This is a genomic window from Zhongshania antarctica, from assembly GCF_014202945.1.
Lineage (GTDB): Bacteria > Pseudomonadota > Gammaproteobacteria > Pseudomonadales > Spongiibacteraceae > Spongiibacter > Spongiibacter antarcticus.
This window is the reverse complement of record NZ_JACHHW010000006.1, coordinates 1-115343: the sequence shown is the minus strand read 5'-3', so window position 1 is coordinate 115343 and position 115343 is coordinate 1. Positions and strand designations below refer to the sequence as shown.

Here is a 115343-nt window from a genome sequence, read left to right as displayed (position 1 = left end):
CGCGTCGCGCCCTGCAGAGACAGCAGGTCTAAAACTTGTCACTCCTGCGAAGGCAGGAGTCCATCTCAGCAACGAGGCTGGGGATTAAGGGCAACGCAACTATCCTTCTGGCGATGATGTTGCATTTTTAGCGTCATTCAGTTTTTTTAACGCTTATCCGCCTGTACCCACAATACTTCTTGGCCGCCGTCGCGCAGCGCTAGCAGCCGGGCCATGACAAACAAAAAATCAGACAAACGATTCAAATATTTGCGGCCAGTGGCATTTACTTCATCGGTTTTGCTTAGCGCGACCAAGCAGCGTTCGGCGCGGCGGCATACGGCGCGGGCCATATGGCAAAGAGCCGCGGCTTTACTGCCACCGGGCAGTATGAAGTTTTTTAGTGGTGGCAGGTCGGCGTTTAATTCGTCGAGGCTGGCCTCTAATTCATCGATCCGCTCGGGGCTTATCATGGTGTAACCGGGTACGGCCAGCTCGCCGCCCAGGTCAAATAAGTCGTGCTGAATACGGGCAAGCAAGGGTGAATAGGGGTCGGCTGCCGGCAACTCGGCCATCAGTAATCCGATAAAAGAATTCACTTCATCTATTGTGCCTATGCCTTCCATACGACAGTGGTCTTTGTCTATGCGTGAGCCATCGCCGAGGCCGGTGGTGCCGTCATCGCCGGTTCGCGTGTAAATCTTGGATAATCGATGTCCCATATTTCCCTCAATGAAGTCGAGTCTTGTAGAATAAGCGGTTTACTATACGTCAGATCGCTAAACGGTGGCAGTCTCGGCATCTTAGTGGAGTAGATACATGCTGGAATTGTATTTGGGTGGCGCCCGCTCTGGTAAAAGCCGTTTGGCCGAGCAACGGGTGTGCGGGTCTATGCTGCAGCGGATTTATGTGGCCACCGCGACCGCTGGCGATTCAGAAATGGCGATGAGAATTGAACACCATCAACAGCAGCGCGAGGCTGATGATTGGCGTACTGTAGAGGCGCCGGAGGAGTTGTCTGCGGCAATACTGCAATACGCATCACCGCAAACGGCTATTTTGGTGGATTGCCTTACTCTGTGGCTGAGTAATTGGCTGGCCAAAGAAGATGACGACAGCTGGCAGCAGGTTAAGGGGCAGTTCTTGCATACCTTGCAAACCGCACCGGGGCATATTGTGTTGGTTAGCAATGAAGTGGGGCAGGGCATAGTGCCGCTGGGTTCGCTCACCCGTCGCTTTGTGGATGAGTCTGGGCGTTTGCACCAAGACATTGCCGCGCTAGCAGATAGAGTGGTGTTTGTTACCGCGGGCTTAGAGCAAATTTTAAAAAATTAAAGTATAAGATTAAAGGGAATAGATATGAGTCATTGGTACGAGGAAGCGGCACCGGAAGCTGACGAAGACATGCGGGCCGCAGCCATTGCCCGGCAAAATAGTTTAACCAAACCTCGTGGTGCGCTCGGTCGTCTAGAGCATGTTGCGGTGCAGATGTCGGCTATTCAGCGCACTTTGGAGCCTCATGCTAACAAAGCATTAATTGCGGTATTCGCGGGTGATCACGGCGTAACCACTGAAGATATTTCAGCCTACCCGCAAACCGTCACCTCAGAAATGGTGCGCAATTTTGCTAATGGCGGCGCGGCCATCAGCGTATTAGCCAAGTCGATGGGCGTTGATTTTACCGTGGTCAACGTGGGTACCGTTTACGCGCTCGAAGATCTACCCAATGTACAGGATTTACGGGTGGGCGCCGGCACTCAAAATATGTGTGTAACTGAAGCCATGTCTTTGGAACAGTGCGAAGAGGCCTTGGCAGTAGGGCGCGACATAATAGATCAGGCTGGCGATATTGATGTGTTTATTGGCGGTGAGATGGGTATTGGCAATAGCACCGCTGCGGCAGCGCTGGCAGTAGCGCACACCCGTCTTTCGGCTACCGCGATGGTTGGTCGCGGTACCGGTATTAGCGACCAGGTTTTGGCGAAAAAGGCGGCGGTGGTAACCCGCGCAATGTCTCGCCATTTACCCCATATGAAAAATGGCGTGGAAGTATTGCGTCGTATTGGCGGCTACGAAATTAATGCCTTGGCGGGCGCGTATATTCGCGCTGCTCAGCGGGGCATTGTGGTATTGGTCGATGGTTATATCTGCACAGCGGCGGCAATTTCGGCCGTAAAAATTAATCCCTCTATTCGGCCTTGGTTGTTTTTCTCGCATTGTTCTGCCGAGCCGGGTCACAGCCGTTTATTGAATAAATTGGAAGCCGAGCCACTCCTGCAACTGGATATGCGCTTGGGCGAAGGCACTGGTGCGGCGCTCGCGCTGCCCATTATGCAAGCGGCCTGTCGTTTACAAATTGAAATGGCGAGCTTTGAGCAAGCAGGGGTAAGTCGCGGTAATGACTAAAGTCACAGAAACCCATATCGATTTACTGCGTCACGGCGCTTGCCAAGGCGGTGAAATTTTTCGCGGCAGCACTGATGTGGCACTCAGCGAGTTAGGTTGGCAACAAATGTGCGATAAAGTTGCTACTTTAGGCGATATGCAATGGGATCATATTGTGAGTTCGCCTTTACAGCGCTGTTTGCGTTTTGCCGAAGACCTTGCTGCCCAGCGCGCCACGACAATGACAGTGCAGGACGATTTGCGCGAAATGCATTTTGGTGATTGGGAGGGCTTGGCCCACTCAGAGGCGAGAAAACGCTTTACCCGAGAGTGGGCAGAATTTTGGGAGTCGCCCGCTGAGGCAAGCCCACCTAATGGCGAGGCCATGCCAGATTTCTGTCGGCGTATTAGTACTGGCATCGACGCCATTGTTGAGCGTCATCAAGGGCAATCGGTATTGCTGGTGGTGCACGGCGCAGTCATTCGGGTAATGATGTGTCATCTGCTGGGTATGCCCATGGGGGCGATGACGCGAATAAATGTGCCCTACGCGGGTATGACGCGTTTTAGCGTTTACCATCAAGAAGGCAAGGCGCCATGGGTCCAGCTGGCTAGTCACTTTTAATCTTGATGCGCGGTGTAACAGCAAGCCTTTAGTTTACTGATGTCTGGGCGGTTACGGCAATAATATCCGGTGGCGAAAGGGCTTTGCTTCCAACAATGAACCACTTTCCATCCCGGCGCTGAAACTGGTACTCGGCGTGGTGCACCTGCTGCTCACCGGCGGCGAATTTGCCAAAACTGCTTTGGTACTGTTTGTAAGCCATATTAAAGGGCTCCAGCTTGTGCAGGCTAGTAACCGTGTCGAAATCTTCTGGAAACTTCAGGCGCACATCTACGGTCGCGCGGCCACTATTGTCGCTGTGTTCACTTTCAATAATTATAATTTCTTCAATGCTGAATATTGCCGGTTCGGCAAGACTCATTAAATTATCTCGCAGTAAATTACTAATAATATAATCGGTAAAGGGAATAGGCTTGCTGCTGCAGGCCACGATGCTTGTGAAGAAGAAAATTAATAAGGTTTTATACATTGGCATTTCATTTCCATAGGGTCAGGGTCGACCTAATTTTTGCTGTCTTGGTTTTTTACTGAAACTTAACTGTAACAAGGCGTGGTTATCATGCCGTTACTTTTAAATGACAGTACGAGTGAGTTATACGTGAACCGACGCCATTTTCTACGCGCCATAAGTACTGTGTCTATCGCGGTGCCTATATTGACAGCCTGTGGTAGCAACAGCAATTCCAATCGGGCGACGGCGGCCAGCAAACCACCCGCAGGAAGTCCAGTCACGGCACCGCCGGTATCATTTAATCACGGTGTCGCGAGTGGCGACCCGCTAGATGATCGCGTTATTTTGTGGACAAGGGTCACGCCAGACCAAGCCGACAGCGGTGGTATTACCGTCTTATGTGAGATTGCTGAAGACCCCGCGTTTGAGAATGTCGTACTGGCAGAAAATTTGGTGACTGGCCCCGAACGAGATTATACGGTTAAGTTCGACGCCGCGGGCTTACTGTCTGAACAGCATTATTGGTATCGTTTCTCTGTTGGCGATCAACGCTCTCCCGTTGGTCGTGCGCTAACCCTGCCGATGCCAGGTCAATACGCCGAGCATTTACGTTTTGCGGTGTGTTCATGCAGCAGCTACCCCCATGGTTATTTCTCGGTGTATCGGATGATTGCCAACCGCAGCGATCTCGATTTTGTTCTGCACCTGGGCGATTACATCTACGAATATGGTGATGGCGAGTACGGTGACAATGCGGGTCGCCTGCTTGATCCGAACCACGAAATTTTGGTGTTAGACGATTATCGTCGTCGCTACGCCCATTACCGCCGCGATGTTGACTTACAAGCAGTGCATCAGATTCACCCCTTTATTACCGTGTGGGATGACCACGAAACTGCCGATAACTCCTACAAAGATGGCGCGAATAATCACAACGAAGGTGAGGGCGAGTGGACTGCGCGTAAGACTCAAGCGATTCAAGCCTATTTTGAATGGATGCCGATTCGTCCCCCTACTGCCAGCGAAGACAGTATTTATCGCAGCTTCAGCTACGGCGATTTAGCCGACTTCGTCATGCTGGATACGCGCATAGAAGGGCGAATTAAACAGTTGGATAATCCTGCTGATCCGGCACGGATCGATGCTCGTGATTTGCTCGGACAATCTCAGAAAGAGTGGTTTAAAAACAAGCTCGCTACCGCACAAAATACCTGGAAAATTGTGGGCCAGCAGGTGATGTTTGCTCAGCTGCAACTGCTGGAAATTCAGCGCTTATTGCCGGGTGTGCCGACCAATGATTTTAGTCCGCTGGTGGCCATAAATATGGATCAATGGGATGGATACCCCAGTGAACGAGAAGAGATACTGGATTTTGTGGAAGAAAATGCCATTAAAAATATGGTGGTATTAACCGGCGATATTCATAGCAGCTGGGCTAATGAACTCTATAAAAGTAGCGCTATATTAACCTCAGGGGTATTTGAGGAGCCGTTGGGGGTGGAGTTTGTTACCCCTAGCGTAACGTCACCGGGCTTTCCTGACGGCGCAGCAGAATTGGTGTCGGCGGTATTGCCAGTGGTGAATCCCCATATGAAATACACCGACTTGAAAAATCACGGCTTCATTTTAATGGACGTTACTCATCAGCGCGCCCAAGCTGAATTTTATTATGCCGACAATATCGACGCTGCGGATCAGTCTGGGGTGGAGTCGAGTAAGGTAAAAAGTATGGCGGTTGAACGCGGCAGCAGCCGTTTAAAAGAAGATACGCCACTGTCGCGGCCCAAGTCCTGAATGGAAAATATGCTTAGGGTTTTAGTGGCACTGGGCGTTGTTTAGTGTGAAGTGATTATTTTTAAAAACTTTTGAAATGTTGAATAACTATGACGGTATTACCTTATTTCGCTAAGGCGAGCTTAATTGCATTACTGCTTAATTTAGTCGCGTGTGGTGGCGGCTCTTCGGCAATGCCGACGGCAGCGCTCGATGGTCCGCTCCAAGAAACACCTGCGCCAGATACATCTCCTGATAGTTCGCAAGAAGACGCCGTTGTTAGAATGATACTGCTCGGCGATAGCGGCAGTGGCAGCGAGGGGGCCTATGCGGTTGGTAAGGCGGTGGCCAAGGTGTGCGCGGCGCGGGGCTGCGACTTGGTGCTGGGCCTGGGCGACAATATTTATGAGTCTGGGGTGAGCTCGGCGCTGGACCCTCAGTTTGAAGAAAAGTTTGAGCTGCCTTTCGCCCCTATTGATTTGCCCTTTTACTTTGTACTTGGCAATCATGATAACAGTGGTTTCTTTGGCGGCGATGGTGCCAATAATGCCAAAGGCGATTTTGAAGTCGACTACCATTACCGGGATAGTCAGCACCCAGATTCACCGCGGCAAACTTCACGCTGGCATATGCCGTCGCGTTATTACCGCTTTACGCAAGGCGGCGAGGCCAATGCACCACTGGTGGAGTTGTTCGGTGTTGATTCAAATCAAATTGCCGGGGGCTTCCCCGACAGCAATGAAAATTACTCCTACAATAATTACGGTTTGGTTCAAGCTCAGTGGCTGAAATCGGCGATGGCCAGCAGTAAAGCCAAATGGAAGATTGTCTTTGCTCACCATCCTTACATCTCCAACGGCTCCCACGGCAATGCCGGTAATTACGACGGTGCCCCTGCGTTTATTGCGCCGGTGTTAGCCGGTGAACGCTATAAAGCATTTGTTGAAGAAACCCTATGTGATAAAGCAGACTTCTTCTTTGCTGGCCACGACCACGATTTGCAGTGGCTGATGCCCGTGGCCTCCTGTGGTAAAACCGGTTTTATTCTCTCGGGTGCGGCGAGTAAAACCCGCAGTCTTGAACACCGCGACGACAATCCCGTGTTTTATGAAAAGGGCGATAGCTACGGCTTTGTCTGGGTCGAAATCAAGGGCGATAAAATGGTGGGCGAAATCTACCAAGTCGATCCCGCCGACGCAGCGCTGGGCTTAAGCTCACTCAGTCAGCCTGAACCAGCATTTCGGCGCGAGCAAATTCAGCAAGAAGCAATTGGCTTACCTGAATCAGAAGGTTTTACTAGCCCACTGCAGACTAACGACAGCTTTGACGTCAACGGCGAGACTGGCAACCTCGATCCGGTGCAAACGCAATTTAGCAGCGGCTTTAATAGCCTTGCCGAGGCCATTCCCGAAGAAAATATTAGTCGCCTTGTGGCGGGGGTGGGTGAATCCGGTACTGCACTATTGGAAGTTGCCGATTCGCTGATCACGGGTTTGCAGGGCGCCGCCACTGAGCAGAATCCAGACTTGGCCTTGGCCGGAGCCGCGCGGGCAAGTCAGGCCCTGCAGTACGCATTGCAAAGCTTACAAGGCAGTCTTGTTCCGGCTGAGGGTCAAGGCTTGCCGGCGCCCCTCGACCAGCTCAGCGCTGTGCTGGCGCAGTTCAGTGCGGCGTCGCCCAATGCGGATGATGACAGTGCAAATGGAAACGCCAGTGCCAATCTGCGAGCTATCACCGATCCCCTGCGCAATTTGGCCAGCAATATTCAAAATATTGTTGATGGAATTGCCGAGGAGGGCGATAGCCTGCCGGTAGCTGGCGCCTCACTGGACTTGTTGTCAGAATTATTAATCGACGTTACTCGTTTACTCGATGCGACCGGCAATGTTGGTAGCGGCGAAATGGCCCAAGTATTGGCCTCCACTACTGACGACTTGCTCGCCAATATATTACTAAATGTTGTGCCCATCGAGGAGTTTGCGCCAAGTGAGGTGAGTGACGCGATTGGTCTTGGCCCCAAGTTTTTGGGTAGCGTCTTACTCTTGGTTAGCCAAGAAGTGGCTTACCATTTAGATTCGCTGGTTTTGCCGCCAATTTTACAAGGCCTTGCTATGCTGCCGCTGTCGGCACTGGATGAGTTGTTTGCCGCGTTCACGCTTTGATTTGTAGGTCTACTGCGCTTTGTTAGGTCTTGTGAGAGGGCTTAGCAAAGCTTCAATATCCAGATTCGCCTCTAAACAATCCGCCAGTCTGTCGATATTACTTTCAATCACTTCGGCGTAATCCAGTGTCTCCACGCCGTAGAGACCAGCCCATTTTAATAGGCTGTCACGAGTCTCACTTTCATCAAACAGGCCGTGTAAATAGCTGCCAATAATCTGGCCGTCGGCACTGCGGGCGCCGTCGCGATGGCTGCCCAAGTCGGCAAAGGGCGTATCCAGTGCCGGACCAGTGCTGATGCCAGCGTGAATTTCATAGCCGCGTATTTTTGCTTTTCCTGCCCACAAATGGCCGCTGACCTGGCGCAGTGTTTTGTCGTTGCCGAGGGCGGTTTCCATGTCGAGCAGGCCAAGGCCGGTAGTTGATCCGGCGTCGCCCTCGATGGCGTCGGGGTCGTGTACTGCACGGCCTAACATTTGAAAACCGCCGCAAATCCCCAGCACCTTGCCGCCGTAGCGCAGGTGCTTTTCAATATCTTTGTGCCAGTTGTTGCTGCGCAAATACTCTAAGTCGCGGCGGGTGCTTTTACTGCCGGGCAGAATAATCAAATCGCAGGGCGGAACGGCTTCGCCCTTGCCCACGAACTTTAGATCGACCTGCGGGTGCAAACGCAATACATCGAAATCGGTATGATTACTAATGCGCGTGAATACCGGCACCACCACTTTAATCGCGTTTTCACTCAGGGTTTGGCGGCTGTCGATGGCGTCTTCGGCTTCTAAATGCAAATCGTGAATATAGGGCACCACGCCGATGACCGGCTTGCCGGTGCGCTCTTCTAGCCAGTCGAGGCCAGATTGCAGCAGGGCGATGTCGCCGCGAAAGCGATTGATGATAAAGCCCGTTACCCGCGCCTGTTCGCTCTCTGATAGCAAATCTAAAGTGCCAACCAAGTGGGCGAACACACCGCCGCGATCAATGTCGGCCACAATGACCACGGGGCAATTCACCGCCTCGGCAAAGCCCATATTGGCGATGTCATTGGCGCGTAAATTAATTTCGGCGGGGCTGCCGGCGCCCTCCACCACAATTACATCGTATTGTTCGCAAAGGCGCTGATGTGATTCTAATACCGCGACCATGGCGCGTTTTTTATAGGCGTGGTAATCCTGCGCTTCCATATTGCTCAACGCCTTGCCGTGAATAATCACCTGGGCGCCGGTGTCGCTATTGGGTTTGAGCAGCACCGGATTCATGTCGGTGTGTGGCAGCAGGCCGCAGGCTTGGGCCTGCACCGCTTGGGCGCGGCCAATCTCGCCGCCCTCTGGGGTCACCGCGCTATTCAAGGCCATATTCTGAGGTTTGAAGGGGGCTACGCTTAGGCCGCGGCGTTTAAATACGCGGCACAGGCCGGCAACCGTTACACTTTTACCTGCGTCCGAGGTAGTGCCTTGAATCATTAATGTTAGGGTCATCGCTGTGTGTCACTTAATGTAATTGGCGTGGTTCGTCTATTTAGGGCGACGGGAGAACGTTAATTTCGTCCGACGTCCGACGCCAGACCTGCACCTTAGTCTTGCCAGCCGTCTTGCATAATCAGTTCATCAAGGTCTTTGCGCGTCGCCCATTGCTCGGTCTCGAGCATGGGTCGCGGGTAAAATTCATCTACCGGGCCAAGACAGAGTATGGCGATGGGCAGACTGCCGCTGGGCATATTCAATAAGTGCATCAATTGCTCGGGGTCAAATAGCGACACCCAGCCCATGCCCAAGCCCTCGGCGCGGGCCGCGAGCCACAGGTTTTGAATAGCGCAGGACGCCGACGCCAAATCCATTTTCGGCAGCGTGCGACGACCAAAGATATGCTTTTCGCGCTGATCCATTAAGGCGACAACAATTATCTCGGCGCAGTCTTTAATGCCTTCTACCTTTAAACGCATAAATTCGTCTTCGCGCTCGTTTAAGGCTTGGGCGGTTTTAATGCGCTCTTCTTGCACGGTGTTGTAAATTGAATTACGCAGCTCGGGATTCTGAATCCGAATAAATCGCCAGGGCTGCATTAGGCCGACACTGGGCGCGAGGTGGGCGGCGCCAAGTAATTTCATTAAGGTATCGTGGGGCACTTCGCCGCCGCAAAAGTGGCGCATATCTCGGCGCTCGGCAATTACTCGATACACTGTGTCGATGTCGGCTTGCGTATAGGCGTTGTTCTTTGCGTCTGAGTTCATCAGCCTGAGTTCCTGCTACTCAGGGGAATGAAGTAGCGCTGGCCGTCGCTAACGATGCTGCGCAGGGGCTGATTGTAAAGTTTCTCTAGGGCAGGGGTGGCGAGCATAGTGTCGGCATCGTCCCAGCAGGCATCGCCGTTGGGGTAGAGTAATAAAATTTTATCGCACCACTGGGCGGCTAAATTCAAATCGTGCAGGCACAGCACAATGCCGCAGTTACCCGTCGCCTGCTCGGCTAATAACTCCATAATTTGCACTTGGTGTTTTAAGTCCAAATGATTGCTGGGTTCGTCGGCCAGCCACAGCTTGGGCGTTTGACTCAGCGCGGTGGCAATAGCCAAGCGCTGACGCTCGCCGCCAGATAAAGTGCTAATGAGGCGGTGCTCTAAATTGCCTAGTTCTAATTTTTGCAGGGCGGCGCGGGCGATGGCTAAATCCTCGGCGCTCTCAATATCCCAAGGGGAAATAAAGGGGTGGCGGCCAATCATGGCAGTTTCTAATACCGTGGCGGGAAAGCCCTCGCCATTGTTTTGAAAAACCACCGCCAATTGCTGCGCCACCTGTTTGCGGCGCAGTAGCTGAATATCTGTGCCCGCTAATTCCACCGCGCCGCTGCGGGGTTTGCGCAGTCCCGCTAGGGTGTGGAGCAAGGTGGTTTTACCAGCGCCGTTAGGGCCGAGTACGCCCCAGGTTTCACCTGGCTTAATCTCGAAAGACAGCGGCGTGCCACTGTTGCGCTCGGGAATGTCGATAATCAGGTTTTTGGCCGCGAGCATCTTAGCGGCTCCGGTGTAGTAAGTATAAAAAGGTAGGTACGCCGATCAGTGCGGTAATCACACCCGCAGGCAATTGCTCGGGGGCGATCAAGGTTCGCGCTAAGGTGTCTGCTAAAGTCAGTAGCGCCCCGCCGGCTAAGGCCGCGGCGGGCAAGATCAGACGCTGGTCGTTGCCGAGTACCAAGCGCAGCATATGCGGCACAATCAAACCGACAAAGCCGATACTCCCTGCGGTGACGACCGCAAAGGCGGTGAGCAAGCTGGCGGCAATATAAATTGTCCATTCCAGTGCCCGTACCGAAACCCCGAGTGCGGCTGCCTGCATTTGGCCGCGCGCTAATACATTTAGGCTGCGTCCTAGCGGCAGCATAATAATGGAAATCAGCCCGAGAACGATGAGTGCTGGCCAGGGCGAGCGGGCGTAGGCGAGGTCGCCCATCAGCCAATACAACATGCCTGGCAGTTGATCGCTAGGGCTGACCGCGAGCATAAAGGTGATGGCTGCGCCCCAGCCGGAGGCGATAACAACGCCGGTTAATAGCAAGCGTGTCGGTGTCCAGCTGCCGGTGCCGTGGGCCAAGCCAAATACGGTGAGGGCAGATACCATGGCGCCGATAAACGCCGAGCCAGATACTGCGGCGGCGCTTAGGCCAAGCAACATTGAAGAGAGGGCGCCGACCGCCGCGCCGCCAGACAGACCTAGAATATACGGGTCGGCCAGTGGATTGCGCAGTAGCACTTGCATTAATGCGCCCGCTACTGCGAGTAAGCCGCCAGCGCCAAAGGCGGATAGGGCGCGGGGCAGTCGCAGTTCAAATACCAAGGTGCGGTGTAGCGGTTCCCCGCCGCCGCTCAGAACCTGCCACAGTTCGGCGTTAGAAATACTGACACTGCCAGTGGTGATCGCAAGCGCGAGGGTGGCAAACGTAAGCAGGGCCAAAATGCTCAGCGGCAGAATAAAGTGTGGCACTGCCCCACGGCTGGTTTTAACGGCGGCCACGGGCTGTCTCTAAATGTTGGCAGAGCAGGATGGTGCCTTCCAGTAAACGCGGGGTTGGCCGCTGAATGGTTGAGGGTGGAATAAAAAATAAGTTGTTGCGACGCACGGCGGTGAGGCCACTAAAGCGCAGCCATTCGTCAAGCCAGTCACGATTTTCTTCGCCCATGCCACCGGCGATGATGGCCTCGGGGTCGGCGGCCAATACCGCTTCATTGTCGATGCGGGCGCTGAGATTAGGCAAACCGCCAAACACATTCACGCCGCCGCAAATGCGGGTGGCCTCGCTAATAATATGCTCATTATTAACGGTCATGAGCGGGTTGCTCCAAATTTGTTGGAACACGGTAACGGGCGCTGAGTGGCTGTAACGATTCTCTAAGTCGGCAATACCTGCGCGGAATTTTTCTGCAGCGAGTTTGGCGTGCGTCTCACTGCCCGCAAGTTTGCCCAGCCTTTCTAGGCTAGTACTCACATCATCAAAATCATTGAGCTGGGTATAGTAAATTGTGAGGCCAAGTGACTTTAATTTGGCTAATTGCTCGGCGGGATTGCCTTCAATCCAAGCAATAAGCAAATCAGGGTTCTGCGCCAGAATCGCTTCTTGGTCAAAGCGATTATAGCTACCAACCCTAGGTAGTGATTTTGCCGCTTCGGGGTAGTCGCAATAGCTCACTGCGGCAATGACTTGGTCACCGCCGCCAGCGGCGTAGATCAGCTCGGTCGCACCAGGAGATAAAGCAATAATGCGCTGCGCGGGTTTGCTCAGGCAAACTTCAGCGCCGCTATCATCCCTCACACATATATCCGCGACAGCTGAGCCGACGCTAAAAATCGCGATGAGTGCGAGGGCGAAAATGGGCTTCAACACTACCACTCCACACCCTTGCGGGCTTTTATACCGTTGTGAAAGGCGTGTTTGGTATCGTCGATCATCGACACGGTATCGGCGAGTTGTTTGAGTGGTACCGGTGCGCCGCGACCAGTCACAATGACGCTCTGCTCGCGGGGGCGATTGCGCAGGGCTTCGTAAACTTCTTCGGCGTCGAGATAACCATATTTTAAAACGTAGGTAATTTCGTCGAGCAATACCAGATGAATGGTTTCATCTTGCAATAGCAGCTTGGTTTTCTGCCAGGCTTGCTGGGCTGCTTCGCGGTCTTGTTCTTTGCTTTGAGTTTCCCAAGTAAAACCGGAACCCATCACAATAAACGGTACTTCTGGACAGCGCTGCTGAATAAAATTGCGCTCGCCGCAGTCCCATGTACCTTTAATAAATTGTACTACGGCTGCTTTATAACCGTGACCCAAGGCGCGAATAACCGTGCCAAAGCCAGAGCTAGATTTGCCCTTGCCGGGGCCGCTGAGCACAATGAGTACACCGCGCTCTTCGGTGGCCTGAGCGACTTTCTCGTCGATCATGGCCTTTTTGATTTGCATGCGTTTCTGGTGTTTTTCGTCGTCACTCAGTGTAGTCATTAGGTCACCTGTTAAATGTACACCGCCACTTGCAGGCAAGTGGCGGTGTTTAAATCAAAGGCAATGATACCTTTTATTTGGGTGTGTAGGTGATGCTGAGCATGGCTTCGCGGCCAATAGGCTGATAATCGCCAAGGCTGCCGCGGGCAGTGACATACTCGCGGTCAAATATGTTCTTCAAGGCCAAATTGAGTTTAAGCTGCTCATTGAAGCGGTAAGAAACGGCACTGTCGACTAAAGCGTAGCTGCCTAGTTCGTCGGTATTGTTTGTGTCTTCATAACGATTGCCAACAAAGCGTAAGCTCGCACTAGTGCCCCAGTGTTGCCATTGGCGATCAGCATCAATATTAAATTGTTTGCTGGCTCGACGCCGCAAATCTTTGTTAGTGCTGGTGTCAGTGGCGTCGAGTAAGGTGGCGTTGGCTTCGATATTCCATTGATACAGACTGGTCGATGCGCTGAGTTCAAGGCCTTTTAGCTCCGCGCCCTTGATTTGGTCGGGGCCAAAGGTGGCGGGGTTGTATTGAATTAATTGATCAACATCATTATGGAAATAGCTGACACTCCACGCTCCCCGCGTGTGATCGCCGCGCAATTCCAACTCGCGGTTTACCGAGGTTTCCGGCGCTAATGTCGCGACCCCGTAGAAGGGGTAATACAGATCGTTGAAGGTTGGTGCATTAAAACCTTCGCCGTAAGAGGCTATGATTTTAATGGGTTGGGCAACTTGAACGCCGACCGAGATGTTGCGGGTGTCGTAGTGACCGAACTGTTCATTGTCGTCGTTACGACCGCCTATAGCGAGGTCAACAATGCCGAGGTCAGCCTGCCACTGTGCGAATACGGCCTTATTAGCGCGTGAGTCTTCGCCGTAATTGAGATTGCTATCGACTTCGTCGAGCAGGCGTTCAAACCCCACAGTGAGTACATGGCTGTCACTGAGTAACCAGTCATTTTGTAGGCTATAAATTTTGCGGGTGGTGTCAAAATTATCACCGCTTACGCCAACCGCGCCGCTTTCAATATAGTGGTGTTTAATCTGTGATTGGTCTTTGGATTCACCTGCCGATAAGGTCAAAAGCCAGTTTTGCAATAACTGGAATTCCCCACGAATATTGGCAACATTCACCTCGCTTACCGAGTAGGGCGAACAACTGTAAACAGCGAAAGGTGTGCCGTAGCAGTTGGTGTCGTAATCGCTTTCGCTGCGGCTGTTTTGGTATAGCGCAAATAAGCTGGCGCGCTCGTTAATTTTATGACTCGCCGTCAGGTTGAATGCGGTTTGTTCAAAGCCGTCTTTGTCGCCGTGTACCCCGGATTTGCTCTCGCTATTATCGATACCGTCAGTATTTTCTTGCAGAGCGCTAAGATTAAACTGGGTTTGGTTATTGCCACCGCTTACGGCTGCCAGGGCTTTGCTGCTACCCTGGGTGCCGATGCCCAGTTGCAGCATGGGCTTTACACCGTCGGTGTCGTGGTATTTGCGGGTGATAATATTGACGACGCCACCGATGGCCTCAGAGCCGTATAAGCTAGAGCGCGAGCCACGCACAATCTCCACCCGCTCAATAAGCTCTGGGGGTAGATTGGTTAGCGACGGGCTGCCGAGAGTGGCTGAGCCAATGCGCACGCCATCGATTAAGACCAAAGTGTGGTTGCTTTGATTGCCGCGTAGAAACAGGCTGGTATTGGCGCCCCGCCCGCCGTTGCGGACAAAGCTCACGCCTACCGCGCGAGACAGCAATTCTTGTAAGTCGACAGGTTGAATACGCTCAATGTCGGCGCGTTCAAATACTGTGACCGGTGCCAAGCTGTCGGCAATAGACTGCTCGGTGCGGGTCGCCGTGACAATGGTCGTTTCCATTTCGTTGTGAGTTTGAGCAGACAAGCTTGTTGCCGCGAGTGTTATCGCGCTGCAGAGTGCACTTAACGTGATTTTGTTCATGGTTAACCTCAAAGCTAGTAAAGGAAGCAATGAGGGAGGGGTAGGGGCTATATACAAGTATACGACCGCTGATGGAGCCCTCCGCTTCATCGGGTAAATCGGTAGTAGGCCGGTTCCGGGCTTGCCTATTGCTCTTGATAGCAGTGGCTTACCGTTGCGGGGGCAGCGTCGGACTTGGTGGTGTTCTGTATGAACACGCCTCACCGGACTTCCCGTTTAACTCATCGCCGCGAATAACGCGGGCTTGAGCACCTATTACGTGGCGCGCACTCTACGGCTATGGTGTTATTTTGTCAAATTATGGTGGGACGAGAATCGCTGGCTTAGACGCGATTTTGTAATGAAATCCGTTGAACTTCGTCGAGCAGCAGTTGATTGGCGGGTAGGTGTAAGCCCTGTTTTGCGGCGAGTCGACACAGATAACCTGTAATCGCCTCAATCTCGGTTTCTTTGCCAGATTCAATATCTTGAAGCATGGAAGAACGGTTGTTGGCGGTAGCGCGGGCAACGTCCAATACTTGCTGGTGTAAGTTGGCGAGCTCTTGGTCGAAATTCAGGATTTTGCTGAGCTGTAGAATTTCTTCTACCACGCTAGCGATTTGCGCCAAGGCTTCTGGCTTGTCGAGCAATTCGCCATTGCGGCAGCGATGAATAACCGTGAGGGGGTTGATCGCGCAGTTTATGGCGAGCTTGCGCCAAAGCACGGCGTCAATATTGTCGTTTGGTGATACTGTTAGCGGTGCAAAACTCAGGGATTGAGCGATGGCGTCTGCCTTGTCAGCTGCGCTGCCAATTAAGGTTTGGCCGCGTCCCGCATGAACGACCGCAAAGCGGCTGGGCCGGTAAGCGCCCTCGGTAGTGGAGGCTTTAAATAGTCGTGCTTCGGGAAATTGCTGTTGGACTTGTTCGGCGATACCGAGGCCGTTTTGCAATAGCACCAAGCTGGCGTCGGGCTGAATATACTCTGCTATCGCTGCCAATGCAGTGAGGGTTTGCTGGGCTTTGGTGGTGATCAGCAGGTGCTGAATGGGGGCTGTGATCGTTGCTGGGCAGCGGGCGGCAATATTGAGTAAGTCAGTTTGCCCGTTAGCCGTGAAGCGAATGCCGCCGTGCTGGCGATAAGCTGCTAAGCTGCGGCGGTCACGAAAGATGAGTTCAGTATTGTGGCCGCTGCGCTGGGCATAGCAGGCCCATAAGCTACCAATGGCGCCGGCGCCAAGAATTGACCATGTTGGATTCGCGGTGTTGCTCACAGTGCTTTTCTGTACATTTGCTTGGTCCTACACATTCAGTCCGCAGTCTCAGGATGCTAAACTGCGCGGCGCAACATAACAAAGGAATTTAGGCTATGCCAGCGTTTGATATTGTCTCAGAAGTGGATTTACACATCTTTACCAATGCCGTTGATCAGGCTGGGCGGGTCATTGAAACCCGTTTTGACTTTAAAGGTGTGGATGCGCGCTTTGAACGCGACGCACTGACGGTAACCATGTTCGCCGAGGCGGAGTTCCAATTGCAGCAAATGGAAGACCTGCTGCGTGCTGCTTTGGTAAAAGTGAAAATCGACCCCCTCGCCATGGAGATGGGTGATGTGAAGGGCGCGGGTAAGCAGGTAAAGCAGTTGGTTACCATGCAAAGCGGCCTGACCTCGGATGTGGCGCGCAAAATTGTTAAATTGATTAAAGATCGTAAGCTCAAAGTGCAAAGCCAAATTCAAGACGAGCAAGTGCGGGTAACCGGTAAAAAACGCGATGATCTGCAAGAAGTCATGGCGATATTGCGCGCCGAAGAGCTGGATCAGCCCCTGCAATTTACTAATTTCCGGGATTAATGGGGGTTTTCTTGCGTCAGCGCAAGGGTTGAATTTTCCGCCCTTGCATTCTCTGCCCTGCAAGCCAGAATGAACGCACTTTATACTCGGAACCGGCCATGACTGAACAGTCCCCACCGCCCATGCCAAGCTCAGCCCCTCTGACTTGGCAGCAGGCGATTTTTAATCGCCATATGTTTATCTGTGTATTAACCGGTTTTGCCTCTGGCTTGCCCCTGTATTTCTTGATTCAGCTGGTCCCGGCTTGGTTGCGCAGTGAGGGTGTGGGGCTCACTGAAATCGGCCTGTTCGCGCTGATTGGCTTCCCCTATAACTGGAAGTTTGTCTGGGCGCCGCTGATGGATCGCTATGTGCCGCCCTTCTTGGGGCGGCGGCGGGGCTGGATGATCATCAGCCAGTTTGGCCTGATCGCGTCGATGGCGGTGTTGGGTTTTATCGACCCTAAGTTTTCAGTGGGTTTGGTGGCTTATGGTGCGGCGGCGGTGGCTTTTTGCAGCGCCAGCCAAGATGTGGTTTTGGATGCCTACCGGCGGGAATTGTTGCGCGACGATGAGCTGGGGCTGGGCAATGCAATTCACGTGCAAGCCTATCGCCTAGCAGGTTTGGTGCCCGGCTCCATCGGTGTGATTCTGGGTGACTATTTACCGTGGAGCACGGTGTTTATGGTTATGGCCGCATTTATGTTAATTGGCGTGGCGATGACCCTGTGGATAGACGAGGCTGCCGACGCCAGCATTGCACCGTTAAGCTTGCGGGCGGCGATTGTTGAACCATTCAAAGAGTTTGTTAATCGTAAAGGTTGGGCTAGCGCGCTCTACTTGCTGCTGTTTTTGTTTCTTTACAAGCTCGGCGACAATATGGCCACCGCGCTATCGTCGCCGTTTTACCTCGACCTTGGTTTTACCCTCACTGAAATTGGCACCATCGCCAAAACCGCCTCGCTGACCGCCGCGATTATTGGTGGTTTGGCTGGTGGTATTATTATGATTCGCCTCGGTATCAACCGTGCGCTCTGGGTGTTTGGGGTGGTGCAGGTATTGAGTATTCTCGGCTTTGCCGCACTGGCAGAAATCGGTCACGACCGCTTTGCTCTCGCGGTGGTTATAGTGTTTGAATATCTCGGCGTTGGTCTCGGAACCGCTGCGTTTACGGCGTTTATTGCCCGCGCTACTACACCCGCTTATGCGGCCACGCAGTTCGCGCTATTTACCGCCTTAGCGGCAGTGCCTCGCACCTTTGCTAATGCCACCACAGGGATCATTGTGGAGTCAGTAGGTTGGACGAATTTTTACCTGCTGTGTACGGTTATTGCGGTGCCGGGGATGTTGATGTTGTTTAAAGTGGCGCCGTGGACGGAAAAAACGTCGGACGTCTGAAGTCGGATGTCTGACGAAAAGGCGAGAAATTGGTCGGGTGTCTGGTGTCGGATGTCTGACAAAAATCAAAAGCGAGCTTGACGGCATATTACGGGTCGGATGCAATTATCCGACTTCCGACTTCCGACTTCCGACTTCCGACTTCCGACTTCCGACTTCCGACTTCCGACTTCCGACTTCCGACTTCCGACTTCCGACTTCCGACTTCCTTAATCAGGCCACCGTCGCTGGCGCCAATACACTTTCCCCGAGATATCCGCACTGCCTTCCTGAATTAAGGCGTCCAACTGTCGTTGATAGCCGTCGCTGCCAACAGGAAAGCTAATTTTTCCTTGGGCGTTGATGACTCTGAACCAGGGGAGTTTGGTGTCGCTTGGGGTTTGGCTGAGGAGTTTGCCAACCCGCCGGGCTTGGCCCGGCAGGCCGGCGAGTTTGGCAATGTCGCCGTAGCTGCATAGCCGTCCTTCAGGTATGCCCTGAATGACGGCGTAAAACTGCTGGGCGGCTTCGCTCATTCTGACTCTAGGTTGCGAGTGCGTTCCCAGTAGTCTTCGTAGAAGAAGTCGACTTCGCCCGTTTTCAGTGAATATTCAGCACCGACAACCATTAACTTACCTTCGCTAATCAGTTTTTCGAGGGTAGGCGAACCGCTGCTGAGGTGCTCTACCGACGTGCGAACATTGGCGCGAACCGACTGCTCAATTAAGGCTTTGTGGTCGTGGCGCAGTTCGGTCGACATGAGGGTTTCTACTGCGGGGCGAATGCGTTTAACAATGGAGTGCAAATTCTGTGAGGGGATTTTGCTATTGCCGGTGAGCACGTCCACGGTCGCTGAAATAGCGCCGCAGTTAGAATGGCCCAACACCACAACAAGTGGCGTGCCAAAGCTGAGCGCGGCAAACTCAACACTGCCGATGCCCGAGGGCGCGACGACATTGCCCGCCACGCGGATAACAAAAAGATCCCCTAGGCCTTGATCAAAGACCAGTTCGGCCGGAACCCGGGCGTCGGAGCAGCCCAATACGATGGCGAAGGGCGCTTGAATCTCAACCAATTCTGGTCGTTTATTATGAATGATGCTGGCGGTTTCACTGTTCAATTTGTCGACAAAGCGGGCGTTTCCGGTTTTTAGTCGTTCCAGTGCTTCTTGGGCGTTAATCATTGTTTTCCTTCCGTTTTCAGTGAGGTTTACAGCCAGTCGCTGATCAGTACGCCGATACCGATACTTTCGATGGCGTTATTGTATTCAATCAGGCTCTCTCCGTAGCCATTAAAATACTTTACGTAGGCCTTAACGCGGGAATTGATCGGGAAGCTCCAGCCGAGCTCCATCGCCCCTTTGTTCTCGCTACGCAAGTTGTTGCGAAGCATGAGGCTCAGGGTGCGGTTATGCCAATTATAAATTCCCATCCATTCGAAATGGCCTAGATATTTTTCAATATCTGGGTTGTTGTCGTCCTCCCTATCTTCTTTTAGGCGATACCAAGGTTTGAAGGACATCGCAAAACGATCTCGTTCAAAAATGAAATTCAGCATCAGTCGGTTCCAGCTTCGCGACAAGGGATCGCTGCGGCCATTCGATTGATGATTGAATATTAATTGGTTGCCAACATTTCGAAAACCCTGCCACTCCCAGTCGTTGGTGAAGGTTAACATGAGCTCCGGTTCGTGATTGGTTTCACGGAAAGGCGATGACGTTACACTGTTGTAGGCCTGCCAAAATGAGCGATTGGTATAGCCCATGCTGAGATAGCCGTTATTCTCAAAAATCGACTCCCAGATCATGACTTTTATACTGAGTTGAAATTCTAACTCGATATTGTCTTGCTGAATGTCGATGCCCGGCGCGAGGCTATTGTAGTCAAACATGTCATCTCGATAGGAGACAGGTAAGATGTAATTGCTTCTATGGGGGGTTAAGACAAAGGGGTTGTCATGGGTAAAGCGCTCTAATTCAAAGCGTTGCTGGACTACCCCACTATTACTGTGAGTGGGTTCAGTAATAGTCTGTTCGGGCTGATTTTCAGTACTGGGTGTGTCGGCGGTGCCCCACAGCGGGGATTGACAGAGCGTGCGGAGTTCCGCGACGGTAGTCGATTCTGACGCTGACTGAGCGGCAAGGGCAAGGCAGTCGGAGCTTGCCGCCGCAAGTGGCGCTGCTAACGCGCTGCAGGCGCTGAGAATAAGCAGTGTACTGTACTGATGGCGCTTCATTTATGACCCGTATTGCGGCGTGGCAAAGCTAGAATTGTAAACCAATGCTGGGGCATTTGGCTGGCAATTTTTCAATTGCGCTACTCGCCCTTGAATTCCTAGCTATTTCCCCCCATTTATTGAGAAACCCTATTTATTAAAGTGAGCTTTTGATGCGCTTTTTGTTTGTCTTGTTCGTGGTTTTACCGATATTCGAGATGTGGCTGTTAATCGAGGTTGGCGGCCTGATCGGCAGTTTGCCGACGATTGGTATGGTGGTGTTTACTGCTGTGGTGGGCGCCGCCCTGCTAAAGCAGCAGGGGATAGAAACACTGACTCGCGCCCAGCAGCGTCTAAGTAGCGGCCAAGTACCCGCTACCGAAATCTTGGAAGGCCTGCTATTAGCGGTGGGCGGCGCGCTGTTGCTTACCCCCGGCTTTATCACCGACACCCTGGGGTTTGTGTGTCTAATTGGGCCGTTGCGGCAATGGCTTGTTGGCCAGTTATTGAAGCGCGGGGTGATGCAAGTAAACAATTTTCAAACAAGCGGGTTTCAGTCTGGAAGCGCTCGCTTTACCGCCCCCGATAATGCCGACGCCCCAGTGAACCCGACTGCTCGACGGGATACCGTGATAATTGAAGGCGATTACAAAAAAGAAGAATAATTTTCTTGTCGGGCTCTTGAAAAGCATTTGCGCAGCCCCATTTACAGGACAGCCCACGGTAACTTGGCGGTGATAAGCCTGGTTTTCCCTGTTGGGATGCGTGCTGTTTCCCAATCCGTAACGAAAGGGGGTTCAGGTCAAAAGGCAATGCTGCTTTTGGGCTGACACCGGTTTAGCCGGTCAATAAATTCTAAATCATTGATTTAATGGAGATTGATAAAAATGAAAATTCGTCCGTTATACGATCGCGTTGTAGTTCGTCGTAAGGAAGAAGAGAAGACTAGTGCGGGCGGTATTGTTCTGCCAGGTTCTGCTAAAGAAAAGCCAAACCAAGGTGAAGTCATCGCCGTTGGTGAAGGCAAATTGTTAGAAAGCGGCGAATTGCGTCCGGTTGGCGTTAAAGCTGGTGATGTCGTTATTTTTGGTCAGTACTCCGGTAGCACCGTAAAAGTCGACGGCGAAGAGCTGATCGTTCTGAATGAATCAGAAATCTTTGGTGTAGTAGAAGCTTAAGTCCGGCAAAAGATTTCTTTTGAATCAACGAATTAGTTAATAGAAGGATTATAAGATCATGGCAAAAGACGTAGTATTTGGAAACGAAGCGCGCCAGCGCATGGTGGCTGGTGTCAATATCCTAGCTAACGCAGTTAAAGTTACTCTTGGCCCTAAAGGCCGCAACGTGGTACTTGAGAAGTCTTACGGTGCGCCAACCATCACTAAAGATGGTGTGTCTGTAGCCAAAGAAATCGAGTTAGAAGATCGCCTAGAGAACATGGGCGCGCAAATGGTTAAAGAAGTGGCGTCACGCGCTTCTGACGATGCCGGTGACGGTACTACCACCGCGACTGTATTGGCTCAGGCAATCGTAAACGAAGGCCTGAAATCAGTTGCAGCGGGCATGAACCCGATGGACATTAAGCGCGGTATCGACAAAGCTATTGCCGCTGCGGTTGAAGAAGTTAAGAAGCTGTCTAGCCCCTGCGCAGACACTAAAGCGATTGCTCAGGTCGGTACTATCTCTGCAAACAGCGATTCAAACATCGGCGATATCATTGCTGAAGCAATGGACAAAGTCGGTAAAGAAGGCGTTATCACCGTTGAAGAAGGCCAAGGCCTGCACAACGAACTAGACGTTGTTGAAGGTATGCAGTTTGACCGTGGTTACCTGTCTCCTTACTTCGTTAACAACACAGAGAACATGAGTGTTGAGCACGACAGCCCTTATATCCTGTTGGCTGACAAGAAAATCTCCAATATCCGTGAAATGCTGCCTTTGCTTGAGCAAGTCGCTAAGTCTAGCCGTCCGTTGATTATTGTTGCTGAAGACGTTGAAGGCGAAGCACTGGCTACGCTGGTCGTTAACACCATGCGCGGTATTGTTAAAGTTGCTGCTTGTAAGGCACCTGGCTTTGGCGATCGTCGCAAAGCAATGTTGCAAGACCTTGCGATTCTGACTGGCGGTACTGTGATTTCAGAAGAGGTTGGTCTGGATCTTGAACAAGCCACATTGGAGCACCTTGGTACTGCTAAGCGCGTAACCATGGACAAAGAGAACACCGTGATCGTTGACGGCGCTGGCGATGCTGCTGCTATTCAATCTCGCGTTGCTGAGATCCGCACGCAAATCGAAAACACCAGTTCAGATTACGACCGTGAGAAACTGCAAGAGCGCGTAGCGAAATTGGCTGGCGGTGTAGCGGTTATCAAGGTTGGCGCTGCCACTGAAATGGAAATGAAAGAGAAGAAAGCCCGCGTTGAAGATGCGCTGCATGCAACTCGCGCTGCGGTAGAAGAAGGCGTGGTTCCTGGTGGTGGTGTTGCGCTGGTTCGTGCAATTACTAATATTGGCACTATCGAAGGTGACAACGAAGACCAGACTGCTGGTATCAATGCTGCGCTGCGCGCACTGGAAGCACCTCTGCGTCAAATCGTGACCAACGCAGGTGATGAAGCGTCAGTGGTACTGGATAAAGTTCGCAATGGCACCGGTAACTTCGGTTACAACGCCGGTACTGGCGAATACGGCGATATGATGGAAATGGGTATTCTCGACCCTGCCAAAGTAACCCGTACTGCACTGCAGGCTGCTGGTTCGGTCGCTGGTCTGATCATCACTACCGAATGCATGATTGCCGACGCACCAAAAGCTGAGTCTGGCGCTGGCGGCATGCCAGACATGGGCGGCATGGGTGGAATGGGCGGTATGGGTGGAATGGGCGGCATGATGTAAGCAGTCCCCTGCTCTAAAGTCCCACTTTGGTGGGGCTTTATCGCTTTTCAAACCCCGGCCTTGGTCGGGGTTTGTCGTTTTTGGGCCTTAGTCTTGTTGATTCGGCTTGAATAAAACCCGCAGCCAATTGCGCCAGCTATTATTCTCCATCGCCATCTTGGCGAGTCCGTCCTGAATTTCGTAGTAATGCTCAGAGTCCTGAAACAAGACTTCGCGTTTCAACATTCGTCGTTTGGGATTTATGGTCTTGATTACTCGGGCGGGATTGCCCGCCGCAATCACATTCGCAGGGATGTCTTTGGTGACAATGCTGCCAGCACCAATCACGCTGTTCTCGCCAATACGCACACCTTTATTGACGATGACGCGCTCGCCGAGCCAGACGTTGTCTTCTAATACTACTGGCTTTTCGCTGCGGAAGGGGCGGATGCGGTTGTAAATGCCGTGCCAGTCGCTGTCGCTGATATAAACATTGGCGGCAAACATGCAGTTGTCACCAATGCGGATGGATTTGGCTGCGGAAATTCGTACGCCAGGTGATATTAGGCAGTAATTGCCGATGCGAATTTCCGATTCGCCGAGCCGACTCGGCCAGCTGGTCAAACGAATAATATTGTCTGGCGAAGCGATAATGTGCGCGTGTTTACCCAAATGAATGTTGTCGCCAAAAATGGCCACGCTGCGCGGGTTCACTACGTCGGGTAGGCTGCCCAAGCTGTCGAACTGGGGTGCAATGTAGCGTCGGACATACCAGGTATTTATTGTTTTGCTCAGGCGGTGAAGCGCAAGAGGTGTGCTGCTGCGTCGCAATGTGGAATTCCTGAAGAGGGCGCTCAGTGGCGGGAATGGGTTTGGCGGGGGATTATTTCACGTTGCGTTGGCATATGCATGGGGGATTTTATCTAACGCTTTTGCTATGTTACATCTTGAGAATTCTGGGTAAAAATGTTTTAGTTGGGCCCTCGCGAATCTAAAACAGATATCTTGCGTAAGTATTAGCAATAATAAATTCAGGACACCATCATGTTAAATAGCCGCCTACTAATCATTTTAGTAACTCTCGTCGCCCTCTCTGCCTGCGGCGGCAGCTCTAGTTCGAGCTCTTCACGCAATCCAGGTTCTGGTGAGGTTAGTCAGCCCGCTGACAGTGATGGCGACGGAGTGGCTGATAGCAGTGATAATTGCCCCGCAGTAGCCAATAGCGACCAAGCCGATGCCGACAGCGATGGTGTTGGCGACGTTTGCGATGATGATGCCGACAATGATGGGGTTAGCGACGACCAAGATAATTGCCCCGCCGTGGCCAATGCCAATCAGCAAGACCTTGATGCCGATAGTATCGGTGATGCTTGTGACCCTGAAGACAACCGCGACAGTGACGGCGACGGCGTAGGTAATGAAGACGATCTTTGCGCGAATTCTGCTGCCCAGTCGACCGTCGATGCCCAGGGCTGTTCGGCGGCGCAAACTAATGCCTCCTGCGGCGACAGCTTTGCAACGGTTACGGCGAACCGCCATTACCAGGTAATTTTACCCTCAGCCAGTGGTGAAAATATCAGTTTTGAAGTATTTGAGCCTGCTGTTCTAGATTGCGGCAAGCGCGCTGCGGGTGCCCATCCCTTGGTGTTGCACGGCCACGGTTTTGGCGGCTCGCGGGTTAGCGATCCGGCGGCCGGTGATTACACTGGCAACGCCCTAGATCTGCTCGTTGCGGGCGGCTACCCGGTGATTAGTATCGATCAGCGCGGTTTTGGCGACAGCAGCGGCACCGTGCGGGTAATGGACCCAGACGTAGAAGGCTTGGATTTATTGCAAATACTGGATTGGGCTGAAGCCAACTTAGATTATTTGGCCTGGCGCGATGAGGCTACGGGCGAATTGGCCCCACGGCCAGATCCGGCGGTAAGTGTTGCGGGCGGCGTAAACTTGCTGAGTGGCGCCGTCGGCTCTAGCTACGGTGGTGGCTACCAGTTGCTGATTCACGGCGTGGATGAAAAGCAGCGTATGGACGCGATGGTGCCGGATATTACGTGGCATTACCTGCCCTTTAGTTTAAATCCGGGTGATGTGGTGAAGTCAGGCTGGAGTTTGTTGCTGGTTGGCGGTGGTGAAGCGGGCAGCTATCAGCCCGGATTTGAGAATCAAGAGTCACCCTTGGCGCGAGGCCTCGACCCCTTTGTTAAAGAAACCTTATTGCGGGGTATTGCGACTAATGAGTTTCCGCGCGATGCCTTGGACTGGTTTGCCTACCACAGCCCGCAGTATTGGTGTGGGCTGAACGGCCAAGCGACCATGCCCTACAGTTTTGCTGCTAGTCCGCTAAACAATAATATCAGTAGTGAGTTTAATGAAGCGCCGGGGAGCAATAGCTACACCGGACAGCCGGGGGTGGATATCCTGTTAACTCAGGGTATTCGTGACACCCTGTTTAACTTTAATGACGCGTGGTGGAATTTTCAGTGCCTAAGTGAACGCGCCACCGGTAGCGGTCATGAGGTTCGCCTGTTGACCCATGAAAGCGGCCATATCATTCCTAATTTTGTGGGTGAAACGCCAGAGCCGATTTATTTTCAAGCCTTGGGCGGTAAGTTCGCCTGCGGCGAAAGGACTCAGCGCAGCGCGACAATTGATTGGTTTAATGCCAAATTGCGGGGCCAGACTGCCGCGGCGGATCTCAGCGGTGAGAATAAAATTTGCGTTTCTCTGGCAGATGACGATGCGGTGAATATTCCGGTCAGCAAGTTTAAGGCTCGCCGCTCGGCCAATGATACAACGGCGATTAGCTTCAGTGAATTTAGTGACTTGGCGGTCGGAAATGTGCCCAACGGCGTTGCTGCGCAGACGGCCCATGTTCTCGCGCAAGATGTGAGCATTGCCCCGCTACTAACCGTTAGTGATAGCAAAGGTCTGATTATTGCCGGTATCCCGCAGCTCGATATTACGGTGTCTACCCCGCAAATGGTGAATGACGAAGCTTGTGCGCTGGGCGGGGTGCCTACTATTCGCACCGGCTGCGACAGCATCCTGTTTGTTGGTATCGCGATTCGGAATGTCGGGGGCGAGTGGCGTTTACTCGACGACCAGATCATGCCGGTGCGCGGCCTTGGTGATCATACTGATATCGACTTGGTGGGTATTGCTGAGCGTTTAGCGTCGGGTGATGAGTTGGGCTTGTGGGTCAGCGGTTACCATCCCCAGTATATTGAATCATTTTCTCGGGACCTGACGATCCCCGTCGTGAATATTGCGGCCAGTGTGCGACTACCCTTGTTTGCCTTGGATGCCGCTGGTGAGCCGGATTTTGCTGTAGACCCGAGTACTGCGATTGCGGTGGCGGCGCCTTAGTTATACTTGTTGAGCCAGTAATGTGTGCTGGCTCAATTCTCCTTCTTTAGTTACTGACTCCAGAGCGTAATTTACGCGCCGTCGCTCGATAAGAATTTGTGTCGAAGCGCCTGTCGTCTCTATACTTGAATCCATTCTTTTGTCAGGCGCGTGCGCCGTTTATTGGGTGAGGGTAATTTGGAGCTGTCGTCAATTGTTCCGTGGGGGCGTTCATACGCAGAGTATTGCCGTATGTTTGCCCTTAGCGAAAGGGATTTGGATGGACATATTCTCGGCTGTGGCGATGGTCCGGCTAGCTTTAATGCTGAGTTGAGCCAAGCTGGTGGTCGGGTCATGTCTGTTGATCCGATTTACCAATTCAGTAAGGCGGAAATTAATAGCCGTATTCAGCGCGTCTACCCGGGCATGATCGCTGAGCTTGCTCGCCACGCCGGTAACTATTATTGGAGTAGTTTCAAAGACCCCGGCCACCTTGGCTCCGTGCGGATGTCGGCAATGAATCGGTTTTTAGACGATTTTGACGCTGGCCTCGACGCAGGCCGCTATGTAGATGCCAGCTTACCTGAACTTCCTTTTTTTGATAATGAATTTGACCTAGGTCTGTGTTCGCATTTGTTGTTTTTATACAGCGAGCAGATTGATGCCGCGCAGCATATAGAGGCGCTCACCGCAATGTGTCGGGTGGCCAAAGAGGTTCGAGTCTATCCGCTATTGAGTCTTGACGGGCGCTTGTCGCAGCATCTTCCCGGTGTGTTGCGGTATTTTAATGAGCATGAATATCAAGCTGAGTTAAAGCCCGTGCCATATCAATTTCAAAAAGGCGCGAGTGAAATGCTCACTTTGCGGAAAATTATTTGCTAGATGCTAGATGCTAGATGCTAGATGCAAACAAACTAGGATGAATCATGGTTTTAGATGCCCTCGAATTAGTCAGTGCTACGGTCAAGCTAGTTCCGGTCAGGTCACTATTTACGGGCGCTGGGGATTTGCCTATATTGGAATGCACTACCGCTAAATGTCGGGCATTGATTTCCCTACAGGGTGCTCAGGTTTTGTCTTTTTGCCCAACTGGCGAAGATGACTTGTTGTGGCTGAGCCCGCTTGAATCGTTTGAACCTGGGAAGGCGATTCGCGGTGGAATTCCGCTGTGTTTGCCGTGGTTTGGTGTTAATCGTCGTGAGCCTGAATTGCCTAAGCACGGTTTTACGCGGAATCAATCCTGGGTCTTAGATAATATTGCTGAGTCCGCCGACGGGAGTCTGGAAATAAGTTTTCTGTTTCAACCTAGCGAGGCCGATTTACACATTTTCCCGTACTTTTTTTCTGCTCAGCTCACTATTCTTTTAGGCAGCGAGTTGACCCTGAGCTTGTCCGTGCGTAATAACGGTGACGAAACTATGCCTCTTAGCTTTGCAATGCACAGTTATTTCGCGGTATCGGGCTTGTCTGGACTTGGGCTAAATGGTGTCGAGGGTGCCGAATACCTCGATAACTGCCAGCAATTAGAGCGTTTTACACAGGACGAGGCACTGTATTTTACGGGCGAGATTGATCGTGTTTATGAGGGGCTCAGCGGTCAGCAGTGTATAAATGATACTCAGCGAAATATTGTGATTAGTGGCCGGGGCTGCGACACCGTGGTGGTGTGGAATCCCGGTGAGGCACTCGCTAAAGACATGGCGGATGTCGGGCCGCATTTTTCAGAGTATGTCTGTGTAGAGCGGGGCATGGCTTTTGCCGATGAGCTGCAATTGGCGCCGGGTCAGCAACATCTTGCCGTAATGACGGTGGCGCAAGCGCGTTGATGCTATTCTCGCATGGCGTTTTCTCGCCGGGTTACGCCGTTAGCGAAATCGCTTAATTTGGTGTCTTTCGGTATATTGGAATTCACCGTGGTGGACTCATTCATACCCATAAGAATAATTCTGTTCAGTTTCAGTTAATCTCAATTAGGTATTATTACGTACACAAGTTAAACGTTACCGCTAATACTTTGGTGTTGGCGGTCAGTGGTAAATCAAGAGGGGAATAATATGCGTTTACATTTAGTATTAGTTGCATTGTTATCGACAGCGGTTGTGGCCTGTAGCAGCAGCGGCACCGTATATAAGCCGGCAGAAGAGCGCGGGGCTTATGGATACACCGAAACCGAGCTTGGCGCTGACCGTTACCGCGTTACGTTTACCGGCAATAGCCGTACTGATAAAGAGACCGTGAATGATTATGCAATGTTGCGGGCGGCAGAGCTGACCCTGCAGAGTGGCTATAATTGGTTCCATTTGGTCAATCGTGACACCGAAGGCAAGACTCGCACGACTGGCGGCATTTCTGCCATCAATGATTTTGGTGGTCATACGTCAGTATATCGGCGCTGTGGTCTAGTAAGTTGCGATACCGTTGTTACTCAGACGCCTTCGCGTATTAGCGGTGGGGTGTCGACTTCAACTACGCGTACCAATTATCAAGCTTCATTGGAAATCAAAATGGGTAAAAACCCTATGCCCGATGATGCTGAGGCCTATAATGCGCAAGAGTTAGCATCTACCTTGCGTCGCTGGATTGGTCAGAAAGCGAAGTAAGGCATTAGCTCTACCGCAAACCGGGCGCTGGTCGCCCGGTTTTTTTGTGAGGTCGAAACGTGTTTGCCGAAAAAACTAAGATAGCCGCAGAGACTGTAGTAGTGCTGGGCGCGAGTCCAAAGCCAGAGCGTTACTCGTTTAAGGCGGTAAAGCTACTCACTGATTGCGGGCACAAAGTATTGCCGGTGAACCCGTATCACCCAGAAGTGGCGGGAATCGCCTGCGTGGCGGGTGTTGACCAGCTACAAGACAAGGTTGATACCGTAAGTGTTTATGTTCGCGCTGATTTACTGAGTAAGGATATTGCGAAAATTATTGCGCTGGCGCCGCGCCGAGTAATATTTAATCCGGGCACTGAATCAGATGAAATGGCTGCCGCTTTTAATAAGGCGGGGATCGCGACAGAAGATGCCTGTACTTTAGTGTTGCTCCGTACAGGTCAGTTTTAATTTGGCTTTTGGGGTGAGGCGGGCGTAAAAAAGGGGAGCCATTGGCTCCCCTTTTTTATTTTCTGCGTTGGCTTTATACAAACTGTAGCAAGGCTACCATCACTACGGCGAGTGCAATGCTGCAGTGAATAACACCTTTTACAGTGGTCATTGGGCCAGTTTTACCAAAAATGGCATTGAGCTGAAGCGCTGCGATTAAACCGATGCAAATCCACAGGCCTAAGCTGACAGACGAACCTGCTTTGCTTACTGCGACGGCACCAGCGGCGCCAGCGCCGTGGAAAGAACCCATCATGCCGATCAACATAGGGGCCGAGAACAAGGTGTTAGTCCGCGAGGCGAGGCCGGCTTTTGGCGCTGCTTTGGCCGCGTCACCAGGTACGATGCCACACACGATTTTTTGATTTGGCCAAATAATCAGCCATACGTTGAGGAACATCAGGGTACCCATAAGGGCGCCAATAATGATGTAGCCGTTTAAGCCACGAGCCATGGTGAAGTGCAATAAGCCTAGGCCGGTGAGGAAGGTGAACATGGCGCCCCAGCGGAACCACCACAGTGCGCGTGGCGCGAGCTTTTTAACCGCATCGGCTTTGGCTGCGGGTTCAGCTTCTTTGAAGTATTCGGTTTGGACAAAGTTAAAGTAATACAGCAAGCCAATCCAAGTGATGCCGAATAAAACATGCAGCCAGCGTAGTAATAAATCTGGGGAGATAAATGCGTCCATTAAAGAATCCTCGTTCGCGTTTTGTCGTTGTCTAATTTTTTTGTGTGCACTGCAGCGTAGAGTCAATGTACAACCATCTGCCGCGCTGTGTTAGCGTAAAACCGTTGAAGTATAGCAAAGCCGCGGAACTTGGGTAGTAATTGCTGCTCAAATGCCGAATGTGGTGCTTTAAGCCCCGTTACGTCAGTGTCATAATGGGTTTTTTCTGCCCCTAATTAGAGTGAGTTATTACGCGTGAGCACGGAAAGACAAGAACCAAAGATTTCACTCTCGATTGACGAGGACGATATTGTCCAGGCCCCGCCGCAGCGCAAGGCCGCATCTGCACCGCCGCCACCGCCGAATAGTGGTGGCGGCAGTGGCTTCGTGACGTTTATGTTAGCGGTGCTGATATTGGCGCTGGCGGGCGCATCCTATTATTTATATGAGCAGCTGAGCAGTGCGCAAAAGCAGTTACAATCTGGGCAGGGGCGGATCGATCTCTTGGAGCAGCGCTTGTCGGTTGCCGATGAAAGTATTAGTGAGACCAGCGCCTCAACTCAGGTAAGACTCCAAGAAATGGATTCGGAGGTGCGTAAGCTGTGGGACAATGTTTGGAAAAAACAGAAAGAGGAACTCGCCCAGCACGACGCTAGTTTGACCACCCAAAAAGCCAATTTAGAAAAAGCTGAAAAGCGCATTGCCGCGCTTGAAGCGAAATTGCGGACCAGCGACGAGCAAGTTGCCAAAATTGTAAAGTCTTACAATGCCGAACGTGAATCGCTGACCTCGATGGCGAGCAAGTTAGATCGAGTTATTGCCCAAGCCGAAGTGAATCGCAAGCAGTTATTAGATATGGGTAAACAAGTGGCCTCTGGTGGTGCATTGGATGCGCGGGTTAAAGATCTTGAGCGCCGGGTTAGTCAAAATGACGACTGGCTGGATTCGATCAATGCCTTCCGCAAGCAGGTGAACCGCGATATCGAGTCTATGCGTCAGACTATGTCGCAATACCATTCGGGCAGTCCGTCCCCGAGATAAGCAAATAGCGGGAGCAGGGCGCTGGGTGATAAGGGTCATGGTGTACTACACCACGGCCCTTTAGCTAGTGTATACTCTGCCGCCATTCCGGCCGCTGTCGCCATCATTTCAGGAGTCCTCCGATGACCGTAATTCGTCAAGACGATCTCATTCAGAGTGTGGCCGACGCGCTGCAATACATCTCTTATTACCACCCCGTTGATTTTATCCGCGCTATGGATGAAGCCTATCAGCGTGAAGAAAACCCCGCCGCCAAAGACGCCATGGCGCAAATTCTGATCAACTCGCGGATGTGCGCCGAGGGCAAGCGCCCGATTTGCCAAGATACCGGTATTGTTACTGTGTTCTTGACCGTGGGCATGGATGTGCAGTGGGAAGGCACCATGGGTGTCAGCGATATGGTCAACGAAGGTGTTCGCCGCGCCTATAATCTGCCAGACAACGTGCTACGCGCTTCTATTCTGGATGACCCCGATGGCGCTCGCAGCAACACCAAAGACAATACCCCGGCAGTTATCCACTACCAGATCGTGCCCGGCAATACCGTAGAAGTGCATGTTGCGGCCAAGGGCGGCGGCTCGGAAGCAAAATCCAAATTTGCCATGCTCAACCCGTCCGACTCAGTCGTCGATTGGGTATTGAAAATGGTGCCGACCATGGGCGCGGGCTGGTGTCCGCCGGGCATGTTGGGTATTGGTATTGGCGGCACTGCTGAAAAAGCGATGATTATCGCCAAAGAAGCGCTGCTCGACCCCATTGATATTCACGATCTGCAAAAGCGCGGCGCCAGCAACCGCGCGGAAGAACTGCGTTTGGAATTGTTTGATAAAGTAAATAAGCTGGGTATCGGCGCCCAGGGCTTGGGTGGCTTGACCACGGTTTTAGACGTAAAAGTTAAAGACTTCCCAACGCACGCGGCCAATAAAGCCGTGGCGATGATTCCCAACTGCGCGGCGACCCGCCACGCCCACTTCACCTTAGATGGCAGTGGCCCAGCGGCGCTGACACCCCCGTCGTTGGATGAGTGGCCGGACGTTACCCGCGAAGCCGGTGATGCCAAGCGCGTTAATCTGGACACCGTAACTCAAGAAGAAATGGCCACATGGAAGCCCGGCGACACTATTTTGCTGAGCGGCAAAATGCTGACTGGTCGCGATGCTGCCCACAAGAAAATGGTCGATATGCTGGCCAAGGGCGAAGAGCTTCCCGTGGACCTGAAAGGTCGCTTTATTTATTACGTTGGCCCCGTTGATCCAGTGCGCGACGAAGTTGTTGGCCCCGCGGGCCCAACCACCGCGACGCGGATGGATAAATTTACCCGCACCATGCTCGCCGAAACCGGCCTGATGGGCATGATTGGTAAATCTGAGCGCGGCGATGTTGCGATCGACGCCATTAAAGAATTCGGTGCTACTTACCTTATGGCTGTTGGCGGCGCGGCTTATTTGGTCGCCCAGGCGATTAAAAAATCCGAAGTTGTCGGTTTCCCAGAATTGGGCATGGAAGCGATCTACGAATTCACCATTGGAGACATGCCCGTGACTGTTGCGGTAGATGTTCGCGGTGAATCCGTGCATAAAATCGGACCGCAGATCTGGAAGGCTAAAATCGAAGCGCAGGCGATAGAAGTAGTCTGACGTCGGACGAAAGACGGGAGACGCTTGATGGGAGACGGTAAACGCTACAGCTTTTGCGTTCGCCGTCTCCCGTTCGGCATTTAGCGCGACGCATTTAAGGAGCAAACCTTGGCAAATCAAACCTTCTACTGGCACGATTACGAAACTTGGGGCGCTAATCCCGCTCGTGATCGGCCGGTGCAGTTTGCCGGGGTACGCACCGATGCAGATTTGAATATTATCGACGAGCCCCTAATGGTGTTCAGTCGGCCCAGTCCAGATTATCTCCCCCATCCCGAAGCCTGTTTAATTACCGGCATTACCCCCCAGCAAGCACTGCAAGACGGCGTGTCTGAGGCGGAGTTTATCGCCATTGTTCACGCTGAGCTGTCGCAGCCGGGTACCTGTGGTGTTGGCTATAACAGTATTCGTTTCGACGATGAAGTCACTCGCTACACCTTATACCGTAACTTTTTTGACCCCTATGCGCGGGAGTGGCAAAACGGCAATTCTCGCTGGGATCTCATCGATGTCGCGCGATTGTGTCGGGCCTTGCGGCCAGAGGGCATTGAGTGGCCGGTGCGCGAAGACGGCACGCCGAGCTTTCGCCTTGAAGAGTTGTCGGCGGCCAATGGCTTGAGCCACGAGTCGGCGCACGATGCATTGTCTGATGTATATGCCACCATCGACTTGGCTAAGTTGCTCAAACAGCGCCAGCCCAAATTATTTGATTACGCCCTGAGCTTGCGGGATAAGCGCACGGTGGCGGCGATGTTAGATACCGTCGCGCAGGTGCCAGTGCTGCATGTCTCGGGTCGTTTGCCTGCGTCTAAGCTCTGCTCTGCGTTGATGATGCCGTTGGCACTGCACCCCGATAACAAAAACAGTGTGATTGTTTACGACCTCAGTGTTGATCCTCAGCCCTTGATTGATTTGTCGGTTGAAGAAATTTCTGCGCGGGTATTTAGCGCCACGGCCGATTTGCCGGAAGGCGCTGAGCGTATTCCCCTCAAAGAAATTCATATCAATCGCGCCCCTATTGTTGCGACTGCGAAATTGCTGGATGACACCGTATGCGAGCGCTTGCAGCTCGACATGGCTCAGTGTCGGCGCAATTGGCAGCGCATTCGCAAGAGCGGTGATCTCGCGGCCAAACTGCAAAAACTATTTGGCGGGCGCAAGTTTGCTGAAAGCAGTGATCCCGATGTGATGCTCTATGGCGGCGGGTTTTTCAGTGGCGAAGATCGTCATTTGATGGATTCGGTGCGCAGCAGTGATCCAGAGGCTTTGGCGGGGCAGTCTTTTCCCTTTCGCGATCAACGTCTGCCAGAATTACTCTGGCGTTACCGCGCGCGTAATTACCCTGCGACCTTGACTGGTGCCGAGCGCCAGCAGTGGCTGGAGTTTTGCCGCCGACGCTTGCGTCAGCCCGAGCCGGGGCAGCTGGGTTTCGCCGAGTTTCGCCAGCGCTTAGGCGAATTGGCACTGGAGCGCAATTCGTCCACAGACACCATGATACTCAATGAATTAAGCGAATATGCCGATGCGCTGGAGCAGGAAGGTTTGTGAGCTCCCCTTGGTGGGTGTATATGGTGCGCAGCCGTAGCGGCAAACTGTACACCGGTATCAGCACCGACCCTGAGCGTCGATTTCGAGAACATTGTGGCGAGGGTGGGCGAGGCGCACGGTTTTTTCGTGGCGATCCCCCCGAGGCTATTGTTTACCGAGAGACCGCCGAAAATCGATCTGAGGCGTCCCAGCGTGAGGCGGTCATCAAGAAAATGAAGCGCAGCGCCAAAGACAGCTTGATCCTTCAAGTAAACGCCGCTTTCCCAGAGGTCTGATTAAAGCGATAATGCCCGCCGATAAACAGGGGAAGGTAATGTCAGATAGCGGTCCAGAGCGAGCAAAAAGCACAAACGTCGGCGTATTGAAGGCCATGATGCAGTTTTTGCGGCCTTATTACTGGCAAATGATTGGCGCCAGTATAGCCCTTGTGTGTACTGCGGCCATTACCCTATCCATCGGTCAAGGTCTGCGGATGCTGGTTGATCAAGGCTTCTCTAGCAACGCGACTGAAGCCGCTTTGAATCAAGCCTTACTGCTCTTTACGGCGATGATTCTGTTATTGGCGGTCGGCACCTTTACGCGCTTTTATTTGGTGTCGTGGATAGGGGAACGGGTAAGTGCTGATCTGCGCAAGGCGGTATTTGCCCATGTGGTGCACCTGCATCCCGGTTATTTTGAAACCAATCTCAGCGGCGAAATTCAATCTCGTATCACCACCGACACCACTTTACTGCAAACCGTCATTGGTTCTTCAGTATCGATTGCGCTGCGCAATTTGCTGATGTTCATTGGTGGGGTGATATTGCTCTTTATCACCAATCCTAAATTAACGGCGCTGGTGATGCTCAGCGTGCCACTGGTGGTGGTGCCGATTATTGTGTTCGGTCGCCGGGTGCGCAGCTTGTCGCGGACCAGCCAAGATAAGATCGCCGGCGTCGGTACCTTTGTCGGTGAATCGGTTAAAAATATTAAAATGGTGCAGGCTTTTAACCATCAGGAATTGGATCGCAATGCCTTTGATGGTCATGTTGAATCGGCATTTCGGGTAGCGATTAGTCGTATTAATCAGCGTGCGTGGTTAACCACCATTGTAATAACCCTAGTGCTCGGCGCGGTGACCGCCATGTTATGGGTCGGCGGGCTTGATGTCTTGGCGGGAAAAATCAGCGGCGGTGAGTTGACGGCATTTATCTTTTACGCGGTGATGGTTGCGGCATCGGTGGGTGCTATCTCTGAGGTCTACGGCGATTTGCAGCGCGCTGCCGGTGCTACCGAGCGCTTATTGGAGTTGCTCGCGGCCGAGAATTTAGTGCCTTCGTCAACCGCGCCGGTACCATTGCCAGCAAAGCCCAAAGGGCATTTGGAATTTGATCAGGTTTGCTTTAGTTATCCCTCGCGACCAGAGCAGCAGGCGATTGATAAACTTTGCCTCGATATCAAACCGGGCAGCAGCTTAGCACTGGTGGGGAGTTCGGGTGCAGGTAAGTCGACCTTGGTTGATTTAATATTGCGGTTTTACGATGTACAGGGCGGCGCAATTCGTTTTGACGGCATTGATATACGCGACCTGAGCCTAGATGATTTGCGCTCGCAAATTGCCATCGTACCCCAACAGCCGGTTTTGTTTACCGGCAGTGTGGCCGACAATATTCGCTACGGTAAGCCCGGCGCGACAATGGCCGAGATTGAAGCGGCTGCCCGCAAAGCCTATGCTCACGAGTTTATTGAGCGCTTGAGCGACGGCTACGACAGCTTTGTGGGCGAGGGCGGTATTCGTCTGTCTGGCGGTCAACGTCAGCGGGTTGCCATTGCGCGGGCGATTCTGGCTGACCCAACCTTGCTGCTTCTCGATGAGGCCACCAGCGCGCTCGACGCCGAGAGCGAGTATCAGGTTCAGCAGGCCCTGGAATTGCTCATGAAAGGGCGCACTACCATTGTGATAGCCCATCGCCTAGCGACAGTGGTCGACGTGGATATTATTGCCGTGCTGGATCACGGTAAGTTAGTGGATGCCGGTAATCATGCCGAACTTTTACAAAGCTCGCCGCTCTATTCGCGCTGGGCGAGTTTGCAGTTTGATGAAGGCAGTAGCAGTGCCGAACAAATGGTAACAATGTAATTAACGCGGAGAGACCCTTTGAAATTTTCAGGTAGCCATATCCTCTCTATTAGTCAGTTCGACCGCGGCGATATCGAGCGGGTGTTTGAAGTTGCCGACCGTATGGAGCCCTATGCTCATCGCCAGCGGGTGACCAAGGTGCTCGACGGTGCCATTCTCGGCAATATGTTTTTTGAGCCTTCTACGCGAACTCGCGTGAGTTTTGGTTGCGCCTTTAATTTACTGGGCGGCGAAGTACGGGAAACTACCGGCTTTGAGACGTCGGCGATTGCTAAGGGTGAATCACTGTACGATACAGCGCGGGTTCTTAGTGGCTATAGCGATGTTATCGTTATGCGCCATCCGGTTTCCGGTTCGGTGGCGGAGTTTGCCGCTGCGAGTCGAGTACCGGTGATGAACGGCGGCGACGGCGCTAACGAGCACCCCAGTCAGGCGCTATTAGATCTCTATACCATCCGTAAAGAACTACAGCATCAGGGTCGCAGTGATCTCGACGGCCTGCGTATTGCCATGATCGGTGATTTAAAATACGGCCGCACCGTGCACTCCCTGTGTAAATTGCTGTGTTTATACCGCAATGTCACCGTGGTATTAATTTCGCCCACGGAGTTACAAATGCCGGGCGCGATTGTTGAACAGCTGCGCAGTGCTGGTCATACCGTGGTCGAGTCGGATGTCATGGAAGGCAGTATTTCTAAAGTAGATATTGCCTATTCCACCCGAATTCAGGAAGAGCGTTTTGCCGATCGCGCCGAGGCCGATTTGTATCGTGGCCGCTATCGGCTGAATCAGGCAATTTACACCCGCAATTGCGAGCCCAATACCGTCATTATGCATCCGCTGCCGCGGGACTCTCGCTCAGAGGCCAATGAACTCGACAATGACCTCAATGATAATCCGAATTTGGCGATATTCCGGCAGGCCGATAATGGTGTCTTAGTGCGCATGGCGCTGTTTGCGCTGATATTAGACGTCGTCGATCAAGTCGATAAAAATGCCCGCGATGTTAACTGGTATACCGAGCGGCGTTTCTGAAGTGGTGCAAATAGCGAATGGCTGATTTCAAGCGCAGTGATGTAGAAATAGATGAAGACCGCGCTGCTTGGCGCGGTTTTTTTCAAGTGCGGGCATACCGTTTGCGCCACCGTCTGTATGAGGGCGGCTGGGGGCGCTGGTTGAGCCGAGAGCTATTTGTGCGTGGCCCGGCGGTGGGCGTACTGCCCTATGATCCCGCGCTGGATTGCATTTTGCAGGTTGAACAATTTCGGGTTGGGGCAATGAACCGCTCGGCCAGTCCTTGGATTTCAGAGTTGGTGGCGGGCATTATCGATAAGCCTGACGAGAACCCCGAAGACGTCGCGCGCCGTGAGGCGCTTGAGGAGGCCGGTATCGACATTGCCGAAATGGAAGCCGTTGCTGAATACTACTCCTCGCCGGGGGGCAGTGATGAATATTTTCACCTGTTCTGTGGGCGGGCCGATTTAAGCGCCGCCGGTGGCTTTTACGGTTTGGCTGAGGAGGGCGAGGATATCCACGCCAAAGTGATTTCCTTTGCCGATGCCATGGCGATGTTAGATGCCGGTCAGATCGACAATGCTCACAGCTTAATCGCCCTGCAGTGGCTGCGCATACATAGGGATGCGCTGCGCCAACGGTGGCTAGCATGAGTGATTCCGCTGCGGCGAAAGGCCCCGCCAAGCAGCGCGGGTTGCTGCGCTCTAGCTTGCTGGTCAGTGTCATGACCTTGCTGTCGAGAGTTTTAGGCTTGATTCGCGATGTAGTAATTGCCAACTTTTTAGGCGCGAGTAGCAACGCCGACTGTTTTTTTGTCGCCTTTAAAATTCCCAATTTTCTGCGGCGTCTGTTTGCCGAAGGCGCGTTTTCTCAAGCCTTTGTGCCGGTGCTGTCGGAGTACCGTGAAAATGGCAGCAAAGAGTCAATTAAACTATTGATCGATCGCGTTGCCGGTGCACTGGGCGGGGTTTTGCTATTGGTGACCTCGGTCGCTGTGTTAGCGTCCCCGATCGTGGCCACGGTGTTTGCGCCGGGTTTTAGAGCAGACCCGGCTAAGTTTCAGCTCACCTCCGACATGATCCGTATCACCTTTCCCTATCTTTTCTTAATCTCCATGACCGGCTTTGCGGGTGGCATTCTCAATACCTTTGGCCGCTATGCCGTGCCGGCGTTCACCCCCGTGCTGCTAAATGTCTGCATGATTGTGGCTGCCGTGCATTTCTCGCAATACTTTGCCGAGCCTGCAATGGCACTAGCCTGGGGTGTGTTGATGGCAGGCGCAGTGCAAATGGTTTTCCAGATGCCATTTTTGCAGCGCATACAAATGTTGCCGCGGCCACGTTGGGCGTGGGAAGACCCGGGCGTGCAAAAAATTATTACCCTGATGATTCCCGCGCTATTTGGTGTGTCGATTAGTCAAATCAATTTGCTGCTCGACACCATTCTGGCCTCGTTTCTCCCCACGGGCAGTATTTCCTGGCTGTATTATTCCGATCGCTTGGTTGAGCTGCCTCTAGGGGTGTTTGCCATTGCCATTGCCACGGTGGTCTTGCCCAATTTGTCGCGGCTGAAGGCGGGTGGTAACGAATTGGCGTTTGGCGCGACCTTAGATTGGGGTTTGCGCAGCGTGCTGTTGATGGCGGTACCGGCAACGGCAGCGCTGCTGCTGCTGGCCGAGCCAATTTTGGTTACCTTGTTTCAATACGGCGAAATGCAGCTCCGCGATGTGACTATGTCGGCATTGAGCTTGCGGGCGTATACCTTGGGCTTAATCCCGTTTATGTTAATTAAAATCTTGGCGCCGGGCTTTTATGCGCGCCAAGACACTAAGACCCCAGTGCGGATCGGTATTATCGCCATGGTGGCGAATATGGTGATGAATATAGCGCTGGTCATTCCGCTTCACCATTACTGGCAGGTTGGTCACGCAGGTTTGGCCTTGGCCACGGCGGCATCTGCCTGGCTCAATGCGGCCTTGTTGTTCCGTGGTCTTCGCCAAAAAGCCGGCTATACAATGCTGCCGGGCTGGGGGCGCTATTGTATGCAGTTGGGCTTGGCCGTCACGGCGATGGCGGTTTGTCTTTGGTATGGTTTGCTATGGTTTGATGGCTGGCAGCAGTGGGGTGCGATGCAGCGAGCGATGCATTTGGCGGGCTTATGTGTGGCGGGCAGTGGCGCTTATATTGCGGTAATGGTCGCCTGTGGTTTGCGTCTTAAGGATCTGCGTGGCTCCGTGCCCCATGGCTAGGAGTGCTGCAGCGCGATTAGCGCAACACTGGCGTTTAGTCCAGCCCCTTAGTGAGTTATAATCAGCGGCTTTGTAAATTACAACGATGGTAGGCATGGAGTTAATCCGCGGATTTAAGCATTTTCGCCCCGAGCATCGCGGCTGCGTAGCCACGATTGGCGCTTTTGACGGTGTCCATTTAGGTCATCAGGCGGTGTTACGCCAGTTAATTGCCAAGGGTAAAGAAATGGGGCTGCCGTCGACCGTGGTTTTGTTTGAGCCTCTACCGAGAGAGTTCTTTTCACCGAATGATGCGCCAGCCCGCTTAATGAGCTTTCGTGAGAAATTTGATGCCCTGCGGGAGCTGGGTATTGATCGCGTTTTGCGGATTCGTTTTACCCCAGACTTCCGGGACCTTACCGCCAGTGAATTTATTCACACCTTGTTTGTTGCGGGTTTAGGTGTGAAATACATTGTGGTTGGCGACGACTTGCGTTTTGGCCGCAATCGCAGCGGTGATTTTGGTTTACTGCGTAAATTCGGCAATGTTAATGGCTTTGAAGTAGTCGATACCTCTACTTTGCAGTTTGCTGGGGAGCGCGTGAGCAGCACCCGTATTCGCGAAGTATTGGCCGACGCGGACTTTGCACTTGCGGAACGTTTGTTGGGGCGGCGCTACAGCATATCTGGGCGGGTAATCGTTGGTCAGCAATTAGGCCGTACCATTGGTACGCCGACAGCCAATATGGAATTGCACAGACTGCGTTCGCCACTCTCTGGCGTGTTCGCCGTTGAGGTTTATGGCGCGGCAGAGGGCATGTGCCCCGGCGTTGCCAATGTTGGCGTGCGACCAACGATTGGCGATTTATCAAAAGCAATTTTAGAAGTCCATTTGCTGGACTTTAATCAGAATATTTACGGCCGCAAAATTCGCGTGGTATTTCGCAAAAAGTTGCGTGAAGAAGCGAAGTTTGACGGACTAGACGCCCTGCAGGCACAAATTGCCAACGATGTAGAGCAGGCGCGATCCTTTTTTGATCTTTAAACCTTTGGAATGTGTAAGAAGCCACTATGAGTGAATACAAGCACACCTTGAACCTGCCCGAGACCAGCTTTGCCATGAAGGCAAATTTGGCCCAACGTGAACCCGGTATGCTGAAGCGCTGGCAGGAAGAGGACGTTTATCAGCAAATTCGCGACGCCCGTGCGGGGCGGCAAAAGTTTGTACTTCACGACGGCCCGCCGTATGCCAATGGCGATATTCATATCGGTCACGCGGTCAATAAAATCCTTAAAGACATTATTGTAAAGTCGAAAACCCTCAGCGGTTTTGACGCGCCTTATGTGCCCGGTTGGGATTGTCACGGCCTGCCAATTGAACTCAATGTTGAAAAGAAAGTAGGCAAGGCTGGCCATAAAGTTGACGCCGCCACGTTCCGAGAAAAGTGCCGAGAATACGCCTATAAACAGGTGAATGGTCAGCGCGAAGATTTTAAACGCTTGGGTGTTTTTGGTGACTGGGACAATCCCTACCTCACCATGGATTTTGGCTTTGAAGCCAATATCATTCGCGCCCTTGGTAAAATTGTCGACAACGGTCACTTGCACAAGGGCTTTAAGCCCGTGCACTGGTGCATGGACTGCGGTTCGGCCTTGGCCGAAGCCGAAGTGGAATACAAAGACAAAACTTCGCCAGCGATTGACGTCGCTTTTGCCGCGGTTGATCGCGCTGCGATGCTTGCTGCGGGTGGCCTGCCAGCCGACACCGAGGGCGAGTTAAATTTGGTGATCTGGACCACCACGCCGTGGACAATACCCGCTAATATGGCAGTGAGCCTGCACCCTGAGCTGGATTATGTGTGGGTGTCCTACACCCGCAGCAGCGGCGAGACTATGGTAGTGCTACTTGCTGATGCGCTGCACGAATCAGCTCTGGCGCGCTATGGCGTTGAAGGCTTTACGGTAATCGGTCGCTGTAAGGGCGCCGCACTCGAAAATCTGCTGCTGCAGCACCCGCTTTACAGCCGCCAGGTGCCGGTGATTCTCGGGGACCATGTCACCACCGACGCGGGTACCGGTGCTGTCCACACCGCACCTGCCCACGGTCAAGACGACTTTGTGGTTGGCAAAGCTTACGGCTTAGAAGTGTATAACCCCGTTGCCGCTAACGGCACTTTTTTGCCGGACACTGAGTTTTTTGCCGGTCAGCATGTGTTTAAGGCCAATGATAATGTGATTGAGGCTCTATCTGAGCGTGGCCGTTTACTGCTGCACAAGCCTTTGGAGCATAGCTACCCCCATTGCTGGCGTCATAAAAGCCCGATTATTTTCCGCGCCACACCCCAGTGGTTTGTCAGCATGACGCAAAACGGTCTGCTGGATACCGCGATGAAGGAAGTGGACGCCGTAAACTGGATGCCCGGCTGGGGTCGTGCGCGTATCGAGTCGATGATGCAAGAGCGTCCCGATTGGTGTGTATCGCGTCAGCGTACTTGGGGCGCGCCAATTGCCCTGTTAGTTCACAAAGACACCGCCGAACTGCACCCTAATACTCCTGCGCTGATTGAAGAGATTGCTAAGCGGGTTGAGGGCGCTGGCATTCAAGCGTGGTTCGACCTTGAGGTCAGCGAGCTGTTGGGCGACGACGCCAGCGACTACGTTAAAGTGAGCGATACCTTAGATGTGTGGTTCGACTCTGGCGTTACTCATTACGCGGTCTTAGCGCAGCGCGATAATTTGCAGTTTCCTGCTGATCTGTACTTAGAAGGCTCGGATCAGCATCGCGGCTGGTTCCAGTCGTCTATGCTGACCTCGGTGGCGACCAATGGCTGTGCACCCTACAAGAGCGTACTTACTCACGGTTTTGCCGTGGACGCCCAGGGCCGTAAAATGTCGAAGTCCGTCGGCAATGTGGTTGCGCCGCAAAAAGTCATGAACACCTTGGGTGCCGATATTTTACGCTTGTGGGTGGCGGCAACCGATTACCGCAATGAGATGACGGTCTCTGACGAAATCTTTAAACGCACCGCGGATTCTTATCGTCGCATCCGCAACACCGCGCGTTTCTTGCTTGCCAATATGGCGGGTTTTGAGCCACAGGAACACGCTGTGGATCTTAGCGATATGCTGGCGATGGATCGTTGGATTATGCACCGCGCTGCGGAATTGCAAGACGAGATCGTCGCTGCTTACGAGGCTTATCAATTCCATTTGATCTATCAGAAATTGCATAATTTCTGCGTGCTGGAACTGGGCGGCTTTTATCTGGATATTATTAAAGATCGCCAGTACACGACCAAGCCCAATAGCTTGCCACGGCGTTCAGCGCAAACCGCGATGTACCATATTGCTGAGGCGCTGACTCGCTGGATTGCGCCGATTCTGAGTTTTACTGCCGACGAATTGTGGGAACACCTACCCGGTGAGCATAACGGCACCGTGTTTGCTGCGGAGTGGTATCAGGGCCTGAGTCGTATGGAAGCTGATGCTGAAATGGACAGTGATTTTTGGGAAACGGTGCAGTCGGTTAAGTCAGCGGTGAATAAAGTATTGGAAGGCGCCAAAAAAGAAGGCTTGGTTGGCGGCAGTCTGGCCACCGAGGTTACTTTATTCTGCGATGAGAGCTTGATGAACAGCTTGGTTAAATTGGGCGACGAGTTGCGCTTCGTCTTAATTAGTTCTGCTGCACGGTTAGCGCCGCTGTCGACCGCCAATGAGGCAGTGGCTACTGATGTTGACGGTTTGCAGGTGCGCGTCGCCGCCAGTGATGGCGAGAAATGCAGCCGTTGCTGGCATCATCGTGAAGAAGTCGGTCAATCTTTAGAACATCCTGAATTGTGCTTCCGCTGTATTGATAATGTCGACGGCAATGGCGAAGTGCGGTTTTATGCTTGAGTCGGGGGTGAGTTTCGAACAGGCCGCTGAGCGGCGCAGCAGGGTGTTTTGGCTGTTGGTGGTGGTCGCGGTCATTGTCGTGGATCAGATCACGAAATACCTTGCCAACAATACGCTGGGCTACGCCCAACCGCATCCGGTATTGCCGGTTTTAGATATTACTTTGCACTATAACCGTGGCGCGGCGTTTAGCTTCCTGAGTGATGCTGGCGGTTGGCAGCGCTGGTTTTTTTCTGTCATAGCACTGGCGGTAAGTATTTATATTGCGGTCTGGCTGCAGCGCCTCAAGCGTGAACAGTGGCTATTGTCTCTGGCGCTGGCGCTGGTATTAGGCGGGGCGCTGGGTAATTTGTGGGATCGCGTGTGGTTTGGCTATGTTATCGATTTTATTTCGGTACATTGGGATCACCACTATTTTCCCACCTTTAATATTGCCGATGCGGGAATTAGTGTTGGCGCAGTACTGCTGCTGCTCGATATGTTTTTAAATCCCGAAACTGAAAAATCATCCTGAGGGATGAGTGGACTCTATTGAATGACTGATATGCAAATTGCTCCCGGCACTGAAATTACTCTGCACTTCGCTTTAGGTATTATTGATGGCGATGAAGTCGATTCTACCTTTGGCGGTAAGCCCGCTACGTTTAGCTATGGCGACGGCAGCTTGCTTCCTGGTGTTGAGGCCAAGTTGCTTGGCTTGAGTGCGGGGGCAAGCGAAACCTTTACCCTAGCGCCAGAAGATGCCTTTGGTCAGCGCAATCCGGCCAATATTCAGCGCTTTCCCCGCAGTCAGTTTGCGGCCGACATGGTGCTTGAAGAGGGTGTGGTGATTTCCTTTGCCGATGCGGCGCGTGCGGAATTACCCGGGGTAGTGAGTGAAGTGAACGATGAATCGGTGATGGTCGATTTCAACCATCCCTTGGCTGGTCGTCGCCTCGCCTTTCGAGTTGAAATTCTCAACGTAAGCGCGCAGGCTGGCGCCAAGTAAGCGTAATTGAATAAGGTGAATCTAGTGACGGGCACAAGCAGCAATATGCCGATTATGATGGCCAACCCTAGGGGCTTTTGCGCCGGGGTAGATCGCGCCATCGAAATTGTGAATCGCGCCCTAGACGTGTTCGGCGCGCCAATTTATGTTCGTCACGAGGTTGTTCACAATAAATTTGTGGTTGAGAATCTGCGCCAGCGCGGCGCGGTATTTGTCGACGAGCTTGTCGAAGTCCCCGACGACAAAATTGTTATTTTCAGTGCCCACGGCGTGTCCCAGGCGGTGCGCAAAGAAGCCGAAACCCGCGGTTTAAAAGTGTTTGATGCTACCTGCCCCTTAGTGACCAAGGTTCATATGGAGGTGGTTCACTTCAGCGGCGACGGTCGAGAGTGCGTGTTAATCGGCCACAAAGGTCACCCCGAAGTAGAGGGCACGATGGGCCAGTATAGCGGCGCGCAGGGTGGTGATATCTACTTGGTTGAAGACGTTGAACAGGCGTTGGCATTAGAAGTGCAAAACCCCGATCGCTTGTCTTTTGTCACCCAGACTACCTTGTCGATGGACGATACGGCTGCGGTGATCGACGCGCTGCGCAGTAAATTCCCCAATATTGAAGGCCCGCGTAAAGACGATATTTGCTACGCTACCCAAAATCGCCAAGACGCAGTCAAAACCTTGGCTGAGCAGGTTGATTTGGTCTTGGTAGTGGGCTCGCCAAATAGCTCGAATTCAAATCGGCTTCGGGAACTGGCCGAGCGAATAGGTTGCAAGGCTTATCTGATCGACAGCGAGACCGATATTCGCAGTGAGTGGCTGGCCGATAATCCCCGTATTGGCATTACCGCTGGGGCGTCTGCACCGGAAGTGCTGGTCCATGCTGTAGTGCAACGGCTTTGTGAACTCGGCGCGCAAGCCCCAGTAGAGCTGGCGGGTCGCCCAGAAAATATCACGTTTTCACTGCCTAAAGAACTGCGCTTAATCGACGTCTCGTAAACTATAGCGGTAGCTACTTATGGACAGCGGCTGCTTGAAGATTTTTGCAGCCGCAGCCGCCCACCAATGCTGATAACCAGTTGGTATTTATCATTTAAGCCCGATTTGCACAGACTTATGGTGCCCGCTTGAAATGCACCACTGGCAGTGGCTGCACGGCCATTGGGTAGGTAGGAAACGTAGTTAGCCACCCACCGGTTACCACTTATATGAATATTTTCGTGGTCTGTTGTGGTATACAGGCTAGTCTCAGTACTCTCTCTTTGACCGTTGTTGTTGCTGTCGACAAACAGTTCGACGCCGCTGCGCCAGTCACCATCTTGATTCCAAACACTGACCCGCTGCTGTTGTGAAATGGCCGTGGCGCGGGCGTTTACCAGTAAATGGTAAAGGTTGTAGGCGGCGCTCCGGAGCTGCTGCTGTTGAATAAAATGACTCATGGCCGGAACTGCAATTAGGCCTAAAATAGCACTGATTGCCAAGGCGCTAATCAGTTCGATCAGGGTGACCCCTCGGTTTTCCATTATGGACTCCTTTCCATACTGGCTTAAACTGTATGTTATTGGCGAGAAAGTATATTAGGAACTATATTTCACGGGATATTGGTAATTCTTGATCCTATTTGGCGTCAAGCCCGTAGCAAATAACTTTACGTAAGATCAAATGAAAGTCAAGGATAGCAAGGAACCTAGGATGTTGGGTCGCAAGGCATTGGAGTCGGGTTATACCCTTATCGAGTTAATGGTGACTGTTGCCGTGGTCGCTGTACTCGCGACGGTGGCTATTCCCAATTTTAGCGCCTTTATTAGCAACTCTCGCGAGCGAGCTGATGTCCAGTCAATGTTGAAAACGCTTGTGGCTGCGCGTTCTGAAGCAGTCGTTAGGGCACGCCCCGTTATTTTAACCGCTAACGTTGGTGACTGGGCTAAAGGTTGGCAAACCTGGGTCGACCTGAATGACAACGGCAGCTTTGACGCCGGTGAGGCATTCAAGGAGACGCCAGCAATAAAAACCAGCGCTAAAATCACGGCTAAAATTGGCACTTCTACAGTGACTAGTGTGACCTTTGATAATCAAGGCTTTATCAAGGACTCAAAAGCGGTGGTATTAAGCTATCGCAGTGAGCCGGAAAAATGCAGTCATGATCGCGATATCAATATCACCGCGAGTGGCCAGGTGACTATTTCAGATCGAGTGTGTCCATGAGCCTTTATACGCAGCGCGGCGTTTCTTTAATCGAGGTCCTAATTGCGGTGCTTATTACGGCAACTGGGGTGCTAGGAGCCTCTGCATTGCAATTAAATTCGGTGAAGTTTAATCAGGTAGCCAATATTCGGTCCGCCGCCGTATTTTTGTCAAATGACATAACGGATCGGATGCGTGCCAATAGAGTGTTAGCTCTCGCAGGACGTTATGACATAGCGATCGACGATGATGCGCCAGAGGGTGACACCATTGTCGATATTGACTTGCAAGAATGGTTGGCTGAGTTAGCTCTGCGTTTACCGGAAGGCGATGGTGCGATTAGTCGTGATGGCAGTGTCATTACCGTCACCGTGCAGTGGGATGAAGGGCGTTTGAGCAAATCGAGATTAGCCGGCGGCGGTAACATCCAGAGCTTTGTATTTGTGACGGAGTTCTGAGCATGAGATTAAAACGTGTTAAACAGCTCGGTTTCGGGCTCGTCGAATTAATGATTGCAGTGACGTTGGGTATTTTACTCAGCACGGCGGTTATACAGGTGTTTTTGGCGACCAGTACCAGTTCTAAAATGCTGGATTCAATGGCGCAAATTCAAGAGAACGCACGGTTTGCTATGCGTTTCCTGTCCCGCGAAATTCGCATGGCAGGCTATATGGGCTGCAGCTCGATTGGTGCGGCCGGCTTTAATAATATTGCTTTGCCTGCTAGTACGGCTATTTTCACCCCAGGTACAGCATTGGTTGGTGTCGATAATGTCACTGGCAGTGATGCCAAGTCAGCAGTAGTGGGAACCGATAGGCTGACCATAAAGCGCGCATCGGACCAGTTTATTACCTTGACCGGGAATCTGTCGCCAGACAATGCCAATATACAGGTTGAAAATAATTCGGTTAACTTTGTTAAAGAAGATTTTGTCATGGTCACCGATTGCTTAAATGGCGATATGTTTCGGATTACCAATACACCCAAAAAGAAAGGTGAGGGGCAGACCACCTTGGCCCACGCTACTGGCAGTAACTCCGATAATAAGCTGAGTAAAATTTACACGGGAGAGGCTGAAGTGTTTGGCTTTCAAGTGATTGACTTTTTTATTGCCGATACCGGCCGTAAAAGCTCTGCGGGTAATTCGGTCAATGCTCTGTATTTTCAACAGTTAACGCTAACCTCTGGCGGAGTGGTGACAGCGCCAACGGAGCTGGTGGAAGGTATCGAAAATTTGCAGCTTAGTTACGGCGTAGACACTAATGCAGATCGCGCTGTTGATGTGTATCAAACCGGTGCAGAGGTAGCTGATTGGGCAACTGTATTGAGTGTGCGCGTTGAGCTTATTATGTATGGCTCGCAAGACAATGTGGTGGGTAGAACGGGCGCAGCTGATGCGCAGCAACTCAGCGATGCCTCTGGTGATTTGGTCGCCAATAATGATGGCCGTCTGCGTCAGGTCTTTACCAATGTATTTACTATCAGGAATCGATTGCAATGAGTGGCCTAGCCCGACGTACTTGGCGACCATACCGCTCGCAGCGCGGCGCGGCCTTGATTGTGAGTCTGGTATTTATGCTAATCTTAACTATTATTAGTATTGCGTCCATGCAAACTGCGACCCTACAAGAGCGCATGGCGGGCAATATGAAGGAAAATACCATTGCCTTTCAGTCGGCCGAAGCCGCTTTGCGCACTGCCGAAGGGGTATTGCGCACTGGTGTGCTGCCAGGTTTTGACGGTACTGGCGGCTTTTATCAATCTTGTCCCGATCCAGCGGATACTCGCGACGCCTGCAAATATCCGACATGGTCAGATTACGACTCAGTGGGTTGGTTGAGCCTACAAAATAAGATCCCCGATGCCGCTAAGCAGCCAGAATATATTATTCAGCAATTGAACCGAGCTGGTAATAAAAATGATGTGCTTGATTCCGATCGCCCGGTTTCTCGCGACGGCTTTTATCGAATCATTGCCCGTGGTTATGGTTATAGTGATAGAAGCATGGTCGTATTAACTACCACGTATAAAAGACAAGAGTTGTAAGAGCCATTATCGGCTTTACACAAAGATCACAGCGCGCAATATGCGTAGGGGAAAGCTCATGCAACAGCAAAATGAATATGCAGCAAGCGTAGGCAAAAAAATAGGCTTGCTTGCAGTTGTGTTTGTGATGGCTGCGGGCTTTTCGCTACCCGCGTCAGCGCAAGTGTCTTGCACCGTGACAGAAACCTCCATTGCTGATATTGGGAAGAATAATAGTAACGACAGTTATGTTTACTCGACACTTTCCAGCATTGACCGGGTCGTAAGTTATGTTTTAAAAGGCGGTAATGCGAGTAGCTGCCCAAGTTCAGCGTTTCGTACTAGCGGCAATATATTGACAGTCTTGAATAGTAATAGTAATTCTTATACATGCATTGCGACGGTAACCGTTGAAGGTAAAAAGTTGGGGTGCACCGACCCCGTGTCAACAAGCTTAGAGGGTATTGCACAAGCGCCACTGTTTTTGACTCAATCTATACCGCCCAATGTTATGTATGTGTTAGATGACTCTGGTTCTATGCAGTTTGAATTAATGCCTGATGATATCATCGCCGGTAGTAGTCGCTATATATTCCCTCGTGCAAATGGTATTTACGGCGGCAGTGATTATTCCAATTATGTGCCTACCGTTGACGATAACGATCCTTATAATGCGCGCTCGCGTTCACCGCAAATTAATAGTCTTTATTACAATCCGTCCTCCACCTATTATCCATGGGTAAAATCGGATAATAGTAGCTACCCAAATGCAAATCCGGTGTGCGCACTGCATAATCCAACGCGTACCACGCTGTTACCGAATGCTGCGTTTTGTCGAAATTTGATGGTAGATAATAGTAACTACAATAGTAATTATTGGTTTAGTTGTAAAAGTGATAATAGCTGCACCAGTACCAATAGTATTAAAACATTTTGGCCGGCAACCTATTTTTGGTACAAGGGCAGCGGCAGTTACTGGAATTGGGCGAGTTACGAGCGGAAGCAAATCAGATCGGGTCAAACCTTCACTGGTCACGGCCGGGAAACGCGTGACGACTGTATCGCGGCCTCATTGGGGGTGTGTACTTACGCTGAGGAAATTCAAAATTTCGCTAACTGGTATACCTATTATCGTTCGCGAGTGTCAATGGCGAGAGCGGGCTCCGGCTTTGCCTTTGTTAGCCAAAGCAGCGGATTACGGATTGGTTTTGGTAGTATAAATCAGCCCAGTACCACGGTAGATGGGGTGAACTCTGAGGTTGTTGTTAAAGGCGTGCGGAAGTTTGCCGGCAGTGATCGAGATGCGTTTTATGACGCACTATATGGTCGAGATATTCCCAGTGCAGGTACGCCTTTGCGGCGTGCTATTGATGCTGTCGGCACTTACTATAAACGTACCGATAATAAAGGGCCTTGGGGTACTACTCCTGGCACGAATGACAGCAGTACTCAGTTGTCTTGTCGCCGCAATTACACGGTATTAATGACGGACGGCTATTGGTCAGGAAGTTCCGTGTCTGGCGCTGGCGCTAATAATAACGACGGTACAGATAATCCAACTCATACTGGGCCTGCGGGGCAAAGCTATCAGTACAAAGCGGTTTCGCCGTTTAAAGACAGTCGCAGCGACACCTTCGCTGATGTGGCCATGTATTACTGGAAGAATGATTTACGCAGCGATATGCCCAACACCCTTGCGGAGACGAAAGATAATCCAGCCTTCTGGCAGCATATGGTTACCTTTGGTGTCGGCTTGGGTGTGGCCGGTACGATTGATCCTGCGACGGCATTTGCCGCAATAAAGAGTGGCGCTAATATCGATTGGCCAAATCCAACCAGTGCCGACGCCCATAAAATTGATGATTTATTGCATGCTGGTGTGAACAGTCGCGGCGGATTCTTTAGCGCGGCAGAGCCTGCTAAATTTGCCAACGACTTGTCTGGCGTACTGGACACCATTACTAGCCAAAGTAAATCGTCGGCGTCGTCAATAGCCTCTAACTCAACACGCTTGGATTCGGGCACTTTGGTGTACCAGGCGAGTTTTAATAGTTTGGATTGGGCTGGTCGGATTGTTGCCTACAATTTAAATTCTGACGGCAGTTTGAAAGGGGTTGCCTGGGATTCCAATAACAATAGCATTGCCAGTGCCGCCACTCGTAATATTGTTGTTGGCTTGGGCGCGCCGGGTACCTTAGTGACATCAGCTATTAGCTTTACAGGAAGTAATTATAATGCGCTTTCCTTAAGTTTGCAGACGGCGTTGCTTGCTGGTGGTTCACCAACGACGGCCTTAGATCGACTGGCATGGCTGCGTGGGGACAAAAGCAAAGAAGGCATTACCTTGCGTCAGCGCTCCACTCCATTGGGCGATATCATTAACTCAGACCCCTATTTTGTCGATAATTTAGCGGACTATGGTTTTGGGGTTTTGAGCGGCACTGAAGGCAGTAGTTATAAAACCTTTTTGAATGCGAAGAAATCTCGCACATCAATGATTTATGTTGGTGCTAACGATGGCATGCTCCACGGCTTTGATGCGCTAACGGGCAAAGAAAAGTTCGCCTACTTGCCGGTGGCAAGCTTTCCGAAATTAGCGGCGCTGACCGACCCCGCGTATGTACACAGCTATACAGTAGACGGTTCGCCGCGGGCGAGCGATGCCTATATTAACGGTCAGTGGCGAACCGTATTGATTGGCTCCATGGGTGCAGGTGGCAAGTCGGTCTTTGCCATCGATGTTACCGATCCGGCCTCATTAACCAAGAGCAATTTCCTGTGGGAGAAAGCGACATCGCTTTTAGACACCGATAAACTTGGTGTTGCCATGAGCGAGCCGGTGATCGCGCGTCTGGAGGCTGGTGATAAATGGGTTGCCATTTTTGGTAACGGTTACGCTTCTGGCGACAATGTGAAATTATTTGTCGTAGATCTAGCAACAGGCGCTGTATTAAAGGCTATCGATACCGGTGTTAGTGGTGTCGGTAACGGGCTGGGGACACCGGTTCCCGTGGATGTTGATAGTGACCGCATCACTGACTATGTCTATGCAGGCGATTTAAAAGGTAATCTGTGGAAGTTTGATTTTACTGGTAATTCAATTGCAACATGGGATGTTGCGTTTAAAGACGGCAGCGTTCCTAAACCACTCTTTCAGGCTGTAGACAATAATGGCGTTGCGCAGCCAATTACGATGCGACCCACGGTTGGATCGCACAAGGAAAGTGGTTACATGGTGTATTTTGGAACGGGTAAATACTTTGAATACGCCGACGCCGTTGTGGGCAGCAGTCCACAGATACAAGATTTTTACGGCATAAGAGATGTCGGTGCAAGAGTGCTTAATCGTAGCGATTTAGTCACCCAAACCGTGGTTTACGAAAATACTGGAACGCTTACTGACGGTAGCAGTAGTGCCTTCCCGGTTCGCTTGGTTAGCAATAATAGTGCGACTAGTGCCCCGGTTTACGGTTGGCGTCTGCGGTTGTTGTCGCCATCGGGCATCGCAAACGGTGAACGCGCGGTATCAAAGCCAATACTGCGAAATGGCCGCATTATTTTTACCAGCATTATTCCGAATAGCGATGCCTGTGGTTACGGTGGTCGGAGCTGGTTGATGGAGCTTGATGCTAACAATGGTGGGCGCTTGAGCAGCCCAGCCTTAGATGTGAATGCCGATGGCAAGGTTGATGAACTAGATCAAATCTTGTTTGAAGGTAAGTACTACCCCATCAGCGGCCGTGGCAGTGACGAAATGATAAAAACGCCGGGCATTATTGGCGCTGGCGACCTTGAATATAAATATACCTCTGGCAGCAGCGGTACCATTGGTGTGGTCACTGAGTCTGCGGGTGAAGGTGAGCTATTAGGTAGGCAGTCATGGCGGCAGTTTCAATGAGGAATAGATACGTGAAACGGAATTTGGGTTTTACTTTAGTAGAGTTGATGATCACTGTTGCGATAATTGGGATACTGGCTTCAATTGCCTATCCCAGTTATCAAGAGCAAATTGCTAAGTCACGGCGTAACGAAGCGACTAATGCGCTCTTTAGCAGTGCACAGGCCCTAGAGCGCTATTACTCGGCTAATGGCCGCTATACAACAGCCTCTGGGGGCACCGCGCTTCCCGCTGTTTTTGTTAGCAGGGTGCCCGACAGTGGCACGGCGTTTTACGCTATAGCGGCAACCGCTGCCGCCAATAATACCTTTACCCTTAAGGCAACCCGCAGCGGCCCCATGGTGGGCGACGCCTGCGGTAACTTTACGTTAAATGAAACTGGGCAATTGGCCTTACTCGATAAGCCATCTGGTTCTAGTAAAACGGTTGCCGATTGCTGGCGGCGCTAAGGGAGCGTCTCTGTAAGCGCTATTTCACCTAACGATACAAATTAGTTTTATTGCCTGCCGCTGGTCGTTGAAAATCGACCAGTTGTCGGAATCAGCCTGACATTGCGCTGGCGCCGGTTTAGCCTGTAAACGCCCAATTTACAGGATGCTTTTTTCTCATGAATGTTTCTGCCCGGCAACGCGGCTTCACCTTGATTGAGCTAATGATCACTGTCGCGATTATTGCGATCATTTCTACGATCGCCATGCCTTCTTATCGCAACTATGTTGAGCGCGCGAACCGTTCGGCGGCAACGAGTTATCTCCTGGAAGTAGCGAATTTGCAAGAGCGCCGCTTTCTAGATGCCCGCGCTTACGCTGCAGATATGACGGCGCTAGGCGCAAGCCCGCCGAATGAAGTGCTTAGTAATTACACCATCACCACAGCGGGTGATAACACTACCGCGCCGCCAAGTTACACCATCACCGCGACACCCAAATCTACTGGCTCACAAAGCGGTGATAGCTGTGGCGCCTTGACGTTGAATAGCCAGGGTGAAAAAGGCCACGCCAGCGGAGCAAGCCGATGCTGGAATTAACCGTTAGGCCAAATACCCCGCGAGGCTTTACCTTGCTCGAACTTATGGTCACCTTGGCGATTGCGGCCATCTTGGCTTCTATAGCAGCACCTTCGTTTAATGGTCTTATCGAAAATCAACGCGTGCGCAGTGTCAGTAATGACCTGTTGTCGTCGCTTAATTTAGCGCGAAGTGAAGCCGTGACACGCAATACCAATATTACAATTGAGCAAGCGAGTGGCGGGTGGTCCTATGGTTGGACGGTAAGCGCGGGCGCAACGGTAATACGAACGAATGATGGCTTGGCCGGCATTACACTGACACCCAAAGTGTCGACGGTAACGCAAGTGGTGTATGGCAGTAATGGTCGTGTAAATATCGCGGCAGAATTGACTATTGCTCCCGATTCCGGCAACGCTGAACGTAGCAAATGTGTTTCTATTTCCTTGAGTGGTAAGCCTAGTATCAATTCGGGGGACTGTTGATGAAGAGCCTCGAAGCCGAATGCAAGCACAGTGGTTTTACCCTTATAGAGTTATTAGTGGCACTGGTCGTTTTGTTAGTAGGGGTGATGGGCGCAGCAGGGTTAATGGTTCGCACTGTTCAGCAAGAAGTTGAGGCTTATCAGCGTTTACAGGCACTCAATATTTTGCAAGATATGGTTGACCGGATAGACGCTAATAAAGCGGTTGCTAGTTGTTATTCTTATGGAGCAAATGGAGCAACATTTGGAACAGGAATTACGGAGTTCGAAGCTTGCGCTATTGGTAGCGCTGATCATCAGGCGAGAGTTGCCGCGGATATTCAGGCTTGGCATCTGACGTTGATTGGTGTGGCGGAACAGGATGGTAGTGGTAATAGTATGGGAGCAATGATTGGCGCTAGGAGTTGTGTAGTACAGCTAAGCGCAATTGATCAAACTTACCGCGTTACCGTTGCTTGGCAGGGATTGAACGATACGGTCGCTGCGCCAAGTGGAAATTTATGTGGCAAGAATCAATTTGGTAGTGAGTCGAAACGTAGAACGGTAAGTACAATCGTTCGGGTGGGAGACCTGTCGTGAAGTATCAATTGCATAAAACTCATGCTGGATTGTCATTGGTGGAGCTTTTGATTGCGATGGGATTAGGCGCTTTCATGCTCCTTGGTATTATTAGTTTGGTTGCGTCGATGAGTAATACGCGATCACAATTGGCAGCCAACTCCGATCAGATTGAAAACGGTCGCTACGCCTTGGAAGTGCTTAGTGATGATATTGTATTGGGTGGGTTTTATGGAAAATATCATGCAGGTGTTGCTAATTATACCCAACCTTCGCCATGTCTAAATGGCGCTGATCTAACTACTTTGGGTTTTAAGTACGATGCGTCTACGCCGGATCTGCCTGCTGCCGTACAAGGGTTTGCAGTAGGTGAAGCTTTGCCAGACTGCTTGCCAGTGGGTACGGTTGCCAATTCCGAAGTACTGGTTGTTCGCCATGTTGATACTCAGGAGATTGCACCCGGGTCTTTGTCTGGAACAAATACTGCGCCTTATTTCCAAGTGTCAAATTGCGACGCCGATTTAGCTGTTTTTGCGTTTTCTAATAATAAAGCCAATTTAACATTGCGAGACTCCGACTGCAGTACTGTTGCTTCGGCTTGGGCTTACGTTAGTCGGGCCTATTTTCTGAGCAGTTGCGATGATTGTGATGCAGCTGATGGAATACCCACGCTTAAGATGATTGAGCTTTCCGGAGGCTCGCTTACGACCCAATCTTTAGTGAATGGTGTTGAAGATATCCATTACCGCTACGGATTGGATTTGGATGTTGATGGTAGTCCAGATTGTTACGTTGATAACCCGGTTCAGGTTGCCGTGCCAAGTGCCTGCGACGCGGGTACTTGGTCACCGGCGAACAATTGGGAAAATGTGGTGACGGTTGAAGTGAATTTGCTGGTGCGGGGAATTACAGAAACTAAGTTGGCATTGGCGACCATGAACTATGACCTAAATAGAATAGATGCGGATGGAAATGCAGTAAAACGTACTTTTAACGATAAAGTGCGTCGTAGTGTTTTTTCAAGTGTTGTCGTTTTGCCAAATGTTATTGGGTCGAGGAAATGAGCATGCATAAAAGCGCTCGCTCGCAAGCTGGTGTGGTTCTCATTGTGGTGCTGATAATGTTGGGTGTTTTCAGCATTATTGTTGTCAGTATGCTATCTGGCAGTAATATTAATTTCAAAATAGCAGGAAATCAGCAATTTCGTTTCGAGGCGAGAACGGCGGCGAAGGCCGCGTTAGAATCCTATATTAGTAATTCTGCAAATTTTGCAATTCCAGTGCCAGAAATTAATGCGACTTACTCCTTTGATCTAAACGGTAACGGCAATGACGACATCACTGCGAACGTGCTTCCACCGAAGTGTTTAAGATCCTTACCGATTAAATTGTTGGCATTAAAAACATCAAACCCAAAAGACGATCAATGCTGGAAAAGCGGGCAAAAGCCTGAAACCGGTATTTTTACTGACGAAGTACTAAGCGGAAATTCAGATTGCAGTGAGATTACGTGGGATGTCCAAGCTGAAGTTAAGGATGCTGTGACTAGCGCTGAAATCACTATGCATCAAGGCCTGTATTTGCGTGCCAATGTTGGCACTAATTGTATTTGATGGGGTATAAGCAATGAATAAATTTAAGTCCGCCCTTCAATTTGGATTGTTTTTGTTATTGACTGGTTTCAATATATTAGTGTTCGCCGAAGATATCGATCTTTTTACCGGTTCGAACCCTGCTGATACCTCCACCTCAACGGTCATTATAGGTTGGCATACCTCGGCGAATATAAGTGCTTCCGTCGCTCACGGATGTGTGTATGCGGATGTTCCAGAAGGTTCTAGCGAAAGCTCTACTCCCAAAATGGGTGATACCGTGGGTGGTATGGAGCAGTGCGCGTTGGTGAATGCTATTTACAAATTGTCGCAATTGCCAGCCTATGCAAACGGCCTTGCGATTGGTCTTATGGTTTTTGAAGACAAATGTGGCAAGTTACTTTTAGCGCCGAAAAAAATGACAGAAACCAATGCGACGGATTTTATTGCTAAAGTTAAAGCGCTTGATAAATTTAATGGAGGCTCGGTGGTAGGTGATATGGTTGCCGAGGCATGGGCGGTCTTTAATGGTTTGTCGGGACAAGGAAATTCTTGCTCCGGCTCTGATTATTCTAGCTACGCTGAAGTCAACCCTGACTGCAGTAATGCAGTATTCGTCTATTTGGGTAATGCTGTTAAAGAAACTGCCAGCGTCGCCGATTTTAATTTTTCGTCAGCAAGTACTATTCTCGAGAACCAAGTAACAAATGCCTTTCAGTATGCTGCTGGTAGCAATAAATATAATGCGTATATGACGCCCCGAGCGGTAACACTTTTAGATAAGGCAGATGCTGCAAAAAATTCATATTGGGGGGACGAATGGACGCGCTTTATGCATTCGGTTGATGTTAATGACTCAGCCCAAATTGACCGAAATGTTACTACCTACTCTATTGCAGTTTACGACGAGGCATTGCAATCAAAGACAAAGGTAGCAGCTGCGATGAATTTCATCTCAGATATGGGCACCGTGGGTGGAGGTAAATCATTCAAAGTTAAGGCAAATGAATCAGACGCTTTGACCGATATTCTTACCGGAATTTTTAGCGAAGTACAGGATGTGAATAGCGTCTTTTCTTCGGCAACATTGCCAGTTTCTCAAAATAGCCAAGGCACTTATAAAAATCAGGTCTTTGTTGCGATGTTCCGCCCAGACGCAAAGGCTGGTCCGCGTTGGTATGGAAATGTTAAACAGTATCAGTTTGGTATTGATGCTGGCGGTAGCATTGTGTTGACTGATGCAAGCCAAAGTCCTGCTAATGCGACAGATATCGTTAACCCTATTACAGGTGGTTTATTAGACAGTGCCAGAAGCTTCTGGACGACTAACACGCCGCTGCAGGTAGATGGCAGTGCGGTCGCCGATTGGCCCGCGGAGGGTTTCTGGGTCAATAGTCCAGAAGGGAACAATCCTACTCAGGATTCGCCTGATGGTGATCTTGTTCAAAAAGGTGCGGTTGCTCAGGCATTGCGAATTGCTAATCTGACGGGTTCTTCGAATAGAACCGTTTACACCTGTAATAGTAAAGATGATTGTCCGATAAACTCTGCGCTTGCAAATTTTAATGATGGTAATGCTACTCTGTTGTCTAATCTAGGCTCAATGCTTAGTGGCGGCACTAACAGTGATTCGGCAACATTTTCTGTGGGTTCGCGTAAAACTGCACAGAGTTTAACTATTGATTGTGATGATAGTGGGAAGGTTGCTGATCGTGTTTGCCGGGTGACATATGCGGGATATTCAGACTTAACCGCTGGGGATACCTTATTTATAGACATAAGTTCCGGTAATGCAGAAAGCAATTGTACTGCGAGTGCCTCGTGTAAAATTTCCTCAGTTACGTCAACCGGTTTTACCCTGCCACGCGACTCTTTTAATATTGGTAAAGATAAGCAGGATGTGGTCGCGACGCTGGTGTTTCCAAGTGATACGTTTGTTGTCACCACCGATGCTGCCCATGGTTATACTACTGCTGTTACAACAGATCTCATTGATTGTGAATTGTCGGTTAGTGATGGTAGTGAGTATGGCTTAATTAATGTCGTCAATTCTAAAGTTGGAATCCAAATACAAAGTATTATTGGGCCAGATTCATTTTTAGCAAAAGCTGAGGGCGAGGCATATGCTAGCGCTGTAACCTGTGCCAGCAGTGTTTCTAACCTGGATGCAACTTCTTTAGTGAATTGGGCTCGTGGTGATGATATAGCAGGTAACGAAGCGAAGACTGGGGCCTGCCCAGCAGCATCTCGGGGTGATGCTTGTCCTATTTCCGTTAGAGGCTCAATTCACGGGGATGTACTTCATTCTCGGCCGACGGTAGTGAATTATGCTGGTACATATAATGTCGGTGACGACGAGACTATCGATAAAGATAATGTAGTCGTTTTTTATGGTTCAAACGACGGCCACTATCGTGCAGTAAATGGTAATCAAACTAGAGCCATAGGCAATGTTAGGCCTGGCGGAGAGTTATGGAGCTTTATAGCGCCCGAATTTTTCGGAAAATTAGAGCGTCAATATACAAATATTCCCGCTGTAAGCTACCCGGGATTTTTTGTTGATTACGATAAGGATGGAGTAAATGATGCCGAGCCTCGGGATTATTTCTTTGATGGTGCTACAACCTTGCTGCAAGATTTGCGAAGTGATGAAACCTTAACGACCTTTGGTAAAACGTATATCTATATTACCGCAAGGAGAGGTGGTGCATTAGTTTATGCTCTGGATGTTTCGGATCCAGTGGCGCCTAAAATCCTTTGGAAGGTTAGTGATAGCGAGATTTCTGAATTAGGACAAACATGGTCACAGGCCAAGGTCACGCAGATAGCCGCTTATCCAAATCCGGTTTTGATCATGGGCGCGGGCTACGACCCAGCCGAAGATGCGGATCCGGCACCCAGTGTAAATACGAAGGGTCGCGGCATTCTGATTTTGGATGCGCTGAATGGTAAGGTAGTTTGGGCTGCTACCGCGGATTCTAATGCAGACTTGGACGATAACAGCTGCCTGGCCGGAATTAGTAATTTGGCTACCGGCGGGGCATGTGTAGATGCGTCTATGTCGAAATCCTTTCCAGCCGATATCACTTTGGTAGACGCTAATTTTGATGGTTTAACAGATCGTCTATACGCCGTTGATGTGGCTGGCAATATTTGGCGAGTGGACTTGGAACCGCATGGGACTGATAGCAGTACCGCTGCAGATATAAAGCTAAGTAAATTTGCAAGTTTGGGCGTTGGCGCCGACGGCAATAGCAATGATGCGCGCAAGTTCCTATATGGTCCAGATATAATTCCTACGGCCGATTATGCCGCGATAGTGGCCGTGACTGGTGACAGGGAACACCCGCTTTATACCGAAGACACTACAGCGGGCTTAGCTTATAACGTACAAAATCGGTTTTATATGATTTTGGATCGTTACAACAATGTTACTGAGCTTCCTGATAGCTTTACTGTTATAGAAAACGATGACCTTTTAAACCAAACTTTTTTACAGTGTTATAATACCGCGGGCGAATTAGCTGACTGCAGTGACGATCACAATAAGTCGGTGAGATTTGATGCGACAATGGCGGACTTTGACGGCTATTTCTTTAACCTTGGTGTTGGCGAGAAAGGTGTTAATCAACCCGTTACCGCAAGTGGTGTGGCGTATTTCGCAACTAATAAGCCTGATGTTCCGGCTGGGGCCGACGCGAATAGCTGTACAGCTAATTTAGGGATAGCCCAAGGCTACCAGGTGGCTTTGCTCACCGGGGACTATGTGCGTAAAAGTTTTCCTGGCGGTGGTATGCCGCCAACAGTAATTACTGGTGTTGTCGAAATCGACGGCAAGAGAAGACCATTTGTACTCGGTGGAGAAGGTTCACCCTTTAAGCCGGTAAACGGGGCAGTTATCTCTGGTGACCGAGATCGAACTTACTGGTATTACAAATAAAGAGTGGTTGCTTAATGAAGAAGGGCGCTTTAGGCGCCCAGTTTCATTCTAAGTTATATTTTTTAAGCTTGTAACGAAATTGCCGGAAGGTGAGTCCGAGGTTTTTGGCGGACTCGGTTTTATTCCAGCGATTGGCTTCCAGCGCGTCGGCAATGATCTCTTTTTCAATACCGGCAATATACTCTTCGAGTTGCCCGCTGGCGGCGGCAAAGTGGCTGCCTTTATCGGGCGCGGACGCATTGCTATGCGCTTGTGGGGCAATACTTGGCAGCGATAAGTCGCTGGCGGTAATGGTATTGTTTTCGCAAAGGGTAGCGGCGCGCTCGATAATATTTTCTAATTCGCGAACATTGCCAGGGAAGCCGTATACGCACAGACTCGCTAATGCCGACTTGTCTAGGGTTGGCGGTGTGACGCCCCACTCTCGGCCAATTTTTTCTAGCAGGAATTTGGCCAGTAGCGGAATGTCGCTGGCGCGATCCCGCAGGCTGGGTACTTGCACTTCAATAACATTAATACGATAAAACAAATCACTGCGAAAGTGCTCGGCGGCTACTGCCTTGGCAAGGTCTCTGTGGGTGGCGCTAAGGATTCGCACATCAACCGGGATTTCTTGGGTAGAACCAATACGGCGCACGGCCTTTTCTTGGATGGCGCGTAATAATTTAACCTGCATATTTAGCGGTAGGTCAGCGACTTCGTCGAGGAATAGTGTGCCGCCGTTGGCGGCTTCAAACAAACCCTCTTTGTGATCGTAGGCGCCGGTAAAGCTGCCTTTGCTGTGGCCAAAAAATTCGCTTTCAACTAACTCGCTGGGAATGGCGCCGCAGTTAACCGGCACAAAGGGGGCGTCGCTGCGCGGCCCATTGGCGTGAATGAGGCGGGCGACTACCTCTTTACCACTACCGGATTCACCGCTGATGTAAACCGGCGCCTGACTTCGAGAAAGTTTTAAAATTTGCTCCCGCAGATTGATAATGCTCTGGGTTTCGCCGAGCAAGCGGGTATTGCTGCTGCCGTCGACTTGGGTTTCGCGACGGTCTAATTTTAAGGCGGTTTTTACTAGGCTGCGCAACTGCTCAACCGAGACGGGTTTATTAATAAAGTCGAAGGCACCCGCTTTTAAGGCTTCTACTGCCAGCTCAGTACTGCCGTAGGCGGTGAGTACCGCCACGGCAGTACACATTGCGTTTTGCTGAATGTGACGAACAATTTCCAGCCCCGAGCCGTCTGGGAGCTTAATGTCGGTTAAGCAGAGATTGATGTTTTCATTTTGGCTCAGGGCCTGAATGGCATCGCGAACATTGCCTACCGCAATCGTGTGTAAGCCCATGCGACTGATCGTGATCTCGAGTAATTCTCGAATATCTGGTTCGTCGTCAATAATGAGTACGGACTGCTGCATATTCGTTCGCTCTTTCAAATTGCTTTCTCAATAATACGGTAATTAGTCCGGCAAAGTGCCGCGATCAGGGTGGGAGAATTGTAAGCGAAAACAACTTTGCTGATCTGCGGTGCGCCGATAATAAATATGAATTTGGTTGGCCAAACACAGCTCCCGGCACAAATAGAGCCCTAAGCCATTGCCCTGGGCCTGGGTGGTGAAAAAGGGCTCAAATATTTTATCGACATCTTCAGGCTTAATGCCGTCGCCATTGTCTATGATATCTAAAATAACGGCGCCAGAGCGGGCTAAAGTGCTGTAACGAAAAATTAATGCCGCGCGGCCATGTTTTGCCGCGCCGTGCCGAACTGCGTTGTCGGCAATGTTAGAGATGATCTGGCTGAGCTGGCTGCGGTCGACATTGACAATATCTGTCTCACCAAGTGCTTCGACAGTAATGCTGTACTGGGTGTGTTCGGTTGGCCGCCAATCAGTGTTAAATGTCTGCAGCCAGTTGCCTAGTGCGAAGCGCTCAGGTTGCGGCGTTCGGCCCCTTGAAAGCTCAAGAATGTTTTTAATTATGTCATTCATTCTCATTGCATGGTTTTGGATGATTTCGGCGAAGCGGGTGTCGCTGTCGTCGAGGTTTGGACTTTCGGCGAGCAGTTGCGCGGCATGACTGATGGCGCTCAGGGGGTTGCGAATTTCATGGGCGATACTGGCGGTAAAACGACCCAGTGATGCCAGTTTCAAATTTTGCGCCCGTTGGGTGATTTTACTGATGTTCTCAATGTATAGCAGGCAATCACTGTGATTGTGGGCCTCTAAGTTAGTCATATTCACGTGTAGATCAAGTCGGCGCGGTCCGACACTGATAATTTGCGAATCATTAATCGCGTTCTTGGCCATTTCAATGAGTACGGCGGGGGCATATTGATCTTGATCGCCACTGGCTGGGCGAATATCTAATAACTCTTGAGCGGCGTCATTAATGAGCTTAACTTGCCCCGTGCGCGACATCACGATGATGCCGGTTTGCATTCGCTGCACAATTCGTTGGTTGATTGCCGAGAGCTTTTCGATGTCAGTGCGCCGCCGTTCTGCTAATTGCTGCGTTTTGACGATGCGCGCGCTGAGGTAACGGATGGCAATGGCGGCAGAGAAATACGCCATGCCGGTAATGCCGGCGACGATAAACTGTTGGGTGCCAACGCGCTCATAGAGGGTGTGGGCCGCGACTTCGCTGAGCGCTGAGATGGTTGCCAGTGCGGCAATCGCTAAACTGAGTTGGCTGGGTAAAGTGATACTGGCGGCGCTGATTGAGACGATGAGCAGCAGGGGGAGCCCAGAATCGGCGCTACCGGAGCAATAGCTCATGAACATGATTGCGCCAATATCGATAAAAAACTCGAAGAACAACTGGGTGGGGGTGTAGTGTCCTTTGATTAAGTAATGGCGCAATAATAAGCTTAGGGCAAAAATAGCGTAGGCCGAGGCGACTCCGGCAAATAGCTGGGGCGCGCTAGTGCCCAAGGTCGACTTGGCGGGGCCAAACATCAAGGCCACGAATAAGGCGCTAGCCAGCGCAAAACGGTAGGCGCCGTATACACGCATGATCGCGCGTTGCTGGATATGATCTTGGGCGATGGTCATAATATACCTATGTTAGGGGGACTCTACACAAATGGTAATACCCCAGCGGAATTGGTGGGTGCTGCGGCGCCCTAATTCTGGCCTCAGTTTATACGTCCATAGTGGGGGATGCACTCCCGCTTATTTGATAGAATATCGCATCCCAATTGAGTGTTGAGGTCGGCCAGCATCGAAAAGGTCGAAATTAGCCCCGTTTTTGTAGATGGAAACCGTTTAATGACTTCACTGCGTATTGCGCTTGCTCAGATCAACCCTGTTGTAGGGGACATCGAAGGCAACACCAAGAAAATTATTGCCACTATTGAAACGGCGGTTTCTCGTCATGACCCGCAGTTAATCTTATTTCCCGAATTAGTGGTTACGGGTTACCCGCCCGAGGATTTACTGCTGCGCGAGAGCCTTGTTCATCGTATTGAGCGGGCGCTGCATAAAATTGCCGGCCAAGCCCCCCGTTGTTACGTTGTGGTGGGCTACCCGCGGTCTTTGGACGGTAGTTTATACAATGCCGCTGGCGTGTTTTTTGGCGGTAAATTGGTTAATGAATACCATAAGCAGTGCCTGCCAAATTATCGGGTTTTTGATGAAAAGCGCTATTTTAAAGAGGGTAAGCACACCTTAGTGATGGATATCTTCGGCGTACCCACCGCAATCAGCATTTGTGAAGATGTTTGGGAAGATGCCCCCACCGCCGGTGCCAAAGCCGAAGGCGCAAAATTAATGCTTAACTTGAGCGCCTCGCCGTTCCATGCCGGCAAACAAATTGAGCGCGAGGCGCTGCTGGCTCAGCGCGCGTGGCAGGGCGGCATGCCAGTGGTGTACTGCAATTTGGTGGGTGGGCAGGACGAGCTGGTCTTTGATGGCGCGTCTATGGTCGTCTCGGCTGAGGGCGAATTGATTGCCCGCAGCCCGGCTTATATTGAGTATATTAATTGCGTTACCGCCAAATGGGATGGTCGCCGCCTGCGCTTTGACGAAGGGGAAGTCAGCGATCTACGCCCAGTGCTTGAGGATATTTACGAGACCTTGGTGCTGGGCGTGCGGGATTACGTGAATAAAAATGGCTTTAAGAACGTGGTTTTGGGCTTGTCTGGAGGTATTGATTCGGCGGTCACCTTGGCTATCGCGGTGGATGCCCTAGGCGCAGATCGGGTAGAAGCGGTCATGATGCCTTTTCGCTTTACCGCGTCAATGAGCATGGAAGACGCTCAGGCCCAGGCAGCAATTCTCAAAGTACGTTACCAGGTAATCTCTATTGAGTCGGTTTACGATGCCTTTATGCTCGCCCTGAGCGACGAATTTGACGGCCTGAGTGCAGACAAAACCGAAGAAAATTTACAGGCGCGTTGCCGTGGTGTCCTACTGATGGCGATCTCAAACAAAAAGGGTTCGCTGGTACTCACTACGGGTAATAAGAGCGAAGTTGCGGTGGGCTACTCCACCTTATATGGCGATATGGCGGGCGGCTTTGATGTACTTAAAGACGTATCCAAAATTCGGGTGTTTGAACTGGCCCGCTATCGCAATAGTCTTTCGCCAGCAATTCCGCAGCGGGTTATCGATCGGCCGCCGTCTGCAGAGCTGGCACCAGACCAGAAAGATGAAGACAGTCTGCCGCCTTACGAAATTCTTGATCAGGTCATTGAGCGTTATATTGAACACGATGAGAGCGCTGAGACCATTATTGCCGCGGGTTTTGAACGTGAAATGGTCTACCGTATTTTGCGCCTAATCGATATCAATGAATACAAACGCCGTCAGGCACCAATAGGCACGCGTATTACCGAGCGTGGCTTTGGCCGCGACCGTCGCTACCCGATTACCCAGAAGTGGCCCATCGGCGATTAAAGCGCGCTCCTGTTGGTCTAGTGGCCGGCGGCGATTATCGCCGCCCAGTATCTTCTTATTTTGTGAACGGACTTAGGGCAGCATGGAATTACGGGCAAGCAATGTACGAAAGCTCCAAGGCGGAACTTTCGATGTTCTGATTCTTGGTGGCGGAATCAATGGCGCAGTGTCGGCTGCCGCGCTGGCCGCTAAAGGGGTGAAAGTTGCGCTTATTGATCGAGGCGACTTTGCGGGATTAACCAGCTCTAACTCGTCGAATCTGGCGTGGGGCGGTATTAAATACTTAGAGAATCACGAGTATTTTCTGGTTAATAAGCTTTGCCGCAGCCGCAATCACCTGATGCGTAGCTATCCTTCAACGGTTAAAGAAATTCGTTTTCTTACCACTATTCAACGGGGCTTTCGGTTTCCTGCCTTCCTAGTTTATTTGGGTACGATTGTGTACTGGCTCTTTGGCCGCTTTGTGACTCGCGCGCCACGCTATATGAGCCGCAAGGCACTGGCCAATGCCGAGGCAGTGATCGATACCAGCAATGCCGAAGGCGGTTTTGAATACTCAGATTGTTATCTTTACGACAATGACGCGCGTTTTGTGTTTAATTTTGTGCGCACCAGCCTCAATTACGGCGGCATTGTCGCGAACTATGTTGAGTCGCTGGGCGCTGAGCGGCGCGACGGCGTTTGGCATAGCCAAGTGCGAGATAATATCAGTGGCGAGCAATTTACTGTTCGCGCCAAGGTGCTGATAAACGCCTGTGGCCCCTATGTCGACAAACATAATCAGTTGAGCGGCCAGCACACTGCGCACCGTCATTTATTCTCAAAAGGCATTCACTTGGTTGTTGATCGGATCACCGAGAGCCAGCGCATATTGACCTTTTTTGCGAGCGATGGTCGTCTGTTTTTTGTTATTCCTATGGGACCTAAAACCTGTATCGGCACCACTGATACCCAAGTTGAGAGCCCCGAGGTGGTCGTGACCGACGCAGATCGGCATTTTGTTTTGGACAATGTTAACGCCTTGCTCAAGCTGGAAATGCCGCTAACCCTCGCCGACATTATTTCTGAGCGCTGTGGTGTACGACCGCTGGCACTTAAAGGCGAAGACGGCGTAGCCGATTGGGTGAAGCTGTCTCGTAAACACGCTATTGATGTCGATAAGCAAGATCAACACCTCAGCATATTTGGCGGCAAGCTCACTGATTGCATAAACGTTGGTGATGAAGTCGCTGAATTAGTGGCAGACCTAGGGATCAAAGTGCCTTACGCCAATACGCGCTGGTATGGCGAACCAGGGCGCAGCGTAAAGCGGGAATACCTGCATCAAGCCATGCTAATGAATTTAGACGCTTTAACCGACCCCAGTTCCTCTGAGCCTCTGACTCAGCGCCTGTGGCGGCGCTACGGCCGCAGTGCCATCGAAATGCTTGAGATGATTCGCGAAGACCCCAGTAGCGCGGAATTACTCATCGAAAATGCTGAATACCTGCGCTGTGAGATCGAACACGCGGCGCGCCGAGAAATGATTGCCAAACTAGACGACTTCCTGCGCCGCCGCTCAAAAATAGCTCTAGTGGTGCGTAGAGAAGACATTATCAGCGCACCTGGCCTGCGCGAAGCCTGTGAAATTTTGTTTGGCGACGAGGCGGAGGCGAAGTTGGCAGAGTATGTGGCGGAGACGGCTGGGTGATTCGCTGGATGCTGGACGGGAGACGGGTGACGCAAAACCCCGTCAGACGTCTGGAGTCGGACGTCGGACGCAAAACCGGTCTTGGTGCCTTACTACGGCCAACCACCGCGCAATACCTGCTTCGTAGATAAATGGACTCCTGCCTCCGCAGGAGTGACTAATGTATATAGGGAGGCCTAACCGCCCAAGTCATACCTGCGTAGGCAGCTATCTATGCGAGTAAAGCGAATGCCTTTGGTTGCGAAATGCTGGACGGGAGATGGGGGACGCAAAACCGGTCTTGGCGCCTTACTGCGGCCAACCATCGCGCAATACCTGCTTCGTAGATAAATGGACTCCTGCCTCCGCAGGAGTGACTAATGTATATAGGGAGGCCTAACCCCCCAAGTCATACCTGCGTAGGCAGCTATCGATGCGAGCAAGGCAAATGCCTTTGGTTGCGGAATGCTGGACGGGAGATGGGGGACGCAAAACCGGTCTTGGTGCCTTACTACGGCCAACCACCGCGCAATACCTGCTTCGTAGATAAATGGACTCCTGCCTCCGCAGGAGTGACTAATGTATATAGGGAGGCCTAACCCCCCCCAAGTCATACCTGCGCAGGCAGGTATCCATATGAGCGCAGCGAATGCCCTTAAGCGTCAGGCATCCGACATCCGATTTATCCCCACCGTGAGCGCAGCGAATAAAAGCGTCTCCCGTCCAGCGTTTTGTGAGACCAAGGCGGCACCCATAAAAAAAGGCCGCACTCGGCGGCCTTTTGGCAAATCATCTTAAACTCCAGCGGTCGGGCTTAACGCCAAAAGCGTCTCCCTTGAAGCATTCCGCGGCTTTACTTCTCCGCCTCTTCCCGATTATCAAACTTTGGTGGCTCATAGCGGTCAAGTAAGCCCAGGGTCGCTTTATTGAGGAGCGAGCCCTCTTGATCTATGCCAACTTGGCTAACAAAGTTGCCATTTTTATCTAGCGAGGGGTGATTTGGGTAGTTTTTACGCAGTACCATCAGTGACTGATCGGCCAAATCATTCATTTCCAGTAGCAAGTATGCCTGTACCATAACCGCTAACGCGTCTGGTATGGCCGGGGTTTGCGGCAGATTTTCAATGACGTAGCGGCCACGGTTGGCGGCGGCAAGGTAAGCCTTACGCTTGAAATAGTAATTGGCGACGTTAATTTCGTAGCGCGCCAGACGGTTGCGCAATTGCACCATGCGCGCTTTGGCGTCAGGGGCGTATTCACTGTCTGGGAAGCGCTGCAGCAGCTGACGGAAGTCGTCAAACGACTGAATAGTTGAGCCCGGATCGCGTTGCGTCATATCCGTGGGGATAAAGCGCTCCAAAAAGCCTTCACCTTCGGTGTAATTGGCGAGCCCGCGCATATAATAGGCGTAATCCACTTTCGGGTGTTGGGGGTGCAGGCGAACGAAACGATCAGCCGCAGCTACTGCCGCCTCGTTGTCACCACCGCGATAATAGGCGTAAATAATCTCTAACTGGGCTTGTTCGGCGTATGGGCCGAAGGGGTAGCGGCTTTCTAAGAGCTGTAAATTGTCCACGGCCAATGAAAAGTTTTTGCTTTTCAGGTAGCCTTGCGCAGCTTCGTAGATTTCTCGCTCCGACATTTCGGGCCGATCTGGGCCGCTGGCACAGCCAGCAACCAATATGCTTATAAAGAGAAGTGCAAAGACCTTAACGACAGCTTTCATGTAATTTTTCCAAATAGCGGAATATCCCCGATGACCCCCTACCGTAGCAAGGGCCTGCTATTTAAACACAGCACGCAGATGGTATAAAGAATCAGCTATGACCGAAATTATAGAACGACAGGAAATTGTTCCTGCAGGCTTCAATGGCGACCGTTTTGACCAAGTGGCCGCCCAGTTGTTCCCAGAGTACTCGCGCTCGCGCCTCCAGACCTGGATAAAAAGCGGCGAACTCACCGTCAACGGTGAGGTTCAGCGTACTCGCGACAAAGTTTACGAGGACGATAAGCTGGCATTGCACGCCGAATTGCAGTCGGAAGTACGCTGGGAAGCCGAAAAAATTGAGCTTGATATCGTCTATGAAGATGACCATGTCATGGTAATAAATAAGCCCGCAGGTTTAGTGGTACACCCTGGTGCCGGTAATCCCGATGGCACATTATTAAATGCACTACTAAATCACTTCCCTGACATCGCTACCGTCCCACGCGCGGGTATTGTCCACCGTCTCGACCGTGACACGACTGGCTTGATGATCGCCGCTAAAACGCTAGAGGCGCATACCAGCCTTGTCGCTCAGCTACAGGCGCGAGAAGTGCACCGCGAATACGATGCCGTGGTCTTTGGCACCATGACCGGTGGCGGCACGGTAGATGAACCAATGGGGCGGCACCCGCGCCAGCGCACTAAAATGGCGGTGAGCCAAATTGGTGGCAAGGAAGCGATTACCCATTACCGGGTGACTCGCCGGTTTTTAAATCACACCCATATCCGCTGTTTTCTGGAAACTGGCCGGACCCACCAAATCCGGGTGCACATGGCGCATATTAAATACCCGCTAATTGGCGATCCGCTCTACGCTGGACGGCCGCGCTTGCCTAAGGGCGCCAGTGAGGTGTTGATTACCCAGTTGCGCGGCTTTGGTCGTCAGGCGCTGCACGCGCGTCGTCTAGAGCTAGAGCACCCCATTTCCGGTGACACCATGTCTTGGGAAGTGCCGCTGCCAGAAGATATGAAAGCCTTGCTCGCCGTGCTGTCTACCGAGGATGTACGCTGAGTGTGGCTGACGCCTGATTGGCCTGCACCGGAGTCGGTGGTCGCGCTGTCGACCACCCGAAATGGTTTCGCGGGTTTTAAGGGCGCCAGTATTGCGCCGTATGCGGGTTTTAATCTGGGCGACCACGTTGCGGATAGCCCCGCGGCAGTGGCGGAAAATCGTCGCCAGTTAGTCGGCCAATGCCAAGGTTTAGACCGTATAGGCTGGCTGAATCAAGTGCACGGCACCGACGTTGCTACCTTAGCATCGCAATCGCAATCGCCGCTCGACGCGGTGAATGCGGACGCCAGTATTGCTAGCCGTCCTGGTTTAGGCTGTGGGGTGTTAACCGCCGATTGCGTGCCGGTGCTGTTTTGCCGCCGCGACGGCAGTCAGGTCGCCGCAGCTCACGCCGGCTGGCGCGGGCTGTGCGCGGGGGTGTTGGCAAATACCGTAAGCGCTTTTCATTGTCCAAGCTCGGAACTGCTTGCGTGGATTGGCCCTGCCATATCCCAAGTGCACTTTGAAGTGGGCGGCGAGGTTTATCAGGCCTTTCAGGCTGGGTTTGCTGGGCCATCACTGGCGGAGATTCATGCCGCGTTTTGTCCCGCAGCCAACAAAAATGGCCATTATCATGCCGACTTGTACGCGTTGACCAAGGCGCAATTACACGCCCTCGGGGTGGGTTGGGTGGGTGGCGCGCAACGCTGTACCTTTGCTGAAACAGACGCATTTTATTCCTTTCGTCGCGACGGCGTAACTGGCCGCCAGTTAAGCTTGATCTACATCAAACCTTAGACGTTTAGGCTAAGGGATTACGCTTAGCTATCTTGAAATTTGCTCTGTGCTCCCCCATTTATACATCATAGCAAGTGAGGGCGGTCGCCTTCGCTTCACCGTTGTCGGAGAGCTTACAGATGCGAATAGATCGTTTTACTACTTCTTTGCAAACTGCGGTTGCGGATGCTCAGTCGCTGGCACTGGGCAAAGACCATCAATATATTGAAGCGGTGCATTTACTCAGCGCTTTGCTTAAGCAGTCGGGGGGGAGCGTCAAGCCCTTGCTAAGTCAAGCGGGTGCGAATGTTCCTGTTTTGGAACAGACTATTGCGACGGCCTTGGAACGTATGCCTACCGTGCAAGGCGCCGGTGGTGACGTGCATATATCACCGGCTCTGGCGCGCATTTTTAATGTCACTGACAAGCTCTCGCAGCAGCGCAAAGACAGTTATATTTCTAGTGAGTTAGTGCTGCTGGCAATATTGGAGTCCAGTGACGAAGCCGCTAAGCTCCTTGCCGACAGTGGCGTTAAAAAAGGCGCACTCAATACCGCGATTGATAAAGTGCGTGGAGGTCAATCCGTCGATGATGCCTCGGCGGAAGAGTCGCGCCAAGCGCTAGATAAGTACACTATCGATTTAACTGAGCGGGCCGAGTCAGGCAAGCTCGATCCCGTTATTGGCCGCGACGATGAGATTCGTCGCACCATTCAAGTTTTACAGCGTAGAACCAAAAACAACCCGGTGCTAATCGGCGAACCCGGTGTGGGTAAAACCGCCATCGTTGAAGGTCTGGCGCAACGCATTATCAATGGCGAAGTGCCGGAGGGCCTGAAAAATAAACGAGTTCTATCGTTGGATTTGGGCGCCTTGTTGGCTGGCGCAAAATTCCGTGGTGATTTTGAGGAGCGCCTAAAAGCGGTGCTCAATGAATTGTCTAAGGAAGAGGGGCGAGTCATTCTGTTTATTGACGAACTGCACACCATGGTTGGCGCTGGTAAAGCCGAGGGTGCAATGGACGCGGGCAATATGCTCAAACCGGCCTTGGCGCGGGGGGAGCTGCACTGCGTGGGCGCCACCACTTTAAATGAGTATCGCCAATCTATTGAGAAAGACGCAGCGCTTGAGCGGCGCTTCCAAAAAGTTTTGGTGGAGGAACCCTCCGAAGAAGACACTATCGCGATTTTGCGCGGCCTCAAAGAGCGCTACGAAGTCCATCACGGCGTGGACATCACCGACTCAGCGATTATCGCTGCGACTAAATTATCCCAGCGCTATATCACCGATCGTCAGCTGCCCGATAAAGCGATTGATTTAATCGACGAAGCCGCCAGCCGTATTCGTATGGAGATTGACTCCAAGCCAGAGGTGATGGACAAGCTTGAGCGGCGCTTAATTCAGTTGAAAATTCAGCGCGAGGCAGTGAAAAAAGACGATGATCTTGCCGCGAAAAAGCAGCTGGAAATACTGAATGCCGACATCAGCAAGGTCGAGAAAGAATTTTCTGATCTTAATGAAATTTGGAAGGGTGAAAAAGCTGCGCTACAGGGTTCTGCGCAAATTAAGGTGGATTTAGAACAGGCCAAACTCGAGTTGGAAACCGCCCGTCGCGCGGGGGATTTAACCCGCATGTCAGAGCTGCAATACGGCAAGATTCCTGAGTTGGAAAAACAACTCGCCAGTGCCGACGCGGTGGACCACGGCACCATGCAATTGCTGCGCAACAAAGTGTCTGAAGAAGAAGTCGCCGAGGTGGTGTCGCGCTGGACCGGCATTCCCATCAGCAAAATGTTGGAAGGTGAGCGCGATAAATTACTGCGCATGGAAGACGAATTACACCAGCGGGTAATTGGTCAGAGTGAGGCGGTAGATGCAGTCTCTAATGCTGTACGCCGCAGCCGTGCGGGCTTGAGTGATCCCAATCGCCCCAATGGTTCTTTCTTGTTTTTGGGGCCAACTGGCGTCGGTAAAACCGAGCTTTGTAAAGCGTTATCGATGTTCCTCTATGACAGCGAAGACGCCATGGTACGAATTGATATGTCGGAGTTTATGGAGAAGCATTCGGTGGCGCGTTTGATCGGTGCGCCTCCGGGCTATGTTGGTTATGAAGAGGGCGGCTATCTCACCGAGGCAGTGCGCCGTCGTCCCTATTCATTGCTGTTATTGGATGAGGTTGAGAAGGCGCACCCCGACGTGTTCAATATTTTATTGCAGGTCTTGGATGACGGGCGTCTTACCGACGGCCAAGGCCGCACGGTCGATTTTCGCAATACGGTGATTGTGATGACCTCGAACCTCGGTTCCGACGTTATTCAAGAAATGACCGTTGCGGGTAGTGAATACCCGAAAATTCGCGACGCCGTACTCAACGTGGTGTCTGGCCATTTCCGTCCGGAGTTTATTAACCGCATCGACGAGTTGGTGGTCTTTGAACCGCTGGATCGCACGCAAGTGCAGGCCATTGCCGGTATTCAACTGGGTATTCTAAACAGCCGTTTGGCGGAGCGGGAGCTGCGTTTAGAGGTGAGCGAGGAAGCTTTAGATCGCCTGGCAGATATTGGCTTTGACCCCGTCTACGGCGCGCGGCCATTAAAACGCGCGATTCAGCAGCAGTTTGAAAACCCCTTGGCGCAAAGTTTATTAAAAGGTGAATTTATTGCTGGGCAGGTGATCAATGCCACGGTGGCAGAAGGCAAAATTGTGTTTAAAGCGCCGCGCTTACAGTGATTTACTCGAGGCCTTAAGTCTTAGCATTAAGCGCGTCTAAGTAGTATTTCGTATTGATTTGGCATTTCGGGTGATCTGGGTGTGTGTCCGCGTCGTAAAGACCGGGCACAACCACTAATAACCGAGGTGCCATAATGAAATACATTACTCAGCGATCCTCACAGCGAGGGCTACTGGCTCTATCTGTGCTTAGCGCAGCAATTCTCAGTCAGTATGCGATGGCATCCAGCCACCGCGAAGCGCCCTTTATTGCCGGTTCGCCGAAAGTAGACGGCACCGACTTTTACATGTTCCGTAGTTATGAAGCGAATCGTGGTGACTACGTTACCCTGATTGCTAATTACCAGCCCCTGCAAGACGCCTACGGCGGCCCCAATTATTTCACTATGGACCCCACCGCGCTTTACGAAATACATATCGACAATAACGGCGACGCGGTTGAGGATCTTACTTTTCAATTTAAATTTAACAATGCCTATGGTCAGGCCAACGCGGCCGGTTTAATCACTAATGGTGAAATTGAAACGGGCAATGGCGGCGTGCAAGTGCCCTTGTCAGCAGTGGGCGGCGGTAGTGGTAGCACCCCTGGATTTTTGAATGTGGTCGAAACCTACTCGGTTAATGTAGTAAGTGGTGATCGCCGCAGCGGAACGAGCAGTGCAGTGAGCATGACGGGCGGTGGGACTACCTTCACCAAGCCAGTTGATAATATTGGTAATAAAACGATTCCAGATTATGCCGGCTATGCCGCGCAGTATGTCTACGATATTGCTGTGCCTGGCTGTACCGGCCAAGGCCGCTTGTTTGTTGGTCAGCGTCGCGAAGGCTTTGTGGTGAATTTGGGTGAGATTTTCGACCAAGTAAACTTGAACCCACTGGGCGCGCGTGATTCCCGCAGTAATACCATTGCCGATAAAAACGTGACGTCGCTGGCATTGGAATTACCTATTAGCTGTGTGACCGCCGGTAGCGATCCGGTTATTGGCGCGTGGACAACGGCAAGCAAGCGTCAAGGTCGTATCCTCAATCCTGATCCCGCAGGTCCGGTAGCCAATGACGCTGGTCAGGGCCCGAGCATTGAAGGCGGCGCATGGACTCAGGTCTCTCGTTTGGGCAGTCCGCTGGTCAACGAAGTGGTTATCGGTATTACGGATAAAGACAAATTTAACGCTAGCGAACCGAAAGACGATGTGGCGAATTTTGCCAGCTACGTGCTTTACCCAACGTTGCCAACATTAGTTGAGGTGTTGTTTGGCGTGCCCGCGCCAATGCCAGAGGGCGGTCGTACCGACCTGCTTGCGGCATTTGTAACTGGCGTGACCACCGGCGCTAATGACACCCCAGCGAACTTCAAATTTACCTCGCCGGCAAACTTGAGCACGCCGGGTGAAATGCTGCGTATGAACACGGCGATTGCACCGGTAGTACCTGGTAGCAGTGGCTATAGCGATCTGGGCTTTTTGGGCTGCGATTTGGCCGGTTTCCCCAACGGCCGTCGGGTAACCGATGATGTGGTCGATATTGCGCTCACGGTAGCGGAAGGCGCATTACTCGGCGCGAATGGTCTGCAAACTTGTGATCTAAGCGGTAGCTCGCCGGTGGTGGCTAACCCTGGTCAAGTGGTTAATGACGGCGCACTTCCTGATCCGGCTGAGTACTCAACTAGCTTCCCGTATTTAGCTACGCCAATTGCTGGCGCAGTGTCTGCCAACTAAAAGGAGTTAGCGATGAATACGATGCTGAAATGCAGCTTGATCCTCGCAGTTATTGCCGGCGTATCTGCTTGTAATGACAGCGGCGGTAAATACGACGGTAAAGCGCAAATGAATCCGAATGCCGAACAGAGTTTCAGTCAATTGCTGACCTCGGTGTTTATGCGTGGTGCCAATGCTGAACCGGTTGCGATCAATGGCGTCAATGTCACCGAGAGCTTCGACGCTCAGGCCATTGCCGACTTGTCAGCGGCCAATTAAGACTGTGGCGCGGGTTGTTGCTTTGCGAGTTGGGAATGGCACTCGCGCCATACTTCCTCTTTTATGGGGACTTATTTTCGGGTCCGGTTTTACGTCAGTAGTGCATGCGTTGACGGGGCCTGTAGTCGTTCATCCCAGTAGTGATGAGCAGATAGTGTTTACGCTTAGCAGTCAAAATGTCGCGCAAACTGCGGTGATAAATTCTTTCGAAAGTACAACAGCGGAGCAGCATATTGCTCGCGCCAAACAAGCACTGCTCGGCTTCCAGGCTAGTGCGAACCCGCGGTTTTTAGGCGATGCTCAGCGCGAGCTTGGCGGCGTTGCAGAAGTAGATTACAGCGCTGATTTTTATCTGTATCGCGCCTCCTTGCGACAAAGCATGCATCAATTTTCCCAAGCAAGTACCGATCTTGACGTTGTAGCTCAAATGCAGCCGGATAATTTTCAGGCGCAAATGATGCGTTTCACGATAGCTTTTGTCATCGGCGATTATTCGGCCGCTGAGCTTGCGTGTGAGAAATTGCAGGGTTTGAATAATGACCTCTATGTCGCGGCGTGCCGCCAGCACGTGCGGGCGGCCCAACGCCCTAGTGAGGCTGAGTCCGCTTACCTCGACCTGAAAAGTGCCATGGCGAGCGCAGGTGCTTTGGCCGACCGACAGGCGCTTGCATGGGCGGCGGGCAGCCTAGCGGATATTGCCGAGCGCGCTGGGCGTGATGACGCCGCGCAGCTGTGGCAGTGGGTGCTTAGTATGAATGCCAATGATGCATACGCGCGAGCGCGCTTGGCGGCATTGAAGTTAGCCGCTGAAGACTATGCCGCGGTTATCGCATTAACCGTTGATCACATCACAGTCGATTCCCTCGCTGTATTAAACGCGATTGCTGCGCGGCGTCAGGGCGGTGGCGAAGCGCTGATAAGTCAATTGCGCGAGCGTTTCAACGAGGCGCTGTGGCGGGGCGAAGTACTACACAAGCGCGCCTATGCTCAGTTTTTACTGGATATTGAAGACACGCCTAGTGCCGCCTTGACCTGGGCAGAGCGTAATTGGCAGGATCAACGAGAGTGGCCGGATGCCCAGTTGTTGGCGCGGGCGCAGCGCGCAGTGGGTGCAGATCTGTGATGCGCCTAGTTCTTCTACTGTTAAGCATTTGCTTTTCGGTGTCCGTGCTGGCGCATAAGGCCAGTGACAGTTTTATTTATGTGCACGCAGATCAAATTCGGCTGGATATTGCATTGCAAGATATACAGCGCCTGCACAATGTTGACCTAAATCGCGACCAATCGCTGAGTTGGGGTGAGCTGCAGGCCAGCGCATCGCCGCTGCGCGCACTGTTGCGCAGCAATATTAGTTTGACGCAGGGTGATGCAGATTGCCCCTTATTATTTCGTTTAGACGGACTGAGCCAGCACAGTGATGGCGCTTACGCGGTATGGATGCTGGATTCACCTTGTTTGCACAAAAATGGCCCCCTGCAACTTTCCTACACTTTGCTCTTTGAACTTGATCCTCTGCATCGCGCGCTATTGGCGGCGAACGTAGGATCAGGTGGAAATTTGCTGCCGATGGCTAGCGATGCCCCCGACGATCACGTGCAATTAAGTGTGCTGTCGCCGGCGCACAATAGTGCGGTACTGGGTGAGGTAAATGCCTTAGATACCGCCTTAAAATTTGGCTGGGAAGGGGTGGTACATCTGTTGATCGGCTACGATCACCTCATGTTTCTCTTGGCCTTATTGCTCCCGGCAACGCGTCGTCATGGACAGAGCACGTTGCGAGGCGCGTTTACTGATGTGGCGTGGGTGGTCACCATGTTTACCTTGGCACACAGCCTCACCTTGGTGTGTGCGAGCTTGGGCTGGCTTAGTTTACCGTCCCAGCCTGTCGAGATTGGCATTGCGCTGTCAATTAGTCTTGCCGCCGCGCTGCTGTTGTTAGATGTAAACAGTCGTATTCAGCGGCGCTTGGCGATGGCGGTTGGTTTGTTACACGGCTTGGGTTTTGCTGGGGTATTGGCGGGGATGTTGTCGGCTAGCCCAATGAAACTACTGGCGCTGGGCAGCTTTAATCTCGGTATTGAGGTCGCGCAGCTGGTGCTGGTCTTGCTAGTTCTGCCCCTTCTCTACAGCTTGGGTGCGAGCCGTATTTATCAGCGCTACCTTTTGCCTCTTGCGGCCTTGGGACTAGCGCTTAGCGGCTTATTTATGGCATGGCAGCGCTTATAATTCGCGGGTGGGTGTGCGTTAGTTGCAGTGAATCTTGATGACCTCTTGGGCGCGATTCTTCTGTTCGTTTATTTCTTCGCTATTCAAAAACCGGCTGCTACCATCGGCATTGCTGATGCGAATGCGGGCACCATTGGCGGCAAGCGACTGCATATTGGTCTTGGCTTTCGTGCACAGCTCTGGGTTTTTGGCCGGTAGCACTTCCATTTTTTCAGGTATCGCTTCGTCGTCATTGCCTGCAACGTCAACGCTGCTCTCGCTGGCGCTGACATCGCTATCTAAACTTCTACCGCTTGAGGTTTTAATGAAAACCGATGCTCGGCCGTTCGGCGGCTGCTGGGTAAAGTGGACTTTTCCTTCATCATCGCTCCAGCGGTAGTAACCGCTCTTATCCGCATAGCTGTTTAAACTCATAACGACGAGGGTGCTAAATAGGCTGGCGATCAATAGTGTCTTATTCATAGCGAGGTATTGCCGTAAAGATAAGTTGCCTAGATTATGGCAGATAATCTCCACGGAAGAAAAACCGCGAGTGTATTCTGTGGCCGACTACGCTGAATTGAGCGGAATACTTGCTGATCCCGTGAATTTACGGGAAATTTGGTATTGACATAAGAGGCCATAGGTTAAAAAATACGGGGTCTACCTTTATGGTAGCAAATGGCTGTTTTCCGCGCCGCTTACCTGCGGCCAAAGTACAGAGTGCGACTCATCGTGTCGTACAGCTACAACAGTAGTTCCATTCACTCTGCAGACACATGACCTGTGTTGCGAGATTGCCCGCATCGCGTTATCCCGCGATGCATATAAGCGCTGCTTAGCAGCATTTTGGCGTTTCGCCCGGATCTTAGCCGTGTCGGCTGAGCACCGGTGGTAATGTGTTTCGACATCTTTGTTCTTGTTAACTAGATTGCGGGCTTCTTGCTCGGGCTATTTATAACAAGCTTTTGCGTATTCAAACTGAATCGAGGGTATTTCAGTGGAGTTGTTATCTGGCGGCGAAATGATCGCGCGGGCCATGGAAGACGAGGGTGTTGAATTCATCTTTGGCTATCCAGGTGGTGCCGTACTGCATATATACGATGCTTTATTTAAAAGCTGCAAGGTGCCGCATATTCTGGTGCGCCACGAACAAGCGGCTACCCATGCTGCAGACGGCTATGCCCGCGCTACTGGTAAGCCCGGTGTGGTGCTGGTTACCTCTGGTCCGGGTGCAACCAATGCCATCACCGGCATCGCGACAGCGTATATGGACTCCATTCCAATGGTGGTCTTGTCAGGTCAGGTCGCAACGCACCTAATTGGTGAGGACGCCTTCCAAGAAACGGATATGGTGGGGATCTCTCGGCCTATCGTTAAGCACAGTTTTCAGGTCACGCGCACCGAAGATATTCCTGAAATCATTAAAAAGGCATTCTACATCGCCACGACCGGTCGTCCCGGTCCAGTGGTTGTCGACCTGCCCAAAGATTTAACGAACCCCCACGACAAGTTTGAGTACAACTACCCCAAAAAGGTCAAGCTGCGTTCTTACACGCCAGCCACCCGGGGTCACTCTGGGCAGATTAAAAAAGCGGCGAGTTTACTGTTGTCTGCCAAGCGCCCGATCATTTATGCCGGTGGCGGGGTTGTCCAGGGCAATGCCTCAGAGCAATTGCGAGTACTGGCGCGGGAACTGAACTTCCCAGTAACACACACCCTTATGGGGCTGGGTGCGTATCCTGCGAGTGACCGCCAGTTTGTTGGTATGCTGGGTATGCATGGCTTTTACGAGGCCAATAACGCCATGCATCACAGTGATGTGATTTTGGCTGTTGGCGCGCGTTTTGATGACCGCGTCACCAATACTACCGGCAAATTCTGCCCCGGTGCTAAAATCGTTCATATCGACATCGACCCCGCTGCGATCTCTAAAACTATCGCCGCAGACGTGCCGATCGTTGGCCCCGTCGACTCCGTATTGAATGATTTGCTTGCTGTTATTCACGAAATGCGTGCGGCCGATAAAACCCTGCCAGACAAAGACGCGCTTAAGCACTGGTGGAATCAAATTGACGAGTGGCGCGACACTCACGGCCTGTGGGTTCGTCCTCAGTACGATACCACTACACCGTTCATTAAACCCCAGCAGGTTATTGAAACTCTGTGCAAGGTCACCCACGGCAAGGCTTACGTTGCGTCAGACGTGGGTCAGCATCAGATGTTTGCCGCCCAGTACTACAAGTTCGATGAGCCGCGCCGCTGGTTGAACTCTGGTGGTCTGGGCACCATGGGCTTTGGCTTGCCTGCGGCGATGGGTGCCAAACTGGCGTTCCCAGATGCAGACGTTGCTTGCGTGACAGGTGAAGGCAGTATTCAGATGAATATCCAGGAGCTGTCGACCTGTGCCCAATACAAGATTCCGGTAAAAATCATCAGCTTGTACAACGGCTACTTGGGCATGGTTAAACAGTGGCAGGACATGCAATACGATGGCCGCTACTCCGAAAGTGTTTACGAAAACTCGCTGCCTAACTTTATTAAACTGGCCGAAGCCTATGGCCATGTCGGCATTAAAGTTACCCAGCTGAGTGATTTGGAAGAGGCAATGAAAGAAGCCTTTGCCCGTAAAAATGACCTGGTGTTTATGGATATTCACGTAGACCCACACGAGCATGTATACCCAATGCATATCGCCCCTAACGGCAGCATGCGTGATATGTGGCTGAGCAAAACGGAGCGGACCTGACATGATGCGACACATAATTTCGGTATTGTTGGAAAATGAGCCGGGTGCCCTGTCGCGGGTAGTGGGTTTGTTCTCTCAGCGCGGTTACAACATTGAAACCCTCAACGTTGCACCCACAGAAGATCCGACTCTTTCGCGCTTAACCTTAACCACGATTGGCGACGACCACAAAATTGAACAGATCACTAAGCACCTCAATCGTCTAATTGACGTCGTTAAGCTGGTAGACCTGTCTGAAGGCGCTCATATTGAGCGTGAACTGATGTTGGTTAAAGTGCGTGCCACCGGTGCCCAACGGGCCGAGATCAAACGTTGCACCGACATCTTTCGCGGTCAAATTGTCGACGTTGGCCCCAGCGTGTACACCATTCAAGTGACAGGCGCGGCTGACAAACTCGACTCCTTCCTAGAAGCTGTCGGCGAAGCGGCGATTATGGAAGTTGTGCGCAGCGGTGTCTCGGGTATTGCTCGCGGTGAGAAAATATTGAGTCTGTAATTAGGCTTGAGTGATTGATGAGGCGCCTTCGGGCGCCTTTTTTATGGCTGGAGTTTAGGCGTAACGCGTCATCGCATTCACTCGCTTTTGAATAATAAAATTTACAGACTCCACCGATGCCATACATAAGGCCCCGCAGTAGGGTTCACTTCAGCGAGTGTGGCTGATTCCCGTGTTCATATGCTAGCGTGGTTCGAAAACTGATCTGTTATGGGGTGGCAGCACGTCTCCTTAACGTCGTCATCATTACCGTTCTGGCGGGAACGATGTATCATTGATGTAGATATCCATTACGCAATGAGCCCTAAATCTACTTTTGAGGTACTGGAATATAGGCCTTTTTCCGCTGCCTGCTTTTGCTGGCGAGTAAATTTATGAGCTTTATTTATATATCCGTTTTCGAGAGAGTGTATATGTCTAGGTTTAAATTAGTAGGTCTCATTTTTTGTGTTTTTTTAACTCAGTCGGTCTTTGCGCAAAATGGAGGAATGGATTCCAAACTTGTTTATGACGCAGAGCTGAGTGCTTATGAATATAATTTTGATGTGAATTTTCTCCCCATTAGATCTCAGCGGCAGTCATTGCAGATGGCCTTCATATACCTTAAAGGCGATCCTGATAAACCCGTGTTTACCTTAATGCATGGGAAAAACTTTAACGCCGACTACTGGACAGAAACAGCCCTCTATTTACAGGGGAAAGGCTATGGCGTAGTCATTCCAGATCAAATTGGCTTTGGTAAATCGTCTAAGCCGGCGAATTATCAGTACTCCTTTGCGGCCATGGCGCATCACACTCAGTCATTATTGGCATTTCTTGAAATCGAAAAGTCGATTGTCATAGGGCATTCCATGGGCGGTATGTTAGCCAGCCGATTTGCTTTGATGTATCCGCAAGCCACACAACAGCTTATTCTGCTTAACCCGATAGGCTTAGAAAACTATCTTAAATACGTAGATTACAAAGACAGTGATTTCTTTTATAAAAATGAGTTGGCAAAAACGGCAGAAAGCATAAAAAACTACCAGAAAATAAATTACTACGATGGTAAGTGGAATACGCAATATGAGGCTCTCACGCATTTTATGACTGGACAGATTCATGGGCCTGATAAGGAGCTGATTGCCTGGGTCAATGCGAAGACTTACGATATGATATTTACTCAGCCCGTTATTACTGAATTTAAGGATTTAGCCGTCCCGGTTAGCTTGATCATTGGTACTCGCGATCGAACCGGCCCTGGTCGGTATTGGATGCGCCCCGGTGTTGATTATGAGCTTGGTCGCTACGATCGCTTAGGCCAAGCTGCAGTTAAGGTCATACCCAATGCTAAACTATTTGAATTGCCCGGCTTGGGGCATTTACCGCATATTGAAAGCTTTGAGCGGTTTAGCGCAGCGCTGGACCAGGCTCTGACTGATTTGGCGTCGCTCCCCTTAAGCCATAACGAATAGGCGTCAACCGTCATGCTTTATAAAGGTTCTTGCAGTTGTCAGCATTGGTAAGTTGAGCTTTATTATTGTAACTGTTGTGGTGATTTACTGGCGGTAGGCTGTAATTTAAACGATCAGCGACGTGGCGCTGTTAACGCGAGTTTATTGCGTGACACTAGTCGGTCAGGAAAGCCGCGCGTGATTCAGCCGCGCGTGTTAAGTACTGAAGAAAAGCTAGAGCGATGTGGCAGATTATGAGGTGTGTTAAGCGGAGTATTGCGGCGTAAAGAAGTGTCGTGAGAAAAATAATTGATCAGTGCATTCAAACTTAGAGTCTTGAATGTGTTCATGGCCATTCATAGTAGCTCGGTCAGGTTTTAGCCAAGCAGTGATAACGCAAGGCCAAGGTACCGATAAAAGACCTAGAACTTGGCTCGTGGATGTTGCCGGTGCGCCTTAAATGTCATGGTTTTGTAGCGCAAATATTTCAGTATGTGCGCGACAGCGGTTCTGCTTAAGGGCGCGTAGATTCAAGTCAGTAAAGTGTTAAATCGCTGCGGTGATATATGGCTTTTCAATTGCGTGTGTATTACGCAAGGTCTTGTTAGCCACGGGTTTGTTATGATTGGCAATGCCGAGTAATTCACAAATAGACCCACAGAGTTCGGTTTGCTTAGGCGCCGCGTCCGGCTGGTGGGAGAAGCCATCGCCGATCACAAATAAAGGGATGTCACGCTCCTCCGGGAGAATGCCGCCGTGACTCTTGTCACCGTTCATGCCGTGGTCAGAGGTGATCAATATTTGATAGCCTTCGGCGATCCATGTCGGGAGGTATTTAGATATCTCGCCGTCTGAAATGCGCACTGTATTGCGGTAATGGGCGCTGTCAGCGCCCGCGCTATGACCGGCATTGTCGATATTCATCGGGTGTATCAGTAAAAAGTCCGGATCGTGCCGAATTCTTATGGATTCTGCATCAAGGTAAACATAGTTGTCTGGATAATGATCGCCGTGATAAAAACAGCCGTGCTGAATCAATAATGCCAAATCGTCGGTATGGCGGTCTCGTATAGGTTCATAGGGGCTATGGTTGTACAGTTCGCTAAACCAGTGGAATGCCGCCGCAGCGGTGCTGAGGCCTGACTCGCGCGCTAAGCTGAAGACGCTTTGTTGGTTAGAATTGCGGGTGACGTCATTATGCACAATGCCGCTAAGTACCGGGGGCACGCCAGTTAGAATTGTTTCATACAGCGGCCGCGACTTAGACGGCAGTTCGCACTGGAGTTTATATAATGTAGTTGCGCCCTGTGCCTTTAAACCCTGGAGATAACCCATACATTGCTCGGCCGCGTTATAGGCTAGGCCGTCAAGCACGACTAGTATTACCTTTTTAGTCATATTCTCCTATCAAGATCATGGCCGATTAACATCGGTCGGCAATTCAAATTCACTGCGCCGAGAGTAGCGGGTTTATATGAAAGAAATGTGACAGCGGAAATATGGTGTAGGTCTATGAGGGGATCATAACCGCATACTTATTTGATGGGTAATCATTTCCGCTAATTTGTCGAAACTACTGCTAGTGGTATTCTGGAAGACTGCGCGATACCTCAATAATTACAAGCCGTGTTGAACGATTATGTAGTCATGGCCACTCAATCACGGCGTCAACTCGCGGGCAGATAAGCGCTATTCCTAGCACTGCATGGGTCCGGCTGCAGCCTAATATATTGCTTGTCGTGAATTAACAGTGAAGTCGTCGTGCGCTGCTATTTTAATTATTGCGGGTCAGCGTAGCGTATGGGTATCTAATAAAACCATAAGATGAGGTCAGTATGACAACTGTGACACGGGAGCCTATACCGTTTTGGGCAAGGTTTTTTCTAGCGTTTGCCGATATCAGTATTTTTAATGCGCCAGGACGCCCCTTTATGAAAGTGGCGTGGGCGGTGAACTTGCACAAAATTTTTACGCTTTTTATTATTTACGCCATGATGAGCTATTACGCAAATTTTAGCGTAGGCGCCTGGGTTTTTCTTGGTCTACACGGCATTTATGGCTATTGCTGGCTAATCAAGGATTTGGGTTTTCGGGATCACCAATTAGAAAATAAGCTCAGCCTTCTCGGCTTTATAAATCTGTACATATTGCTGATCGCGTGGTACTGGTTGATGCCGTGGCTGTTCATTGCAAGGGGCCTTGAACCGTCTGGTTTTATATTGTTTACCGCGATAGCTATCCACACCCTTGGGGTGGTTACCATGATTGCGGGTGATGGCCAGCGTCACTGGATACTGAAGTATCGGAGTCAGCCTGGACTCATTCGCGAGGGAATGTACCGCTATACTCGAAATCCAAATTATCTCGGTGAGCTTATGTTGTATGCTGCATATGCTCTGCTAGCGAGCCACTGGATTGCCTGGGTAATTTATGGGTATATGGCGATTTACTTTCTTGCGCGAATGAAAGGTAAAGATAATGCCATTTCTCGTCATCCCGGGTGGGCAGAGTATAAGGCGCAGTCGGGGCTGGTTATTCCTTGGGCACTTTTTAATGGCCGAGCAATAATGGATCGGGTTAATAAAAATCATAAAAAAATAGCGGGAGCTCAATTACATGAAAAATAGTAGTGCGTGGCGGAGATTTTTCCAATTCTCCGCGCTGTTTAATTTCTCTGCTGCATTTGCTCTGCTATTTGCGCCGCAGCTGTTATTCAATATTTTAATGATGAGTGACTCGCTAAGTGCTGAGGTCTTGCCGTGGTTGCATCAATTTGCCGGTCTGGTATTGGTGTTTGGTATAGGTTATTGGGTTATATCAAGGGATCCATCGCTTCACAAAGATATTGTATGGATGGGCTGCATCGGAAAATTAGTCGTTTTCTCAATTGCATGGATCGATATTATGCTATTTGACGCGCCTGTCGGATTTGGCGTGCTGGTTATCGCCGATCTGATCTTCGCTATGTTCTTTGCGGTGGTATGGCGTTCTCTGGAATAGTCATTCATGGATGGGGTGTCGCGAGTTAGTGGCGCCGACGATAATTGTATTTACGCTAGCTTGGCCCTCAAACCAAGCTAGCTGTTTATTTAAACTGATTTACGTATTTTTAAAGCCAAGGATTGTTCATATATCCAAGCTTATGGAATTTCTCAATAAGTTCCCGGTGACCAAATGCCCCGGCAGCGGATTGGAAGCCAACTGCTTTGATCTCACCATTAAGTAAGCGCTCGGTCGCCTCTGTACATATTTCGCCAGTAAAGGTGTATGGCGCGTTTAATGACAGCGGGAATACCGTTGTCACCTGACGGCCTTGGCCGATACAAGTAATAACGGTGCGGTGAATGTCCGGGCTGTCTTTGGGTGGCTCAGCCGGCGTCATTTCATCGCCAAATTGATTTGTTAGTATTTCCTTCTGCTCCTGATTCATGCCTACCGATTCTTTGTTGAAGCGATGAATGAGGGCGACGACGTTTTCAATGATTTCGTCTCCGAAGGCAGTTAACACCTTGCAGTTCATCACACGGTCATCATGTTCGTACCAAACCGGCTCACAGCCGCCGCTCCACGGTAAGGCCAGTGCGGGTTGCGACATGTGAGGGACATTGATCGTGAAATGACGATCGCCCTGCCAAGTAATCATTTCGTTGTTTTTCAATAAATATTGAGGGTTGTTCACCATGCGAAGAAATGACTTGGTTGAAGCCTGAGAGGGCAGAGCGTCATTAATTTGGTAGGTTAGGTCGAGGCTGTCGACGCCCTCAGTTTCCAATACAACTTCGGCGGCCAATGCCCCGGCACACCACATATAGCTATTTGCTGGGCTAAGTAATAAGTTTTTCTCAGCAAAGGCTTTGCCGTATTGGTCGCGAACGGCAATAACGAAGTCTTGTTCACCGGTTGTGTCTAGGTAGTGACAGTTTGTCTCTAGGCAGGTTTCTACTACCGGCCAGGCGAGTTGCATAAAGGGCCCTGCAACATTGATGACCACCTCGACTTTATTGAATAGCGGTAACAGTTCTTCGCGAGTATTAGCGGCCTGAACAATTGTTGCGGGTGCTTTGCGCCCTAGTCGCTCCTCCACGATGGCCAAAGCCGCTTCCAGTTTTTCTTTGCTTCTACCCACAAAATAGAAGGGCATATTTCGTAAGGCCATGCATTCAGCGATTAGTTTTCCAGTGTAGCCACTGCCGCCGTATATGAGTACGCGTGGTGAATCAGACATGATTATTCTCCATTATTTTATTTGTGGACAAATTTCGTAAACCGACAGCAATAGCCGTTAGTCGTAATTTAAGGTAACGAATACGGCAGAATCTAAGAATGCGAAATGCGGACAAGGTCTTGCGAAAAACGGACATCAGTGCTAGCTTAAAAAGAAAAGAGTTTGATATGAAGCCAAAATACCATTCCGCAAAAACAATTCTCGCTCCGCTCAACAAATTGCGGGAAGAGGGCATTTCAGTTGGCCAGGCTTTAACGGGTACGGGGCTGTCTTTGTCGATTCTAAATAAGCCAGAGCAGCATGTCAGTTTGAGTCAGGAGCTAATGTTTCTAAGAAATCTCCGCAAGGCGACGGCGAACCCTGCCATAGGTCTCAAGGTGGGTGCGTGCTACCCGCTGAGTTTATTTGGAATCTATGGTTATGCATTGATGAGTGCGGCTACGGTTCGTGATGCGCTGAAACTGGCTTACGAATATGTGGAATTAAGTTTTGCATTTTTCGAGCACAGTCTCGCCTTTTGTGGGAGTCATGTAGTCATGAACATGACTTCAAATGACTACGGTAGTGACGATATCGCAATGCTCAACGAGCGTGAAATGATTGCCACACTCATGATTCTTCGTGGCCTTATGGGTGACGATTTTCGTCTGCATTCAGCGACTTTACGTAGCGCCGCCTCGGCACCAGTGTTTGAATATGAGAAATATTTTCAATGCCCAGTGAGTTTTAATGCCGACGACAATGCCTTGATATTTCCGGCCGAATTGCTGGATATTCCCGTTCTGCAGTGCGATAGCGACACTGCGAGTCTCTGTATTGAACGGTGCGAGCGCCTAAAGGCGCGGTTGACGGAAGAGTATAATATTGTTGATGAGGTGCGCGAGCTAATACTTTTGCGCCCGGGCTATTTTCCGAATATTGAGGAGATATCCAGTAAATTTAATATGTCTGGGAGAACATTGCGACGTAAGCTCTCGGCTCACGGAGTTGGTTACCAGAAAATACTAGATGACTTGCGCTTTGAGTTGTCCCGAGAGTATTTGTATACGACCAACATCAGTGTCGAGCAAATGTCGATATTGCTGGGCTATAGTGACCCCGCGCATTTCTCTCATGCCTTTCGGCGCTGGGCGGGCACCTCGCCGTCTGATTTCCGTTCGGCCTTCATTGCTGAATCTCGATGACGTAAATCACTGGGATTAACGCCCGTCCAGCGCTTGTAGGCATGGCAGAAACTGGAGGAGTCTGAATAACCTAATCGCACTGCAATCTCTTCTATCGTGAAGGTGGTGCTTTGTAAATATTCTATAGCAAGATTGTGGCGCACATCTTCAAGTATGTCTTTATAGCTAGTGCTTTCTGCGCTGAGCTTGCGCTGTACGGTGCGTGCAGTCATGTTCAAGCGGTCTGCAATAGTTTCTAGGGTGAAAATTTCCCGTGGCGATGACAATATTTGGTTGCGCACAATATCGGAAAAAGCGCTGTTTCGGGAGAGTTGTAAGCATATTTTCTCACATTGCTTACCGTATATTCTGGCGGTTTCCGGCTCGGACTGAGCTAAGGGCTGGTATAGCAATTTACTGTCAAACGCGTAGTAATTTTCTGAAGAATTAAAGTGTACCGGGCACTTAAAATACGCGGTGTATGCGTCTGCATATGAGGGCTTAGATTGCTTTAAATGCACTTCTAGAACCGGTAAGTCTTGCCCTAGGGCTTCTTTGAATATCATGTGGGATGCAACGAGGCCGCGGTCAATCATATATTGATAGCTGCCGCCGAGGTCGCGAAGCTTTTCTAGGCTAACATAGGCACGGTCGCCGCGAACCGTGGTATTCCAAAACATATAAGTCCATGTCATTAATATGTTTTTATACAGCACCGTCATGCCCGAGAGTAGGTTTTCGCTGGTCATCACGGCGAGGCCTAATAAGCCGTATGCGGATAAGTGATAGCGCCCCCCAACGATTAAGCCAATTTCCGGAATATTAATCCCTCTAATTACCTCTGTGGTAAAACTTAATTCTTGGTGCGGTGTGAGTTCATAAGTCGGGTCTTCGAGTGCCTGCGCAGGGATGCCTGCAATATCTAACATAGGAGCTGGATCGAGCTTGTATTCCTTTAATAAAGATATCAACGGGTTGAGCCCGTAGCTAAGGTGCCTGGCAGGGGGGGTGCTTAATGATGACCTTAGCTCCATGGTTGGAATCTCTTCTTATGATTTTTAGGGCTGTCGTAAATTAACAATCATATTGTCCTCTGTAAACATCTAACTTCTTAACTTGCGCCGATAGTATGGTCACCTGATTTTGAATTTTGATAAAAACCATAAGAATAGAGGTGAACCATGTCTACTCAATCAGCCCAAGAACTTAATCTTTCGTCAGCCACTGACTATAGAAACGTAGCGGCGCCGATCTACCAATGGGATGCAACGCCAAAGGGTAAGTTAACCGTTACGGGTGCTGAGGCAACCTTGCCCGAACACATTGCTGAGTTTCAGCAAATCTTGCGAAGCTTCGCGTTGAATGTGGCTCGACCGATAGGAATAAAGCTTGACCGAATGACGCCAGAAGAAGCTATAGCGAAGGATTCGCCGTTCTGGGAGTTTCGAAAAAAATACTTAGAGCTTGGCGTTACAGTGGAAGGATTGGGTGAAATGGAGCCTCAAGAAGCGGCTCTGTTGTTCTCTATTCTTTTCGAAGAGTTGGGCTACGGCGACGCCGGCTTAGCGATATCAGTTGGCGCGGGCATATTGCCGCAATGGCTGTGTGCGAAGTTCGGACGCAAAGACTTATTAGAGGAGTTTCCCGACGCCATGCTGGGTTGCTGGGGGATCACTGAGCCGGATCACGGCAGCGATATGCTCGATCCGAGTGGTCAGATTGTTTACCCCGGTAGCTCCTATGGTCGGCCAAACTTAGTGGCCGATCTAACCGGCGACGATATTATTTTAAATGGTCAGAAGTCTGCGTGGGTGTCCAATGGCATTATTGCTGAAGTATGTATTATCTATTGCGCCGCCGATTCGGGAAATGGGCCGTCAGTAAGCGGAGGCTGTGCTCTGGTATTTCCGATGAACCTGCCCGGTATTAGTCGTGGCAAACCATTAGATAAACTCGGTCAGCGCGCCTTAAATCAAGGTGAAATATTCTTTGATAATGTGCGTATTCCACGCAAGTATTTACTTGCTGGCCCCGAAGATTATCAGCGCGCTGTGTATTGCATTCACGCTGAAGCCAATGCGTTGATGGGCGCGACATTTACTGGTCTGTCGCAAGCGGCGGCTGATCTGGCGTTGGATTATGCGCATGAGCGTGTTGCGGGTGGCGTGCCTATTATCAAACACCAATCAGTACGTAGCCGGCTTTTTCACATGTTTAGAAAAGTTGAGCTTTCGCGCGCAGTTACTCGTCGAGGCCTTAACTTTAACAATGATCCGCAATTGGCGACCCCGTCGTTGTGCGCTGCAATGTTTTCAAAAACCACGGGTACCCAGCACTCCTTTGAAGTGACAAGCGATGCACTGCAGATCTTTGGTGGCAATGGCCTGACAAAGGAATATCCTCTAGAAAAAATGCTTAGGGATGCACGCGCATCGCTTATCGAAGACGGCTGTAATGAAATGCTAGCCATCAAGGGTGGTAGTTACCTCATCGATAATGAAAAACTGGCATAAGGCGGTGAACTCGTGAAGCAGAAAGCTTATGTTGCCGGCGTCGGTATGACGCCGTTTGGCAACGCTATGGATAAAACGCTTAACGAGCTGGCGTGTGCGTCTATAAAGGATGCACTGAAGGACGCCGGTATCGCTAAAGAAGAGTTGAATGCCGCGTATATGGGTAATGCGGCCGGTGCGGTGATAACAGGCCAAGTCTGTGTGCCCGGCCAGGTTGCCTTGCGCAGTATGGGCATCAGTAAAATACCGGTAATCAATGTCGAGAATGCCTGCGCGACATCGGCAACCGCATTTCAGCAAGCCTGCACCATGGTCACCTTGGGGGTCTATGACGCGGTTCTAGTCTGCGGTTATGAAAAGCTTTACCACGAAGATAAGAACAAAACCTTCTCGGTATTTACTGGGTCAATTGATGTCACGCAAACCGACGCGATTACCGCGCGTTTAAAAGCGCGCAATGAGGCTATTGGGCAATCCCTAGATATGTCCGGCGCCGGCAGCAGTCGATCTATTTTTATTGATATTTACGCTACCTGGGCGCGGGAACATATGCATCAATACGGCACAACGCGGGAACAATTGGCCGCCGTGTCAGCGAAGAATTCGATGCATGGCAGCCTTAATCCAAAATCGCAGTTTAGAAACGTCATAACAGTTGATGATGTTCTCGCTGCACGCGAGATTGTTTCACCCTTGACCTTGCCAATGTGCGCTCCAATTGGTGACGGCGCGGCAGCGGTCATTGTTGTTAGTGAAAAATACGCCAACAAAATTGGTAAGCAGCGCTGTATCCGCGTGAACGCATCGAGCCTAAATAGCGGTTGGGATGCAGCTGAGGGCGAGTTGCCAATGGTTTCTAGTGCGGTAGCTGAACTGTACGATCAGGCTGGAATGGGCGCGGAAGATATTAGCTGTGTTGAGCTACACGACGCCTCTGCGATTTCTGAAATTAAGTACTATGAGTACCTCGGCTTGTGTGAGAGTGGTGCAGGTGGCGAATTTGTGGCCAGTGGTGCCTCTTCGCTAGGTGGTCGTGTGCCGGTAAACACGTCTGGCGGTTTAATGCGCAAGGGTCACCCTATTGGCGCTACCGGCGCAGCGCAAATTGTTGAGTTAGTAATGCAATTGCGTGGCGAGGCAGGGCCGCGTCAGGTCAGTGGCGCCAGGGTGGCGCTGGCAGAGAATGGTGGTGGCTATATCGGAACGGATGCTGCGGCGCTGGTACTCAGTATTTTGTCAAAAGAATAAAAAGGATCGGATATGAGAGACCTTAGAATATTTTCGAACTTAATTGAAGATAAGAAAAATTCCAATCCAAACTTAGATGTTCTTACCTTTGTTAACGTGCTCCCCGGTGGAGATTTTGAGCAGGAGAAACGCACGTATCTGGATCTTTGGGTGCAGGGGCAGCGCGTCTATTCAGGATTGCGCGCCGAAGGTATGGAGCCCGGCGATAGCTTTGCATTGGTTATGCAAAATCATCCTGAATTTGTCGATTGCATGGTTGGTAGTTCTCTCGCCGCAACGGTTTTTGTGCCTATCGATCCGCGTACCAATGGTGAGCGTTTGGAGTACATGCTTAGCTGGGCCGATTGCAAAGGCGTGATATGTGCTGACTATTGCCTAAACAATGTGTTGGCCGCATGTAAAAACTTGCCGCAAATACGCTGGATCTGGGTGTTAAAGAGCGGTGAGTTAAGCAAGCTTCCCGGTGGCGATTCCCGTTTGCGGAAGTGGAGTGATATTGCTAACGCTGCGCTGAACGAAGCCGAAGGGCGTGTGCGAAGTGCCGATGAAACAATGCAAATGCTCTACACATCCGGTACCACCGGCGACCCTAAAGCCATTCGCGCTCCCTACACTCGTTATGACGCTGTCGCATCTATTGGGCCGATGATTGGGCTCAATGCAGATGACCGTCCTTATACCGGGCTTTCACTTACTCATGCCAATGCTCAGCTTATTAGTTTGGGCAATATCCTGAAAATGGAGCTTCGTGGTGTTATTAGCCGTAAATTTACCAAATCCCGCCTTTGGGATATTTGCCGTGCTTATAGCTGTACAACGTTTAATTTGTTGGGGGGCATGACCACCGCGATCTACAGCGAGCCGGTGCGTGCGAATGACGCGAATAACCCGGTCCGATTTATTCTAAGTGCCGGTATGCCCAGTGCAGTTTGGCATGACTTCAGTAAGCGATTCGACGTAAAAATCTTTGAATTTTATGGCGCAGCGGAGGGCGGCATGATGTTTAATCCGCCTGGTGCGGGCCCCGTCGGTAGTATTGGCAAACCACCAGAAAGTTTAATTGCCCGGATTGTAGATGAGGAGGGTAATACCTGTCCGCCAGGTCAGCGTGGTGAGATTGTATTTCAGGCTGCAGTGGGGCCTAAGCTAGCGGTTGAATATTATAAGAACCCTGAAGCATCGGATAAAAAGACCCGCGACGGCGTTCTGTACATGGGTGACATTGGCCATCAAGACGAAGACGGTTGGTATTACTTTGATAGTCGTAAAGGTGATGAAATTCGTCGCAATGGCGAATTTGTTGATGTCGCCAGAATCGAGAAAATTATTGCTGAGTTTGAAAATGTAGAAGACGTGTTTGTTTACGGTATTCCATCTTTGAACGGTGCACCGGGTGAGAAGGATATTATCGCCGCCGTTGTGCCAGTGGAAGCGAGATTGTTTGATCCCGATATATTGGTTAATCACTGTCGAGAAGTGCTGGGTCGTAACGACCTACCGAGCTTTATACAGGTGATGTCTGAAATACCTAAAACCGCTTCAGAAAAGCCGCAATCTCGATTTTGTTATGAGTTTTTTATTGAACAAAAAAATCACGTTTATGACGTAGCTTCGTAAACTAAAAATAAAATAAAACTGTCGTAAATAAACAGTGAAAGGGTCGGTAATAATCATTACCGATTCTGCTATTCAAGACTAATATCGATTTTAGAATTGCTTAAGAGCGGGTTCGCTCTTAGCGATATAATAATTAATGCTAAAAGATTTTAAGTAGTGTCTCTTTGCAATGTATGGGGTAGTTAAATTTCATGAATGCAATAAGAAACAGAATAGCAATGGCTGTTCTGGAGAATAGAAACCAGCGTGGTTTTTGTTTGCGATAGTCACTTTGTATTTTGCAATGGGCTTGAAAAATGTTGAGCTTAAAACCATTTTATCTGATTTACTTCTCAAAGACGACCCGTTCATTCAAGTCTTTAAGGGTTACCCAAATTTGGGTAACCCTTAAACATTTACTTTAATGGTGAAAGCAAAAGACGGTGATATTTATAATTCTAAAACACTTGCGAAGGTCTGGCAGTTGACCCGCGATATCGATTTGTCGCCAGGTGTCGATCACGATAAGATTCTCTCTATCGCTTCTGCTAAAGCGCGTTACGCCGAGGCCGCGCCGTTTGGTATTGATGCGCAACCGCTGATGGGTGACTTGGTGCCCCGCACGGTGAACTATTTCGCTCTTTTGATCCTGCCTGCGGCCTGTGTGAAGATGGCGTAAATGGGTGGTGGATGGCAAGCGCATGGACTGGTCGCGGGTCCATATTTCCGCATTAGATGTGCAATCGGGCAAGATGGTACGCCTAGAGCAAGTGGCCAGCATGAGTGGTGACCAAAATATGATGGTGAATGAGAGCGCCATTTACGACCGTTATTTGACCAACGGCGCGCTGCGCAGTTTGAGAAATTAATTTTTAATCTATAACGAGGAAAATAAAATGAATGAGACCTACAAAGCACTTGTGGCGCGTCGTCAGGACGGTAAGTTGGCCGTTGGTTTTGAACAGTTGTCAGCATCTGAGATTGGCGATGGCGACGTCGAAATAGCGGTTGAATACTCAACATTAAATTATAAAGACGGCTTGGCCATGAGTGATGCCGTGGCAATTGTGCAAAAAGAAAAGTTAATACTCGGTATCGATATGGCCGGTACTGTGGTGAGCTCTGATAACGAGCGCTTTAATATTGGTGATAAGGTGGTATTGAACGGCTATGGCGGCTCAGAAACCCACAATGGGGGTTACACCCAGCGTTTGCGCACCAAGGGCGAATACTTAGTGAAATTGCCGGCTGGTATCAGTACACGGCAGGCCATGGCAATTGGTACGGCCGGTTACACAGCCATGTTATCGGTAATGCGCTTAGAGCGTTTTGGCGTGGTGCCGGAGTCTGGCGTTGTGCTGGTTACCGGCGCCTCAGGTGGTGTTGGAACTGTGGCGATATCCCTGCTGTCGGCGTTGGGATATAGGGTTACGGCATCAACTGGTCGTGTCGAAGAGACTGAATTCTTGAAAGGCCTTGGTGCCACAGAAGTTATCAATCGCGCCGAGCTTTCTGAGCCCGGCGAAATGATGCAGTCCACTCGCTGGGCTGCGGCGGTCGATTCTTGCGGAAGCCACACTTTGGCAAACGTCATCGCGCAGCTTAGCTATAGCGGTGTTGTCACGGCTTGTGGTTTGGCGCAGGGTCTCGATTTACCCGGAAATATGATGCCCTTTGCGCTGCGCAATGTGTCGTTATTAGGGGTGGATTCTGTTCACGCGCCCATGCCTTTACGCGAAGAAGCGTGGCGCCGATTGGCTAAGGATTTAGACATGGCCAAGCTCGAAGCGTTGACGATGGATATTCCGTTTGACGACGTGCCCGCTGCTGCAGGTAAAATTTTGCAGGGTCAAATTCGCGGACGTGCGGTAGTGAAAATCGCCGATTAATTAGCGTATTTTTTACCGATAAATATCTGCAAGCATAAATGTAAAATGAGAATAATAGGGACACAGTTATGAGTAACAAGCTTGGTGTGTTTGGCTTAGAGGGCAAGGTCGCGGTTGTCACTGGCGCGGGCGCAGGGATTGGCGAGGCTTGTGCGCGAATGTTTGCACAGGCCGGTGCGGCGGTAATGCTCAGCGATATTAATGTAGAGGCCTGCGAGCGCATTGCGGCTGAACTCAACGCCGAGGGCTTACAGGCGAAAGCCATACGTTTAGATGTTACCAGCGAAGCTGATTGGGAGGCGTTAAAAATCGCCCTGGAAGGCTGGAAAAATCGCTGGGATATTTTGCTCAATAATGCCGGTATTTATATTGGCGGCATGCTTGAAAACAACACTGTTGCCCAAGTCAGTAAAATTAACCAGATTAATATTGAGTCTGTATTTATCGGCACTCGCACTGCGGCGGAGAGCATGAAACCTGGCGGTTGCTTTGGTAGCGGCGGATCAATCATCAATTTGTCGTCAATTGCCGGCTTAGTGGGGGTGCCCGGCCACAGCATCTATGGCGCAACCAAAGGCGCAGTGCGTTCCTTGAGTAAGCACAGCGCGGTTGAGTTCGCTAAATTTGGTTATGGTGTGCGGGTTAACTCGCTGCATCCGGGGTTGATTGAAACAGCAATGGGTGACCAGGCCTTGCAAGACTTTGTCGACATTGGCGTTGTTGCCAATGTTGATGAGGCGGCGGCGCTGCTGAAGTCTGCGATGATCCCTATGGGACGGCTCGGTAATGTGCAAGACATTGCCAATGCGGCCTTATTTTTGGCGTCGGATGCCAGCTCCTATGTAACGGGAATTGAGCTAACGGTTGATGGCGGCTTTTGCGCTGCATAATCTTGGAGGTTGTATGGATTGTAACGATAAAGTGGCGTTGGTGACCGGCGCTGGCGTTGGTATTGGCGAGGCGACCTGCAAGGGCTTGGCAGCGGCAGGCGCGATTGTGGTGGTGAGTGATATTGATGAAGCCGCCGGCAATCGCGTTGCAAATGAACTCATTGCGGCGGGTCATCAGGCCGTGTTTATGCGCTTAGATGTTTGCGATGAATCCCGGTGGCATAGAGTGGTTAGTGACATTGTTGCGCGCTTTGGCCGCTTGCAAATACTCATTAATAACGCCGGTATCGCCAATATCTGTGGCATTGAAGATGAAACCCTCGAGGGCTGGCGTAAAACCAATACCATCAATAACGACGCGGTTTTCCTGGGTACTCGCGAAGCAATTCGGGTAATGAAAGCATCGGGCGGCAGCATTGTTAATATTTCATCAATAGAAGGTATCGTCGGCGACCCAATGCTACCGGCTTACAACGCCAGCAAAGGTGCGGTGCGCGCGTTCACCAAATCGGTGGCTTTGTACTGTGCCGATAAAGACTACGGCATACGCGTTAATTCTGTGCATCCTGGCTATGTGGCAACACCGCTGGTGAGCGGTGCACTGTCGCGCCTAAGCACGAGCGATGCCGAGGCATTCGCCCAGCGTGTAGTCGCGAGTATCCCAATGGGACGCATGGCCGAAGCAGCTGAAATTGCCAAGGGTATTGTATTTCTAGCGTCAGATGATGCGAGCTATATGACAGGGTCGGAATTGATTATGGATGGGGGGTATACGGCGCGTTGATTTGAAGTGGTATTAGACGCAAAAGCACAGCTTATTGAAAAAGGGGCTTTTGCGTCGTTTAACATTTGGTAAAGGTACTTCTAATCAGTGCGCGCTAAACGCCTGCACGCAATAACCCTTGGCGAGGGCTTCGATTATCTGGGGATCTTTTGCTAGCGCCGGATTGTCTGGGATATGGGCATTGTCGATGAGTTTGCGTTTTTCAATCTCAACCTTGGTGAAGCCCTCGGCCATGACAAATAACTTAGCTAGATTCTCTGCACCGAACATGTCTTTGAAATCGATATAAACAATAAACGGTGCTGATTCGCCAGCGGTGAATTCACCGTGGCTAGTTTTGGCGATGGCATTAATAGAAAACAAATACATATTTTCTCCAGCGTTAAATAGGCGTGCGTTTATTGGCTAACAATAGCAAGGCGCAGCGCCGACATATTGAGTTGCATTGCTGCTAGGGCATCTTTGCCTAGTAGTGTTTCTGCGTCAAAGCTTTCCAGTTCAGCGGGGCTGATGTGGGGATTGCGATTCATTAATGCTTGCAGACGTTGACGCTCGGCGCTGCGATCTTTACCGTAATTGTCTAGAGCAGTGCTGATCCACTCTTTGGCGGCGGCTTCGGCCAGTGCTTCTACATTCGGCAGCATGGCGGTTAAGCTGGGGCGCACTTCTCTGAGCAAGGCGGGCATGACTGTCTTTTTAATGCCTTGGGCGAGCTGGTTTAATTTTTTATGAGCAACACTGGCGGTGAGGTTGCGCTGCTGGTGGTCGACCACGAGGCGGAAACTCTGGGCCGGTAAGTAGCGGGGCAGTTGCAACCACGGCGGCGCTTGTAGGGCCGGGCTGTACAGCGCTTCTAATAATAGGGTGCCGGCTTTTAAGCCTTTAACGGCGATGGTGCAAACGGTGGCGCTGCCAAAGTCGCTGGACATAATGAGGTCCATACCACCGCTAATCAGCGGATGTTCCCAGCTGAAGTAGGCCATGTCTTCGCGGCTTAGTGCGCGGTCGCGGTCGAAGGTGCCGGTAATGCCGTCTTCTGGCAAATGCGGGAATGCCTCGGTAATCATGTGGTCGCCGGGGCGCAAAATCACGGCATTGTCGCTGTGGTCTTCGTGCACTAAACCAAATTGGTCAGAGAGAATATTCACATACTCGGCGAGGCTGTCGCTGCGCTGCTCGGTTTCTAATGAGCTAATTAACTCGGCTGCGCGCGCTGGGTTGCAGGAGTTTAATTCCAGCAAGCGGTTGCGACCATTGCGCAGGCTAATCTGTAGTTCTTCTGACTTGCTCGCGGCGCGACTAATTAGCTCAGCGAAGGCGTCATTGCGGGTGGTGCCAGCAAGAGCGTCGAGAAGCTCGCGGCCAAACTCTAACATTAGGGCGTTGCCGACGGTGCAGGGCTGGCTAAAGATGGCCAGTGCATCGCGATACCAGCTCAGTAATTTATCTTGGCCGCTGCCTTGGTAATAGGGTACATGCAGATTAACGTCGCCGAGTTGGCCGATGCGATCTAAGCGGCCAATGCGCTGTTCTAGCAAGTCTGGATTAAGCGGCAGGTCGAATAAGATCAAATGCTGGGCGAACTGGAAGTTGCGGCCTTCGCTGCCAATTTCTGAACAGATCAGCACTTGGGCGCCGTCTTCGGGGTCGGCAAAATAGGCGGCGGCGCGATCGCGCTCAATGAGGCTAAGATCTTCAATGAAGAGTGCGCTGGCGATGCCGCGGCGGACTCGCAGTTGTAATTCCAAGTCTTGGGCGGTGTTCTTGCCGCTGCAAATCAGTAGGACTTTGTCGTCGGGGTGTTGCAGCAAGAATTTCTCTACCCAGCTTACGCGGGGGTCGAGTTTAATCCATGCATCCCCCAATAAGAGCTCCGGGTGCAGTGCCGACTCTTCGTCGACGAGGCCGAGTGCAGCTTGGTATTCTGCTGGTGCGTCGAGGGGGTGTTCATGTAAGACGCGCTGTGGAAAACCGCCTACCGATGCGCGAGTATTACGGAATAACATGCGGCCGGTGCCGAAGCGGTCAAGCAGGTCGCGCACTACTTTTTCAATCGTGTCGGTGTCGGCATGACTTGCTAGGGCGGCGAGTTGCTTTGGCTCGAGCAGTTCGCTGAGTTTCGCGGTGAAGCCAGCGTCGGCCAATGATTCGGCGGGGCTGTCGAGCAAGCCTTGAATTAGCTCGCTAATGCCCTCGTATTGATTTTGCTCAGCGCGAAACGCCTCTAAACTTGGGTAGCGCGCCGGGTCGAGCAAGCGCAACCGGGCGAAGTGGCCGTCGATACCGGCATTTTCTGGGGTTGCAGTCAGCAGCAGTACGCTGGGTATCTCGGCGCTGAGGCGTTCGACCAATTGGTATTCGGCGGAGCTGCTGCCGTCTTCCTGCCAGTGCAGGTGGTGGGCTTCGTCAACCACGAGTACGTCCCAACCGGCTTCCATGAGCTGGCCTTGGCGGCGATCGTGGGAGCTGATCCAGCTCAGCGGGCAAATGACCAGCTGGGCTTCTTCAAAGGGGTTCTCTTCTTTTTCTTTGGACTCTTCTTCGTCAAAGAATATGCTGCTTGGGTCGTCTTCGTACTGGTCAATTTGCTGGCAGCGGGCTTCATTGAAAATACTAAATTTCAGGTTGAAGCGGCGCAACATCTCGACCAGCCACTGGTGTACCAGGCTGTCTGGTAGCAGTATTAGTACGCGCTTGGCGCGCTCCAACAGCAGAAGCTGGTGAATAATGAGGCCCGCTTCGATGGTTTTACCCAAACCCACTTCATCGGCGAGCAATACCCGCGGCGCGGCGCGGCTGGCAACTTCTGCGGCGATGTACAGCTGATGGGGTAGAAGTTGAACTCGGGGACCGAGCAAGCCCAAGGTGCTGGCGGCTTTGCAGGTATTTTGCTGTTCTAGCGTAGCGGCGCGAAGTTCAAAGCGGCGGTGGTGTTCAACTTGACCCGCCAGTAGGCGTTCTTTGGCATTGCTGAGCTTGATGTTGGCGCTCAGAATTTGCTCAGGCACGGGATGAATGTCACCGTTTTCGTCTTTCGCAAAATACACAAAGCAGCCGCTGTGTTCTTGCAGCTCGGTGACGACAAGACGGCCTTGCCCCGGTACGTCTATATCATCACCAACTTGGAATAGCACTCTGGACAGCGGGGCAGCGGCAGCCGCGTAGGTGCGCTCTTCTTCTGCCGCGGGAAACGCGATAATGACACGACGATTTTGCGCTTCTAGAATAATGCCCAAACCTAGGTCGGGCTCCGGGTTGCTAATCCAGCGTTGGCCAGCGATAAAAATAGTAGACATATATTTTGGGTACGGCTTGATGTATTGAGTGTGTTCAGGGGGCTTGCACAGGTGCAATGGCCCTGATTTCTGGAGAGCGAATGTTACGCATCAGTGGCAGTAAGGGAAAGGTTTAATACTGTAAATCTCACCAAGTGCGGGTCTTGCGCGGTGCTTTTTTGCCTTTGTGGCGATATGTCGACTATTGTCCAATACCGCTGGCGCCGCGCTGGGCTAGACTGTGGGGGTTCGCAAACATATCGTCGTTTTCCGGCGTAGAGAGGGCAGGTGCTGGCAAACCAGTGGGTTGTGTTACTGGCGTTTAGTTACGTCGGTTGTTTGTTTTTAATCGCGTGGTGGGCTGACCGGCATACCCAGCGCTCGTCGTTGCTGCGTGCCCTGGTGTATAGCTTGTCGCTGGCGGTGTACTGCAGTTCTTGGACCTTTTTTGGCGCAGTTGGCCAGGCGGTTAATGACGGCTGGTCATTTGTCCCAATTTACCTTGGGCCTATTTTGCTGTTTATTTTGGCGTGGCCGTTTATTCGCCGCCTGTCGGTAGTGAGCACCCGCAATAGAGTGACCTCGATTGCTGACTTCATTGGTTCCCGCTATGGCAAACACCAGTTTCTTGCCGCCTTGGTGACATTTATTGCGGTGGTTGGCAGCTTGCCTTATATCGCCCTGCAATTAAAAGCCGTGACTCAAGCCTGGTTGACGGTGCAGCGCCTGTGGCAACCCAGTTTAATTGAAAATCACAGCAGCACCAGTTTTATAGCCGCCTTAATTTTAGTGGTTTTTACGGTGGCGTTTGGCACCCGGGTAGTGGATAAGCGCCACCGCCACCGGGGCTTGATGGCCGCGATAGCGGTTGAGTCTGTGGTTAAACTCATTGCTTTTCTTGCGGTTGGGGTGTTTGCGATCAGCTTGGTATTTGGCGCAGAGGCGAAGGACCTTGTCCTTGATTACGGCCAATTAGGGGGCTGGCCAGAGCCGATTAATTTTATCACTCAGCTGGTGTTGGCGGCGGCGGCAATTGTGTGTCTGCCAAGGCAATTTCACGTGATGGTAGTCGAACATCATAGCCGTCGGGATATGCGCCTTGCCCGTTGGATATTCCCCGCCTACCTCGCGCTGTTTTGTATCATGATCGCGCCAATAGCGGTACTCGGGCAGTCGCTATTAGGGGGGGGGCTTGTCGCCTTATAGTGGCAGCGCCGATATGTTTGTGGTGACCGCGCCGCTGGCAGCAGGCAGTAATAGCTTGGCTGTAGTGGCAATGCTGGGTGGTTTGTCAGCCGCAACGGGCATGGTGATAGTGGCCTGTGTGACCTTGTCGGTGATGATTTGTAATGAATGGATGGTGCCACTTTGGCAGTTTTTTAATCGCGCCCACAGTATTAATGCTAAGTGGCTGCAAAAGGCGCGTCGCGCCGCAATAGCAGCGGTGTTGCTCGCGGCGTGGTTTTTGGAGCAGCAGCTGAATAATCGCGCGGGCTTGGCGTCACTCGGGCTATTGTCATTTGCCGCCGCAGCGCAATTACTGCCGGCTATCATTGCGGCTTTGTATTGGCCGAGGGCGCATTCCCGCGGTGTGATCACTGGCTTGTTTGTGGGTGGCGCGCTGTGGTTTTACTGCTTGTTGCTACCGGCCTTGGTGGGGCCTTTACACCCCTTGCTGGCGGAGGGCTTGTTGGGTTCGCAGTGGTTGCGGCCGGAGGCGTTATTCGGGGTAGATTTCCTCGATCCACTGAGTCACGGCGTGTTTTGGAGCTTACTGCTTAACTGCCTGAGTTTTGCGTTGGTGTCGGGGTTTAGCCGGTTTCGGGCGATTGAATTGCGTCAGGCGCGGGCCTTTACCCAATTGCAGCGGGATTGGGCCTACCAAAAAGCCGATTTTGCCCTGACTAAAATTGAAAGCTGGCAATTGCAACGCATGCTAACGCCGCTATTAGGGCGCGAGCGCAGTCAGCAATTATGGCAGCGTTTTGAGCATCGCCTGGGGCAGCGCTTATTGCCGAATGATCCGGTGCCGAGCTTTGTTGTGAAGGAAGTTGAGTCGGCACTGGCGGCGATAGTGGGTGCCGTGTCGGCGCACCGCACCTTGGATTTGTTACAACGTAAGAAGCCTTTAGAGCTAGATGAGTTTGTGCTTCTCATTGGCGATAGCTCTAAACAACTGCAGTTTGGCCAAGATTTGCTGCAAATTACCCTTGAGACCGTTCCTCAGGGCATTAGCGTGGTCGACGCTAATTTGGACTTAGTGGCGTGGAATAGCCGTTATATGGAGTTATTTGGGTTTCCGGAACGCTTACTGTATATCGGTTGCCCCATTTCGCGGGTTTATCAATTCAATGCTGAGCGGGGCTATTTGCAAAATGCCGATACCGATGTGGATGCCGCTATTGCTCGGCGCTTGGCGCTACTCAGCGACGGCAAATCCTATCGGTTAGAGCGGAGTTTGCCCAATGGCTTGGTGATTGAAATATGCGGAACGCCAATGGCCAACGGCGGCTATGTAACGACCTACACCGATATAAGCGAATATCGCCGCATGTTCAATGAACTGGATGAAACCAAAAATCAGTTAGAGCGACGAGTAGTTGAGCGCACCGCCGCATTGAGCGCCGCGAATGACTCGCTGGCCCATGAGAATCAGGCGCGGGCCAAAATTGAACGGGAATTAAATACCGTTTACGCCAGTAAAAGCCGTTTTCTGGCGGCGGCCAGTCACGATTTATTGCAGCCGATTAGTGCGGCGCGCTTGTTTACTGCGGCATTGGCCCACCGCACTGCGGCGACTGAGTTGGCTGCGGAGGTGGGGCATATTGACGCGGCCTTGACCGGCGCCGAGAACCTGATTACCTCGCTGCGGGAAGTCGCCCGTTTAGACTCGGGAAATATACGGTTAGATCGCCGCGACTTTTGTTTAAGAGACCTGCTTGAGCCATTAGCGCGGGAGTGCGGCCTACTTGCCGAGCAAAATGGCTTGGCTCTGCATTTTAGACCGAGCAATGTGTGGGTTTACAGTGATCAGCAATTATTGCGGCGGGTTGTGCAAAACTTCCTGTCTAACGCCCTGCTCTATACCCGAACTGGCCGTGTGTTGCTGGGGTGTCGGCGCAGTGGCGATAGTGTCTTAATTCAGGTTTGGGATACGGGGCCAGGTATATCGGCGCTGGATCAGCAGCGGGTGTTTGATGAGTTTGAACGCGGTCAGCGTGTCGACCACAATGATGCTGAAACGGGCCTTGGTCTCGGGCTTTCTATTGTGCAACGAATTAGTCGCTTGCTGGGCCATGAAGTGTCGCTGGACTCTATTGAGGGTCACGGCAGTGTATTTGCTATCCGAGTGCCACTGGGCCAGCGGCAGGAGCGCCGTTTTATTGCTGATTCGCCTAACTTGCAATCGGAATTGGCGGGAATCAGTGTGCTGTGTATCGACAATGAAGTCGCTATTCGCGCGGGTATGCATGCCTTGCTCAGCCAGTGGGGGTGCAAGGTGTTTACCGGCGCCAATCTCGGTGAGGTCTTGGCGCAGTGGCGCTTAGATACGGCACCGGATATTGTTTTGGCGGACTTTCATTTGGATGGCGGCGAAACCGGCTTGGAGTTGCTGCAGGCACTGAATTATCACTGGCATACCCGTTTGCCCGCAGTGGTGATCAGTGCAGATAACAGTGCTGAAATACGTGGCCAAGTTGAGGATAGTGGCTATCAGCTTTTGGCTAAACCAGTAAAGCCTGCGGCACTGCGCGGGCTAATACGTCAATTGGTGTTGCGTGCATAGGTCGCTTAGGGAAGGTCTGGCGGGCTGACATCTAATTGGCTGAATGCCAGTGCCGCTTGGGTGCGAGAATGAACACCGAGCTTGCGAAAAATTTCAGTGACGTGGGCTTTTATGGTCGCTTCGGTGATGTCGAGCTCATAGGCAATTTGCTTGTTGAGCAGGCCTTGCACTAATAGGCTGGCTACGCGGAATTGCTGAGGCGTGAGGCTGGCAATATCGCGGGCCATTTTTTGCTCTTTGCTATTTTGCCCGGTTTGAAATTGAATCCCTTCAGGTAGCCAGCGGTCGCCACTAAGCACGGCGTTAATCGCGAGACTTATTGTTTCAGCTTGACTGCTTTTGGGTAAAAAGCCGGCGGCGCCGTGGTCAATGGCGCGGCACATGACCTCAGGACTTTCACTGGCCGAGACCACTAATACGGGGATTTCAGGGTAGTGGGCTTGCAGGTGTATCAGGCCGCTAAAGCCCTGTGCGTCTGGCATATGTAAATCGAGTAAGATTAGGTCGCTACTCGTGTCAGTCGCTAAAACAGTTTGTAACTCTGTAATAGATGCTACTTCAACGACAAGGCAGTTCTCAAAACTAATGGTGAGGCTTGCTTTAAGTGCCGTGCGAAACAAGGGGTGATCGTCGGCAATGATAAATCGTAGTGTGTCCATCTGATGCCTTTTTTATTTAAATACTGTGGCACAGTGTATAGAAAAATGCCCCGCATTGCAGGGCAAAGACCCGTAGGAATAAGTTCACTATCTCAGCTTTAAGGCGCCGCTAAAATTAGACTTTGGTCTAGGGTCGCGGTGAATGGGCTTGCGCTTAGACTTTGGTCTAGGCATGACTAAAGGCTAATACCACTGGTGTCGCTGTGAGCCTATAAATTTCGTGTCATTTCCGATACGAGAGAGTTCACTGTGATAAAGAATAAAAAATTGACTCTGGCTAACTTGACGGGCCGAACGTCGAAATCGAGCTTGATTGCGTGTTTTATTTTTGCAGCGCTACCCTTGCCGGTTGTCGCTGGAGCGGCCACGTCTGAGGCACTGCATCTAGAAACATTGGTGCAGCGAGTTGCTCGCTTAGAGCAAGCACTCGCTGAAAAAGAGCTGTCGTCCAGTGTGAAACAGACTAAAGGCGCTACCGAATATGCCTTTGGCGGGTATATCAAACTGGATGCCATTGCCAGCGAATATAGCGATGGCGAACGGGCCTTGGCGGGGGTGGGGGATGATTTTCTCGTCGCCTCAGTGATTCCGGTGGGGGGGGAGTCTGGCGACACCCATCTTGATATGCATGCCAAGCATTCGCGCATTTGGTTTAAAACCACTACTGCTACCGAGCTTGGCACCGTGGGCAGTTATATTGAGATGGATTTTGGCGTGAATCAAATTGGCGATGAGCGCATAAGCAACTCCGCCGCGTCGCGTATTCGACACGCTTATTTGAACTGGCAGTACGATGCCGACAGTTCAATACTGGCTGGCCAGACGTGGAGCACTTTTTTTAACGTGGGCAGTTTACCGGATACCCTCGATTTTGTTGGTCCCGTGGGTACCTTGTTTGAGCGTCAGGCGCAATTGCGCTGGACCCGTGCGCTGAGCGCTACAAGCTCGCTGATGCTGGCAGTGGAAAATCCCTCTAGTGGTTTGTACGGTGAAGACAGCTCCGGGGCAGGTGCGAGTGCCTATGATAATAATGCCCTGCCCGATACGGTGCTACGCTATAACGCAAAGTCAGGTAATTTTAGCTACAGCCTTGCGGGTTTGCTACGGGAAGTCGCCTACAAGCAAAGCTTCACAAACAGTCAAGCACAGGCGATAAAGGGTGACGACACTGGGTATGGTTACGGCTTGAGTTTTGCGGGTGTTTGGCAATTAGGTGCGGACGATATTCGACTACAGCTCAATGCCGGTAATGCCTTGGGTCGTTATCTCGGTTTACAGACCTACCGCGACGGTATGATTGAGGATAACGGTGATATCGAATTAATCGACACCGTGGGCGGCTATATCGCCTACCGGCATTTTTGGGCGCCAAAATGGCGTAGTAGTTTGGTGTTGTCGGCCAGCGCTGCAGACAACTCCGATACGCTTGCAGCCACTACGGCAGCCTCTTATCAAAGTGCCCATGCCAATCTCATTTATGCGCCAATCGCAGCGCTTAATTTTGGTGTTGAATATATTCGCGCGACTAAAACCAACGAGCGACCGGTGAATGGTGACGATAGCGGCGATGTTGATCGTCTACAATTTAGTGCGAAATACACGTTCTAAAGGCTGCTCGACTAAGGTCGAATGGTGAGTGAACGAATTAGCTGCAATGCTTTGGTTATAAGACGAAATAAAACAGGAGAACACAATAATGGCATTTCATTCGAAAGAACTGGCGAAAGCCTATTGGCGAGAAAACGTGAAGCTCTTACTCAGCTTGCTCTTTGTGTGGGCGCTAGTGTCGTTTGGCTTTGGAATTGTGTTCGTTGACGCGCTTAACCAAATCCATTTTTTTGGCTTTAAATTGGGGTTTTGGTTTGCTCAGCAGGGATCGATATACACCTTTGTGGTACTGATTTTTGTGTACGTATACAAAATGAATCGCCTCGACGAAAAATACGATGTCCAAGAAGACTAGGGGTGAATGATGGATATTAGAATTTGGACATTTTTAATTGTTGGTTTGAGTTTTGTGCTGTATATCGCCATTGCGATTTACTGTCGGGCGGGTACCACCAAAGAATTTTACGTTGCCGGGGGTGGTGTTCATCCTGTTGTTAACGGCATGGCGACGGCAGCGGACTGGATGAGTGCGGCCTCATTTATATCAATGGCCGGTCTTATTTCATTTATGGGCTATGACGGCGCAGTCTATTTAATGGGCTGGACCGGTGGCTATGTCTTGTTAGCGCTCTGCCTAGCGCCGTATCTGCGTAAGTTTGGAAAATTTACCGTGCCGGACTTTATTGGTGACCGCTATTACTCGCAAACGGCCCGCACTGTCGCGGTGGTCTGCGCGATCTTTGTGTCCTTCACTTATGTGGCGGGGCAGATGCGAGGGGTCGGGGTAGTGTTCAGTCGCTTTCTGGAGGTAGATATTACCACTGGTGTGATATTGGGCATGGCCATTGTGTTTTTTTACGCCGTATTGGGTGGTATGAAGGGCATCACCTACACCCAAGTCGCTCAGTACTGTGTGTTGATGATGGCCTATTTAGTGCCAGCCATTTTTATCTCGATCATGATTACCGGTCATGTGATTCCCCAGTTTGGCTTTGGCGCAACCTTGGCAGACGGTTCGGGGGTGCATTTGCTTGATAGGCTCGATGGCTTGTCGGCGGAGCTGGGCTTTGCGGCCTATACCAGTGGCACCAAGTCGACGATGGATGTTCTGTTTATCACTGCTGCACTGATGGTAGGCACCGCGGGATTGCCCCACGTGATTGTGCGTTTCTTCACGGTTCCTAAAGTAAAAGATGCGCGTAAATCTGCGGGTTGGGCGCTGATCTTTATCGCCGTGTTGTATACCACTGCACCTGCGGTTGCCGGCTTCGCACGTCTGAATATGATTAATACCATCAACGGTGCGGATAGTCAGGGCACCGAATACAGCGAAGCGCCGATGTGGGTAACCAACTGGGAAAAAACTGGTTTGATCGGTTGGGAAGACAAAAACGACGATGGCCGTATGTTCTACTCTGGCGATGACCGGAATGAGATGCATATTGACCGGGATATTATGGTCTTGGCCAATCCTGAAATTGCCAATCTGCCAGCCTGGGTTATTGCCCTCGTTGCGGCGGGTGGCGTTGCCGCAGCCTTGTCGACCTCCGCGGGTTTGCTTTTGGTCATCTCAACCTCGATCTCCCACGATTTGCTGAAGCGCAATTTGATGCCGAATATTTCGGACAAATTAGAACTTCGTTACGCGAGGGGGGCGGCGGCAGTTGCCGTGTGCATCGCCGGGTATTTGGGGATTAATCCGCCGGGATTTGTGGCGCAGGTGGTGGCCTTTGCCTTTGGCTTGGCGGCATCGAGCTTTTTCCCGGCGATTATTCTTGGCATTTTTTATAAGCGCATGAATAAGTACGGGGCAATCTCCGGCATGGTCAGTGGCATGGTGTTTACAGCGACTTACATTGTCTATTTTAAGTTCATCAACCCTGCCGCGAGTGTGCCTGAAAACTGGTGGTTTGGCGTGTCGCCAGAAGGCATTGGCACCATGGGGATGTTGGTTAACTTTGCGGTTGCCGCTGTGGTATGTCATTTGACCCCTGCACCGCCGCAGGATGTTCAAGATATGGTAGAGAGCATTCGTTACCCCCAAGGAGCGGGTGACGCGCAAGTGCATTAAATTTCATTACCGTGTTCCACCGCCGCTGCCGATTTTCGGTAGCGGCTTTTTTTTACCTTATGGTGTCTTCACCCTTTTATGCGCTAACTTGGTAAAATGCAGCGCTGCAGCCTTTTGTGATAGGCAGCACAGGTATTGTGAGGTAAGTAATGGCATTGGATTTTGAAGAGCTCCTTCGCTTTGTTGATACCGTGTTAACGGGCAACGATGGCGATCATTTTACGACCTTAGGGATTCGCCCAGAGTATGTAGAGCGCCATCGGGTTGGCATGTCTATGCCATACAGCGAAGCATTGATTGGTGATCCAGATACGGGTGTTATTCACGGTGGTGCCGTTACCGCATTGTTGGACACTTGTTGTGGCTTTGCCGCCGCGACGGCATTGGATGATTTAGCCATGACCCCGACCATTGATTTGCGTATAGACTATATGCGCGCAGCGACGCCCGGGTTAACGGTGTATGCCGATGCTGAGGTTTACCGGGTCAGCGAGAGCGTGATCTTTGCTCGTGCTGTCGCTCATCATGGTGACCCGGAACATGCAATTGCGGCTGCGGTGGGCAACTTTTTTCGCATGGAGCTAGAGATGTTTACAGATATGCGCCGAGACTTTCGCGCCGCCCAAGCCTTGAAAATGAGCCACGTTAAAGGGGGTGAGTGATAATGACTGACGCGGAGTTTCAGCAGCGGATCAGCCAGGTTCCCTATGCGCGCACCCTTGGTATTCAAATTGGCGGAGAGGATGCTTGCTTTTTACTCCCAGTAAAAAAAAGCAACATCGGTAATCCAACGCTGCCAGCCTTGCATGGCGGGGCTATTGCTGGCTTTATGGAGTTGTCGGCAATGATCCACATCTTGCAGCACAGCAAAAATGACAAGATTCCAAAGGTCGTCGATTTTGCGGTGGACTATGTGCGAGCAGGCAAGTACGTGGCTACACATTCGCGCTGCAAGTTGGTTTATCTTGGCAGGCGTATGATTAACGAGAGCGTGAGTGCCTGGCAGGAGGATGAAACTGCGCCCATAGCGATGGCAAGGGCGCAGTTTTTAGTCAAAGAATAAGGTCGCTTTAGGATCGAAGCTGAATCTCTGGGGTGTTGCTGGCTTAATGTGAGTTTGCTAAAAGATATTGCTTGGGTGTCATATTAAACCAGCGTTTAAATGCTCTATTAAATGAGCTCTGCTCACTGTAGCCGAGTAATCCTGCAATTTGGGACATCGGGATCGAGCCTTGTGAAAGCAGGTTTTTAACTTCTGCTGTTCGCACTTCATCAACCAGTGCCTCGAACGTGTAGCCATCTACTTGTAGTTTTCGATACAGTGCGCGCTCGTGTAGGTTCATTTTCTCGGCTATTATTTTTCGAGATAATTGGCCCGTTGGAAGTAACTTTTTGATTAAGTGGCGCGCCTGCTTGCTCGGCAAAATATTTGCTTGCGTGGTGGCGTTATGTTCAGTTTCGACCATGGACAGGTAGTTCGATACCAAACCGTGTAGCTGAGCATTGTGAGAACTGAGTTGGAAATCCAAAAAATCAGTGTCAATGACCACTGCGTCTCTCGCTTGATTGAATTTTACTGGGCAGTGGAATATCGCCTCATACGTGCCCTGGTCTGCCATTCTCGCATGGCGAAAGTGCACTGCACGCGCCTTTACATGGTCATTCGTGATTAAGTGACTGATGTGATAGGTGCATGCAACTGCATGCTCGACGGCTTGGCGGCAATCGGCAATATCTAAATAGCTTAGGTCTAAGCAGACATAGCTTTGCTTGTGGTCGGCTTCGTCGAGAGATAGGGATATCGCAGGTGTAAAGTGATATAGAAACTGCCCCACACTGATTAACGCGGTTCGAACGTCACTGGCTGACAAAGCTAAAAATGCCACCGGACCAAGGATTGCTTGATCCTGCTTAAGTGCCAACTTAAGACCAATATCTGGGCAATTTAGATTAGTAGCGACTAACTCCAGTAATTCCATAAATTGGAGATAAGGGAAAAAATAGTTTTCATCTTTAACGCGTGTGTAGTCAATACCGACAGAAGTGATTAGTTTCTCTGCGTCACCATGTAGCTCTTCAATAAGCTCAGAAAATCCGTTTAGGCACCCAGTTCTTACTCGTACAGTCATTCTGCCCCATTATTATTGGCTTTTTTAGAGATCAACACATGGGCCGAGAATAGCAAGAATCCCTTAATTTGGCTATCAAGCTAGCGACGTGGGTGAGCGTACGTACTGCGATGATCGGCTACTGCACAATTTTCACCGATGTTAAGTTGCTGGGGTCGCGACATTGATTTAGTGACAGGATTAGTCGTATTTCTGCTAGCTACACTTCATCTGCATGGTATGAGGCTAGATTGCTGTGGACCCTAGCAAAGTTATTAGAGTTGGGAGTCGATAAGCCCAGCTGCTGGCGTGTCGGGCAGCATGGATTTTAGGTCGCCAAGAGTGGGGAGAAGGGCGTTCGCTACCGGCAGTCCATTTAATAGCCCTGGTATAATAAGGTTTCCTTGTAAAAGGTCACCGATAATTATGGTCTGCTCTGGGCCGTTAAGAATAAGACTGTAGCCCGTGGTAAGCGGGTTGTTGGGCAGGGCATTAAAAAGTGGGGATGAGTTTAATCCCATCATTTCTGTAGTCGAGCTTACGTTTGTGACGAGCGAGGGCAACACCATATCAACACCGCTTCCGCCGAGGGTGCTGCTGAGTACGCCAGTTAATCCTGAAATATCAGTAATCGACTGGGCATTGGACAAGATCGGTGCGGCTGATAGTGAGATGGCAAAAATTGACGTAGCGAGACTTGTTTTTAACATCTTTTTCTCCGGGTTATTTTATGTATATTTCTGTGTGTATCGAATGTGCTCTTGTGCCGAACGATGAGTTAGATTATTGCCTTATTAATTTGCATCGTATTGTCATTAGAGGACGTTTTTTTGCGGAAGGATAATAATTAGATGTGTAAAAAACTGGGACGTTTGTCGGCGTTAGCAATGGGTATTTCCTTGGCATGTGTAGGAGGGCTGCCGATATTAACGCACGCGGCACCAATGCTCGAAGAGGTAATAGTAACTGGACAAAAGAGATCTGAAAGTACCCAGGACACGCCGGTCGCTATCACCGGCATGACATCCGATTCGCTGGAGAAGTTTGGCTTTGCAAGCGCAAACGATATTTCTGCGCAAGTTCCTAATATGCAAGTAAGCGGCCCTTTTGGCGAGGTGCAGCCTATATTCGCCATTCGCGGCGTGAGTATGTCAGATTATAGCTCCAACCAAGCTAGCCCCATTGGTGTTTATTCCGATGAGTCTTATATGGGGGCGGTGTATACCCACGGTATGAATTTTTTTGACGTCGAACGTCTAGAAGTGTTGCGTGGCCCGCAGGGTACCTTGTACGGGAAGAACACTACTGGCGGTGCTATTAACATTATTACCAAAACGCCGATGATTGATGACGGGCTGCATGTAAATGCCAAACTGGGCGCCGGAAATTATGACTCTCGGGTTGGTGATTTGGGTGTTGAAGGTACGCTAATCGACGAGACATTGGCTGCACGAATTGCCTACTCTTTTTCTCGAAATACTGGCTATACCGAGAATCGCTCCGGTGGTCCCAATTTATCTTCTATTGATTTTCAGGCATTGCGGTTAACACTGAATTGGCAAATTTCTGAAAATTTGAGCAACGTACTGAAGTTAACGCATGGCCAAAATGACTCATTGGCCAATGCGTCAAGGAATGAGCCACGCGGAAACCTTAATGGTGGCGATGGCCTACTTGGTGCTGGCGGTGTCGTGACTGGTTCCGTTGCCCAAGGCGATGCCAGCAGTGGCTATATTGATAATAACGGTTATTCGGCGTCGTCTAAAAATTTGGGCCACCATGAGGTAGAAGATAATTTTACCGGCCCGCTTATTGTTAATTCGGATATGTTGGTGAACAAATTGGAATATACGGGTGAGAGCCACACGCTTACCAGTATTACCTCAATTGGGATTTCAGATTATGCTCAGCAACAGAATACCGATGGCTCACCTGAAGGCTTGCTGGAAATACGGTGGGCAGTAGATACCGAGGCGTTTAGCCAGGATTTCCGAGTTTCCAGTAATTATGATGGCATGTTTAATTTTATCGGCGGCCTATATTACGCCGAAGAAAAAATGGATATGCATAATGAATACGCAATTTATGCAACGCCGCCGGATGTTCGGGTTGCAATAACCTACCCCGGCGCTACCGGCTTTTATCCCTATTTACTCGATTATGGTCAGCTTGATCAGAAAATAATTACAGATAAGACCAGTTATGCTGGCTATACGCAGCTCCGCTTTGATGTAACTGCGGATTTTGGTATCGATTTTGGTATTCGCTACACCGTTGACGAAATTGATCTTAGTTACCTGAATATTTCTAGAGAAGGCTACGACGGCAGCCCGCGCGGCACTTATGTCCCCGGAAATACCACGCAATATGACGAGCCTTTTGTGCCGCTTAATCTCGGAGGTGATGCCGGTATTGTCGAGATTGATGTTTTTCTTGAGAACTTACTGAGTGGGCAGGTAACACTAGAAGATCTTCTAGCAACGGGACAAGTCGGTTACACACACGGCCCCTATACAACGGCCTCATCTACACCCATGTCGGCCAAAGAGCAGGAATTTACCGGTAAGCTTGGCTTTGATTATCGCTTCAGTGATGATTTTATGATGTACCTGAGTTATAGCAAGGGCTTTCGCTCAGGAAACTTTAATGGCGGCGCTTACTATCGCGAGCGCGATTTCGAAGATGCCTATGCGCGGCCTGAGTACATAGATGCCTATGAGATAGGCTTTAAATCTGATTTTTACGATCAGCGTGCGCGGGTAAATGCTGCGGCCTTTCTCTACGACTATAAAGATCAGCAATTTATCAATGTCGTCGGTGTCTCCAACTTTTTAGAAAATGCCGGTGGTTCAACTATTGCCGGCTTGGAAGCCGAGATCATGTTCGCAGCAACTGAAAAATTAATGTTGATGATGGGTATTGGTTATCTTGATACAGAGTATACCGAGCTAGAATTGTCGGATACGCAAACCCTGAATAACCCTGACGATACGATTGACCTCTCCGGTAACGAACTCATCTCTGCGCCGAAAGTAAGTGCAAATGTTTCTATTGATTACGAACTTTATAATGGCGATAGCGGGTATGTTAGCTGGAACGTCAATGCTAACTACCAAGCCAAGCAATGGTACAGCGCATATAACGATAAAGGCGGATACGAGAATATAAAACAAGATGCCTACGCGCTTGTTAATACGCGATTAACGTGGCGCGGCATTAATGAAAATTACTCGGTGTCTATCTGGGCAAAGAATTTGGCTCAAGAAGAATACGACGGCTATGCTATTAATTTACAGGCCGGATTTGGATTCGATTATTTCCAAGCAGGTCCACCACGAACTTTTGGTGTGGATGCGACGTATAAATTTTAAAAATTTAGTTTGATTATTTATTGTTAATGTCATCTTTTTAAATAATTTTTAGACGTGAAAGTAGATTGTTTGACGGGAAGTAAATAAGTCTAGCTGTCTATTTTACAACGGGAGAAAGTGATGAGCAGTATTACGTTTATTGAACACAATGGTACACAGCACGCTGTTGATTTAGAGCCTGGAAAATCATTGATGCAAATCGCCTTGGATAACGGTATTCCCGGTATAGACGCTGACTGCGGCGGTGTGTGTGCCTGTGGCACCTGTCATGTCATTGTCGATGGCGATTGCATTAAAGCCATTGGTGGTGCTACTGAGGATGAGTTGCAAATGTTAGGCCTGACGCCCGAGCGCACCGACACCTCTCGCCTAGCGTGCCAGATCATTGTATCTGATGCGATGGATGGCATGGTTGCGCGCTTACCTGAGTTTCAAATGTAAGCGGTGTCAGCTAAGAATAATAATTAACGCTTAATTTTAAAGGTTGAAATAGCGATGAAAATTGTAAGCTTAGTAGCTGAAAAAGGTGCTGAAATTGTTCCGATGCACCTTCAAATCAAAGCCGGACATATTATGTACAAGGCAAAATCTGCGCTGGGCATTTACAAGGCGTTTCCCGAATTTGTGGAAACCCCTATTCCAGAAGTGTCGACGCTGGCGATAGAAGATATTGATGTTAGTAACCCCTTTTTGTTTAGACAGAACCGTTGGGAGTCGTACTTTAAACGGCTGCGTGACGAGTGCCCAGTCCACTATCAGAAGAAAAGCGTTTTTGGCCCATTTTGGTCTATTACGCGCTACGACGATATTGTCTTTGTCGATAAACACCACGAGCTGTTCTCCGCCGAGCCGTTCATTATTATCGGCGGTACACCGAAAGAGTTGGCACTAGAGATGTTCATTGCTATGGACCCACCCAAGCACGATGTACAGCGCCAAGCGGTTCAGGGGGTTGTGGCACCGAAGAACCTTAAAGAGATGGAGGGCTTGATTCGTCGCCGAACCCAAGAGGTTTTAGATCAGCTCCCGCTGGATACGCCCTTTGACTGGGTAGAGGAGGTCTCAATTGAGCTGACGGCAAGAATGTTGGCGACCTTATTGGATTTCCCTTACGAAAAGCGCCGAAAGCTCGTTTACTGGTCTGATTTGGCGGGTGGTGGCGCCGATACTACCGGTGGTTTAGCTAATACTGACGAGTTATTCGATGGCATGAGGGATATGGCCAAGCAGTTTTCCGAGTTGTGGCGTAAGAAAGAAGCTGAAATTGCGGCGGGTGGCGATGTTGGCTTTGATCTGATTGGGATGTTGCAGAGCAATGATGACACTAAAAATCTGATTAATAAGCCATTGGAGTTTTTAGGTAACCTAGCGCTGTTAATTGTGGGAGGCAATGATACCACGCGTAATTCTATGACCGGCGGGGTGCTTGCCTTAAGTCGCTTCCCCGATGAGTTTATTAAACTGAAGAGCGATCCCAGCCTCATTCCAAATATGGTATCTGAAATTATTCGCTGGCAAACACCGCTCGCCTATATGCGCCGTATTGCGAAAACCGACGTAGAGCTCAATGGTCAGGTGATTAAGAAGGGCGACAAAGTCGTTATGTGGTATGCCTCGGGTAATCGCGACGAGCGCGCTATCGACCGGCCTGATGAGTTTCTTGTCGATCGCAAAGGGGCGCGGAATCATTTGTCCTTTGGTTTTGGTGTTCACCGGTGTATGGGTAATCGCCTAGCAGAGCTGCAGCTGCGTATTCTATGGGAAGAATTGTTGGCACGCTTTGACAAAATTGACGTCGTTGGCGAACCAGAGTACGTGCAATCTAACTTTGTGAAAGGCTATACCAAGATGATGGTTAAGCTGACGGCGAAATAGCTATTGGGCTGGTGAATAAGTCGAATATTTATAATTGCATCATCGCTTGAGTAATGTGCGGATGAGTACATTCAATTTTGATTATGGCACGGTAATGACTATGCAAGAAGATTTAGCAGCGTTAAATAAGCAGGCTTTAGGTGCTGCTATACAGCATATGGGGCGGGTGGCTTGGCCTACGGTTGCACTGACGCTGAGCCTGTAAATAATTCTGTGTAACTGCCAAGGTTAAATATAATCCGCTAAGCGGTCTTCAAATTCAATCATAAATCGATTGAGTGCTGGCTTCC

General features: G+C 50.9%; 102 protein-coding genes and 1 riboswitch. Of the genes, 74 read left to right on the top strand and 28 right to left on the bottom strand.

The window, feature by feature from the left end; genetic code table 11:
- Positions 1-146: 146 nt before the first annotated feature.
- Complete coding sequence (locus tag HNQ57_RS11675) at positions 147-701, bottom strand: cob(I)yrinic acid a,c-diamide adenosyltransferase (protein WP_184463179.1); 555 nt, start codon at positions 699-701, stop codon at positions 147-149.
- 97 nt (positions 702-798) lie between these two features.
- Here HNQ57_RS11675 and cobU point away from each other — a divergent pair, with 97 nt between their 5' ends.
- Genes cobU through HNQ57_RS11660 form a run of 3 tightly spaced genes read left to right on the top strand, consistent with a single transcriptional unit; the run spans position 799 to position 2989 of the window.
- Positions 799-1314, top strand: coding sequence for a bifunctional adenosylcobinamide kinase/adenosylcobinamide-phosphate guanylyltransferase (gene cobU / locus HNQ57_RS11670; RefSeq protein ID WP_184463177.1), 516 nt, complete (start codon positions 799-801; stop codon positions 1312-1314).
- Positions 1315-1338: 24 nt separating this feature from the next.
- Positions 1339-2385, top strand: a complete 1047-nt coding sequence (cobT, locus tag HNQ57_RS11665; protein ID WP_184463175.1) for a nicotinate-nucleotide--dimethylbenzimidazole phosphoribosyltransferase — start codon at positions 1339-1341, stop codon at positions 2383-2385.
- Positions 2378-2989, top strand: a complete 612-nt coding sequence (locus HNQ57_RS11660) for a histidine phosphatase family protein (protein ID WP_184463173.1) — start codon at positions 2378-2380, stop codon at positions 2987-2989. The genes cobT and HNQ57_RS11660 overlap by 8 nt, the downstream gene beginning before the upstream one ends.
- Before the next feature lie 28 nt (positions 2990-3017).
- Here HNQ57_RS11660 and HNQ57_RS11655 read toward each other — a convergent pair whose 3' ends face one another.
- A complete protein-coding gene (locus tag HNQ57_RS11655; protein ID WP_184463172.1) occupies positions 3018-3464 on the bottom strand; it encodes a hypothetical protein in 447 nt (148 codons plus the stop codon).
- 84 nt (positions 3465-3548) lie between these two features.
- On the opposite strand from HNQ57_RS11655, the gene HNQ57_RS11650 reads away from it, so the two are divergent.
- Positions 3549-5234 (top strand): alkaline phosphatase D family protein, encoded by a 1686-nt coding sequence (locus HNQ57_RS11650; RefSeq protein WP_184463170.1) that lies wholly within the window; start codon positions 3549-3551, stop codon positions 5232-5234.
- A gap of 89 nt (positions 5235-5323) precedes the next feature.
- Positions 5324-7375 carry a metallophosphoesterase gene (locus tag HNQ57_RS11645; RefSeq protein WP_184463168.1) on the top strand — a complete coding sequence of 684 codons (2052 nt, stop codon included), beginning with the start codon at positions 5324-5326 and terminating at the stop codon, positions 7373-7375.
- A 9-nt stretch (positions 7376-7384) separates the two neighbouring features.
- Here HNQ57_RS11645 and HNQ57_RS11640 read toward each other — a convergent pair whose 3' ends face one another.
- The 8 genes from HNQ57_RS11640 to HNQ57_RS11605 form a co-directional block, all read right to left on the bottom strand.
- On the bottom strand, positions 7385-8848 hold the full coding sequence (locus HNQ57_RS11640; RefSeq protein ID WP_184463166.1) for a cobyric acid synthase: 1464 nt from the start codon (positions 8846-8848) through the stop codon (positions 7385-7387).
- A gap of 95 nt (positions 8849-8943) precedes the next feature.
- Positions 8944-9600 carry a 5,6-dimethylbenzimidazole synthase gene (gene bluB / locus HNQ57_RS11635; protein ID WP_184463165.1) on the bottom strand — a complete coding sequence of 219 codons (657 nt, stop codon included), beginning with the start codon at positions 9598-9600 and terminating at the stop codon, positions 8944-8946.
- Complete coding sequence (locus HNQ57_RS11630) at positions 9600-10376, bottom strand: ABC transporter ATP-binding protein (protein WP_184463162.1); 777 nt, start codon at positions 10374-10376, stop codon at positions 9600-9602. Before HNQ57_RS11630 ends, bluB begins: the two co-directional genes overlap by 1 nt.
- Before the next feature lies 1 nt (position 10377).
- On the bottom strand, positions 10378-11376 hold the full coding sequence (locus tag HNQ57_RS11625; protein ID WP_226968341.1) for a FecCD family ABC transporter permease: 999 nt from the start codon (positions 11374-11376) through the stop codon (positions 10378-10380).
- On the bottom strand, positions 11363-12244 hold the full coding sequence (locus tag HNQ57_RS11620) for a cobalamin-binding protein (protein WP_226968340.1): 882 nt from the start codon (positions 12242-12244) through the stop codon (positions 11363-11365). The genes HNQ57_RS11625 and HNQ57_RS11620 overlap by 14 nt, the downstream gene beginning before the upstream one ends.
- Positions 12244-12852 carry a cob(I)yrinic acid a,c-diamide adenosyltransferase gene (gene cobO, locus HNQ57_RS11615; protein WP_184463160.1) on the bottom strand — a complete coding sequence of 203 codons (609 nt, stop codon included), beginning with the start codon at positions 12850-12852 and terminating at the stop codon, positions 12244-12246. The genes HNQ57_RS11620 and cobO overlap by 1 nt, the downstream gene beginning before the upstream one ends.
- A 73-nt stretch (positions 12853-12925) precedes the next feature.
- Positions 12926-14797 carry a TonB-dependent receptor domain-containing protein gene (locus tag HNQ57_RS11610; protein ID WP_184463157.1) on the bottom strand — a complete coding sequence of 624 codons (1872 nt, stop codon included), beginning with the start codon at positions 14795-14797 and terminating at the stop codon, positions 12926-12928.
- 90 nt (positions 14798-14887) lie between these two features.
- Positions 14888-15068, bottom strand: a riboswitch (cobalamin riboswitch).
- Between the two features lie 52 nt (positions 15069-15120).
- Complete coding sequence (locus HNQ57_RS11605; protein ID WP_184463155.1) at positions 15121-16050, bottom strand: 2-dehydropantoate 2-reductase; 930 nt, start codon at positions 16048-16050, stop codon at positions 15121-15123.
- 95 nt (positions 16051-16145) lie between these two features.
- Here HNQ57_RS11605 and HNQ57_RS11600 point away from each other — a divergent pair, with 95 nt between their 5' ends.
- Both HNQ57_RS11600 and HNQ57_RS11595 read left to right on the top strand, forming a co-directional pair.
- On the top strand, positions 16146-16628 hold the full coding sequence (locus HNQ57_RS11600) for a YajQ family cyclic di-GMP-binding protein (RefSeq protein ID WP_184463153.1): 483 nt from the start codon (positions 16146-16148) through the stop codon (positions 16626-16628).
- Between the two features lie 98 nt (positions 16629-16726).
- On the top strand, positions 16727-18004 hold the full coding sequence (locus tag HNQ57_RS11595; protein ID WP_221301686.1) for an AmpG family muropeptide MFS transporter: 1278 nt from the start codon (positions 16727-16729) through the stop codon (positions 18002-18004).
- A gap of 209 nt (positions 18005-18213) precedes the next feature.
- On the opposite strand, the gene HNQ57_RS11590 is transcribed toward HNQ57_RS11595, so the two are convergent.
- From HNQ57_RS11590 to HNQ57_RS11580, 3 genes are read right to left on the bottom strand one after another with little or no spacing between them, the layout of a single operon-like run.
- A complete protein-coding gene (locus HNQ57_RS11590; RefSeq protein WP_184463151.1) occupies positions 18214-18519 on the bottom strand; it encodes an MGMT family protein in 306 nt (101 codons plus the stop codon).
- Entirely contained in the window at positions 18516-19166 is a 651-nt protein-coding gene (locus HNQ57_RS11585) for a carbonic anhydrase (protein WP_184463149.1), read from the bottom strand. Before HNQ57_RS11585 ends, HNQ57_RS11590 begins: the two co-directional genes overlap by 4 nt.
- A gap of 26 nt (positions 19167-19192) precedes the next feature.
- Positions 19193-20218, bottom strand: a complete 1026-nt coding sequence (locus tag HNQ57_RS11580; RefSeq protein ID WP_221301685.1) for a phospholipase A — start codon at positions 20216-20218, stop codon at positions 19193-19195.
- A gap of 152 nt (positions 20219-20370) precedes the next feature.
- Between HNQ57_RS11580 and HNQ57_RS11575 the strand changes: the two genes are divergently transcribed.
- The 3 genes from HNQ57_RS11575 to groL all read left to right on the top strand — a co-directional run bounded on the left by HNQ57_RS11575 (position 20371) and on the right by groL (position 23092).
- Positions 20371-20862: an FxsA family protein gene (locus HNQ57_RS11575; protein WP_184463147.1), complete on the top strand. Its 492-nt coding sequence runs from the start codon at positions 20371-20373 to the stop codon at positions 20860-20862.
- Positions 20863-21084: 222 nt separating this feature from the next.
- The gene (locus HNQ57_RS11570) at positions 21085-21375 is read left to right on the top strand and encodes a co-chaperone GroES (protein WP_008251500.1); all 291 of its coding nucleotides are present in this window, start codon (positions 21085-21087) and stop codon (positions 21373-21375) included.
- Positions 21376-21433: 58 nt separating this feature from the next.
- Positions 21434-23092 (top strand): chaperonin GroEL, encoded by a 1659-nt coding sequence (groL, locus tag HNQ57_RS11565; RefSeq protein ID WP_008251499.1) that lies wholly within the window; start codon positions 21434-21436, stop codon positions 23090-23092.
- A gap of 87 nt (positions 23093-23179) precedes the next feature.
- Here groL and HNQ57_RS11560 read toward each other — a convergent pair whose 3' ends face one another.
- Entirely contained in the window at positions 23180-23902 is a 723-nt protein-coding gene (locus tag HNQ57_RS11560; RefSeq protein WP_008251498.1) for an acyltransferase, read from the bottom strand.
- 213 nt (positions 23903-24115) lie between these two features.
- On the opposite strand from HNQ57_RS11560, the gene HNQ57_RS11555 reads away from it, so the two are divergent.
- The 5 genes from HNQ57_RS11555 to HNQ57_RS11535 all read left to right on the top strand — a co-directional run bounded on the left by HNQ57_RS11555 (position 24116) and on the right by HNQ57_RS11535 (position 29465).
- Positions 24116-26437: a thrombospondin type 3 repeat-containing protein gene (locus HNQ57_RS11555; RefSeq protein WP_184463144.1), complete on the top strand. Its 2322-nt coding sequence runs from the start codon at positions 24116-24118 to the stop codon at positions 26435-26437.
- 231 nt (positions 26438-26668) lie between these two features.
- The gene (locus HNQ57_RS11550) at positions 26669-27298 is read left to right on the top strand and encodes an SAM-dependent methyltransferase (protein ID WP_184463142.1); all 630 of its coding nucleotides are present in this window, start codon (positions 26669-26671) and stop codon (positions 27296-27298) included.
- A 44-nt stretch (positions 27299-27342) separates the two neighbouring features.
- Positions 27343-28242, top strand: coding sequence for a D-hexose-6-phosphate mutarotase (locus HNQ57_RS11545; protein WP_184463140.1), 900 nt, complete (start codon positions 27343-27345; stop codon positions 28240-28242).
- Between the two features lie 228 nt (positions 28243-28470).
- Complete coding sequence (locus HNQ57_RS11540; protein ID WP_184463138.1) at positions 28471-29016, top strand: CC0125/CC1285 family lipoprotein; 546 nt, start codon at positions 28471-28473, stop codon at positions 29014-29016.
- 59 nt (positions 29017-29075) lie between these two features.
- Positions 29076-29465, top strand: coding sequence for a CoA-binding protein (locus tag HNQ57_RS11535; protein WP_226968339.1), 390 nt, complete (start codon positions 29076-29078; stop codon positions 29463-29465).
- Positions 29466-29538: 73 nt separating this feature from the next.
- Here the strand turns inward: HNQ57_RS11535 and HNQ57_RS11530 are convergent, their stop codons facing one another.
- Positions 29539-30192 carry a urate hydroxylase PuuD gene (locus HNQ57_RS11530; RefSeq protein WP_184463136.1) on the bottom strand — a complete coding sequence of 218 codons (654 nt, stop codon included), beginning with the start codon at positions 30190-30192 and terminating at the stop codon, positions 29539-29541.
- 234 nt (positions 30193-30426) lie between these two features.
- Here HNQ57_RS11530 and HNQ57_RS11525 point away from each other — a divergent pair, with 234 nt between their 5' ends.
- The 13 genes from HNQ57_RS11525 to ispH all read left to right on the top strand — a co-directional run bounded on the left by HNQ57_RS11525 (position 30427) and on the right by ispH (position 45632).
- On the top strand, positions 30427-31212 hold the full coding sequence (locus HNQ57_RS11525; protein WP_184463134.1) for a hypothetical protein: 786 nt from the start codon (positions 30427-30429) through the stop codon (positions 31210-31212).
- 122 nt (positions 31213-31334) lie between these two features.
- Positions 31335-32849 (top strand): fumarate hydratase, encoded by a 1515-nt coding sequence (locus HNQ57_RS11520; protein ID WP_184463131.1) that lies wholly within the window; start codon positions 31335-31337, stop codon positions 32847-32849.
- A 108-nt stretch (positions 32850-32957) separates the two neighbouring features.
- On the top strand, positions 32958-34397 hold the full coding sequence (sbcB, locus tag HNQ57_RS11515; protein WP_184463129.1) for an exodeoxyribonuclease I: 1440 nt from the start codon (positions 32958-32960) through the stop codon (positions 34395-34397).
- Entirely contained in the window at positions 34394-34672 is a 279-nt protein-coding gene (locus HNQ57_RS11510; protein WP_226968338.1) for a GIY-YIG nuclease family protein, read from the top strand. Before sbcB ends, HNQ57_RS11510 begins: the two co-directional genes overlap by 4 nt.
- Before the next feature lie 38 nt (positions 34673-34710).
- Positions 34711-36516, top strand: a complete 1806-nt coding sequence (locus HNQ57_RS11505) for an ABC transporter transmembrane domain-containing protein (protein WP_008251486.1) — start codon at positions 34711-34713, stop codon at positions 36514-36516.
- An 18-nt stretch (positions 36517-36534) separates the two neighbouring features.
- Positions 36535-37551 carry an aspartate carbamoyltransferase gene (locus tag HNQ57_RS11500; protein WP_184463128.1) on the top strand — a complete coding sequence of 339 codons (1017 nt, stop codon included), beginning with the start codon at positions 36535-36537 and terminating at the stop codon, positions 37549-37551.
- Positions 37552-37568: 17 nt separating this feature from the next.
- On the top strand, positions 37569-38183 hold the full coding sequence (locus tag HNQ57_RS11495) for an NUDIX domain-containing protein (RefSeq protein ID WP_184463126.1): 615 nt from the start codon (positions 37569-37571) through the stop codon (positions 38181-38183).
- Complete coding sequence (gene murJ / locus HNQ57_RS11490; protein ID WP_184463125.1) at positions 38180-39778, top strand: murein biosynthesis integral membrane protein MurJ; 1599 nt, start codon at positions 38180-38182, stop codon at positions 39776-39778. The genes HNQ57_RS11495 and murJ overlap by 4 nt, the downstream gene beginning before the upstream one ends.
- A gap of 94 nt (positions 39779-39872) precedes the next feature.
- Entirely contained in the window at positions 39873-40802 is a 930-nt protein-coding gene (ribF, locus tag HNQ57_RS11485) for a bifunctional riboflavin kinase/FAD synthetase (RefSeq protein WP_184463123.1), read from the top strand.
- 26 nt (positions 40803-40828) lie between these two features.
- The gene (gene ileS / locus HNQ57_RS11480; RefSeq protein ID WP_184463121.1) at positions 40829-43651 is read left to right on the top strand and encodes an isoleucine--tRNA ligase; all 2823 of its coding nucleotides are present in this window, start codon (positions 40829-40831) and stop codon (positions 43649-43651) included.
- Entirely contained in the window at positions 43644-44165 is a 522-nt protein-coding gene (gene lspA, locus HNQ57_RS11475; protein WP_184463119.1) for a signal peptidase II, read from the top strand. The genes ileS and lspA overlap by 8 nt, the downstream gene beginning before the upstream one ends.
- A 21-nt stretch (positions 44166-44186) precedes the next feature.
- Positions 44187-44639 (top strand): FKBP-type peptidyl-prolyl cis-trans isomerase, encoded by a 453-nt coding sequence (fkpB, locus tag HNQ57_RS11470; RefSeq protein WP_184463117.1) that lies wholly within the window; start codon positions 44187-44189, stop codon positions 44637-44639.
- A gap of 45 nt (positions 44640-44684) precedes the next feature.
- Entirely contained in the window at positions 44685-45632 is a 948-nt protein-coding gene (ispH, locus tag HNQ57_RS11465) for a 4-hydroxy-3-methylbut-2-enyl diphosphate reductase (RefSeq protein WP_184463587.1), read from the top strand.
- A gap of 17 nt (positions 45633-45649) precedes the next feature.
- Here the strand turns inward: ispH and HNQ57_RS11460 are convergent, their stop codons facing one another.
- The gene (locus tag HNQ57_RS11460; RefSeq protein WP_184463115.1) at positions 45650-46156 is read right to left on the bottom strand and encodes a GspH/FimT family pseudopilin; all 507 of its coding nucleotides are present in this window, start codon (positions 46154-46156) and stop codon (positions 45650-45652) included.
- A gap of 169 nt (positions 46157-46325) precedes the next feature.
- On the opposite strand from HNQ57_RS11460, the gene HNQ57_RS11455 reads away from it, so the two are divergent.
- The 12 genes from HNQ57_RS11455 to HNQ57_RS11400 all read left to right on the top strand — a co-directional run bounded on the left by HNQ57_RS11455 (position 46326) and on the right by HNQ57_RS11400 (position 60319).
- Entirely contained in the window at positions 46326-46838 is a 513-nt protein-coding gene (locus tag HNQ57_RS11455; RefSeq protein WP_184463113.1) for a GspH/FimT family pseudopilin, read from the top strand.
- Positions 46835-47275 (top strand): type IV pilus modification protein PilV, encoded by a 441-nt coding sequence (gene pilV, locus HNQ57_RS11450; protein WP_184463111.1) that lies wholly within the window; start codon positions 46835-46837, stop codon positions 47273-47275. Before HNQ57_RS11455 ends, pilV (HNQ57_RS11450) begins: the two co-directional genes overlap by 4 nt.
- Positions 47276-47277: 2 nt before the next feature.
- Positions 47278-48318, top strand: coding sequence for a PilW family protein (locus tag HNQ57_RS11445; protein WP_184463110.1), 1041 nt, complete (start codon positions 47278-47280; stop codon positions 48316-48318).
- Positions 48315-48863 carry a pilus assembly PilX family protein gene (locus tag HNQ57_RS11440; protein ID WP_184463108.1) on the top strand — a complete coding sequence of 183 codons (549 nt, stop codon included), beginning with the start codon at positions 48315-48317 and terminating at the stop codon, positions 48861-48863. Before HNQ57_RS11445 ends, HNQ57_RS11440 begins: the two co-directional genes overlap by 4 nt.
- Positions 48864-48921: 58 nt before the next feature.
- A complete protein-coding gene (locus HNQ57_RS11435; protein ID WP_221301684.1) occupies positions 48922-52740 on the top strand; it encodes a pilus assembly protein in 3819 nt (1272 codons plus the stop codon).
- Positions 52741-52751: 11 nt separating this feature from the next.
- Positions 52752-53189, top strand: a complete 438-nt coding sequence (locus HNQ57_RS11430; protein WP_184463106.1) for a type IV pilin protein — start codon at positions 52752-52754, stop codon at positions 53187-53189.
- A gap of 158 nt (positions 53190-53347) precedes the next feature.
- Positions 53348-53767 (top strand): type IV pilin protein, encoded by a 420-nt coding sequence (locus HNQ57_RS11425; protein WP_184463104.1) that lies wholly within the window; start codon positions 53348-53350, stop codon positions 53765-53767.
- The gene (locus HNQ57_RS11420) at positions 53755-54231 is read left to right on the top strand and encodes a GspH/FimT family pseudopilin (protein WP_184463102.1); all 477 of its coding nucleotides are present in this window, start codon (positions 53755-53757) and stop codon (positions 54229-54231) included. The genes HNQ57_RS11425 and HNQ57_RS11420 overlap by 13 nt, the downstream gene beginning before the upstream one ends.
- Positions 54231-54809 carry a type IV pilus modification protein PilV gene (gene pilV / locus HNQ57_RS11415; protein ID WP_184463099.1) on the top strand — a complete coding sequence of 193 codons (579 nt, stop codon included), beginning with the start codon at positions 54231-54233 and terminating at the stop codon, positions 54807-54809. Before HNQ57_RS11420 ends, pilV (HNQ57_RS11415) begins: the two co-directional genes overlap by 1 nt.
- Entirely contained in the window at positions 54806-55852 is a 1047-nt protein-coding gene (locus HNQ57_RS18070) for a PilW family protein (RefSeq protein ID WP_184463097.1), read from the top strand. The genes pilV (HNQ57_RS11415) and HNQ57_RS18070 overlap by 4 nt, the downstream gene beginning before the upstream one ends.
- Before the next feature lie 2 nt (positions 55853-55854).
- Positions 55855-56400, top strand: coding sequence for a pilus assembly PilX family protein (locus tag HNQ57_RS11405; RefSeq protein WP_184463095.1), 546 nt, complete (start codon positions 55855-55857; stop codon positions 56398-56400).
- A gap of 13 nt (positions 56401-56413) precedes the next feature.
- Positions 56414-60319, top strand: coding sequence for a pilus assembly protein (locus HNQ57_RS11400; protein WP_184463093.1), 3906 nt, complete (start codon positions 56414-56416; stop codon positions 60317-60319).
- Between the two features lie 43 nt (positions 60320-60362).
- Here HNQ57_RS11400 and HNQ57_RS11395 read toward each other — a convergent pair whose 3' ends face one another.
- Together HNQ57_RS11395 and HNQ57_RS11390 are read right to left on the bottom strand one after the other, a co-directional pair.
- Positions 60363-61724, bottom strand: a complete 1362-nt coding sequence (locus tag HNQ57_RS11395) for a sigma-54-dependent transcriptional regulator (RefSeq protein ID WP_184463091.1) — start codon at positions 61722-61724, stop codon at positions 60363-60365.
- A gap of 42 nt (positions 61725-61766) precedes the next feature.
- Positions 61767-63356 carry a sensor histidine kinase gene (locus HNQ57_RS11390; RefSeq protein WP_184463089.1) on the bottom strand — a complete coding sequence of 530 codons (1590 nt, stop codon included), beginning with the start codon at positions 63354-63356 and terminating at the stop codon, positions 61767-61769.
- Positions 63357-63572: 216 nt separating this feature from the next.
- On the opposite strand from HNQ57_RS11390, the gene HNQ57_RS11385 reads away from it, so the two are divergent.
- Both HNQ57_RS11385 and HNQ57_RS11380 read left to right on the top strand, forming a co-directional pair.
- The gene (locus tag HNQ57_RS11385; protein WP_184463087.1) at positions 63573-65201 is read left to right on the top strand and encodes an NAD+ synthase; all 1629 of its coding nucleotides are present in this window, start codon (positions 63573-63575) and stop codon (positions 65199-65201) included.
- Positions 65202-65283: 82 nt separating this feature from the next.
- On the top strand, positions 65284-66891 hold the full coding sequence (locus HNQ57_RS11380; protein ID WP_184463085.1) for a glycerol-3-phosphate dehydrogenase/oxidase: 1608 nt from the start codon (positions 65284-65286) through the stop codon (positions 66889-66891).
- A gap of 832 nt (positions 66892-67723) precedes the next feature.
- Here HNQ57_RS11380 and HNQ57_RS11375 read toward each other — a convergent pair.
- A complete protein-coding gene (locus tag HNQ57_RS11375; protein WP_184463083.1) occupies positions 67724-68596 on the bottom strand; it encodes an outer membrane protein assembly factor BamD in 873 nt (290 codons plus the stop codon).
- A 97-nt stretch (positions 68597-68693) separates the two neighbouring features.
- On the opposite strand from HNQ57_RS11375, the gene rluD reads away from it, so the two are divergent.
- The 7 genes from rluD to HNQ57_RS11340 all read left to right on the top strand — a co-directional run bounded on the left by rluD (position 68694) and on the right by HNQ57_RS11340 (position 77334).
- Positions 68694-69650 carry a 23S rRNA pseudouridine(1911/1915/1917) synthase RluD gene (gene rluD, locus HNQ57_RS11370; RefSeq protein ID WP_184463081.1) on the top strand — a complete coding sequence of 319 codons (957 nt, stop codon included), beginning with the start codon at positions 68694-68696 and terminating at the stop codon, positions 69648-69650.
- A complete protein-coding gene (pgeF, locus tag HNQ57_RS11365; RefSeq protein ID WP_184463079.1) occupies positions 69651-70427 on the top strand; it encodes a peptidoglycan editing factor PgeF in 777 nt (258 codons plus the stop codon).
- A gap of 119 nt (positions 70428-70546) precedes the next feature.
- Positions 70547-73135 (top strand): ATP-dependent chaperone ClpB, encoded by a 2589-nt coding sequence (gene clpB / locus HNQ57_RS11360; RefSeq protein WP_184463077.1) that lies wholly within the window; start codon positions 70547-70549, stop codon positions 73133-73135.
- A gap of 134 nt (positions 73136-73269) precedes the next feature.
- A complete protein-coding gene (locus HNQ57_RS11355; protein WP_184463076.1) occupies positions 73270-74850 on the top strand; it encodes a DUF4331 domain-containing protein in 1581 nt (526 codons plus the stop codon).
- 12 nt (positions 74851-74862) lie between these two features.
- Positions 74863-75108, top strand: a complete 246-nt coding sequence (locus HNQ57_RS11350; RefSeq protein WP_184463074.1) for a hypothetical protein — start codon at positions 74863-74865, stop codon at positions 75106-75108.
- A 154-nt stretch (positions 75109-75262) separates the two neighbouring features.
- On the top strand, positions 75263-76231 hold the full coding sequence (locus HNQ57_RS11345; RefSeq protein WP_184463073.1) for a hypothetical protein: 969 nt from the start codon (positions 75263-75265) through the stop codon (positions 76229-76231).
- Positions 76231-77334, top strand: a complete 1104-nt coding sequence (locus tag HNQ57_RS11340) for a HupE/UreJ family protein (protein WP_184463071.1) — start codon at positions 76231-76233, stop codon at positions 77332-77334. Before HNQ57_RS11345 ends, HNQ57_RS11340 begins: the two co-directional genes overlap by 1 nt.
- A gap of 18 nt (positions 77335-77352) precedes the next feature.
- Here HNQ57_RS11340 and HNQ57_RS11335 read toward each other — a convergent pair whose 3' ends face one another.
- A complete protein-coding gene (locus tag HNQ57_RS11335) occupies positions 77353-77796 on the bottom strand; it encodes a DUF4124 domain-containing protein (RefSeq protein WP_184463070.1) in 444 nt (147 codons plus the stop codon).
- Positions 77797-78313: 517 nt separating this feature from the next.
- Between HNQ57_RS11335 and HNQ57_RS11330 the strand changes: the two genes are divergently transcribed.
- From HNQ57_RS11330 to HNQ57_RS11320, 3 genes are all read left to right on the top strand, one after another.
- Positions 78314-80062 (top strand): acetolactate synthase 3 large subunit, encoded by a 1749-nt coding sequence (locus HNQ57_RS11330; RefSeq protein ID WP_184463068.1) that lies wholly within the window; start codon positions 78314-78316, stop codon positions 80060-80062.
- 4 nt (positions 80063-80066) lie between these two features.
- A complete protein-coding gene (ilvN, locus tag HNQ57_RS11325) occupies positions 80067-80558 on the top strand; it encodes an acetolactate synthase small subunit (protein ID WP_008251432.1) in 492 nt (163 codons plus the stop codon).
- A 374-nt stretch (positions 80559-80932) separates the two neighbouring features.
- Complete coding sequence (locus tag HNQ57_RS11320; RefSeq protein WP_221301682.1) at positions 80933-82012, top strand: alpha/beta fold hydrolase; 1080 nt, start codon at positions 80933-80935, stop codon at positions 82010-82012.
- A gap of 525 nt (positions 82013-82537) precedes the next feature.
- Here the strand turns inward: HNQ57_RS11320 and HNQ57_RS11315 are convergent.
- Positions 82538-83389, bottom strand: coding sequence for an alkaline phosphatase family protein (locus tag HNQ57_RS11315; RefSeq protein ID WP_184463066.1), 852 nt, complete (start codon positions 83387-83389; stop codon positions 82538-82540).
- 437 nt (positions 83390-83826) lie between these two features.
- Between HNQ57_RS11315 and HNQ57_RS11310 the strand changes: the two genes are divergently transcribed.
- Together HNQ57_RS11310 and HNQ57_RS11305 are read left to right on the top strand one after the other, a co-directional pair.
- Positions 83827-84618, top strand: a complete 792-nt coding sequence (locus HNQ57_RS11310; protein ID WP_226968336.1) for a methyltransferase family protein — start codon at positions 83827-83829, stop codon at positions 84616-84618.
- Positions 84608-84991, top strand: a complete 384-nt coding sequence (locus HNQ57_RS11305; RefSeq protein WP_184463064.1) for a hypothetical protein — start codon at positions 84608-84610, stop codon at positions 84989-84991. The genes HNQ57_RS11310 and HNQ57_RS11305 overlap by 11 nt, the downstream gene beginning before the upstream one ends.
- Before the next feature lie 109 nt (positions 84992-85100).
- On the opposite strand, the gene HNQ57_RS11300 is transcribed toward HNQ57_RS11305, so the two are convergent.
- Positions 85101-86216, bottom strand: a complete 1116-nt coding sequence (locus tag HNQ57_RS11300) for a saccharopine dehydrogenase family protein (RefSeq protein WP_184463062.1) — start codon at positions 86214-86216, stop codon at positions 85101-85103.
- A 167-nt stretch (positions 86217-86383) separates the two neighbouring features.
- Between HNQ57_RS11300 and HNQ57_RS11295 the strand changes: the two genes are divergently transcribed.
- The gene (locus tag HNQ57_RS11295) at positions 86384-87400 is read left to right on the top strand and encodes an AraC family transcriptional regulator (protein WP_184463060.1); all 1017 of its coding nucleotides are present in this window, start codon (positions 86384-86386) and stop codon (positions 87398-87400) included.
- On the opposite strand, the gene HNQ57_RS11290 is transcribed toward HNQ57_RS11295, so the two are convergent.
- Positions 87328-88413, bottom strand: a complete 1086-nt coding sequence (locus tag HNQ57_RS11290; RefSeq protein WP_264299243.1) for an AraC family transcriptional regulator — start codon at positions 88411-88413, stop codon at positions 87328-87330. The two genes, HNQ57_RS11295 and HNQ57_RS11290, sit on opposite strands and share 73 nt — an antisense overlap.
- A 147-nt stretch (positions 88414-88560) precedes the next feature.
- Between HNQ57_RS11290 and HNQ57_RS11285 the strand changes: the two genes are divergently transcribed.
- From HNQ57_RS11285 to HNQ57_RS11255, 8 genes are all read left to right on the top strand, one after another.
- Positions 88561-89892 carry an acyl-CoA dehydrogenase family protein gene (locus HNQ57_RS11285; RefSeq protein WP_184463056.1) on the top strand — a complete coding sequence of 444 codons (1332 nt, stop codon included), beginning with the start codon at positions 88561-88563 and terminating at the stop codon, positions 89890-89892.
- A 12-nt stretch (positions 89893-89904) separates the two neighbouring features.
- Positions 89905-91140, top strand: coding sequence for a thiolase family protein (locus HNQ57_RS18185; protein WP_184463054.1), 1236 nt, complete (start codon positions 89905-89907; stop codon positions 91138-91140).
- A 12-nt stretch (positions 91141-91152) separates the two neighbouring features.
- Entirely contained in the window at positions 91153-92757 is a 1605-nt protein-coding gene (locus HNQ57_RS11275) for an AMP-binding protein (RefSeq protein WP_184463053.1), read from the top strand.
- A gap of 403 nt (positions 92758-93160) precedes the next feature.
- Positions 93161-93415: a hypothetical protein gene (locus tag HNQ57_RS17720; RefSeq protein WP_221301681.1), complete on the top strand. Its 255-nt coding sequence runs from the start codon at positions 93161-93163 to the stop codon at positions 93413-93415.
- A gap of 22 nt (positions 93416-93437) precedes the next feature.
- Positions 93438-93605: a hypothetical protein gene (locus tag HNQ57_RS11270; protein ID WP_221301680.1), complete on the top strand. Its 168-nt coding sequence runs from the start codon at positions 93438-93440 to the stop codon at positions 93603-93605.
- 27 nt (positions 93606-93632) lie between these two features.
- Positions 93633-94625, top strand: a complete 993-nt coding sequence (locus HNQ57_RS11265) for an MDR family oxidoreductase (protein ID WP_184463051.1) — start codon at positions 93633-93635, stop codon at positions 94623-94625.
- A 68-nt stretch (positions 94626-94693) separates the two neighbouring features.
- Positions 94694-95515, top strand: coding sequence for an SDR family NAD(P)-dependent oxidoreductase (locus HNQ57_RS11260; protein ID WP_221301679.1), 822 nt, complete (start codon positions 94694-94696; stop codon positions 95513-95515).
- Between the two features lie 13 nt (positions 95516-95528).
- On the top strand, positions 95529-96299 hold the full coding sequence (locus tag HNQ57_RS11255) for a glucose 1-dehydrogenase (RefSeq protein ID WP_184463049.1): 771 nt from the start codon (positions 95529-95531) through the stop codon (positions 96297-96299).
- An 84-nt stretch (positions 96300-96383) separates the two neighbouring features.
- Here HNQ57_RS11255 and HNQ57_RS11250 read toward each other — a convergent pair whose 3' ends face one another.
- Positions 96384-96668 carry a hypothetical protein gene (locus HNQ57_RS11250; protein WP_184463047.1) on the bottom strand — a complete coding sequence of 95 codons (285 nt, stop codon included), beginning with the start codon at positions 96666-96668 and terminating at the stop codon, positions 96384-96386.
- A gap of 29 nt (positions 96669-96697) precedes the next feature.
- On the bottom strand, positions 96698-99595 hold the full coding sequence (gene rapA / locus HNQ57_RS11245; protein ID WP_184463045.1) for an RNA polymerase-associated protein RapA: 2898 nt from the start codon (positions 99593-99595) through the stop codon (positions 96698-96700).
- 267 nt (positions 99596-99862) lie between these two features.
- Between rapA and HNQ57_RS17880 the strand changes: the two genes are divergently transcribed.
- Positions 99863-100780 (top strand): SLC5/6 family protein, encoded by a 918-nt coding sequence (locus tag HNQ57_RS17880; protein ID WP_244966181.1) that lies wholly within the window; start codon positions 99863-99865, stop codon positions 100778-100780.
- Positions 100767-103361 (top strand): hybrid sensor histidine kinase/response regulator, encoded by a 2595-nt coding sequence (locus HNQ57_RS11240; RefSeq protein WP_244966180.1) that lies wholly within the window; start codon positions 100767-100769, stop codon positions 103359-103361. Before HNQ57_RS17880 ends, HNQ57_RS11240 begins: the two co-directional genes overlap by 14 nt.
- A gap of 5 nt (positions 103362-103366) precedes the next feature.
- Here the strand turns inward: HNQ57_RS11240 and HNQ57_RS11235 are convergent, their stop codons facing one another.
- On the bottom strand, positions 103367-104020 hold the full coding sequence (locus HNQ57_RS11235) for a response regulator (protein WP_184463043.1): 654 nt from the start codon (positions 104018-104020) through the stop codon (positions 103367-103369).
- Between the two features lie 249 nt (positions 104021-104269).
- Here HNQ57_RS11235 and HNQ57_RS11230 point away from each other — a divergent pair, with 249 nt between their 5' ends.
- From HNQ57_RS11230 to HNQ57_RS11210, 5 genes are all read left to right on the top strand, one after another.
- A complete protein-coding gene (locus HNQ57_RS11230; protein ID WP_221301678.1) occupies positions 104270-105628 on the top strand; it encodes a DcaP family trimeric outer membrane transporter in 1359 nt (452 codons plus the stop codon).
- A gap of 88 nt (positions 105629-105716) precedes the next feature.
- Entirely contained in the window at positions 105717-105983 is a 267-nt protein-coding gene (locus HNQ57_RS11225) for a DUF4212 domain-containing protein (RefSeq protein ID WP_184463041.1), read from the top strand.
- A 9-nt stretch (positions 105984-105992) separates the two neighbouring features.
- Complete coding sequence (locus tag HNQ57_RS11220; protein WP_184463574.1) at positions 105993-107699, top strand: sodium:solute symporter family protein; 1707 nt, start codon at positions 105993-105995, stop codon at positions 107697-107699.
- A 149-nt stretch (positions 107700-107848) separates the two neighbouring features.
- Entirely contained in the window at positions 107849-108361 is a 513-nt protein-coding gene (locus HNQ57_RS11215; protein WP_184463039.1) for a PaaI family thioesterase, read from the top strand.
- Between the two features lie 2 nt (positions 108362-108363).
- Positions 108364-108762 carry a PaaI family thioesterase gene (locus HNQ57_RS11210; protein ID WP_184463037.1) on the top strand — a complete coding sequence of 133 codons (399 nt, stop codon included), beginning with the start codon at positions 108364-108366 and terminating at the stop codon, positions 108760-108762.
- 43 nt (positions 108763-108805) lie between these two features.
- Here HNQ57_RS11210 and HNQ57_RS11205 read toward each other — a convergent pair whose 3' ends face one another.
- Positions 108806-109828: an AraC family transcriptional regulator gene (locus HNQ57_RS11205; protein WP_184463035.1), complete on the bottom strand. Its 1023-nt coding sequence runs from the start codon at positions 109826-109828 to the stop codon at positions 108806-108808.
- Between the two features lie 254 nt (positions 109829-110082).
- The gene (locus HNQ57_RS11200) at positions 110083-110517 is read right to left on the bottom strand and encodes a hypothetical protein (protein ID WP_184463033.1); all 435 of its coding nucleotides are present in this window, start codon (positions 110515-110517) and stop codon (positions 110083-110085) included.
- Between the two features lie 141 nt (positions 110518-110658).
- Between HNQ57_RS11200 and HNQ57_RS11195 the strand changes: the two genes are divergently transcribed.
- The 4 genes from HNQ57_RS11195 to HNQ57_RS11180 all read left to right on the top strand — a co-directional run bounded on the left by HNQ57_RS11195 (position 110659) and on the right by HNQ57_RS11180 (position 115258).
- A complete protein-coding gene (locus tag HNQ57_RS11195) occupies positions 110659-113178 on the top strand; it encodes a TonB-dependent receptor (RefSeq protein WP_226968335.1) in 2520 nt (839 codons plus the stop codon).
- A gap of 120 nt (positions 113179-113298) precedes the next feature.
- Positions 113299-113619 (top strand): 2Fe-2S iron-sulfur cluster-binding protein, encoded by a 321-nt coding sequence (locus HNQ57_RS11190; protein WP_184463031.1) that lies wholly within the window; start codon positions 113299-113301, stop codon positions 113617-113619.
- Positions 113620-113673: 54 nt separating this feature from the next.
- Positions 113674-115053 carry a cytochrome P450 gene (locus HNQ57_RS11185; RefSeq protein ID WP_184463029.1) on the top strand — a complete coding sequence of 460 codons (1380 nt, stop codon included), beginning with the start codon at positions 113674-113676 and terminating at the stop codon, positions 115051-115053.
- 61 nt (positions 115054-115114) lie between these two features.
- Entirely contained in the window at positions 115115-115258 is a 144-nt protein-coding gene (locus tag HNQ57_RS11180; protein WP_184463027.1) for a hypothetical protein, read from the top strand.
- The last annotated feature ends 85 nt before the right edge of the window (positions 115259-115343 follow it).

Excerpts from the sequence above, each read along its gene's own strand:
- HNQ57_RS11305 (WP_184463064.1), top strand. The coding sequence starts at position 84,608 with ATGAAAAATAGTAGTGCGTGGCGGAGATTTTTCCAATTCTCCGCGCTG.
- bluB (WP_184463165.1), bottom strand. The coding sequence starts at position 9,600 with ATGAACTCAGACGCAAAGAACAACGCCTATACGCAAGCCGACATCGAC.
- HNQ57_RS11435 (WP_221301684.1), top strand. The coding sequence starts at position 48,922 with ATGCAACAGCAAAATGAATATGCAGCAAGCGTAGGCAAAAAAATAGGC.
- HNQ57_RS11400 (WP_184463093.1), top strand. The coding sequence starts at position 56,414 with ATGAATAAATTTAAGTCCGCCCTTCAATTTGGATTGTTTTTGTTATTG.
- HNQ57_RS11385 (WP_184463087.1), top strand. The coding sequence starts at position 63,573 with ATGACTTCACTGCGTATTGCGCTTGCTCAGATCAACCCTGTTGTAGGG.
- HNQ57_RS11310 (WP_226968336.1), top strand. The coding sequence starts at position 83,827 with ATGACAACTGTGACACGGGAGCCTATACCGTTTTGGGCAAGGTTTTTT.
- HNQ57_RS11295 (WP_184463060.1), top strand. The coding sequence starts at position 86,384 with ATGAAGCCAAAATACCATTCCGCAAAAACAATTCTCGCTCCGCTCAAC.
- HNQ57_RS11220 (WP_184463574.1), top strand. The coding sequence starts at position 105,993 with ATGGATATTAGAATTTGGACATTTTTAATTGTTGGTTTGAGTTTTGTG.
- groL (WP_008251499.1), top strand. The coding sequence starts at position 21,434 with ATGGCAAAAGACGTAGTATTTGGAAACGAAGCGCGCCAGCGCATGGTG.
- HNQ57_RS11545 (WP_184463140.1), top strand. The coding sequence starts at position 27,343 with ATGGTTTTAGATGCCCTCGAATTAGTCAGTGCTACGGTCAAGCTAGTT.
- HNQ57_RS11640 (WP_184463166.1), bottom strand. The coding sequence starts at position 8,848 with ATGACCCTAACATTAATGATTCAAGGCACTACCTCGGACGCAGGTAAA.
- HNQ57_RS11630 (WP_184463162.1), bottom strand. The coding sequence starts at position 10,376 with ATGCTCGCGGCCAAAAACCTGATTATCGACATTCCCGAGCGCAACAGT.
- HNQ57_RS11660 (WP_184463173.1), top strand. The coding sequence starts at position 2,378 with ATGACTAAAGTCACAGAAACCCATATCGATTTACTGCGTCACGGCGCT.
- ileS (WP_184463121.1), top strand. The coding sequence starts at position 40,829 with ATGAGTGAATACAAGCACACCTTGAACCTGCCCGAGACCAGCTTTGCC.
- HNQ57_RS11380 (WP_184463085.1), top strand. The coding sequence starts at position 65,284 with ATGGAATTACGGGCAAGCAATGTACGAAAGCTCCAAGGCGGAACTTTC.
- HNQ57_RS11335 (WP_184463070.1), bottom strand. The coding sequence starts at position 77,796 with ATGAATAAGACACTATTGATCGCCAGCCTATTTAGCACCCTCGTCGTT.
- pilV (WP_184463111.1), top strand. The coding sequence starts at position 46,835 with ATGAGCCTTTATACGCAGCGCGGCGTTTCTTTAATCGAGGTCCTAATT.
- HNQ57_RS11260 (WP_221301679.1), top strand. The coding sequence starts at position 94,694 with ATGAGTAACAAGCTTGGTGTGTTTGGCTTAGAGGGCAAGGTCGCGGTT.
- HNQ57_RS11455 (WP_184463113.1), top strand. The coding sequence starts at position 46,326 with ATGTTGGGTCGCAAGGCATTGGAGTCGGGTTATACCCTTATCGAGTTA.
- HNQ57_RS11210 (WP_184463037.1), top strand. The coding sequence starts at position 108,364 with ATGACTGACGCGGAGTTTCAGCAGCGGATCAGCCAGGTTCCCTATGCG.
- HNQ57_RS11495 (WP_184463126.1), top strand. The coding sequence starts at position 37,569 with ATGGCTGATTTCAAGCGCAGTGATGTAGAAATAGATGAAGACCGCGCT.
- HNQ57_RS11190 (WP_184463031.1), top strand. The coding sequence starts at position 113,299 with ATGAGCAGTATTACGTTTATTGAACACAATGGTACACAGCACGCTGTT.
- HNQ57_RS11350 (WP_184463074.1), top strand. The coding sequence starts at position 74,863 with ATGAATACGATGCTGAAATGCAGCTTGATCCTCGCAGTTATTGCCGGC.
- HNQ57_RS11520 (WP_184463131.1), top strand. The coding sequence starts at position 31,335 with ATGACCGTAATTCGTCAAGACGATCTCATTCAGAGTGTGGCCGACGCG.
- HNQ57_RS11200 (WP_184463033.1), bottom strand. The coding sequence starts at position 110,517 with ATGTTAAAAACAAGTCTCGCTACGTCAATTTTTGCCATCTCACTATCA.
- HNQ57_RS11460 (WP_184463115.1), bottom strand. The coding sequence starts at position 46,156 with ATGGAAAACCGAGGGGTCACCCTGATCGAACTGATTAGCGCCTTGGCA.
- HNQ57_RS11395 (WP_184463091.1), bottom strand. The coding sequence starts at position 61,724 with ATGCAGCAGTCCGTACTCATTATTGACGACGAACCAGATATTCGAGAA.
- HNQ57_RS11570 (WP_008251500.1), top strand. The coding sequence starts at position 21,085 with ATGAAAATTCGTCCGTTATACGATCGCGTTGTAGTTCGTCGTAAGGAA.
- HNQ57_RS11600 (WP_184463153.1), top strand. The coding sequence starts at position 16,146 with ATGCCAGCGTTTGATATTGTCTCAGAAGTGGATTTACACATCTTTACC.
- HNQ57_RS11300 (WP_184463062.1), bottom strand. The coding sequence starts at position 86,216 with ATGTCTGATTCACCACGCGTACTCATATACGGCGGCAGTGGCTACACT.
- HNQ57_RS11675 (WP_184463179.1), bottom strand. The coding sequence starts at position 701 with ATGGGACATCGATTATCCAAGATTTACACGCGAACCGGCGATGACGGC.
- HNQ57_RS11505 (WP_008251486.1), top strand. The coding sequence starts at position 34,711 with ATGTCAGATAGCGGTCCAGAGCGAGCAAAAAGCACAAACGTCGGCGTA.
- HNQ57_RS11250 (WP_184463047.1), bottom strand. The coding sequence starts at position 96,668 with ATGTATTTGTTTTCTATTAATGCCATCGCCAAAACTAGCCACGGTGAA.
- HNQ57_RS11340 (WP_184463071.1), top strand. The coding sequence starts at position 76,231 with ATGCGCCTAGTTCTTCTACTGTTAAGCATTTGCTTTTCGGTGTCCGTG.
- HNQ57_RS11610 (WP_184463157.1), bottom strand. The coding sequence starts at position 14,797 with ATGAACAAAATCACGTTAAGTGCACTCTGCAGCGCGATAACACTCGCG.
- HNQ57_RS11390 (WP_184463089.1), bottom strand. The coding sequence starts at position 63,356 with ATGACCATCGCCCAAGATCATATCCAGCAACGCGCGATCATGCGTGTA.
- HNQ57_RS11425 (WP_184463104.1), top strand. The coding sequence starts at position 53,348 with ATGAATGTTTCTGCCCGGCAACGCGGCTTCACCTTGATTGAGCTAATG.
- HNQ57_RS11420 (WP_184463102.1), top strand. The coding sequence starts at position 53,755 with ATGCTGGAATTAACCGTTAGGCCAAATACCCCGCGAGGCTTTACCTTG.
- HNQ57_RS11580 (WP_221301685.1), bottom strand. The coding sequence starts at position 20,218 with ATGAAGCGCCATCAGTACAGTACACTGCTTATTCTCAGCGCCTGCAGC.
- fkpB (WP_184463117.1), top strand. The coding sequence starts at position 44,187 with ATGACTGATATGCAAATTGCTCCCGGCACTGAAATTACTCTGCACTTC.
- HNQ57_RS11225 (WP_184463041.1), top strand. The coding sequence starts at position 105,717 with ATGGCATTTCATTCGAAAGAACTGGCGAAAGCCTATTGGCGAGAAAAC.
- rluD (WP_184463081.1), top strand. The coding sequence starts at position 68,694 with ATGACCGAAATTATAGAACGACAGGAAATTGTTCCTGCAGGCTTCAAT.
- lspA (WP_184463119.1), top strand. The coding sequence starts at position 43,644 with ATGCTTGAGTCGGGGGTGAGTTTCGAACAGGCCGCTGAGCGGCGCAGC.
- HNQ57_RS11270 (WP_221301680.1), top strand. The coding sequence starts at position 93,438 with ATGGACTGGTCGCGGGTCCATATTTCCGCATTAGATGTGCAATCGGGC.
- murJ (WP_184463125.1), top strand. The coding sequence starts at position 38,180 with ATGAGTGATTCCGCTGCGGCGAAAGGCCCCGCCAAGCAGCGCGGGTTG.
- HNQ57_RS11315 (WP_184463066.1), bottom strand. The coding sequence starts at position 83,389 with ATGACTAAAAAGGTAATACTAGTCGTGCTTGACGGCCTAGCCTATAAC.
- HNQ57_RS11185 (WP_184463029.1), top strand. The coding sequence starts at position 113,674 with ATGAAAATTGTAAGCTTAGTAGCTGAAAAAGGTGCTGAAATTGTTCCG.
- HNQ57_RS11355 (WP_184463076.1), top strand. The coding sequence starts at position 73,270 with ATGAAATACATTACTCAGCGATCCTCACAGCGAGGGCTACTGGCTCTA.
- HNQ57_RS11290 (WP_264299243.1), bottom strand. The coding sequence starts at position 88,413 with ATGGAGCTAAGGTCATCATTAAGCACCCCCCCTGCCAGGCACCTTAGC.
- HNQ57_RS11440 (WP_184463108.1), top strand. The coding sequence starts at position 48,315 with ATGAGTGGCCTAGCCCGACGTACTTGGCGACCATACCGCTCGCAGCGC.
- HNQ57_RS11375 (WP_184463083.1), bottom strand. The coding sequence starts at position 68,596 with ATGAAAGCTGTCGTTAAGGTCTTTGCACTTCTCTTTATAAGCATATTG.
- HNQ57_RS11550 (WP_184463142.1), top strand. The coding sequence starts at position 26,669 with ATGTTTGCCCTTAGCGAAAGGGATTTGGATGGACATATTCTCGGCTGT.
- pilV (WP_184463099.1), top strand. The coding sequence starts at position 54,231 with ATGAAGAGCCTCGAAGCCGAATGCAAGCACAGTGGTTTTACCCTTATA.
- HNQ57_RS11445 (WP_184463110.1), top strand. The coding sequence starts at position 47,278 with ATGAGATTAAAACGTGTTAAACAGCTCGGTTTCGGGCTCGTCGAATTA.
- HNQ57_RS11215 (WP_184463039.1), top strand. The coding sequence starts at position 107,849 with ATGGCATTGGATTTTGAAGAGCTCCTTCGCTTTGTTGATACCGTGTTA.
- HNQ57_RS11645 (WP_184463168.1), top strand. The coding sequence starts at position 5,324 with ATGACGGTATTACCTTATTTCGCTAAGGCGAGCTTAATTGCATTACTG.
- HNQ57_RS17720 (WP_221301681.1), top strand. The coding sequence starts at position 93,161 with ATGGTGAAAGCAAAAGACGGTGATATTTATAATTCTAAAACACTTGCG.
- HNQ57_RS11275 (WP_184463053.1), top strand. The coding sequence starts at position 91,153 with ATGAGAGACCTTAGAATATTTTCGAACTTAATTGAAGATAAGAAAAAT.
- HNQ57_RS11650 (WP_184463170.1), top strand. The coding sequence starts at position 3,549 with ATGCCGTTACTTTTAAATGACAGTACGAGTGAGTTATACGTGAACCGA.
- HNQ57_RS11205 (WP_184463035.1), bottom strand. The coding sequence starts at position 109,828 with ATGACTGTACGAGTAAGAACTGGGTGCCTAAACGGATTTTCTGAGCTT.
- HNQ57_RS11235 (WP_184463043.1), bottom strand. The coding sequence starts at position 104,020 with ATGGACACACTACGATTTATCATTGCCGACGATCACCCCTTGTTTCGC.
- HNQ57_RS11255 (WP_184463049.1), top strand. The coding sequence starts at position 95,529 with ATGGATTGTAACGATAAAGTGGCGTTGGTGACCGGCGCTGGCGTTGGT.
- clpB (WP_184463077.1), top strand. The coding sequence starts at position 70,547 with ATGCGAATAGATCGTTTTACTACTTCTTTGCAAACTGCGGTTGCGGAT.
- HNQ57_RS11575 (WP_184463147.1), top strand. The coding sequence starts at position 20,371 with ATGCGCTTTTTGTTTGTCTTGTTCGTGGTTTTACCGATATTCGAGATG.
- HNQ57_RS11555 (WP_184463144.1), top strand. The coding sequence starts at position 24,116 with ATGTTAAATAGCCGCCTACTAATCATTTTAGTAACTCTCGTCGCCCTC.
- ribF (WP_184463123.1), top strand. The coding sequence starts at position 39,873 with ATGGAGTTAATCCGCGGATTTAAGCATTTTCGCCCCGAGCATCGCGGC.
- HNQ57_RS11540 (WP_184463138.1), top strand. The coding sequence starts at position 28,471 with ATGCGTTTACATTTAGTATTAGTTGCATTGTTATCGACAGCGGTTGTG.
- HNQ57_RS11285 (WP_184463056.1), top strand. The coding sequence starts at position 88,561 with ATGTCTACTCAATCAGCCCAAGAACTTAATCTTTCGTCAGCCACTGAC.
- HNQ57_RS11590 (WP_184463151.1), bottom strand. The coding sequence starts at position 18,519 with ATGAGCGAAGCCGCCCAGCAGTTTTACGCCGTCATTCAGGGCATACCT.
- HNQ57_RS11320 (WP_221301682.1), top strand. The coding sequence starts at position 80,933 with ATGAGCTTTATTTATATATCCGTTTTCGAGAGAGTGTATATGTCTAGG.
- cobO (WP_184463160.1), bottom strand. The coding sequence starts at position 12,852 with ATGACTACACTGAGTGACGACGAAAAACACCAGAAACGCATGCAAATC.
- HNQ57_RS11530 (WP_184463136.1), bottom strand. The coding sequence starts at position 30,192 with ATGGACGCATTTATCTCCCCAGATTTATTACTACGCTGGCTGCATGTT.
- ispH (WP_184463587.1), top strand. The coding sequence starts at position 44,685 with ATGCCGATTATGATGGCCAACCCTAGGGGCTTTTGCGCCGGGGTAGAT.
- rapA (WP_184463045.1), bottom strand. The coding sequence starts at position 99,595 with ATGTCTACTATTTTTATCGCTGGCCAACGCTGGATTAGCAACCCGGAG.
- HNQ57_RS11265 (WP_184463051.1), top strand. The coding sequence starts at position 93,633 with ATGAATGAGACCTACAAAGCACTTGTGGCGCGTCGTCAGGACGGTAAG.
- cobT (WP_184463175.1), top strand. The coding sequence starts at position 1,339 with ATGAGTCATTGGTACGAGGAAGCGGCACCGGAAGCTGACGAAGACATG.
- HNQ57_RS11655 (WP_184463172.1), bottom strand. The coding sequence starts at position 3,464 with ATGCCAATGTATAAAACCTTATTAATTTTCTTCTTCACAAGCATCGTG.
- HNQ57_RS11180 (WP_184463027.1), top strand. The coding sequence starts at position 115,115 with ATGAGTACATTCAATTTTGATTATGGCACGGTAATGACTATGCAAGAA.
- cobU (WP_184463177.1), top strand. The coding sequence starts at position 799 with ATGCTGGAATTGTATTTGGGTGGCGCCCGCTCTGGTAAAAGCCGTTTG.
- HNQ57_RS11405 (WP_184463095.1), top strand. The coding sequence starts at position 55,855 with ATGCATAAAAGCGCTCGCTCGCAAGCTGGTGTGGTTCTCATTGTGGTG.
- HNQ57_RS11585 (WP_184463149.1), bottom strand. The coding sequence starts at position 19,166 with ATGATTAACGCCCAAGAAGCACTGGAACGACTAAAAACCGGAAACGCC.
- ilvN (WP_008251432.1), top strand. The coding sequence starts at position 80,067 with ATGCGACACATAATTTCGGTATTGTTGGAAAATGAGCCGGGTGCCCTG.
- HNQ57_RS11195 (WP_226968335.1), top strand. The coding sequence starts at position 110,659 with ATGTGTAAAAAACTGGGACGTTTGTCGGCGTTAGCAATGGGTATTTCC.
- HNQ57_RS11595 (WP_221301686.1), top strand. The coding sequence starts at position 16,727 with ATGACTGAACAGTCCCCACCGCCCATGCCAAGCTCAGCCCCTCTGACT.